Annotated in this window: 99 protein-coding genes, 2 pseudogenes and 1 riboswitch (2 of these 102 cut by a window edge); of the genes and pseudogenes, 66 read left to right on the forward strand and 35 right to left on the reverse strand. The window is 73.2% G+C overall.

The genetic code is table 11. From position 1 onward, the window contains the following. From hemL to ACGFNF_RS16445, 7 genes are all read left to right on the forward strand, one after another. Positions 1-1195, forward strand: the 3' portion of a protein-coding gene (gene hemL, locus ACGFNF_RS16415) for a glutamate-1-semialdehyde 2,1-aminomutase (RefSeq protein WP_393168715.1). It extends 143 nt beyond the left edge of the window; the window shows 1195 of its 1338 coding nt (coding positions 144-1338); its start codon lies beyond the left edge, outside the window; it ends in the stop codon at positions 1193-1195. A gap of 64 nt (positions 1196-1259) precedes the next feature. Beyond that, positions 1260-1907: a histidine phosphatase family protein gene (locus ACGFNF_RS16420; RefSeq protein WP_393168717.1), complete on the forward strand. Its 648-nt coding sequence runs from the start codon at positions 1260-1262 to the stop codon at positions 1905-1907. Further along, the gene (locus ACGFNF_RS16425; protein ID WP_393168719.1) at positions 1907-2482 is read left to right on the forward strand and encodes a TlpA family protein disulfide reductase; all 576 of its coding nucleotides are present in this window, start codon (positions 1907-1909) and stop codon (positions 2480-2482) included. The genes ACGFNF_RS16420 and ACGFNF_RS16425 overlap by 1 nt, the downstream gene beginning before the upstream one ends. Further along, a complete protein-coding gene (locus tag ACGFNF_RS16430) occupies positions 2482-3348 on the forward strand; it encodes a cytochrome c biogenesis CcdA family protein (protein WP_393168721.1) in 867 nt (288 codons plus the stop codon). Before ACGFNF_RS16425 ends, ACGFNF_RS16430 begins: the two co-directional genes overlap by 1 nt. Then, positions 3348-5012, forward strand: coding sequence for a cytochrome c biogenesis protein ResB (locus ACGFNF_RS16435; RefSeq protein ID WP_393168723.1), 1665 nt, complete (start codon positions 3348-3350; stop codon positions 5010-5012). The genes ACGFNF_RS16430 and ACGFNF_RS16435 overlap by 1 nt, the downstream gene beginning before the upstream one ends. Continuing rightward, positions 5012-5989 carry a c-type cytochrome biogenesis protein CcsB gene (gene ccsB / locus ACGFNF_RS16440; protein ID WP_393168725.1) on the forward strand — a complete coding sequence of 326 codons (978 nt, stop codon included), beginning with the start codon at positions 5012-5014 and terminating at the stop codon, positions 5987-5989. Before ACGFNF_RS16435 ends, ccsB begins: the two co-directional genes overlap by 1 nt. Before the next feature lie 58 nt (positions 5990-6047). Further along, on the forward strand, positions 6048-7529 hold the full coding sequence (locus tag ACGFNF_RS16445) for an ATP-binding protein (RefSeq protein ID WP_393168727.1): 1482 nt from the start codon (positions 6048-6050) through the stop codon (positions 7527-7529). 30 nt (positions 7530-7559) lie between these two features. On the opposite strand, the gene ACGFNF_RS16450 is transcribed toward ACGFNF_RS16445, so the two are convergent. The 3 genes from ACGFNF_RS16450 to ACGFNF_RS16460 form a co-directional block, all read right to left on the reverse strand. Beyond that, the gene (locus ACGFNF_RS16450) at positions 7560-8888 is read right to left on the reverse strand and encodes a hypothetical protein (RefSeq protein WP_357576852.1); all 1329 of its coding nucleotides are present in this window, start codon (positions 8886-8888) and stop codon (positions 7560-7562) included. After that, positions 8888-9253 carry a hypothetical protein gene (locus ACGFNF_RS16455; protein WP_357576851.1) on the reverse strand — a complete coding sequence of 122 codons (366 nt, stop codon included), beginning with the start codon at positions 9251-9253 and terminating at the stop codon, positions 8888-8890. Before ACGFNF_RS16455 ends, ACGFNF_RS16450 begins: the two co-directional genes overlap by 1 nt. Before the next feature lie 478 nt (positions 9254-9731). Continuing rightward, entirely contained in the window at positions 9732-10208 is a 477-nt protein-coding gene (locus tag ACGFNF_RS16460) for a MarR family winged helix-turn-helix transcriptional regulator (RefSeq protein ID WP_357576850.1), read from the reverse strand. A 114-nt stretch (positions 10209-10322) separates the two neighbouring features. On the opposite strand from ACGFNF_RS16460, the gene ACGFNF_RS16465 reads away from it, so the two are divergent. Then, entirely contained in the window at positions 10323-10880 is a 558-nt protein-coding gene (locus ACGFNF_RS16465; protein WP_357576849.1) for a carboxymuconolactone decarboxylase family protein, read from the forward strand. An 85-nt stretch (positions 10881-10965) separates the two neighbouring features. Here the strand turns inward: ACGFNF_RS16465 and ACGFNF_RS16470 are convergent, their stop codons facing one another. Beyond that, positions 10966-12315: a hypothetical protein gene (locus ACGFNF_RS16470; RefSeq protein ID WP_393168730.1), complete on the reverse strand. Its 1350-nt coding sequence runs from the start codon at positions 12313-12315 to the stop codon at positions 10966-10968. 247 nt (positions 12316-12562) lie between these two features. Here ACGFNF_RS16470 and ACGFNF_RS16475 point away from each other — a divergent pair, with 247 nt between their 5' ends. Next, on the forward strand, positions 12563-14023 hold the full coding sequence (locus ACGFNF_RS16475; protein ID WP_393168732.1) for a menaquinone biosynthesis decarboxylase: 1461 nt from the start codon (positions 12563-12565) through the stop codon (positions 14021-14023). Continuing rightward, complete coding sequence (mqnP, locus tag ACGFNF_RS16480; RefSeq protein ID WP_151455000.1) at positions 14023-14934, forward strand: menaquinone biosynthesis prenyltransferase MqnP; 912 nt, start codon at positions 14023-14025, stop codon at positions 14932-14934. Before ACGFNF_RS16475 ends, mqnP begins: the two co-directional genes overlap by 1 nt. A 4-nt stretch (positions 14935-14938) precedes the next feature. Here mqnP and ACGFNF_RS16485 read toward each other — a convergent pair whose 3' ends face one another. After that, positions 14939-15943 (reverse strand): terpene synthase, encoded by a 1005-nt coding sequence (locus tag ACGFNF_RS16485; protein WP_393168734.1) that lies wholly within the window; start codon positions 15941-15943, stop codon positions 14939-14941. A 195-nt stretch (positions 15944-16138) separates the two neighbouring features. Between ACGFNF_RS16485 and ACGFNF_RS16490 the strand changes: the two genes are divergently transcribed. Beyond that, complete coding sequence (locus ACGFNF_RS16490) at positions 16139-16768, forward strand: UbiX family flavin prenyltransferase (RefSeq protein ID WP_393168736.1); 630 nt, start codon at positions 16139-16141, stop codon at positions 16766-16768. Between the two features lie 66 nt (positions 16769-16834). Here ACGFNF_RS16490 and ACGFNF_RS16495 read toward each other — a convergent pair whose 3' ends face one another. Beyond that, positions 16835-17101 carry a BldC family transcriptional regulator gene (locus tag ACGFNF_RS16495; RefSeq protein ID WP_132232190.1) on the reverse strand — a complete coding sequence of 89 codons (267 nt, stop codon included), beginning with the start codon at positions 17099-17101 and terminating at the stop codon, positions 16835-16837. Between the two features lie 268 nt (positions 17102-17369). Here ACGFNF_RS16495 and ACGFNF_RS16500 point away from each other — a divergent pair, with 268 nt between their 5' ends. The 3 genes from ACGFNF_RS16500 (at position 17370) to ACGFNF_RS16510 (ending at position 19954) form a co-directional block, all read left to right on the forward strand. Beyond that, complete coding sequence (locus tag ACGFNF_RS16500; protein ID WP_151454997.1) at positions 17370-17828, forward strand: Lrp/AsnC family transcriptional regulator; 459 nt, start codon at positions 17370-17372, stop codon at positions 17826-17828. A gap of 184 nt (positions 17829-18012) precedes the next feature. Further along, positions 18013-18840 (forward strand): SDR family NAD(P)-dependent oxidoreductase, encoded by an 828-nt coding sequence (locus tag ACGFNF_RS16505; protein ID WP_393168739.1) that lies wholly within the window; start codon positions 18013-18015, stop codon positions 18838-18840. A gap of 22 nt (positions 18841-18862) precedes the next feature. Continuing rightward, positions 18863-19954 carry a PLP-dependent cysteine synthase family protein gene (locus tag ACGFNF_RS16510; protein WP_357576841.1) on the forward strand — a complete coding sequence of 364 codons (1092 nt, stop codon included), beginning with the start codon at positions 18863-18865 and terminating at the stop codon, positions 19952-19954. Between the two features lie 81 nt (positions 19955-20035). On the opposite strand, the gene ACGFNF_RS16515 is transcribed toward ACGFNF_RS16510, so the two are convergent. From ACGFNF_RS16515 to ACGFNF_RS16530, 4 genes are all read right to left on the reverse strand, one after another. Next, on the reverse strand, positions 20036-20656 hold the full coding sequence (locus tag ACGFNF_RS16515; protein ID WP_357576960.1) for a putative glycolipid-binding domain-containing protein: 621 nt from the start codon (positions 20654-20656) through the stop codon (positions 20036-20038). 109 nt (positions 20657-20765) lie between these two features. Beyond that, on the reverse strand, positions 20766-22550 hold the full coding sequence (locus tag ACGFNF_RS16520) for a DEAD/DEAH box helicase (protein WP_393168741.1): 1785 nt from the start codon (positions 22548-22550) through the stop codon (positions 20766-20768). Positions 22551-22744: 194 nt separating this feature from the next. Beyond that, positions 22745-23236: a hypothetical protein gene (locus ACGFNF_RS16525; RefSeq protein WP_357576839.1), complete on the reverse strand. Its 492-nt coding sequence runs from the start codon at positions 23234-23236 to the stop codon at positions 22745-22747. A gap of 1212 nt (positions 23237-24448) precedes the next feature. Next, positions 24449-26044, reverse strand: a complete 1596-nt coding sequence (locus ACGFNF_RS16530) for an NlpC/P60 family protein (protein WP_357576838.1) — start codon at positions 26042-26044, stop codon at positions 24449-24451. A 240-nt stretch (positions 26045-26284) separates the two neighbouring features. Here ACGFNF_RS16530 and mqnE point away from each other — a divergent pair, with 240 nt between their 5' ends. Genes mqnE through ACGFNF_RS16545 form a run of 3 tightly spaced genes read left to right on the forward strand, consistent with a single transcriptional unit; the run spans position 26285 to position 28224 of the window. Further along, positions 26285-27454 carry an aminofutalosine synthase MqnE gene (mqnE, locus tag ACGFNF_RS16535; protein ID WP_132232180.1) on the forward strand — a complete coding sequence of 390 codons (1170 nt, stop codon included), beginning with the start codon at positions 26285-26287 and terminating at the stop codon, positions 27452-27454. 23 nt (positions 27455-27477) lie between these two features. Then, positions 27478-27900: a hypothetical protein gene (locus ACGFNF_RS16540; protein WP_357576837.1), complete on the forward strand. Its 423-nt coding sequence runs from the start codon at positions 27478-27480 to the stop codon at positions 27898-27900. Positions 27901-27942: 42 nt separating this feature from the next. After that, entirely contained in the window at positions 27943-28224 is a 282-nt protein-coding gene (locus ACGFNF_RS16545) for a DUF4229 domain-containing protein (protein WP_357576836.1), read from the forward strand. A gap of 388 nt (positions 28225-28612) precedes the next feature. On the opposite strand, the gene ACGFNF_RS16550 is transcribed toward ACGFNF_RS16545, so the two are convergent. The 3 genes from ACGFNF_RS16550 to ACGFNF_RS16560 form a co-directional block, all read right to left on the reverse strand. Further along, a complete protein-coding gene (locus tag ACGFNF_RS16550) occupies positions 28613-29647 on the reverse strand; it encodes a hypothetical protein (RefSeq protein WP_357576835.1) in 1035 nt (344 codons plus the stop codon). Next, positions 29647-30153 carry a SigE family RNA polymerase sigma factor gene (locus ACGFNF_RS16555; RefSeq protein WP_357576834.1) on the reverse strand — a complete coding sequence of 169 codons (507 nt, stop codon included), beginning with the start codon at positions 30151-30153 and terminating at the stop codon, positions 29647-29649. Before ACGFNF_RS16555 ends, ACGFNF_RS16550 begins: the two co-directional genes overlap by 1 nt. 139 nt (positions 30154-30292) lie before the next feature. Continuing rightward, positions 30293-31648: a C39 family peptidase gene (locus tag ACGFNF_RS16560; protein ID WP_357576833.1), complete on the reverse strand. Its 1356-nt coding sequence runs from the start codon at positions 31646-31648 to the stop codon at positions 30293-30295. Positions 31649-31860: 212 nt separating this feature from the next. On the opposite strand from ACGFNF_RS16560, the gene ACGFNF_RS16565 reads away from it, so the two are divergent. The 4 genes from ACGFNF_RS16565 (at position 31861) to ACGFNF_RS16580 (ending at position 36995) form a co-directional block, all read left to right on the forward strand. After that, the gene (locus ACGFNF_RS16565; protein WP_357576832.1) at positions 31861-33738 is read left to right on the forward strand and encodes a M14 family metallopeptidase; all 1878 of its coding nucleotides are present in this window, start codon (positions 31861-31863) and stop codon (positions 33736-33738) included. A 168-nt stretch (positions 33739-33906) separates the two neighbouring features. After that, positions 33907-33985, forward strand: a riboswitch (cobalamin riboswitch). 112 nt (positions 33986-34097) lie between these two features. Beyond that, on the forward strand, positions 34098-35036 hold the full coding sequence (locus ACGFNF_RS16570) for an ABC transporter substrate-binding protein (protein ID WP_357576831.1): 939 nt from the start codon (positions 34098-34100) through the stop codon (positions 35034-35036). A 13-nt stretch (positions 35037-35049) separates the two neighbouring features. Then, on the forward strand, positions 35050-36153 hold the full coding sequence (locus ACGFNF_RS16575; RefSeq protein WP_393168746.1) for a FecCD family ABC transporter permease: 1104 nt from the start codon (positions 35050-35052) through the stop codon (positions 36151-36153). A 41-nt stretch (positions 36154-36194) separates the two neighbouring features. Further along, positions 36195-36995, forward strand: coding sequence for an ABC transporter ATP-binding protein (locus ACGFNF_RS16580; RefSeq protein WP_393168748.1), 801 nt, complete (start codon positions 36195-36197; stop codon positions 36993-36995). Between the two features lie 28 nt (positions 36996-37023). On the opposite strand, the gene ACGFNF_RS16585 is transcribed toward ACGFNF_RS16580, so the two are convergent. From ACGFNF_RS16585 to ACGFNF_RS16600, 4 genes are all read right to left on the reverse strand, one after another. Beyond that, on the reverse strand, positions 37024-37785 hold the full coding sequence (locus ACGFNF_RS16585; RefSeq protein WP_393168750.1) for a VOC family protein: 762 nt from the start codon (positions 37783-37785) through the stop codon (positions 37024-37026). Positions 37786-37882: 97 nt separating this feature from the next. Then, positions 37883-38620 (reverse strand): ABC transporter permease, encoded by a 738-nt coding sequence (locus tag ACGFNF_RS16590; RefSeq protein WP_393168752.1) that lies wholly within the window; start codon positions 38618-38620, stop codon positions 37883-37885. A gap of 15 nt (positions 38621-38635) precedes the next feature. Next, positions 38636-39562, reverse strand: a complete 927-nt coding sequence (locus tag ACGFNF_RS16595; protein WP_393168754.1) for an ABC transporter ATP-binding protein — start codon at positions 39560-39562, stop codon at positions 38636-38638. Positions 39563-39619: 57 nt separating this feature from the next. Continuing rightward, entirely contained in the window at positions 39620-41728 is a 2109-nt protein-coding gene (locus ACGFNF_RS16600; RefSeq protein ID WP_393168756.1) for a HelD family protein, read from the reverse strand. 245 nt (positions 41729-41973) lie between these two features. On the opposite strand from ACGFNF_RS16600, the gene ACGFNF_RS16605 reads away from it, so the two are divergent. Genes ACGFNF_RS16605 through ACGFNF_RS16615 form a run of 3 tightly spaced genes read left to right on the forward strand, consistent with a single transcriptional unit; the run spans position 41974 to position 44812 of the window. After that, positions 41974-42558, forward strand: coding sequence for an ArsR/SmtB family transcription factor (locus tag ACGFNF_RS16605; RefSeq protein WP_393168758.1), 585 nt, complete (start codon positions 41974-41976; stop codon positions 42556-42558). A gap of 40 nt (positions 42559-42598) precedes the next feature. Then, complete coding sequence (locus ACGFNF_RS16610; protein ID WP_393168760.1) at positions 42599-43927, forward strand: MFS transporter; 1329 nt, start codon at positions 42599-42601, stop codon at positions 43925-43927. A 33-nt stretch (positions 43928-43960) separates the two neighbouring features. After that, positions 43961-44812 carry a menaquinone biosynthesis protein gene (locus tag ACGFNF_RS16615; protein ID WP_357576707.1) on the forward strand — a complete coding sequence of 284 codons (852 nt, stop codon included), beginning with the start codon at positions 43961-43963 and terminating at the stop codon, positions 44810-44812. A 31-nt stretch (positions 44813-44843) separates the two neighbouring features. Here the strand turns inward: ACGFNF_RS16615 and ACGFNF_RS16620 are convergent, their stop codons facing one another. Both ACGFNF_RS16620 and ACGFNF_RS16625 read right to left on the reverse strand, forming a co-directional pair. After that, positions 44844-45791 (reverse strand): hypothetical protein, encoded by a 948-nt coding sequence (locus ACGFNF_RS16620; RefSeq protein ID WP_393168762.1) that lies wholly within the window; start codon positions 45789-45791, stop codon positions 44844-44846. After that, a complete protein-coding gene (locus ACGFNF_RS16625; protein WP_393168764.1) occupies positions 45791-46747 on the reverse strand; it encodes a hypothetical protein in 957 nt (318 codons plus the stop codon). Before ACGFNF_RS16625 ends, ACGFNF_RS16620 begins: the two co-directional genes overlap by 1 nt. Before the next feature lie 357 nt (positions 46748-47104). Between ACGFNF_RS16625 and paaA the strand changes: the two genes are divergently transcribed. The 27 genes from paaA to ACGFNF_RS16760 all read left to right on the forward strand — a co-directional run bounded on the left by paaA (position 47105) and on the right by ACGFNF_RS16760 (position 77730). Next, positions 47105-48172 (forward strand): 1,2-phenylacetyl-CoA epoxidase subunit PaaA, encoded by a 1068-nt coding sequence (paaA, locus tag ACGFNF_RS16630; protein WP_357576710.1) that lies wholly within the window; start codon positions 47105-47107, stop codon positions 48170-48172. Continuing rightward, on the forward strand, positions 48169-48489 hold the full coding sequence (gene paaB, locus ACGFNF_RS16635) for a 1,2-phenylacetyl-CoA epoxidase subunit PaaB (RefSeq protein ID WP_101413756.1): 321 nt from the start codon (positions 48169-48171) through the stop codon (positions 48487-48489). The genes paaA and paaB overlap by 4 nt, the downstream gene beginning before the upstream one ends. After that, positions 48486-49211 carry a 1,2-phenylacetyl-CoA epoxidase subunit PaaC gene (paaC, locus tag ACGFNF_RS16640; protein ID WP_357576711.1) on the forward strand — a complete coding sequence of 242 codons (726 nt, stop codon included), beginning with the start codon at positions 48486-48488 and terminating at the stop codon, positions 49209-49211. Before paaB ends, paaC begins: the two co-directional genes overlap by 4 nt. Positions 49212-49283: 72 nt before the next feature. Then, on the forward strand, positions 49284-49760 hold the full coding sequence (paaD, locus tag ACGFNF_RS16645; RefSeq protein ID WP_357576816.1) for a 1,2-phenylacetyl-CoA epoxidase subunit PaaD: 477 nt from the start codon (positions 49284-49286) through the stop codon (positions 49758-49760). Next, complete coding sequence (gene paaE, locus ACGFNF_RS16650) at positions 49757-50866, forward strand: 1,2-phenylacetyl-CoA epoxidase subunit PaaE (protein WP_357576712.1); 1110 nt, start codon at positions 49757-49759, stop codon at positions 50864-50866. The genes paaD and paaE overlap by 4 nt, the downstream gene beginning before the upstream one ends. 356 nt (positions 50867-51222) lie before the next feature. Beyond that, the gene (locus ACGFNF_RS16655; protein ID WP_393168768.1) at positions 51223-53070 is read left to right on the forward strand and encodes an FG-GAP-like repeat-containing protein; all 1848 of its coding nucleotides are present in this window, start codon (positions 51223-51225) and stop codon (positions 53068-53070) included. Positions 53071-53214: 144 nt separating this feature from the next. Then, positions 53215-54405, forward strand: coding sequence for a cyclic dehypoxanthinyl futalosine synthase (gene mqnC / locus ACGFNF_RS16660; protein WP_151456466.1), 1191 nt, complete (start codon positions 53215-53217; stop codon positions 54403-54405). 352 nt (positions 54406-54757) lie between these two features. After that, positions 54758-55963: an LPXTG cell wall anchor domain-containing protein gene (locus tag ACGFNF_RS16665; protein ID WP_357576714.1), complete on the forward strand. Its 1206-nt coding sequence runs from the start codon at positions 54758-54760 to the stop codon at positions 55961-55963. A 221-nt stretch (positions 55964-56184) separates the two neighbouring features. Then, positions 56185-57432 (forward strand): cell wall anchor protein, encoded by a 1248-nt coding sequence (locus tag ACGFNF_RS16670; protein ID WP_393168770.1) that lies wholly within the window; start codon positions 56185-56187, stop codon positions 57430-57432. Positions 57433-57546: 114 nt separating this feature from the next. Continuing rightward, positions 57547-58257 carry a demethylmenaquinone methyltransferase gene (locus ACGFNF_RS16675; protein WP_151454888.1) on the forward strand — a complete coding sequence of 237 codons (711 nt, stop codon included), beginning with the start codon at positions 57547-57549 and terminating at the stop codon, positions 58255-58257. A gap of 64 nt (positions 58258-58321) precedes the next feature. Then, entirely contained in the window at positions 58322-58552 is a 231-nt protein-coding gene (locus tag ACGFNF_RS16680) for a hypothetical protein (RefSeq protein ID WP_393168773.1), read from the forward strand. Between the two features lie 148 nt (positions 58553-58700). Further along, positions 58701-59978: a geranylgeranyl reductase family protein gene (locus ACGFNF_RS16685; RefSeq protein WP_132232124.1), complete on the forward strand. Its 1278-nt coding sequence runs from the start codon at positions 58701-58703 to the stop codon at positions 59976-59978. Between the two features lie 192 nt (positions 59979-60170). Continuing rightward, complete coding sequence (locus tag ACGFNF_RS16690) at positions 60171-60536, forward strand: NADH-quinone oxidoreductase subunit A (RefSeq protein WP_111134310.1); 366 nt, start codon at positions 60171-60173, stop codon at positions 60534-60536. A 14-nt stretch (positions 60537-60550) separates the two neighbouring features. Next, positions 60551-61228: an NADH-quinone oxidoreductase subunit B family protein gene (locus ACGFNF_RS16695; protein ID WP_132232122.1), complete on the forward strand. Its 678-nt coding sequence runs from the start codon at positions 60551-60553 to the stop codon at positions 61226-61228. Further along, positions 61225-61962 carry an NADH-quinone oxidoreductase subunit C gene (locus ACGFNF_RS16700; protein ID WP_132232120.1) on the forward strand — a complete coding sequence of 246 codons (738 nt, stop codon included), beginning with the start codon at positions 61225-61227 and terminating at the stop codon, positions 61960-61962. The genes ACGFNF_RS16695 and ACGFNF_RS16700 overlap by 4 nt, the downstream gene beginning before the upstream one ends. Then, the gene (locus ACGFNF_RS16705) at positions 61959-63284 is read left to right on the forward strand and encodes an NADH-quinone oxidoreductase subunit D (RefSeq protein ID WP_311413645.1); all 1326 of its coding nucleotides are present in this window, start codon (positions 61959-61961) and stop codon (positions 63282-63284) included. Before ACGFNF_RS16700 ends, ACGFNF_RS16705 begins: the two co-directional genes overlap by 4 nt. Positions 63285-63336: 52 nt before the next feature. Beyond that, positions 63337-64494: an NADH-quinone oxidoreductase subunit NuoE gene (nuoE, locus tag ACGFNF_RS16710; protein ID WP_357576716.1), complete on the forward strand. Its 1158-nt coding sequence runs from the start codon at positions 63337-63339 to the stop codon at positions 64492-64494. After that, positions 64491-65807 carry an NADH-quinone oxidoreductase subunit NuoF gene (gene nuoF / locus ACGFNF_RS16715; RefSeq protein ID WP_132232114.1) on the forward strand — a complete coding sequence of 439 codons (1317 nt, stop codon included), beginning with the start codon at positions 64491-64493 and terminating at the stop codon, positions 65805-65807. Before nuoE ends, nuoF begins: the two co-directional genes overlap by 4 nt. After that, entirely contained in the window at positions 65807-68320 is a 2514-nt protein-coding gene (locus ACGFNF_RS16720; protein WP_357576717.1) for an NADH-quinone oxidoreductase subunit G, read from the forward strand. The genes nuoF and ACGFNF_RS16720 overlap by 1 nt, the downstream gene beginning before the upstream one ends. Next, positions 68317-69672 (forward strand): NADH-quinone oxidoreductase subunit NuoH, encoded by a 1356-nt coding sequence (gene nuoH, locus ACGFNF_RS16725; RefSeq protein WP_311413649.1) that lies wholly within the window; start codon positions 68317-68319, stop codon positions 69670-69672. The genes ACGFNF_RS16720 and nuoH overlap by 4 nt, the downstream gene beginning before the upstream one ends. 1 nt (position 69673) lies before the next feature. Further along, positions 69674-70315 carry an NADH-quinone oxidoreductase subunit NuoI gene (nuoI, locus tag ACGFNF_RS16730; protein WP_089002426.1) on the forward strand — a complete coding sequence of 214 codons (642 nt, stop codon included), beginning with the start codon at positions 69674-69676 and terminating at the stop codon, positions 70313-70315. Further along, complete coding sequence (locus ACGFNF_RS16735; protein WP_357576718.1) at positions 70312-71082, forward strand: NADH-quinone oxidoreductase subunit J; 771 nt, start codon at positions 70312-70314, stop codon at positions 71080-71082. Before nuoI ends, ACGFNF_RS16735 begins: the two co-directional genes overlap by 4 nt. Beyond that, on the forward strand, positions 71079-71378 hold the full coding sequence (gene nuoK, locus ACGFNF_RS16740; protein WP_132232104.1) for an NADH-quinone oxidoreductase subunit NuoK: 300 nt from the start codon (positions 71079-71081) through the stop codon (positions 71376-71378). Before ACGFNF_RS16735 ends, nuoK begins: the two co-directional genes overlap by 4 nt. Positions 71379-71389: 11 nt before the next feature. Further along, positions 71390-73348 (forward strand): NADH-quinone oxidoreductase subunit L, encoded by a 1959-nt coding sequence (gene nuoL / locus ACGFNF_RS16745; RefSeq protein ID WP_357576719.1) that lies wholly within the window; start codon positions 71390-71392, stop codon positions 73346-73348. Between the two features lie 64 nt (positions 73349-73412). Next, the gene (locus ACGFNF_RS16750) at positions 73413-74948 is read left to right on the forward strand and encodes an NADH-quinone oxidoreductase subunit M (RefSeq protein ID WP_132232102.1); all 1536 of its coding nucleotides are present in this window, start codon (positions 73413-73415) and stop codon (positions 74946-74948) included. 52 nt (positions 74949-75000) lie between these two features. Next, entirely contained in the window at positions 75001-76554 is a 1554-nt protein-coding gene (nuoN, locus tag ACGFNF_RS16755; RefSeq protein WP_357576720.1) for an NADH-quinone oxidoreductase subunit NuoN, read from the forward strand. Positions 76555-76644: 90 nt separating this feature from the next. Further along, positions 76645-77730 carry a polyprenyl synthetase family protein gene (locus ACGFNF_RS16760; RefSeq protein ID WP_132232098.1) on the forward strand — a complete coding sequence of 362 codons (1086 nt, stop codon included), beginning with the start codon at positions 76645-76647 and terminating at the stop codon, positions 77728-77730. A gap of 21 nt (positions 77731-77751) precedes the next feature. Here the strand turns inward: ACGFNF_RS16760 and ACGFNF_RS16765 are convergent, their stop codons facing one another. Beyond that, positions 77752-78933 (reverse strand): MFS transporter, encoded by a 1182-nt coding sequence (locus tag ACGFNF_RS16765; protein WP_393168783.1) that lies wholly within the window; start codon positions 78931-78933, stop codon positions 77752-77754. 154 nt (positions 78934-79087) lie between these two features. Between ACGFNF_RS16765 and ACGFNF_RS16770 the strand changes: the two genes are divergently transcribed. Beyond that, positions 79088-79870, forward strand: a complete 783-nt coding sequence (locus tag ACGFNF_RS16770) for a helix-turn-helix domain-containing protein (RefSeq protein WP_357576722.1) — start codon at positions 79088-79090, stop codon at positions 79868-79870. Between the two features lie 98 nt (positions 79871-79968). On the opposite strand, the gene ACGFNF_RS16775 is transcribed toward ACGFNF_RS16770, so the two are convergent. Further along, complete coding sequence (locus ACGFNF_RS16775; RefSeq protein WP_357576723.1) at positions 79969-82080, reverse strand: PhoX family phosphatase; 2112 nt, start codon at positions 82078-82080, stop codon at positions 79969-79971. A gap of 250 nt (positions 82081-82330) precedes the next feature. Here ACGFNF_RS16775 and ACGFNF_RS16780 point away from each other — a divergent pair, with 250 nt between their 5' ends. Together ACGFNF_RS16780 and ACGFNF_RS16785 are read left to right on the forward strand one after the other, a co-directional pair. Further along, positions 82331-82825 (forward strand): sigma-70 family RNA polymerase sigma factor, encoded by a 495-nt coding sequence (locus tag ACGFNF_RS16780; RefSeq protein WP_393168965.1) that lies wholly within the window; start codon positions 82331-82333, stop codon positions 82823-82825. After that, on the forward strand, positions 82822-83514 hold the full coding sequence (locus ACGFNF_RS16785; protein ID WP_357576724.1) for a zf-HC2 domain-containing protein: 693 nt from the start codon (positions 82822-82824) through the stop codon (positions 83512-83514). Before ACGFNF_RS16780 ends, ACGFNF_RS16785 begins: the two co-directional genes overlap by 4 nt. A gap of 10 nt (positions 83515-83524) precedes the next feature. On the opposite strand, the gene rarD is transcribed toward ACGFNF_RS16785, so the two are convergent. The 4 genes from rarD to eccE all read right to left on the reverse strand — a co-directional run bounded on the left by rarD (position 83525) and on the right by eccE (position 87343). Then, the gene (gene rarD / locus ACGFNF_RS16790) at positions 83525-84454 is read right to left on the reverse strand and encodes an EamA family transporter RarD (RefSeq protein ID WP_357576725.1); all 930 of its coding nucleotides are present in this window, start codon (positions 84452-84454) and stop codon (positions 83525-83527) included. Beyond that, on the reverse strand, positions 84451-84951 hold the full coding sequence (locus ACGFNF_RS16795) for a GNAT family N-acetyltransferase (RefSeq protein WP_357576726.1): 501 nt from the start codon (positions 84949-84951) through the stop codon (positions 84451-84453). Before ACGFNF_RS16795 ends, rarD begins: the two co-directional genes overlap by 4 nt. Positions 84952-85045: 94 nt before the next feature. Then, positions 85046-85432 carry a phage holin family protein gene (locus ACGFNF_RS16800; protein ID WP_357576727.1) on the reverse strand — a complete coding sequence of 129 codons (387 nt, stop codon included), beginning with the start codon at positions 85430-85432 and terminating at the stop codon, positions 85046-85048. 54 nt (positions 85433-85486) lie between these two features. Then, positions 85487-87343, reverse strand: coding sequence for a type VII secretion protein EccE (gene eccE / locus ACGFNF_RS16805; protein WP_393168967.1), 1857 nt, complete (start codon positions 87341-87343; stop codon positions 85487-85489). A 390-nt stretch (positions 87344-87733) separates the two neighbouring features. On the opposite strand from eccE, the gene ACGFNF_RS16810 reads away from it, so the two are divergent. Together ACGFNF_RS16810 and ACGFNF_RS16815 are read left to right on the forward strand one after the other, a co-directional pair. Next, positions 87734-88054 carry a WXG100 family type VII secretion target gene (locus tag ACGFNF_RS16810; RefSeq protein WP_132232452.1) on the forward strand — a complete coding sequence of 107 codons (321 nt, stop codon included), beginning with the start codon at positions 87734-87736 and terminating at the stop codon, positions 88052-88054. Between the two features lie 26 nt (positions 88055-88080). After that, the gene (locus tag ACGFNF_RS16815) at positions 88081-88371 is read left to right on the forward strand and encodes a WXG100 family type VII secretion target (RefSeq protein WP_357576728.1); all 291 of its coding nucleotides are present in this window, start codon (positions 88081-88083) and stop codon (positions 88369-88371) included. Between the two features lie 154 nt (positions 88372-88525). On the opposite strand, the gene mycP is transcribed toward ACGFNF_RS16815, so the two are convergent. Beyond that, complete coding sequence (gene mycP / locus ACGFNF_RS16820) at positions 88526-89806, reverse strand: type VII secretion-associated serine protease mycosin (protein ID WP_357576729.1); 1281 nt, start codon at positions 89804-89806, stop codon at positions 88526-88528. Positions 89807-92490: 2684 nt separating this feature from the next. On the opposite strand from mycP, the pseudogene ACGFNF_RS16825 reads away from it, so the two are divergent. Then, positions 92491-93450: pseudogene (locus ACGFNF_RS16825) on the forward strand (SseB family protein); the annotation flags it as partial. Continuing rightward, entirely contained in the window at positions 93447-93812 is a 366-nt protein-coding gene (locus ACGFNF_RS16830) for a hypothetical protein (RefSeq protein ID WP_393168788.1), read from the forward strand. The pseudogene ACGFNF_RS16825 and the gene ACGFNF_RS16830, both read left to right, overlap by 4 nt. Position 93813: 1 nt before the next feature. Here ACGFNF_RS16830 and ACGFNF_RS16835 read toward each other — a convergent pair whose 3' ends face one another. From ACGFNF_RS16835 to acs, 4 genes are all read right to left on the reverse strand, one after another. Then, positions 93814-94746: an alpha/beta fold hydrolase gene (locus tag ACGFNF_RS16835; protein ID WP_393168790.1), complete on the reverse strand. Its 933-nt coding sequence runs from the start codon at positions 94744-94746 to the stop codon at positions 93814-93816. 139 nt (positions 94747-94885) lie between these two features. Then, on the reverse strand, positions 94886-97282 hold the full coding sequence (locus ACGFNF_RS16840) for an immune inhibitor A domain-containing protein (RefSeq protein WP_357576819.1): 2397 nt from the start codon (positions 97280-97282) through the stop codon (positions 94886-94888). Between the two features lie 424 nt (positions 97283-97706). Beyond that, a complete protein-coding gene (locus ACGFNF_RS16845) occupies positions 97707-100499 on the reverse strand; it encodes an immune inhibitor A domain-containing protein (protein ID WP_393168792.1) in 2793 nt (930 codons plus the stop codon). A 266-nt stretch (positions 100500-100765) separates the two neighbouring features. Further along, on the reverse strand, positions 100766-102730 hold the full coding sequence (gene acs, locus ACGFNF_RS16850) for an acetate--CoA ligase (protein ID WP_393168794.1): 1965 nt from the start codon (positions 102728-102730) through the stop codon (positions 100766-100768). A gap of 256 nt (positions 102731-102986) precedes the next feature. Here acs and ACGFNF_RS16855 point away from each other — a divergent pair, with 256 nt between their 5' ends. Beyond that, positions 102987-103733 (forward strand): oxidoreductase, encoded by a 747-nt coding sequence (locus tag ACGFNF_RS16855; RefSeq protein WP_311413667.1) that lies wholly within the window; start codon positions 102987-102989, stop codon positions 103731-103733. A 111-nt stretch (positions 103734-103844) separates the two neighbouring features. Here the strand turns inward: ACGFNF_RS16855 and ACGFNF_RS16860 are convergent, their stop codons facing one another. Both ACGFNF_RS16860 and ACGFNF_RS16865 read right to left on the reverse strand, forming a co-directional pair. Beyond that, on the reverse strand, positions 103845-104651 hold the full coding sequence (locus ACGFNF_RS16860; RefSeq protein ID WP_151454927.1) for an HAD family phosphatase: 807 nt from the start codon (positions 104649-104651) through the stop codon (positions 103845-103847). Between the two features lie 569 nt (positions 104652-105220). Then, the gene (locus ACGFNF_RS16865) at positions 105221-105601 is read right to left on the reverse strand and encodes a VOC family protein (RefSeq protein ID WP_393168798.1); all 381 of its coding nucleotides are present in this window, start codon (positions 105599-105601) and stop codon (positions 105221-105223) included. Between the two features lie 244 nt (positions 105602-105845). On the opposite strand from ACGFNF_RS16865, the gene ssd reads away from it, so the two are divergent. The 7 genes and pseudogenes from ssd to ACGFNF_RS16900 all read left to right on the forward strand — a co-directional run bounded on the left by ssd (position 105846) and on the right by ACGFNF_RS16900 (position 111527). Then, positions 105846-106949: a septum site-determining protein Ssd gene (gene ssd, locus ACGFNF_RS16870; RefSeq protein ID WP_393168800.1), complete on the forward strand. Its 1104-nt coding sequence runs from the start codon at positions 105846-105848 to the stop codon at positions 106947-106949. After that, on the forward strand, positions 106946-108157 hold the full coding sequence (locus ACGFNF_RS16875) for a TadA family conjugal transfer-associated ATPase (protein ID WP_393168802.1): 1212 nt from the start codon (positions 106946-106948) through the stop codon (positions 108155-108157). The genes ssd and ACGFNF_RS16875 overlap by 4 nt, the downstream gene beginning before the upstream one ends. Before the next feature lie 479 nt (positions 108158-108636). Then, positions 108637-109554 (forward strand): annotated as a pseudogene (locus ACGFNF_RS16880) (hypothetical protein); the annotation flags it as partial. A gap of 56 nt (positions 109555-109610) precedes the next feature. Then, positions 109611-110342, forward strand: a complete 732-nt coding sequence (locus ACGFNF_RS16885; RefSeq protein WP_393168970.1) for a type II secretion system F family protein — start codon at positions 109611-109613, stop codon at positions 110340-110342. Between the two features lie 2 nt (positions 110343-110344). Continuing rightward, positions 110345-110533: a DUF4244 domain-containing protein gene (locus tag ACGFNF_RS16890; RefSeq protein WP_357576738.1), complete on the forward strand. Its 189-nt coding sequence runs from the start codon at positions 110345-110347 to the stop codon at positions 110531-110533. Next, a complete protein-coding gene (locus ACGFNF_RS16895; protein ID WP_357576739.1) occupies positions 110530-110958 on the forward strand; it encodes a TadE family type IV pilus minor pilin in 429 nt (142 codons plus the stop codon). Before ACGFNF_RS16890 ends, ACGFNF_RS16895 begins: the two co-directional genes overlap by 4 nt. Before the next feature lie 167 nt (positions 110959-111125). Then, positions 111126-111527 (forward strand): Rv3654c family TadE-like protein, encoded by a 402-nt coding sequence (locus ACGFNF_RS16900; RefSeq protein WP_393168972.1) that lies wholly within the window; start codon positions 111126-111128, stop codon positions 111525-111527. Between the two features lie 167 nt (positions 111528-111694). On the opposite strand, the gene ACGFNF_RS16905 is transcribed toward ACGFNF_RS16900, so the two are convergent. The 3 genes from ACGFNF_RS16905 to ACGFNF_RS16915 all read right to left on the reverse strand — a co-directional run. Continuing rightward, a complete protein-coding gene (locus tag ACGFNF_RS16905) occupies positions 111695-112273 on the reverse strand; it encodes a hypothetical protein (protein WP_393168805.1) in 579 nt (192 codons plus the stop codon). Between the two features lie 394 nt (positions 112274-112667). Beyond that, positions 112668-112874 carry a hypothetical protein gene (locus tag ACGFNF_RS16910; RefSeq protein WP_357576742.1) on the reverse strand — a complete coding sequence of 69 codons (207 nt, stop codon included), beginning with the start codon at positions 112872-112874 and terminating at the stop codon, positions 112668-112670. Positions 112875-112963: 89 nt separating this feature from the next. After that, positions 112964-115343, reverse strand: partial view of a DEAD/DEAH box helicase gene (locus ACGFNF_RS16915; protein WP_393168807.1) — the 3' portion only. 290 nt of this gene lie beyond the right edge of the window; the window shows 2380 of its 2670 coding nt (coding positions 291-2670); its start codon lies beyond the right edge, outside the window; the stop codon is at positions 112964-112966.

Below are 115343 nucleotides of genomic sequence, written 5' to 3' on the forward strand. Positions count from 1 at the left end.
GCGCTTCATGGTCCGGGGGGAGGGGCCCTGGCTCTACGACGCCGACGACCGGCGCTACGTCGACCTGGTCTCCTCCTGGGGCCCGCTGATCCTCGGCCACGCGCACCCGGAGGTCGTGGACGCGATCCGGTCGGCCGCGACCCGGGGCACCAGCTTCGGCACCCCCACCCCGGGTGAGGTCGAGCTGGCCGCCGAGATCGTCGACCGCACGCCGGTCGAGCAGGTCCGGCTGGTCAACTCCGGCACCGAGGCCACCATGTCGGCGATCCGGCTGGCACGCGGCTTCACCGGCCGCCCCCGGATCGTCAAGTTCTCCGGCTGCTACCACGGGCACTCCGACGGCCTGCTGGCCGCCGCCGGCTCGGGGGTGGCCACCCTCGGCCTGCCCGACTCGCCGGGCGTGACGGGCGCGGCGGCCGGCGACACGATCGTGCTGCCGTACAACGACGTCGCCGCCGTGGAGCAGGCGTTCGCCGCCGAGGGCCAGCACATCGCCGCGATCATCACCGAGGCCGCCGCCGGCAACATGGGCGTGGTCGCCCCGCGCGACGGCTTCAACTCCCAGCTCGCCCGGATCGCGCACGCGCACGGGGCGCTGCTCATCGTCGACGAGGTGATGACCGGGTTCCGGGTCTCCCGCGCCGGCTGGCACGGCCTCGACCCCTCCGACGCCGACCTGTGGACGTACGGCAAGGTCATGGGTGGTGGGCTGCCCGCCGCGGCGTTCGGCGGGCGCGCGGAGATCATGGAGCGACTGGCCCCCGCCGGCCCGGTCTACCAGGCCGGCACCCTCTCCGGTAACCCGCTGGCCTGCGCCGCCGGCCTGGCCACCCTGCGGCTGGCCGACGACGCGCTCTACCGCAAGCTCGACGACACGGCCGCCGTCGTGGGCAGGCTCGCCGCGGACGCGCTGGCCGCCGCCGGGGTCCCGCACCGGCTGTCGTACGCGGGAAACATGTTCTCGGTCTTCTTCACCGACGCCGACGTGGTCGACTACGACAGCGCCCGCACCCAGCAGGTGCCGGCGTTCAAGGCGTTCTTCCACGCGATGCTCGCGGGCGGCGTCTACCTGCCGCCGAGCGCGTTCGAGGCGTGGTTCGTGTCTGCGGCGCTGGACGACGCCGCTCTGGAGCAGATCGCCGCCGCCCTGCCGGTGGCGGCCAACGCTGCGGCAGCGGCAGGTCACAGGGGGTAGCAGTGAGTGCGAGGAGTGAGCCGGGTCTGCGAGCCCCGCAGTCGCGAACGAAGGGGACGCAGCGGTGAGCAAGACGGTGGTCCACGTGCTGCGGCACGGCGAGGTACACAACCCGGACGGCATCCTCTACGGCCGGCTGCCGGGCTTCCGGCTCTCCGAGCTCGGCGTGCAGATGGCCAAGGCCGCCGCGCAGGGGCTGGCCGAGCGGGAGGTCGTGCACGTGGTGGCCAGCCCGCTGGAGCGCGCCCAGCAGACGGCCGAGCCGATCGCCGCGCAGTTCGGGCTGCCGGTCGGCGCGGACGAGCGGCTCATCGAGAGCGCCAACTGGTTCGAGGGCAAGAAGGTCTCGCCCGGCGACGGCTCGTTCCGCGACCCGCGTAACTGGTGGGTGCTGCGGGACCCGGTCACCCCGTCCTGGGGCGAGGCGTACCGGGCCATCGCGGAGCGGATGTTCGCCGCCCTGCAGGCCGCCCGGGTGGCGGCCGAGGGGCGCGAGGCCGTACTGGTCTCCCACCAGCTGCCGATCTGGACGCTGCGTCGCCACGTCGAGCGCAAGCGGCTCTGGCACGACCCGCGCAAGCGCCAGTGCGGGCTGGCCAGCCTCACCTCCTTCCACTTCGACGGCGCCAAGGTGGTCGGCATCGGCTACTCCGAGCCGGCCGCGCACCTGATCGCGATGTCGCCGACAGCCAGGACGGCCAAGGGGGCCTGATGAACGCCCGGAGGTTGACCGCGGGTCTGCTCGCCGCCGTCGTGACGGTGGCGCTGGCCGGCTGCTCGTCGCGCGACGGCGAGAAGGCGTGCGACAACTCCGGCGGCATCATCGAGTGCGCCCCCGACCAGCGCTCGGCCGCCCCGAAGCTCGCCGGTGAGCTGCTCACCGGCGGCAGCCACGACGTGGCGAGGGACCGCGGCCAGGTCGTGGTGGTCAACTTCTGGGGCTCGTGGTGCGCGCCGTGCCGGGCGGAGGCGGACGACCTGGAGAACACGTACCAGGCCACGAAGGCCTCCGGGGTGACCTTCCTGGGCATCAACATCCAGGACCAGCGGGACAAGGCGCTCGCCTTCGAGGAGAGCTTCAAGGTCACCTACCCGAGCCTCTTCGACCCGCCGAGCCGGCTGGCGCTGGCCCTGGACATCCCGCCGAACACCATCCCGGCCACCGTCGTGCTGGACCGCGACGGCCGGATCGCCGTGGTGATCCGGGCGGCCGTGAAGCAGGAGGGCCTCCAGCCCATCGTCGAGCGGATCGCGGCCGAGAAACCCGCGCCCAACGGTTCCCGCTGATGGGCGAGACGTTCTCCGAACTCGCCCAGTCGGGTCCGCTGCTGCTCGCCATCGGCGCGGCGGCGCTCGCGGGGCTGGTCAGCTTCCTCTCCCCGTGCGTGCTGCCGCTGGTGCCGGGCTACCTGTCGTACGTCACCGGCCTCGCCGGCGCCGACCTCGAAACCCGCCGTCCGCAGGTGAGGAAGGGCCCCCCGTCAACGGATTCGGTAGCGGAAGGGCCCCTTCCTGACACCGAGGGCGGCGGCGGGGTGGCCGTGCGGGAGCGCACCGAGCCGACGAGGGCCGCGGTCAAGGGCCGGGTGCTCGCCGGCACGCTGCTCTTCATCGCCGGCTTCACCGTCGTCTTCACCGCCACCGCGATCCTCTTCGCCAGCGTCGGCCGGGTCTTCTTCGAGTACGAGCGGACGCTGGAGATCGTCATCGGCGCGCTGATCGTCGTGCTCGGGCTGAGCTACCTCGGGCTGGTCCCCGGGTTGCAGCGGGAGTTCCGGATCCAGCGGCTGCCCGCCGCCGGGCTGCTCGGCGCGCCGGTGTTCGGCGCGGTCTTCGCGCTCAGTTGGGTGCCCTGCGCCGGCCCGACGATCGGCGCGGTGTTGGGCATGGCCGGCGTCGGCGGGCAGACCGACCGGGCCGTGGTGCTCGCCCTGGCGTACTGCCTGGGGTTGGGGGTGCCGTTCGTCGTCTTCGGGCTGGGTTTCGAACGGCTGCTCGGGGTGTTCCGGGCGGTCCGGCGCAACAGCCGCTGGGTCACCCGGGTGGGCGGGGCGCTGCTGATCCTGATCGGCCTCGCGCTGGTCACCGGCGGCTGGACGAACTTCGTGATCTGGTTGCAGACCACCGTCGGGGCGGGCGAGGTGAGCATCTGATGACCGCCGTCGACGAGCGGCCGGCACCGCCGGCCGAGGCTCCCCGGCGCCGGCCCAACCGCCTGCTGGCCCTGCTGCGCAACTCGTGGCGGCAGCTCACCAGCATGCGTACGGCCCTGGTGTTGCTCTTTCTGCTCGCGGTGGCCGCCATTCCCGGCTCGGTGCTGCCGCAGCGCGGGGTCAACCCGGAGGACGTGCGGGACTACTTCACCGCGCACCCCGACCTGGCCCCGGTGCTGGACCGGATCGGCGCCTTCGAGGCGTTCGGCTCGGTCTGGTTCTCCGCGATCTACCTGCTGCTCTTCACCTCGCTGATCGGCTGCATCACGCCCCGGCTGCGCGACCACGTGCGGACGCTGCGGTCGAAGCCGCCGGCCGCGCCGAGGCGGCTGGACCGGCTGCCGCAGCACACCGTGCTGTCCGCGCCCGAGGGGGGCGCGGCGGCGATCGCGGAGGTGCTGCGCCGGCGGCGCTGGCGGGTGGTGGTCCGCGGCGACGAGGTCTCTGCCGAGAAGGGCTACCTGAAGGAGACCGGCAACCTGCTCTTCCACAGCTCGTTGGTGCTCGTGCTGGTCGGCGTCGCGCTCGGCTCCTGGTACGGCTGGAGCGGCAACAAGCTGTTGGTGGCCGGCAAGGACAACGCCTTCTGCAACACCCGCCAGCAGTACGCCGAGAGCAAGCTCGGCCCCCGCGTCAGCAGCGCCGACCTGCCGGGCTTCTGCATCCAGCTCGACGACTTCGACGCCCGGTTCCTGGAGTCCGGCCAGCCTGATTTCTACCAGGCCAAGGTGACCGTGGACGGGGCCGACGGCGAGCGGCGGCCGGCCGAATTCTCGGTCAACTCCCCGCTGCGCCTCGACGGCGCGAACGTCTACCTGCTGGGCCACGGCTACGCCCCGGTGATCCGCTACACCGACAAGTTCGGCAAGAGCCAGACCAGCAACTTCCCGTTCCTGACGACCGGCGACATCGGCCTGACCAGCGAGGGGCTGGCGGCGTTCCCGGACATCAACGTGGACCCGGCCACGGGCCAGCGGGACGCGAACACGCAGATGGCCTTCTCCGGCCTCTACCTGCCGACGGCGCCGGCCGCCGCGCCCTTCGCCCGCTCCGAGTACCCGACCGAGCGGAATCCGGCGCTGAACCTCGTCGCCTACCGGGGCAACCTGGGCATGGACGCCGGCATCCCCGGCTCGGTCTACAAGCTGGACCAGCGGCAGGTGGATGCCGGCAAGGTCAAGGAGGTCGGCACGAAGCTGCTCCGTAAGGGTGAGAGCTGGAAGCTGGACGACGGCACCACGCTCGAGTTCCTGGGCACCGTGCCGTACATCACGCTGTCGGTCCGGTACGACCCCGGCTCGACGTTGCTGCTGGTCAGCTCCGCCGTCCTGCTGGTCGGGCTGATGGGCTCGCTGTTCGGGCGGCGTCGCCGGGTCTTCTTCCGGGTGCTGCCGGCCGGTGCCGCCGACCCCACGAGTGGATCTCCGACGAGCGGTAGTAGTTTGGTCGAGGCCGGTGGCCTGCCGCGCACCGACCATCCCGGGTTCGCCGACGAGTTCGCGCAGCTCGTGGCCGCCATCGGCGGCGACGGGCGGTCGGACGAGGAGGCCGGTGTCGACCGCGACGGCGGCGACCGGGCCGGAGCGCGAGAAGGAGCCGAGTGATGTCCGCACTCTCCGACCAGCTGGTGTCGTTCGCGATCCTGGCGTACCTGATCGCGATGATCAGCCACGCCGTCGAGTACGCGCTGGGCAACTCCCGCGCCCGGGTCGCCGCGGCACCCGCCCGCGAGCTGGTCGGCGCCGGCGTCGGCGCGGCCGGGGGCAGCACCCCCGCCGCACCCGTCGACACCGGCGCGGCGGCGGCCGAGCGTACGGCCCGGCGCGCCCGGCTGAGCGGCCTGGTCGCCGTAGCGGTCACCGCGCTCGGGGCGCTGCTGCACCTCGGGGCGCTGGTCACGCGCGGTCTCGCCGCCGACCGGATGCCCTGGGGCAACATGTACGAGTTCGTGCTCACGGGCACCTGGATCGGGGTCGCCGCCTGGCTGGTGGTGCTCTGGAAGCGGCCGCAGCTGCGCCGCCTCGGGCTGTTCATGTCGCTGGTGATGGTGCTGCTGGTGGCGACCGCCGAGCTGGTGCTCTACACCCCGATCGTGCCGCTGGTGCCGGCGCTCAACTCGTACTGGTTCGTCATCCACGTCTCGACGATCGTCTTCGCCTCCGGCATTTTCCTGCTGGGCGCGGTGCCGGCGGTGGCGTTCCTGATGCGCTCCGGCTACGAGCAGGGCCGGCGCAGCTTCCCGTACACCCTGGCGAAGCGGCTGCCGGCGGCGGCGGCGCTGGAGCGGCTGACCTTCGTGCTGCACGCCTTCGCGTTCCCGGTCTTCACCTTCGCGGTGATCGCCGGGGCGATCTGGGCCGAGGCGGCCTGGGGGCGGCCGTGGGGCTGGGACCCGAAGGAGACCTGGTCGTTCATCTCCTGGGTGATCTACGCCGGCTACCTGCACGCCCGGGCCACCCCGAGCGTGAAGCGGAACGTCGCGACCTGGCTCGCCGTCGTCGGCTTCCTCACCATGCTGATGAACCTGTTCGGCGTGAACATCTTCTTCGAGGGCCTGCACTCCTACGGCGGCCTGGACTGAGCCAGCCCCCGCAAGACGTATAACCGCACTTATTATAAGTGTAGTTATACTTCCTGCTGTGCACCTGACGAAGCCGCCCGGGATCTTCGACCGCGACGTCGAGTGGGCTGAGCTGGCCCGCTTCGCCACCGACGGCCGTCCGGGCGCGACCCTGGGCGTCGTGAGCGGCCGTCGGCGTCAGGGCAAGACCCTGCTGCTGTACGAGCTGGCCCGCGCCACGGGCGGCTTCTACTTCGGGGCGACCGAGGCGACGCAGGCGGACTCGTTGCGGCGTCTGGGCGAGGCGCTCGGTCGGCACACGGGCGCTCCCGGGCCGGTGCACCTCGCGGACTGGGCGAGTGCGGTCGACGCACTGCTGGCCCTCGGCCGGGACCGGCCGGTCACGGTGGTGATCGACGAGTTCCCCTACCTGGCTCGGGCTAGCCGGGACCTGCCGTCGGTGATCCAGCACGCGCTCACCCCCGGCCGTGCCGAGCGCACCGACTCCCGTACCCGTCTCCTGCTGTGTGGTTCGGCGCTCTCGTTCATGGGTGGGCTGCTGGCCGGCTCCGCGCCGCTGCGCGGACGAGCCGGGCTGGAGCTGCCCGTCGCGCCCCTGGACTACCGGGCCGCCGCGGCGTTCTGGGGATTCGACGATCCGTTGCTCGCCGCCCAGGTGTTCGCCATCGTCGGAGGCACGCCGGCCTACCGCCGCGAGTACGTGCAGGACGACACGCCCGACGGGCGGGGCGACTTCGACGACTGGGTCGTGCGGGCGGTCCTCAATCCCGCCCGCCCACTGTTCCGCGAGGCGCGCTACCTGCTCGCCGAGGACCCGGACCTGCGGGACACCGCCCTCTACCACTCGGTGCTGTCGGCGGTCGCCGAGGGCAACGGCACCCGTGGCGGCATCGCGGGTTTCATCGGTCGGAAGAGCACCGATCTGCATCACCCTCTCACCGTGCTCGAGGACGCCGGTCTCCTGGTACGCGAGCTGGACCCTCTGCGCAGCGGCCGCAGCCGCTATCGCATCGCCGAACCGCTGATCACCTTCTACCAGGCCGTCATGCGTCCGGCCTGGACCGCGTTGGAGCAGCGACGCGGCGCGGACGTCTGGCGGCGCTTCCAGCCCCAGTACGCCAGCGCGGTGCTCGGACCGGCGTTCGAGGAGATCGTCCGGCAATGGGCGTTGCGGTTCGCCGACCAGGAGACGTTGGGCGGCCCGGTTGCCGAGGTGAGCGCGGCGGTCCTCACCGATCCGGCCAGCCGGAGCAGCCAGGAACTCGACCTCGTCGCCCTCGGCGAGTCGCCGCTCGGGGACGGTCCGCGTCCCCTGCTCGCCATCGGCGAAGTCAAGTGGGGCCGGCTGCTGGGCCGGCCCCACCTGGATCGACTGGAGCGGGCGCGCGAGCTGCTCGTCGCCCGCCCCGGGCTCGACGCGCGAGGCGCGCGGCTGCTGTTGGCCAGCGCCGAGGGATTCACCGCCGAACTGCGGCAGCTCGCCGTCCACCGACCCGATGTGGTGCTGGTCGATCCTGACCGGCTCTACTCCGGCACGTAGGCGCGAGACCGAGCAGCCGCGACCGGGCGGTCAGGCCGCGTCGTCCAACTGCCGCCGGACGAGCCGTTCGGTGGCGGTGGCCCCCGTGGGCTGCAACCCGGCGCCGGCGTTCTGCGCCTGGACGTCGATGGTCACCGCGATCCGGTCCGTACCCGCAATGATCATCTCGAAGATCTTGGCGAACCGTACCTCCATCTCCTTGCCGTCGTCGCCGGTCATCACCAGTCGGCTGCCGTGCGTCGCCTCGTGCAACTGCCGCATTCGTAGGCCGGTGATGTCCTTGTAGCGGAAGTCGAAGGCGTCGGCGTTCGACACGATGCACTTGACGAAGTCCCACTCGCAGGAGAAGACCGAGATGCGGGTCTGTCCGAGCAGCAGGATGACGAACTTGTACCGCGAGAACCGACGGATGCCGTCCTTTCCCACCGCCTGTTCGGTGGGCGAGGCGGGACCGATGACGAGTTGCGGCTCGCAGATCAGATCGTCCAGTTCGCGGTCGAGGTGCCGCAGGGCGTGGTCGAGAACTCCGAACTTGTCGAAGTGCAGCCACACGTCCATCTGCTCGTCGCTCGGCTTCGGCTCGGCCGCCGCCAGGTCACGCTCGTACGCCGACGTGAGCGCGTTGTACTGGCCGAATCCCTTGACCAGCAGGACGAGGCCGCCCACACCCACGAGCACCGCGAGGCAGAGGTAACCCGACTCCGACAACGACGCGATCACGAGGATCAGTGCGAGGACCAACCCGATGCCACCGGCGACCATCATGGCCTGCGCCCCACCGGTCGCGGGTGGCACGGGCGTACGGACGAAGTACTTGCGTACGTTCGGCTTGCGTTCCTCGATGCCGGCCTGCGCCACGGCGACGGTGGCCTGCCACAGCCGGTTCTCGCGGTTGCCGAGGAAGGGGGCGATCTCGGCCGCGTGCACCGGGTCGATGTCGCCGGCTCCGGCCTCGATGTCGGCGACGGACGGGCCGGGGTCGTGGCGGTCGGCGTAGTGGTCGCGCTTGACGGCCGCCCAGAGGGCGCGGACGTGCGCCGCGGCGGGGTCGATCTGGAGTGCCCTGCCCAGGTGCTCCTCCACCCGGGTCATCACCTGCTGCGCCTCGCGGCCCATCCGGCTGGGCCGTCTGCCGCCGAGGAGCGCGAGAGCCAGGTAGTAGTGCGGGTCGGAGCCCTTCGCCCCCTTGGCGATCGCCTCGGTGAAGTATTCGGCCGCCCTCTTGTACAGCCGTTCGGCGACGGCTCGCCGCCCGTAGGCCATCAGCTGCTGCGGCCCGTCGGACTTGTTGATGTGCACGTTGTCGGCGTTGATCTGGGCGCCGAAGACGCGCTGGCCGTGCTGGTCGAAGGTGGTCATCAGGAAGCCCCGCCCAACGAGTTCCAGATGGTCGCCATCGCCCCGCCGATCACCGCCAGCGGCGCCGCCGCCTGCAGCACCTCGATGGCCCGCCGCAGCCGTCGCGAGGCCTCGCGTTGGTCGTCGCGGGTCAGGCTCCGGCGGGCGCCGTGCAGGTCGTCGACGACGGTGCGGCCGACCTGCGGGTCGAGGGCGCCGCTGGCCGTGGCCTGTTCCACCGCCCTCAGGACGGCCTCCAGCCGAGGGACGAGTTCCGTCTGGCCGGCGTTGTCGGGCAGACGTTCGAAGGTGCTGTTCCGCAGATCGATGGTTTCGGCGTTGAACTGCCGATCCACGCGCTGGTTCTGCTGATTGAAGGTGGCCATAGCCAACCGTCACCCCCATCTCCGATGGAAAATGTTTCGGATGGTGGTGACGGAACCATTGGAATTGTCTGCGGGCAATGTCGGAAGATTTACGTCCCCGCGCGGATCCGGCGGGGCCCGACTGAACGGCGGACAATTCCGCATGGACGGTGCTGGCCGCGTTCGCACGCGGTGTGTTAGCGGGTGACCGAAAGGCCTATGACCGGCTCGGACGTCCCGGGAAAGGCGCCTGTCGGCGGGTGGGCCGGGTCGGTCCGCGGGGCCGCGCGGCGCGCACCGTTCGGGCTTCGACCGTTCGGGCGACGGCGACCGGGGGTCTTGACGGCGGGCGGCCGTGCTGCTGCCGGCCCCGCCGGGCGCCTGTTGCTCCCGGCTCCGGGCGGGTGCCAGTACCGGATGTCGGCCCGGCAGGAGACCGTCGAGCGCACCCGGGAACCGGGCCGGGGGCCCGCCCCGGGCGTGAACGCCAGGGCGGGGGTCAGCCGCCGAACCAGCCGGGCACGTCGAGGCGGAACGGGTTGGCCGGGGTGACCGCGCGCAGGTCGTCCTCCAGGGCGGCGACCCGGTCGGGGCCGAGGGTGGCGGCCCACCGCTGCCGGAGCTGGTCGAAGACGGCTGCCGAGCGGCGCAGCCCGTCCAGGCCGTGCAGGGTCACCCGGACCAGCTTGCGCCGGGCGTCGCGCGGGTCGTCGGCACGCTCCAGGTAGCCGAGGGCGACGAGCCGGTCCACCGTCTTGCCGGCCGCCTGCTTGGAGACGCCGAGCCGCTGGCCCAGCTCCGTGGCGGTGGTGCCCTCGGCGCCGACGGCCTGGAGGACGAAGCCGTGCAACGGCCGCAGCTCCGGGTGCCCCTGCCGGGCCAGCTCCGCGTGCAGGTCGTCGACGAGCGTACGGAAGCCGGCCAGCAGCAGCAGGGGCAGCAGGAAGCCGGGCCGGTCGGGGTCAGCCGTTGCCACGTTCGACAACCTCGTTTACTGTTTCGACAACCACGTTGACGATCCTACGTCACGCGCGGCGCGTCGCCGATCGGGCCGCGCCGACCGTCCCCGACCCCCGAGAGCAGGCTTGCCGTGCCCCCGTTCACCGCGCACACCGCCGACACCGCACCCGCCGCCGCCCGGCCGACCATGGAGGGCGTACGCCGCAGGCTCGGTCACCTGCCCGCCGCCGTCGGCCTGATGGCCGAGTCCCCGGAGCTGCTCACCGGCTTCCTCACCGTCAACGGCATCTTCGAGAAGTGTGCCCTCGACCCGGTCGAGCGTGAGGTCGTCGTCATGACGGTCGCCACCCGCAACGAGTGCCACCTCTGCGTCGCCATGCACACCGCCGCCCTCGCCCGGCACGGCGCGACGCCCGAGCTGATCGACGCGCTGCGCGCCGGCACGCCGCTGCCCGACGACCGGCTGGAGGCGCTGCGGCGCTTCACCCTCGCCGTGCTCGACCACCGGGGCGCGGTGCCCGAGGACGGGATCGCCGCCTTCCTGACGGCCGGCTACCAGTCCCGGCACGCGCTGGACGTGGTGCTCGGCGTCGGCACGTACACCATCTCCACCCTGGCCAACCGGCTCACCGGCGCCCCGCTCGACGCGCCCCTGGCCGCGTACGCCTGGGAGCCGGCCGCCCGCTGACGCACCCGGACAGCCGAGGGCGGGGTGGGCCGGCCACGGCTTGCCCGAGGCCGGCCCACCTCCGTCGAGGCGTGCCGTTGTCCGGTCAGCCGAGCGTGACCGGGGCGGCGTTGTCAGCCGGATCGTCGTCCGGACGCGGGTAGTCGTAGTACGACCTGACCTCGCCGGGGGCGCCCGCGGGCCCGTCGATCCGCAGGTCGAACGGGACCGTGAAGCTCTGCCCGGCGGGGAACACCGCCCCCAGCCAGCAGACCCAGGACGTCGGAGCGCCGCCCTCGTCGTCGCCGGTCGGCGAGCAGCCGGGCGGGGTGGCCAGCACGGTCACGCCGGCCGGTGGGGTGAAGAGGAACCCGCCGGCGTTGCCGCCGGAGACGGTGCCGTCCGGCACACCCGGACCCTCGTTGCGGATCCCCACGCTCACCCGCACGGTGGCACCGACGGCACCGGTGACGGTGGCGCCCACGGCGACGACGTCGAAGGCGCCGTGGATGTTCCGCAGGTAGGTCCCGCCGCCCGGGCCGGTGGCGGTGACCGGATCGAGCGTCCCGCCGACCGGCCGCAGCCGGAGCGCGCGGTCGGCCTCCCGGCGGGTCAGCCGCACGTTGCCGGGCAGCGGCCCCGCGGTGGCCAGCGGCTCCACGAACTGGGTGATGCGCTTGTCGCCGAGGGCGGCCGGACCGATCGTGGTGGCGAGGCCGTTGCGCAGTTCGTGCCGGATCCCGGGCGCGAACGTGCCCCGCACGGTGCAGACCACCACCGTGGCGAGGACGGGATCGGTGCCGTACCGGCAGTTCCGGTAGCTGGCGGGGTGCAGGCCGACCGGAAAGCGGAAGGTCACCCGGAGATCCTCGGCCGGCTGGTCACCGGCGTTGACCACGGCCACGGGCACGGCGTGGACGTCGCCGACCTCGGCGCCCGGGACGTACTCGTCGACCAGGTCGAGGACGTCGGCCCCGGAGCGCACGCTGACGGTCGCCTGCTGGGTGTACGGCTCCAGCCCGTCGGCCCGGACCGTGTAGTCCAGCGTGCCGGTCGCGCCGTCGACGGCGCCCGGAACGGCGCGGAACACCACCGGCACCGTGCCGTTGACGGTGCCGTACTCGTCCGGGGTCGCCTCCGGTGGCATCGGGCAGGTCACCGAGGTGCCCTCGGTGACACACCAGCTGGGGAAGCTGGCCGTGGCGACGCCGGCGAGACCGGTCAGGTCGACGGTGACCCGGGGGGCGGTCGCGCCGCTGCTGCTCAGGTCCAGCGGTGCCGACCGGCCGGGCGCACCGGCCGCGCCGACGGTGAGGTCGTTGAGCCAGCCGCTGACCCAACCGGGGTCGGTCCGCGCGGCGGCCGGGCCGGCCGCCGTGCCGGCGCCCGCCGTGACCACGGCCAGCACCGTCAGGGCGCGCAGCACGCTGCCGCGCGGGAAGCGCACAGTTGTCATCGATCTCCTTCGTGGGGTGGGCCGGTCCGCGGAGCCGCGGCGGGGCGTCACCGCCGGCCCGGTCGGCGGACCTGATCCTAGTGAGCGCCGGCCCTCCGATCCGGCCCGCCGGAGCGACGGTGTTCGATGGCGCGGACTCCGCCGGCAGAAGCGGCCCGGCCGTGCCCGCGCCGCCGTACCGGTGGATCGCCGGTGTCACACCACCCGGCGTGGTCGCCGCCCAGGTCGGTGCGGGAGACTGGCAGGCATGGCGGCTCGTGGCTTCCCGTACACCGATCTCAAGGACTTCCTCGCGGCGCTGGAGCGCGCGGGCGAGCTGCGGCGGGTGAGCGCGCCGGTCGATCCCACCCTGGAGATCAGCGAGATCGTCACCCGGACGGTCCGCGCGGACGGCCCGGCGCTGATCTTCGAGCGGCCCACCCGGGGCGAGATGCCGGTGGTGATCAACCTCTTCGGCACCGAGAAGCGGATGGCGATGGCGCTCGGCGTCGAGTCGCTGGACGAGGTCGGCGAGCGGATCGGCAACATGCTCAAGCCGGAGCTGCCGGTGGGTCTCTCCGGGATGATGGACGGCCTGGGCAAGGTCAGGCAGCTCACGTCGATGCCGCCGAAGAAGGTCAGGACCGCCCCCTGCCAGCAGGTGGTCTACCGGGGCGACGACGTCGACCTGAACCGGCTGCCGGGGTTGCAGGTCTGGCCGGGTGACGGCGGGATCTTCCACAACTTCGGGCTGACCCACACGAAGCACCCGGAGACCGGCAAGCGCAACCTGGGGCTGTACCGGTTGCAGCAGCACTCGCGGAACAGCATCGGCATGCACTGGCAGATCCACAAGAACTCCACGGCGCACCACGCGGTCGCCGAGCGGCTCGGCCAGCGCCTGCCGGTGGCGATCGCCATCGGCACCGACCCGGCGGTGGCGTACTCGGCCAGCGCGCCGCTCCCCGCCGACATCGACGAATACCTGTTCGCCGGGTACCTGCGCGGCGAGCGGGTCGAGATGGTGGACTGCCTGACCGTCCCGTTGCAGGTGCCGGCGCACGCGCAGATCGTCCTGGAGGGCTACATCGAGCCGGGTGAGCGGCTCCCCGAGGGCCCGTTCGGCGACCACACCGGCTTCTACACCCCGGTGGAGCCCTTCCCGGTGATGCACATCGAGTGCATGACCACGCAGCGCGACCCGGTCTACCACACGATCGTCACGTCGCAGCCGCCCCAGGAGGACCACGGCCTCGGCAAGGCCACCGAGCGGATCTTCGCGCCGCTGCTGCGCTTCCTGATCCCGGACATCGTCGACTACGACCTGCCCGCCGCCGGGGTGTTCCACAACTGCGCGATCGTGTCGATCCGCAAGCGCTACCCGAAGCACGCCCAGAAGGTCATGAACGCGATCTGGGGCGCGCACATGATGTCGCTGACCAAGCTGATCGTGATCGTCGACGAGGACTGCGACGTGCACGACTACAACGAGGTCGCCTTCCGCGCCTTCGGCAACGTCGACTACGCCCGGGACCTGCTGCTCACCGAGGGCCCGGTGGACCACCTCGACCACGCGTCGTACCAGCAGTTCTGGGGCGGCAAGGCGGGCGTCGACGCGACCCGCAAGCTGCCCGAGGAGGGCTACACCCGGGGCTGGCCGGAGGAGATGCGGATGGCCCCCGAGGTCGTCTCCCTGGTCGACAAGCGCTGGAAGGAGTACGGCATCTGATGGCCACCGCCGTCGAACCCGTGCAGCGACCGGGCCGGGTGAAGTCCTTCCTCAAGCTGGTGGCGATCGAGCACTCCGTGTTCGCGCTGCCGTTCGCGTACCTGTCGGCGCTCACCGCGATGCAGGTCGACGGCGGGCGGGTCCGGTGGCTGGACCTGCTGCTGATCACCGTGGCGATGGTCGGCGCGCGGACGTTCGCGATGGCCGCCAACCGGATCCTGGACCGGCGGATCGACGCGCGGAACCCCCGTACCGCCAGCCGGGAGCTGGTCACCGGGGCGGTCAGCGTGCGGACGGCCTGGACCGGCGCGGCGGTCGCGCTCGTGGTCTTCCTCGCCGCCGCCGCCCTGCTCAACCCGCTCTGCCTGGTGCTCGCGCCGCTCGCCGTGGTGCCGCTGGTCGTCTACCCGTACGGCAAGCGGTTCACCAACTGGCCGCACGCGATCCTCGCCGTCGCCCAGGCCGTCGGCCCGGTCGGCGCCTGGCTGGGCGTCACCGGCACCCTCGACGGCTCCTGGCCGGCGTGGCTGCTCGGCGTGGCCGTCGGCCTCTGGATCGGCGGGTTCGACCTGATCTACGCCTGCCAGGACGCCGAGGTGGACCGGCAGATCGGCGTGCACAGCGTGCCGGCCCGCTACGGGCTGCGGTTCGCGCTGCACGCCTCCACCGTCGCGCACGTGGTGACGTTCGCGCTGTTCGTCTGGTTCGGGGCGCTGGTCGGCTTCGGCTGGCTCTGGTGGGTGGGTCTGGCGCTGACCGCCGTCGCCTTCGGCTACCAGCACCTGGTGGTCAGCCCGACCGACCTGAGCAAGGTCAACCGGGCCTTCTTCACCGCCAACGGCTTCGTCGGCATCGCGCTGTTCGTCTTCGCCCTGCTCGACCTGGTCGTCCGCCTCGGCCTGCGCGCCTGACCGGTCAGGAAGGGGTCCCTCCGCCGGCGGCAGCGTCGACGAGGCCGCCTCCTCCGCCGCCGTAGCGGGTGCTCTCCAGGGTCCAGTCGACGGTGGCCCGGACGGCGTTCGCCACCCCGTCGAGGTGGTCGGCGACCGCCCGGTCCAGCGCCGGGCCGAACGACGGCACCCCGGCGCGTAGCTCGACGAAGCGCCGCATCGACGCCCGCCAGCGCTCGGCCGTCAGGCCGACCGCGGTCTCCACCGGCACCCGCTGCTCGGCCGCCGTCGCGAGCACCAGGTTGTGCCCGCCGGCGGTGGCCTCGTCGCGCTCCAGGGAGGCGAGGTCGTTGTACCAGGAGAGCAGGTCGTTGCCGGTGCCGGCGATCTCCCGCAGCAGCGGGTGGTGGTGGACCGGGTCGGGCAGCGGGCGGCCGGTGACGAACTCCACAAGCGGATACGACACGTACGCGGCGGAGGTGGCGCGCCGCAGCGCGACGTACTCGGCGACGCCGGGGCGGCGGCCGGCCGCCTTGTTCGCCGCCTCCCGCCACGTGCCGTCGAGATGGTCGGCGACGGCCCCGGCGAAGCGCAGCCGCCAGCGGGCCGGCATCCGCCGGCGCGGCTCCCGCCACGCGTGCACCAGCAGCCGCCTCAGCGGCCCGGTCAGGCCGGCGTGCCGGAGCCGGGGTCCGGAGTGCAGCAGGGTGAGCGCGCCCGCCCGCAGCGCCCGGATCTGGTCGGCATCGAGCCGGCCCGGCCGGTCGCACGCGTCGTCGACCAGGAAGAACCAGGTGAACAGGGCCGTCAACGCCCGCAGGTCGGCCTCGGTGGCGCCGGGGTAGAGCCGGCCGGCGTACCGGGCGACGCCGGCGTGCGCCAGCCGTTGCGGCGCCGCGTCGTCAGTCGCCAGGCCGAGGCCCGGCAGCAGGTCGCCGACCAGCCACTCCTGCACCCGGTCGGCGTGCGGCGAGAGCCGGGGCGGGATGGGGCACTCCGACCGTAGCGACCAGAGGACCTCGCCGGTCATCACCGATTCCTCCCGGGTGCGATCCCGCTTCGCGTGGGAATCGCCACCGGCAGCATGTCAGGCCGGCGGGATGGGCGCGCTCCCGGCACGACATCGCGCCCGTCGGCGCACAACCGACACCCGAGCGGGACATCACGGACGCTCCGGGCGGGGGTGCCCGGCACCGGGAGGGGACGACCAGGCAGGCTGGAGGGCATGCGCGAACCATGGGTGGTCGGAGTCTCCGGGGCGTCCGGCACGCCGTACGCGGCGGCCGTCGTGCGGGCGCTGCTCGACGCCGGCGAGCCGGTGGACCTGATCGTCTCCCGGGCCGCCCGGCTGACCGTCCTCGACGAGACCGGGCACCCGTTCCGGGACGCACACTGGGCCGACGACCTCGCCGCCTGGCTGGGCCGCGACCTGGCGGGAGCCGACGTGCGGCACTGGCCCGCCGGCGACCTCGCCGCCGGCCCGAGCAGCGGCTCCTACCGGGTACGCGGAATGGCCGTGGTCCCGGCGAGCACGGCGGCGTGTGCCGGCATCGCGATCGGGCTCTCCAAGGACCTGTTGCAGCGGGCCGCCGAGGTCAACCTCAAGGAGCGCCGGCCGGTGGTGGTGGTGCCCCGGGAGACGCCGGTGACCCGCAGCCACCTGGAGCATCTGATCGCGCTGCACGACGTCGGAGCGGTGGTGCTGCCGGCGAGTCCCGGCTTCTACGGCGCCGGGGCGGCGGCCACCGCTCCGCAGCTCGTCGACTTCGTGGCCGGCAAGGTGCTGGACGCCCTCGGCGTACCGCACACGCTGTTCCGACGCTGGTCGGGTGAGCTGGGCGTGGCGCGGGAGTGACCCGGGCCCGGCTCACCGCGACGCGGACCGGAGCTTCCGTCCGGCCCGCGTGATGATCCGCACCATTCAGTACATGCCGGCGTTGGCCGGGCCCGGCCCGGTCGAGGTGGCCGGCCCCGCGTTACGCGGCTTGCCGACGTCTTCCGCCTCGTCCAACATGCCCTCCCCCTCAAGCAGGGCCCGCACCTCGGATTCCCGAAACCGGCGATGCCCGCCTGGAGTCCGGATGCTGCCTATCCGGCCCGCCGCTGCCCATCGCGTCACAGTCTTCGGGTCAACCCGAAACAGCGCGGCAACTTCACCCGGTGTCAGCAGGCGATCTCCAGTGTCCACAGCCCCCTCCTCGCGTCGACGAAGCCCCCGGCTGAACACACTGCCCCCGGCCGGTGCGAGCCCAGAGCCGTCATGAGGGACGTATGGCAATTACAGCACCAGCGACCTGGCCTGTCCGCCAAACGCGAAAAACGCACTGAGTGGGAAGTTAGGAAATATTACCTGCGTGCGGCTCCCTTGACTGTCGGTTTGCAAGCGACTACACCCTGTCATGTCCAACGCGCGCCGGATGCCCGACGTTACGCCCGGACCGCTAGGGTCACAGTCCGTGGACGCCATCGACCTGAGCCTCGTGGAGCTGCTACGCGGCAACGCCCGCCTGTCCTACGCCGAGCTGGCCCGACAGGTCGGCCTCTCCGCGCCCGCCGTGCACGAGCGGGTCGGCAAGCTGGAGTCCAGCGGCGTGATCCGGGCCTACCGGGCGGAGGTGGAGCCCGAGGCGATCGGCTTCGCCGTCACCGCGCTCATCGGGATCGTCGAGGACTCCGGCGGCGACACCGACGACGTGCTGGAGGCCTTCCGGCAGATGCCCGAGATCGAATCCTGCTACTTCATGGCCGGCGTCGAGTCGTTCCTGCTCAAGGCCAGGGTCGGCACCATCGCCGAGCTGGAGCGGCTCATCGTGCGGCTGAACCGGACCCCGGGCGTCGCCTCCACCCGGACCGGCATCGCCCTCTCCACGAAGTGGGAGAACCGGCCACAGGCCCCGGTGCCTCCCGCCACCTGACCCGCCCCCGGACCGCCCCGACGGCCGCGTCCGGTCACCTGCGGCCGTCGGACGACCGCGTCCCGCCACCCCCGGCCGTCGGCCGTCGGACGGCCGCGTCCCGCCACCCCCGGCCGTCGGTCGCCGGACGGCCGCGTCCGGCCGGCTCTGGCGCGCGGTCGCCGGGCGGCGATAGCGTGCGCCGATGACGAAGCCAGCCCCCGGGACGGCGGTGGTCACCGGCGCGGCCGGCGGCCTCGGCCGCGCCATCGCCGCCGCGCTGCACGCCGACGGCTGGCCGGTGCTCCTCACCGACCACGACGACCAGGCGGTGGCCCGTGCCGCCGCCCCGCTGGGCGGCTGGTCGCGCCGGCTGGACGTACGCGACTCCGACGCCTGCGCCGCCGTCGCCGCCGAGGCCGCCGGCCGGGGCGGGCTCGGCCTCTGGGTGAACAACGCGGGGATCCTCGTCACCGGCCCCTCGTGGGAGCACGACGCGGCGACCCGTCGCCGGGTGGTCGAGGTCAACGCCCTCGGCGCGATGAACGGCACCCTCGCCGCCCTCGCCGTCATGCGGGAACAGGGGCACGGGCACGTGGTCAACGTCGTGTCGCTGGCCGGCCTGGTGGCCGCGCCCGGCGAGACCGTCTACGCGGCCAGCAAGCACGCCCTCGTCGCGTTCAGCATCGGCACCCTCGCCGACCTGCGGCTGGCCGGGCACCGGGGCGTACACGTGTCGTGCCTGTGCCCGGACGGGATCTGGACGCCGATGCTGCACGACCGGCTCGACGACCCGGGCGCCGCGGCCTCCTTCACCGGGACGCTGCTGACCCCCGAGCGGGTGGCCCGGCGGGCCGCGCGGCTGGCCCGGCGGCCCCGCCCGGTGGTCAGCGTCCCCCGCTGGCGCGGCGCGCAGGTCCGGCTCCTCGACGCGCTGCCCGGCGTCGCCGTGCGCCTCGCCCCGCTGATCCTCGCGGCCGGCCGGGCCGGGCAGCGCCGCCAGCGCCGCCGGATCGGGGCCGGTCCGCGGTGAGCGGGCTTGCTAAGTTTCGAACGTGACTCACATCGACCGGTGCGACGAGGCCAGCCGGCGCTGGGTGACCGAGGCGATCGCCGCCGTGGAGGCGGACGCCAACCGCTCCGCCGACACCCACCTGCTGCCGTTCCCACTTCCCCGGTCGTGGGGGATCGACCTCTACCTCAAGGACGAGTCGGTGCACCCGACCGGCTCGCTGAAGCACCGGCTGGCCCGTTCGCTCTTCCTCTACGGGCTGTGCAACGGCTGGATCGGCCCGGAGACCACGATCGTGGAGGCGTCCTCCGGCTCGACGGCGGTCTCCGAGGCATACTTCGCGCGGATGCTGGGGCTGCCGTTCATCGCGGTGATGCCCGCCTCCACCTCGCCGGAGAAGATCGCCCAGATCGAGTTCCAGGGTGGCCGCTGCCATCTCGTCGACGACCCGGCCAAGGTGGTCGTCGAGGCCCGCTGGCTGGCGGAGGACTCCGGCGGGCACTTCATGGACCAGTTCACCTACGCCGAGCGCGCCACCGACTGGCGGGGCAACAACAACATCGCCGAGTCGATCTACGCGCAGCTCGCCCTGGAACGGCACCCGGTGCCGGCGTGGGTCGTGGTGGGCGCCGGCACGGGCGGCACCAGCGCCACCATCGGCCGCTACGCCCGCTACCAGCGGCTGCCCACCAAGTTGTGCGTGGTCGACCCGGAGAACTCCGCGTTCTATCCCGCCTGGCAGGCCGCCGACTGGTCGGTGCGCACCGGGCGGGGTTCCCGCATCGAGGGGATCGGCCGGCCGACCGTCGAGGCGTCGTTCGTGCCGTCGGTGGTGGACCGGATGGTCCAGGTGCCCGACGCCGCCTCGCTGGCCGCCATGCGCGCCGGTTCGGCCGTGCTCGGCCGCCGGGTGGGCGGCTCGACCGGCACCAACCTGTGGGGCGCCTTCGGGCTGATCGCGGAGCTGCTCGCCGAGGGCCGCACCGGCTCGGTGGTCACCCTGATCTGCGACGCCGGCGACCGCTACGCCGACACCTACTACTCCGACGACTGGCTGGCCGCCCAGGGACTGGACCCGACCCCGCACGTGGCGACCGTCGAGCGCTTCCTCAGCACGGGCGCCTGGCCGGCCTGAGCCGCCTGCCTGGCCTGCGCCGCGGGGTGGCCGCGCCAGCCTGGCCGGCCCGGGGCGTCGGGGGAGGCGTCCGCAGCCCGGTCAGCGCGGGTCGACGCGCTCGGCCAGCCCGGGGTAGCGCACCACGTAGCCGTCGCCGTCGAGGTCGATGTCGGTGGTGAAGGTGTCGCTGGTGAAGCGGACCCGGCCGGGGCCGAGCGGGGTGTAGACCTGCTCGGCGGGCACCACCAGCAGGCTGGGCACCAGCACCCAGGCGACGTCGATCCGGTGCGGGGTGTCGGCCGCGGCGCGGGGCAGCCCGAGCCGGCGCACCGGTAGCGCGTTGAACAGCGCCGCCCCGCCGAGGTCGACGTCCACCGCCCCGGCCAGCCGGCCCGGGTCGTCCGTGCCGGGCAGCCCGACCGGCGGGTGGCCGGCCGCCCGCAGCGCCGCGTCCAGGTCACCCTGCTCGGCGGTGGTCACCCGCCACCCGTCGGTCACCCGCTCCAGGCGTACGCTCCGCAGCCACCCGGTGCCCTCCGCCTCGACCTCGACGCGGAGGGTGGCCCACTCCGGGTCGGTGGCGAGCTGGTAGCGGCAGGTGTAGGGGATCGGGTCGACAGCCGTGAGCGTGCCCCGCGCCGTCAGTCCACGGCCGTCGTCGAACAGCGCGTGCTCCGCGCCGGCGGTGTCCGTCCGGGTCCAGAAGAGCGACTTCGGCATGGTCGGCATGAGCCGGACGTTACGCGACCCGGCCGACACCGGCAGCGAATGCGCGAACGCCGCCGCGGAGCCTGAGCCCCGCGACGGCGTTCGTGGATGACGCTGTCGGTCAGTGGGTACGCGCCGGCGGACGCCCGCCGAAGCCCCGCCGGTCGTCGCGCGGCCGGTCGTCGCGCCCCCGGCCCTCGGGCCGGAAGCCGCCCCGGTCGCCGAAGCGCCGCTCGCCCTGCGGACGGTCGCCGTAGCCGCGGCTGTCAGCCGGACGGTCGGAGTAGCCACGGCCGTCGGTCGGCCGGTCGCCGTAGCGGCGTTCGCCCTGCGGGCGGTCGCCGTAGGCACGGCTGTCGGTCGGCCGGTCGCCGTAGCGCCGCTCGCCCTGGGGCCGGTCGCCGTAGCCGCGGCCGTCGGTCGGGCGGTCGGAGTAGCGCCGCTCGCCCTGCGGACGGTCGCCGTAGCCGCGGCTGTCGGTCGGGCGGTCGGAGTAGCGCCGCTCGCCCTGGGGCCGGTCGCCGTAGCGGCGCTCGCCCCGGGTGTCGCGGTCGCCGTAGCGGCGCGGGCCGCCCGGCCGGTCGCCGTGCCGGCGCGGCTCCTCGGCCTCGATGCGCACCGGGACGCCGCTCGGCTCGCGGGCGCCGGTCAGCTCGGCGAGCGCCGGGTCGCCGACCCGCACCCGGGTCTCGGCCGGTGCCACGCCGGCCTTCTCCAGCATGGCGAGCGTGGTCCGCCGCTGCTTCGGCAGCACCAGCGTGGCCACCGCGCCGGACTCGCCGGCCCGGGCGGTACGCCCCGCGCGGTGCAGGTAGTCCTTCGGGTCCTTCGGCGGGTCGACGTGCAGCACCAGCGAGACACCGTCGACGTGGATGCCCCGGGCCGCCACGTCCGTGGCGACCAGCACGTTCACGCGTCCCTCACGGAACTCGGCCAGCGTGCGGGTACGCATCCGCTGGGTCTTGCCGCCGTGCAGCCCGCCCGCCCGTACGCCGACGGCGGCCAGCTGCTCGACCAACCGGTCGACGCCGAGCTGGGTGCGGGCGAAGACCATCGTCCGACCGTCCCGGGCCGCGATGGACGCGGCGACCGGGAACTTGTCGTGCGGCGGGATCAGCAGCATGTGGTGGTCCATGGTGGACACCGAGGCGGTGGACGGGGCGGTGGAGTGCGTCACCGGGTCGGTCATGAACCGCTTGACCAGCGCGTCGACGTCGCCGTCCAGGGTCGCCGAGAAGAGCAGCCGCTGGGTGCCGGCCGGCGTCTTCGCCAGCAGTTCGGTGACCTCGGGCAGGAAGCCCATGTCGGCCATCTGGTCGGCCTCGTCGAGGACCGTGACCTCGATGTCGTCCAGGTGGCAGACGCCCCGGGCGATCAGGTCGCCCAGCCGGCCCGGGGTGGCCACGATGATCTCCACCCCGCGCCGCAGGGCGTCGATCTGCCGGTCGTACGGCACGCCGCCGACGGCGGTCTTCAGGAACACGCCGACGGCCTTGCCGAGCGGCATCAGCGCGTCGTTGACCTGCATCGCGAGTTCCCGGGTCGGCACCAGGACCAGGGCCCGGGGGCGCAACGGCCGGGCCCGGTTGCGGTCGGCGACCAGGGCGAGCAGGGGCAGGCCGAAGGCCAAGGTCTTGCCGGAGCCGGTCTGGCCACGGCCGAGGACGTCGCGGCCGGCGAGCGCGTCGGGCATGGTGGCGCGCTGGATCTCGAACGGGGTGGTGATGCCCTGCCGGGCGAGCGCCTGGACCAGCGGCTGGGGCAGCCCCAGCGCGGCGAAGTCGGTGGCCTCGGGCGTCGCCGGGGCGGCCGGGTCCTGGACGGTGCCGTCCCGCTCGACGGCGGTCTGCGCGTCGGCGGAGTCGAGGGCGGGCAGGAACGTGCTGGGTTCAGCAAAGGTCGTCAAGAAATGCCTTTCGAGCGGGGCGCATCTTCGCGATGGCCTGCCGCAGCTGAACGCCGCCGAATCGCCCGCAAGATCGCCCATGGGCGCGCAGGGCGCGCCGGGTCAGTGATCCTCACCAGTGTACGGCGACAGGACGAACCCGCCACCCGACCACGGACGGGTAGTGGGCGGGCTCACCAATCGTCGTACGCGGCTCACTTGTTCAGGACGCCGCCCACCAGCCCACCCACCGTGTCGTTGGCGAGCAGCACGACCAGCACGCTGATCGCCACGAGCAGGCCCAGCGAGGCGGCCAGTACGACCACCACCTTGGCGGTGCTGGAGCGCTGCTCGGTGGGGGTCTCCGTCCAGCCCTGGGCAAGGATGTGCCCGGTCAACGAGCCGGAGTTCTCCACCGGGTTGTTCGGGAACGCCACGGTGTTGAAGCCCGGGCCCTCGGTGGCGGCTCCGGCACCCGCGCCGTAGATGGTGCCCAGGTCGGGTCCGCCGTCGTAGCGGCCCGCGGGGGCGCCCCCGGCCTGCCCGACGCGCGTGGCCGGGCCGCCGCCGTCGACGCGACCGCTCAGCCGGCGTGCCTCCCGGGGCGCGGTGGCCGGCTCGGCGCCACCGGGCCGGCGGTCGCCCGGGTTGGTGGGCGGCGGCCAGCCGGGCAGCGCGGGAGCGGGCACGCCCGGCGGCCCGGACACCGGAGGCGCAGAGAACGGCGGCGAAGATGCCGGCGGTGCGGAGAACGGGGGCGCGACCGCCGGGGGCGCGGATGCCGGCGACGCTACCGCCGGGGGCGCGGAGAACGACGGCGCGGAGAACGGCGGCGCGGAGAACGAGGGTGCGCCGGCCGGTGGCGCGGAGAACGGCGGCGCGGAGAACGGCGGCGCGGAGAACGACGGCGTGACCGCTGGTGGCGCGGAGAACGGCGGCGCGCCCGCGACGGGGCCCGGTGCCGGTCCAGCGCTCGCGACGGCCGTGAGGGGCGGCGGCGGGAACGGTGGCGCCGGCGTCGGGCCGGGCGGGGGCGGCGGGGCGGGCACCGGCGGCCCGGGTGGCGGCGTGGGCGGACCCGGCACGGGCGGTACCGGTGCCGGCGGCCTGGGTCCCGGTCCCGGGGGTACCGGGCCGGGCGGGTAGGGACCGGGGACCGGCGGCGTCGGCGTCGGGACCGGAGGGGCCGGCGACGGCGGGTTCGGACCCGGTACCGGCGGAGTGGGGGCCGGCGCCGGCTCGGGCTCCGGGACGGGCGGGGTCGGCGGCTGCGCCGGCTCCGGCGGCTGGGCGGGCTCCGGCGGCTCCGGGTTGACCGGCGCCGCCCGGTAGATCCGGGCCTCGCCCGTCCGGGAGCGGATGGCCCCGGCCTCGTCGGCCGAGATCCGCCGCATGCCCGGTACGGCGGCGCTGGCCCGCGCCCCCGCCGTGCCCCGCTGACCGGGGACCGGGGTGGCCGCCGGAGCACCCGTCCCGGCGGCCCGGTAGGTGGTGCCGGCGCTCGGGCCGGGCGGCGGTACCGCCTCGCTCCCGCCGGGCGCGGCGGCGGTGGCCACGGACACCCGGCCCCGGGCCGGCGCGTCGGGCTGTCGGCGTACGTCGTCGGGGGACGGCTCGGTCGACGACCCGGACGGCCCCGCCGCGCCGTCGGCTGTGGCCGGCGTCGGTGCGCCGACGGACGTCAGGGGATGCGGTGCCCCGGCACCGCTCCGGTCGGGCGCGGATCCGTGGTCGACCGGCTCCGCCGGAACCTTTTGCTCGGCCATGCTCGCCCTCCGCGCACGCTCGCGCCCGGATCCGCGACATCGGACCGGGCGTGCCTGTCTGTCACCGTGCCACATTCCGGCCCGACGGCACAGCCGGAGCGTGTTCCGGGGGCGATGTCGGGCCGATCCCGTCGGTCGGCCCGGGGACCGTGGTCAGCTGCCGGAGCTCGCCGAGGCGGTGGCCGACGTGCTGGCCGAGGTGCTGGCCGCCGGATCGGAACTGCTCTGCGCCGTGGTCGGCGCCACACTGCCCCCCGAGGGGCTCGGCGACGAGGCGTCCGAGCTGCTCGGGGACGGCGACGGCGAGGTCGACGTGTCGGGCGTGGGCGTGGGCGAGGGGGTGCCGGTCGGCGTCGGGGACGGCGAGGTCGACGGTGACGTCGACGGGCTCGGCGACGGCGAGGTCGGCGAGGTCGGCTTCGGGCTGGTCGGCGGCTTCGTCGCGGGCGGCTTGCTCGGCGTCGGCGTCGGCGAGGGGGTGCTGACCGGCGCGGGCACCGCCCCGATGACGCGGGTGGCGGCGTAGAGGCGCGACCAGCGGACGGTGGAGATCTTCACCACGTCGCCGGTGGTCGGCGCGTGGATCATCTTGCCGCCGCCGACGTACATGCCCATGTGGTGGATCGTCGTCCAGCTGGTGCCGGAGGCGAAGAAGAGCAGGTCACCGGGGAGCAGCGCGGTGCGGGACACGGTGCGGGACCGGGTGGCGTAGTACTGGTCCCGGGAGACCCGGGGCAGCCCGTAGTAGCCCGCCGACCGGTAGGCGGCGTAGATCAGGCCGGAGCAGTCGAACCGGTCCGGCCCCTCGGCGGCCCACAGATAGGGGTCGCCGAGCTGCGCCTTGGCGTACGCCAGGGCCTTCAGCGCCGTCGGGTGGGCGGCCAGTCCGTTGGCGGTCTCGTTGCCGAGGTAGCCGGCACCGAGGCGCTGCTCGGCGGCCTCCTGCTGGCGTTCGATCTCGACGAGCTGGGCGGCGTTGTCCCGCTTCAGCTTGTCCAGCTTCTTCTCGGCCGCGCGCAGGGCCTTCTCGCCGGCGGAGTATTCCGTCCTGGCGCCCGTGAGGCGGGAGTCGGCCGAGACCATCGCCTGGCTGGCGGCCTGCTCGCCGGTGCGGGCCCGGGACACCTCGCCCTGGGCGGCGGTGGTGCCGCCCTCGGCCTTCTCGCCCCGGATGATCCGGGAGAGCCGGCTCAGTTCGTGCAGGTCGTTGGCGAACTCGCCCGGCGGGAGGGCGGCGGCGGCCTTGAAGGCGCCCGCGGCGGCGGCGTCGGCGCCCTCCTGGGCGCGCGCCACCGCGTCCCGGGCGAGGGCGAGGTTGCGCTCGGCGGTGGCACGCTGCGTCTCGGCCTCGGTGCGCTTCTGCTGGAGCAGGAGCAGCTGGTCACGGAGCTGCCCGACCTGGGCCTCGGCGGCGTAGATCTGGGCGGCGAGCGGGCCGTTGCCGACGTTGCCGGCCGGCACGCCGGGGACCGCGCCCGGCAGCCCGGGAACCGTGCCCGGCACGCCCGGGACCGTGCCCGGTAGCCCCGGGACCGGCGTGCCGCCGGGGAGCTGGAGCTGGCCGCTGTAGGACGGCCGGGACCCGGTGTCGGGGACGCTGGTGGGCAGCGACGGGTCGGCCTGGACCGGGTTGGCGAGGACCGTGGCGGCGACGGCGCCGAGCAGGGCGGACCAGAGCGCCGGGCGCAGCACCGGCGAGATCACCGGACTCCGCCGTCGCTGCCGTCGCCCGTGCCTGCTGTCGCCCATTCCGCTCCCCGTCCGGCCTGCGTCGCCGCGCCGGTGGGCGCGGCCGTCGGGACGCTACCAGTGTGTGGCGAACGTCCCACCCTGTCTTACCGCACCCAGGCAACGATGTCGATGCGTCGGCAGGTAACGGGAGCCTGTGAGTTCGGTGAACCGGCGCACGGGGGCCGACCATGCTGCGGCGGCGTCGGCGGGCCGACGTACGCTCGATTCCTACCGCAGGTGGAAGGGACGTGGCTTTCGATGGACGCCGGACTCAAGCGTGAGCTCGAAGCGAAGGTGTACGCCGGCGAGCGGCTGACCCGTGAGGACGGGATCGCCCTCTACGACAGCGACGACCTCGCGTGGCTCGGCCGGCTGGCGCACCACCGGCGCACCGAGCTCAACGGCGACCGGGTGATGTTCAACGTCAACCGGCACCTCAACCTGACAAACGTCTGCTCCGCCTCGTGCGCGTACTGCTCGTTCCAGCGCAAGCCGGGCGAGAAGGACGCCTACACGATGCGCATCGACGAGGCGGTCCGCAAGGCCAAGGAGATGGAGGACGAGCAGCTCACCGAGCTGCACATCGTCAACGGCCTGCACCCGACCCTGCCCTGGCGCTACTACCCGAAGGTGCTGCGCGAGCTGAAGGCGGCGCTGCCGAACGTCAAGCTCAAGTGCTTCACCGCGACCGAGGTGCAGTGGTTCGAGAAGATCAGCGGGCTGAGCGCCGACGAGATCCTCGACGAGCTGATGGACGCCGGCCTGGAGTCGCTGACCGGCGGCGGCGCGGAGATCTTCGACTGGGAGGTCCGCCAGCACATCGTCGACCACGCCTGCCACTGGGAGGACTGGTCGCGGATCCACGCCCTGGCGCACAGCAAGGGCATGAAGACCCCGGCGACGATGCTCTACGGCCACATCGAGGAGCCCCGGCACCGGGTGGACCACGTGCTGCGGCTGCGCGAGCTCCAGGACGAGACGGGCGGCTTCGCGGTCTTCATCCCGTTGCGCTACCAGCACGACTTCGTCGACTCGGCGGACGGCAAGATCCGTAACCGGATCCAGGCCCGGACGACGATGGCGTCGCCGGCCGAGTCGCTGAAGACCTTCGCGGTCTCCCGGCTGCTCTTCGACAACGTCCCGCACGTGAAGTGCTTCTGGGTCATGCACGGGCTGTCGGTCGCCCAGCTCTCGCTCAACTTCGGCGTCGACGACCTGGACGGCTCGGTCGTCGAATACAAGATCACCCACGACGCCGACTCGTACGGCACCCCGAACACGATGCACCGGGACGACCTGCTGCACCTGATCTGGGACGCCGGCTTCCGCCCCGTCGAGCGGAACACCCGCTACGAGGTGGTCCGCGAGTACGACGCCCCCGCGTCCCTGGCCGAGCGCCGCGCCGAGCCGCAGCAGGTCTGGGCCTGAGTCGGCACGTACCCTTCCAGACCATGACCGAGCAGCGGAGCGGATTCCCCCGGCGCGACGCCGAGGGGCGCATCCTCACCCTGGGCGACCTGCTCGGGGTGAGCCTGGCCGGCCTGGTCATCGGCGTGCTGGCGGTGGTGCTGTTCGACTGGGCGTTCGCGCTGATCGGCAGCGGCGAATTCGGGCGGTCGAACGGCTGGCTGGCGATCATCCTGCCGGCCTGGCTGTTCTGGGACGACTTCCGCGCCTGGGAGTTCGGCGCGGCCCGGGTGGTGTCGGCGCTGGCGGCCGTCGCCGTGGGCGTGGTCGCCGGGCTCGTGGTGGCCGGCCTCGCCGCCGGTCTCCCGCCGCTGCTCTCCGGTGGGCTGGGGGCGGCGACCTTCACCCTCGGGTACGCGGTGGTCTGGTTCCACGGCGTCCACTGGCTGGCCCGCCGGACGGGCTGAACCTGCCGCCGGAGCCCCGGCGCGGAGAACGGAGTGCGGAACGTGAGCGCGGCGGTCAAGTACACGCTGGGCCGGCTCGGCCTGTTCGTCGCCGTGCTGGCGGCCCTCTGGCTGGTCGAGATGGACATCTTCATCAAGCTGATGGTGGCGCTGGCCTTCTCGGCCGCGCTGTCGTTCTTCCTGCTGAAGGGCTGGCGGGACGAGATGGCCGAGGAGATGGCCACCGCCGCCGAGCGTCGTCGCGCCGAGAAGGAGCGGCTCCGCTCCGCCCTCGCCGGCGAGGACGAGCCCGGAGGCGACGAGCAACAGGGTGGCGCCCGTTGATCAGCGCCCTCCAAAGCCCCACCTTGCCCTGCCGCGTCGAGTAACGGTGTGACCGCATCCGCGTATCCCTCTTCGGCCCCTGTCGAGCTGCCCCGTCTGTGCTACCGCCCGGCCGAAACGCCCGGCACCCGCCGTAACCACGACTGACCGCCGGTGGACCACCACGGCCGGGACCGTGGCGGCGGAGATCTTGGCACGAAAGCGCCCCTGGAGGGGCACTCTCTTGCCAAGGTCCATGGCTGTCCCGAAGAGTAGAACGGAATTTCCGGAAGGTGGCAGCCTCCGACCACGGATGGCAGCGCTAGCTGTGCTTCAGGGAGTCGAGGAACGCACGCCAGCCCTAAGCGTCGAAGGCCAGCGCAGGGCCGCCGTATCGGCGCGGGGTGGTTCACCAGGTGTCGGGGCGGTCGAGGTCGTGGACCGGCTGGTACCCGCTCAGCGCCGTCAGGCCTTCCGACTCGGTGTAGCCGTTCCCCCAACCCTTGAGGAACGCCTCGACCATGAACGGCTTGACGTACATCTCCAGCACGTCGCTGCCCTGCCGGCGTGCCCGGTGGGGCCCTGCGACGAGGTCGGCTTCCCTGGCGTCGCGCCCCGGCACAGGTTGCGCCCGAACCGTCAGCCAGCGCCCGGAATCGTCCCCTACCGTCAGCGAGGCCTCATCGAAGGAGCCGTGCTCCGACCGGGAAAGCGTGACCGAGCAGCCGAGCAGCCGCCCACCTGGCGGCAGTGACCGCAGGCGGAACGGCACCACGCAGCGGTGGGCGCCGTCGAACCGGACGCGACTCGCCGCGTCCGTCGCCTCGTCGCGGCCGGTCGCGTAGATGTCGAGCTGAGCCCACAGCCCGTCGACGGGTTGCCAGCGGACGAACCACAGTTTCGTATCGAGCCAAGCGACCCCCGGGCGGCCTCCGACTCGCACATCGGTCGGCGGCTGCGGTCGCCCCGCCGACGACAACGTCTGCTGCAGCCCATCGAGCGTCGCGACGCTGCGCGCCAACGCGAACCGGGCCTGCCCGGTCGGGCCCCGGAACTCGACGCTCTCGACCCCACGGCCGGCGCTCCAGGTCGCGGACGAGGCATCGCTGACCAGGCTGTCGGTCGTGAAGTGCACCACGCCGGGGTCGGCCCCCACATCCTCGGGCCGTGCGATGGCGCCGGGCTGGCCCGGTGCGGCCGGCAGCACGAGTGCCGTGGCCGGCACGGTCGCGCCATCGGGTGCCCGACCGGACGGCAGCACCATGACCGCCGCGGCCAGGACGACGCACGCCGCCGCCGTCCCCGCGGTGGCCAGCCAGCGGCGGCGCAGCCGGAGGTGGTGGCCGCGACGCCTGGCGTGTTCCACGATCGGCGCGGGGTCGATGTCGCCGCCCGCGTGGTGCCTGAGCGTCGTGGCGAGCTGCTGATCGAGATCGCTGGACATCAGAACTCTCCTCCAGTCCGGGCGGAGGCGGATGCGGATGCTTCCTGTCGCTTGCGGAGTGCCGCCAGGGCCCGCATCGCGTGGGTACGGACTGTGCCGGTGGAACAGTCCATGATCTCGGCGATCGACGTGTCGTCGAGATCCTCGTAGTAGCGCAGGACGATGACGGTGCGTTGACGCGCCGGCAGGGTGCGGACGAGCCGCCACAGCGCGTCGCGTTCGGCGACACCGGCGGCCTCGTCCGTAGCGCCCGGCCGATCGTGCACGTCGGCGACGGAGATCTCCTGGCTGCTGCGCCGGCGCCACCACGAGTGGTGGGCGTTGACGAGCATCCGACGGACGTACGCATCGGGTCGATCCGTCCGGGAGATGCGCGCCCAGCGGGCGTACGCCCTGGCGAGGACATCCTGAACCAGGTCCTCGGCCCGATGCTCGTCACCGGTCAGCAACCGGGCGAGCCGCACCAGCGCCGAAGTGCGGGCGAACGCGTACTCCTCGAAGGTCACGCCCTATCAACGTCGCAAGTCGGCCAACCCGTAGACATCCGGCGAGCACCTCTCGAACAGACTTGTCCGCAACGGCCGAGGGGCCCGGTCGCCGGCCTGAGCCGGGCGACGCGGACCCCTCGATCAGGTCGGTGTCAGGTCACCAGTTGGTGGAGCCGGCCACCTTCGGCCACGGCTTCGTCGTGGGCTTGATCAGGTAGACGACGCCGCCGGGGCCGCCGGACACCCCGCCGCTGGCGTTGATCCGCTTGGTCCGCAGCCAGATCTGCTCGAACTGCTCACGCTTGTAGACGTTGCGCACCACGTCGTTGCTCGACGAGGCCGGGTCGTTGACGATCACGTCGCCCTCGGCGGTGAAGCCGACGATGACGAACAGGTGCCCGGAGGTGCCGTAGTTCGCCCCGTCCAGCTCGCTGGCGAGGAAGGACTGGCTGGTCACCACCGGGATCCCGGCGGCGATGAAGCGCTCCACCTCGTCCAGCGAGTGCAGCCGGGTGACCCGCGCCTCCAGGCCGGGGAAGCTGGCCGCGTACGCGGTGTTGAAGGGCCAGTTGCCCGCGCCGTCGTACTGGTAGTCGTAGACCATCCGGGCGGCGTGGTTGACCGTCGGGTCCGGGTAGGTCGGGTCGACCCAGGAGGTCTCCTCCTCGGACGCCTTGCGGCCCCAGTACTCGATCACCATCGTGGTGGAGGTGGGGGAGCACCAGGCCTGGCCGCCGCCGTCGTACTCGGGGTAGTGGCCGGCGTGGACGTTCTGCGAGTAGCGGGGGACGGCGAGTTCCCTGCCCCAGGCGATGCCGCCCTTGCTCGGCTCGACGGTGAACCGGTCGGGGACGTTCGAGCTCATCGCGCCCAGGGTGTGGACCACCGGCGCGGCCTGCTGGCCCGGCGCCCGGTAGAGGGTCAGCCGCAGCTGGTACCCCCGCAGCAGCACCCCGACGGAGGCGTCGTCGATGCTGAAGGTGTCGGTCCAGATGGTCGACCAGGGGTCGCCCTGCCGGTTGACGCTGGTGCGCTTGATGTCGGCGTCACCGGAGGCCCACCGGCCCATCACGTACCACTTGGTCTGGACGCCGGTGTTGTACGTGCCCTGCATCTCCACCTGGATCCAGGTGCCGGCCGGGGTCTTCGCGTTCCACGAGGCGATCAGCTCGGTGGCGTCGAACCCGACCTGGGTGACCGGGGAGGTCCAGGTCGCGTACTCCCAGCTCTTGGTGACGCCGGTGTGCGGGTCGGTGTAGTCGGTGGTGCCGAGCGGCCGGGCCATCGTCACACCCGGCCGGAGGCCGGGGACGGCCGTGGTGCCGGCGTGGGTGCCGCGACGCCAGTCGGGGTAGCGGGACCAGTCCTGGAAGGTGATCTGTTCGTCGTGGACCACCGGGCGGGTGGTCGACGGTGCCGTTACGGGCGCGGCGACGGCGGGTGCCGCGGTGCCGAGAAGGGAGAGTGCGGTGGCGGCCGCGAGGGCGGCCGTACGCAGGCGTGTTCTGGCCATGGGTCCTCCGCAGGGACGGACGATCGTTGCGGGTCAGTGTCCCGCTCGGAAGGAACTTTCGCCAGAGGTCGACAGTTGGAAAATCCTTGCCGATGTGAGGATCAGGATGACATGCAAAGTGGGCAGCGATGGATGTTGATATGACCATGTGAGCGGTGGTGAAGTGTCCTCCACCGAGCGGGATCTCCTCCCGCCCTCCGAGGAGGTTGTCCATGGCCTTCCGCAACACCACCCTCCGCCGTCGTCTGGCGGTCGCCGTAGCAGCCGGGTTCGCCCTGCTCACGGTCGCCGCCGCGCCGGCCACAGCCCGGCCGGCCCCGGACCGGGCCGACTCCGCGACGGCGTCGTACCGGGTGCTCGGCCCGCGTACGGTCGACGACCGCACCGCCGTCGCCGGCACCGGCGCCGCCATCGACTTCGTCGAGCACGGCGTGCTGAACGTCTCGGCCACCCCCGCCGAGGCGGCGGCCATCACCCGGCTCGGCTTCCGGCTGGAGGCGGTCCCCGCCCCGTCGGCCGACGGGCACGACCACGCCGACGGGGACGTCGGCACGGCGGCCTTCCCGCCCGCCGACTCCAACTACCACGACTACGCCGAGCTGACCGCCCTGGTGAACAAGGTGGTCGCGGACCACCCCTCGATCGCCCGGAAGATCAGCATCGGTTCCTCGTACGAGGGCCGGGACCTGATGGCGGTGAAGATCTCCGACAACGTCGCCACCGACGAGAACGAGCCGGAGATCCTGTTCAACTCCCAGCAGCACGCCCGCGAGCACCTGACCGTCGAGATGGCGGTCTACCTGCTCAACCTCTTCACCGACAGCTACGGCAGCGACTCCCGGATCACCAGCATCGTGAACAGCCGGGAGATCTGGATCGTGCCGACGGTCAACCCGGACGGCAGCGAGTACGACATCGCCACCGGCTCCTACCGCTCCTGGCGCAAGAACCGGCAGCCCAACAGCGGCTCGTCGTACGTGGGCACCGACCTGAACCGGAACTGGTCCTACCAGTGGGGCTGCTGCGGCGGCTCGTCCGGCTCGACCTCGTCGGACACCTACCGGGGCCCGTCGGCGTTCTCCGCGCCGGAGACCGCGGCACTGCGCAACTTCGTGAACAGCCGGGTCGTCGGCGGCACCCAGCAGATCAAGGCCAACATCGACTTCCACACGTACTCGGAGCTGGTGCTCTGGCCGTTCGGCTACACGTACAACAACACCGCCCCCGGGATGTCGACGGACCAGTACAACACCTTCGCCACGCTGGGCCAGCAGATGGCGAACACCAACGGCTACACCCCGCAGCAGTCCAGCGACCTCTACATCACCGACGGGGACAGCATCGACTGGATGTGGGGCCAGCACGGCATCTGGGCGTACACCTTCGAGATGTACCCCGGCTCGGCCGGCGGTGGCGGCTTCTACCCGCCCGACGAGGTGATCCCCGCCCAGACCTCGCGGAACCGGGAGGCGGTCCTGCTGATCAGCGAGTACGCCGACTGCCCGTACCGGGTCATCGGCAAGCAGGACCAGTACTGCGGCGGTGGCGGCGGCACCACGATCTGGTCGGACACCTTCGAGACGGCCACCGGCTGGACCATCAACCCGAACGGCACCGACACCGCGACCGCCGGGGCGTTCGAGCGGGGCGCCGCCCAGGCGACCAACTCCAGCGGGGCGAAGCAGCTCACCCCGTACGCCGGCGCCAACGACCTGGTCACCGGCCGGCTGGCCGGCACGGGGGCCGGTGACCACGACGTCGACGGCGGCGTGACCAGCGCCCGGTCGCCGGCGGTGACCCTGCCGTCGAGCGGCACGCTGACGCTCTCCCTCGCCTGGTACCTGGCCCACGGCTCGAACGCCTCGTCGGCCGACTACCTCCGGGTGAGCGTGGTGCACAACGGCGGCACCACGGCCCTGTTCACCCAGTCCGGGGCGGCCACCAACCGCAACGGCGCCTGGGCGGTGGCCAACGCCAACCTCACCCCGTACGCCGGTCAGTCGGTGCGGATCCTCGTCGAGGCGGCGGACGCCTCGGGCGCGAGCCTGGTCGAGGCGGCTGTGGACAACGTCACCATCACCAGTTCCTGACCCGGTGGGGCCCCGGTTCCGCCCCCGGCGGGGCCCCACCACCCCTCTCCGCGTACGCCGATCCAGGGCGTGTCGCCGCCGTTGGTGATCAACGAGCGCCGATGCGCCCTGGATCGTCGAGGCACGTCCGGGGCGTGCGCTACCGTTCTACCGACCACGCGCAGCGAAGCCGGTGCGAAACCGGCGCTGTCCCGCAACTGTGATGTCCCGCCACCGCCGTACCCGGGCGTGGCGGGGACGAGCCAGGTCGCCTGCGTCCGTGGTCGCGACACGCGCTCTCGAGGAAGGGCGCCTCGCGGACGGGCGCCACCGCTCCCTGTCGGCGAAGCACCACGCTCCTCGACCGACAGGAGGACCCCGTGCTCAGACGTACCCCCAGGCTCTTCGCCGCGACCCTCGCGGTGGCCGCGCTCGCCCTCGGCGCCTGCGCCGAGAAGAGCTCCGACGACACCCCCGCCGCCGGCGCCAGCTCGGCCGGCGCCGCCTTCCCCGTGACCGTGGGCACGGTGACGCTGGAGAAGCGGCCCGAGAAGATCGTCTCGCTCTCCCCGTCGGCCACCGAGATGCTCTTCGCCATCGGCGCCGGCAAGCAGGTCACCGCCGTCGACGACCAGTCGAACTTCCCGGCCGACGCGCCGAAGAGCGACCTCTCGGGCTTCACCCCGAACGCCGAGGCGATCGCCGGCAAGAGCCCCGACCTGGTGGTCCTCTCCGACGACCGCAACAAGATCGTCGATCAGCTCACCGCGCTGAAGATCCCGGTCTACCAGACCCCGGCCGCGACCACGCTCGACGACAGCTACCGGCAGATCACCGAGCTGGGCGCCCTCACCGGCCACGCGGACGAGGCCGCCGACGTGACGAAGCGCATGAAGGACGACATCACCAAGCTGGTCGCCAACCTGCCGAAGCGCGCCGAGAAGCTCACCTACTACCACGAGCTGGGCCCGGAGCTCTACACGGCCACCAGCAAGACCTTCATCGGCTCGCTCTACACCCTGGTGGGCCTGGAGAACATCGCCGACGCGTCCGACGCCGACGGCAAGCAGGGCGGCTACCCGCAGCTCTCCCAGGAGGTCATCGTCAAGGCCGACCCGGACTTCGTCTTCCTCGCCGACACCAAGTGCTGCAAGCAGAGCGCGGAGACGGTCAAGGCGCGCGCCGGCTGGTCGGGCGTCACGGCGGTCAAGAACAACCAGGTCGTCGGCCTCGACGACGACGTCGCCTCCCGCTGGGGACCCCGCGTGGTGGACCTGCTCCGCGTGATCGTCGACGCCACCGCCAAGGTCCCCGCGTGACCCGCACCCGTCCATGAGCCGTCCGCTCGTGAAGGCGCCGCCCGCCCGGCGGGCCGGGACGCTCCCCGCGTCCCGGCCCGCCGGGCTGCGGCCCCGCTGGCTCGCCGCCGGGGTCGCCGCGGTGCTCGTCGCCCTGGTCGCCGGGGTGTCCCTCGGCCCGGTCAGCCTGCCGCCGGGCAGCGTCGCGGCCGAGCTGCTGAACCTCATCCCGGGGGTACGCCTCGACAGCGGGCTCTCCGAGCGCGAGATCGCCATCGTCACCGAGCTGCGGCTGCCCCGGGTGGTGCTCGGGCTGCTGGTCGGCGGGCTGCTCGCCCTGGCCGGCGGCTGCTACCAGGGCGTGTTCCGCAACCCGCTGGCCGACCCGTACCTGCTCGGGGTGGCGGCCGGGGCCGGGCTCGCGGTCACGGCGGTGATCACCCTCGGCGTCGGGGCTGGCGGCGCGCTGACCGGGCTGCCGCTCACCATCCCGCTGGCCGCGTTCGTCGGCTCGATCGGCGCGGTGGCGATGACCTACCTGCTGGGCGTCTCCGGCGGGCGCGGCCGCTCCACCGCCACGCTGATCCTCGCCGGCGTGGCCGTCTCCGCGTTCCTCTCCGCCGGGCAGACGTACCTGCTGCAACGCAACTCCGACAGCATCCAGCAGGTCTACTCCTGGCTGCTCGGGCGGCTCGCCACCGCCGGCTGGCACGACGTGCGGCTGGTGCTGCCGTACTTCCTGATCACCGCGTTCGTGGTGCTGCTGCACCGGCGGGAACTCGACGTGCTCTCCGTCGGCGACGACGAGGCCACGAGCCTCGGACTGCATCCGCAGCGGTCCCGCTACCTGCTCATCGCCGCCGCCTCGCTCGGCACCGCCGCCGCCGTCTCCGCGTCCGGCCTGATCGGCTTCGTCGGGATCATCGTGCCGCACACCGTCCGGCTGCTCGTCGGGTCGAGCTACCGGGTGATCCTGCCGCTCTCGCTGCTCTTCGGCGGGGCCTTCCTGGCCCTGACCGACGTGGTGGCCCGCACCGCAGCCGCCCCGTCGGAGATCCCGATCGGCGTGGTCACCGCACTGCTCGGCGGCCCGTTCTTCGTGCTGGTGCTGCGTACCTCCCGTCGGATGCTCGGGTGAGCGCGCGGCGCGCGGCCGCGCGGCCGGCGGACGGTGGGGCCGTGGGGGCCCCCGACGTGGCCGCCGTGCCCGCCGTCGAGGTGCGCGACCTGCACGTGCGCCTGGACGGCACGCCGATCCTGGCCGGCGTCGACCTGACCGTCGCCGCCGGCGAGTGGGTCACCGTGATCGGCCCGAACGGCGCGGGGAAGTCGACCCTGCTGCGCGCCGTCGGCGGCCTGCTGCCCGCGCCGGGCGCCGTCTCCCTCTTCGGTACGCGCAGCGAGGCGCTGCGCCGCCGCGACCGCGCCCGGGTGGTCGCCACGGTCGCCCAGTCCCCGGTCGTGCCGGCCGGCATGACGGTGCTCGACTACGTGCTGCTGGGCCGCACCCCCTACATCCCGACGCTGGGCCGGGAGTCGGCCGCCGACCTGGCCGCCGCCCACGAGGTGCTCGACGGGCTGGACCTGGCCGGGTTCCACGACCGGGAACTGGCCACCCTCTCCGGCGGTGAGCGGCAGCGGGTCTTCCTGGCCCGCGCGCTGGCCCAGGGCGCGACCCTGCTGCTGCTGGACGAGCCGACCAGCGCCCTGGACATCGGCCACCAGCAGGAGGTGCTGGAGCTGGTCGACCGGCTGCGCCGCGAGCACGGCCTGACCGTGCTCGCCACCATGCACGACCTCTCCATCGCCGGCGAGTACGCCGATCGCATGGTGCTGCTGGCCGACGGCCGGGTGGTCGCCGCCGGCACCCCCCGCGAGGTGCTCACCGAGCAACTCCTGGCCACCTGGTACCGCGCCACGGTCCGCGTCGTTGACGGCGACCACGGCCCCCTGGTCGTCCCGATCCGCCCCCGTCGCTGACCGTCCCGCCCCGCGCGGGTGGGGATGGTCAGGGGCGGGTGAGGATGTTGAAGAGGGCGCCGTGGGGGTCGCGGAGGGCGGCGTAGCGGCCCGCCGGGGCGGCCTGGGGCGGGACGAGGATGGTGCCGCCGAGTTCGGCGGCGCGGGCGGCGACCGCGTCGGCGTCGGCCACGGCGAAGTACACCGACCAGTACGCGGGCGTGTCCGCCGGGAACCCGTCACCGAGCGGTGGCACCATGCCGGCCACGATCCGGGTGCCGAGCCGCCAGCCGGTGTACGTGACCGGGCCCGCCTGCTGGTCGTCCGGTTGCCAGCCGAAGACCAGCTCGTAGAAGACCTTCGCGCCCTCCGGATCGGGGGTGACCAGCTCGGTCCAGGTCAGCGCCCCCGGGACGTCGAAGACCTCGGCGCCGGGCATCGACATCGGCTGCCAGACGCTGAACGTCGCGCCGGCGGGGTCGGCGAAGACCGCCATCCGTCCCTGGTCGAAGACCTCGAACGGGGGCACCACGACCTGCCCGCCGGCCCGCTCGACCCGGCCGGCCACCAGGTCCGCGTCGTCGGTCGCCAGGTACGTCGACCAGATCGGCACCTGGTCGGGGATGGCCGGCGGTCCCGCGCCCGCCACCGCCCGCCCGCCGAGCAGGAAGACCGTGTAGCCGCCCGCCTCGGGCTCCGGGTCGATCCGGCCGGTCCAACCGAACAGCTCGGGGTAGAACCGCCGCGCCTCGGCGAGGCCCGGGGTGGCGAGGTCGACCCAGCAGGGTGTGCCCGGCGGGACGATGCTCACGTCGACCCCCCTCTCGGCGGGGGACGGCCACGCCGGCACGCCCCTGCCGGAATCGTGGCACCGACCCGCCGCGCCACGTGGCGGATCGGCCGAAACGTCAGCTGAACCGTCGACCCTCGTCGCGCCGGTACGCCCACCCGGCCAGCAGCGCCAGCAGCACCACCCAGACCCCGAGCATGACCATCGACAGCGGGTTGACCGGGTAGTCGCCGACCGCCGCCCACATCAGCTCCACCGCGCCCCGGGTCGGCAGGAACGGCGCGACGGCCTCGACGAAGCCGGGCGCCTGGTCCGGTGCGGAGAGCAGCCCGCCCCCGAAGGCGAGCGGAAAGAAGACGACCTGCGCCACGACGATCGCCGCCTTGCTGGGCATCGAGTAGCCGATGGCGAGACCCAGCAGCGTGAACGGCACCGAGATCACCGTGACGATCGCCAGGGCCAGCAGGAACGCCGGTGCGCTGACCCGCGCCTCGGTGAGCGTCGCCCCGATCACCACCACCGGCACCAGGGAGAGGTAGGTGAGTGCCAGCCCGGCCAGCACCCGCCCGGCGAAGCGGGGCGCGGGCCCGGCCGGCAGGGTGCGGGTGTACGGGTTCCAGGGCTGGTCGCGGTCCTCGGCGACCCCGACGCCGTACTGGAAGATGTTCGCGCTCATCACCGAGAAGGTGACCATGGCGGCGGTGGCGTAGGTGGCGCCGACCGGGTCCTTGCCGGCGAACGGCACCACGAAGAAGAGCATCGCGACGGCGGGGAAGAAGGCGCTGCCGAAGACGGCGATCGGGATGCGGACCGTCTCCAGGAGCTGGTAGCGGGCGTGGACCAGGGCGAGGCGCATGGGAGAACCGTCCCCTCAGGCGGTGGCCGGCGGGCCGGCCACGGCGGTCGTCGGACGGTCGGCTCCGGAGCCGGGCGCGGTGATGGCGAGGAACGCCTCCTCGAGCGAGGTGGGGCGGACCTCCAGGTCGGCGAACGCCACCCCGGCGGTGACCAGGGCCCGCACCAGCTCGTCGGCGTCGGTGGTGAGCAGGTGCGTGCGGCCGTCGACCCGCTCGGTGCGGACGACGCCGGGCAGCGCGGGCAGCGCGGGCAGCGCGTCGGCGACCAGGCTGACCCGGCGTACGCCGACGATGCCCCGGATCGCGTCGACCGTGTCGTCGGCCAGCACCCGGCCCTGCCCGATTACCACCACCCGCCGGGCCAGCGCCTCGACCTCCTCCAGGTAGTGGCTGCTCAGCAGCACGGTGCCGCCGTCGTCGTGGAACGCCCGGATCGCCTCCCACAGGGTGTGCCGCGCCGCGACGTCCAGGCCGGTGGTCGGCTCGTCGAGCAGCACCAGCCGGGGCCGGCCGACGAAGGCGAGCGCCACCGCGAGTCGGCGGCGCTGCCCGCCGGAGAGGCCCCCGGTCTGCCGCCGGGCCAGCTCGCCGAGGCCGAAGCGGTCGAGCAGCTCGCCCCGAGGGACCGGGTCGGGGTGGTGGGCGGCGACGAAGTCCACCACCTCGCCGACCCGCAGCGTGCCGGGCAGGCCCGTCTCCTGCGGGGTGACCCCGATCCGCCGCCGGCTCGCCGGGTCACGGGGGTCGCCGCCGAACAGCTCGACCCGGCCGGCGGTGGGCCGGCGCAGCCCGACGAGCAGGTTCAGCAGGGTGCTCTTGCCGGCCCCGTTCGGGCCGAGCAGGCCGACCAGCTCGCCGGCGGAGACCTCCAGGTCGACCCGGTCGAGGGCGAGCACGTCGCCGTAGCGGCGGCTGACCGCCTCGGCGCGGGCGAGGATCACGGGAGACTCGTCGAGGGCGTCACGGACACCTGTCTACCGCCCCGGCGCAAGTCCGGGTCAGCCGAGCGGCGCGGGGAGCGGTCGGGTGTGCAGCACGGCGAGTCGGGAGACCGCCCGTGTGAGCACCACGTAGAGCCGGTGCAGGCCGCGCGGTTCGGCGGCCACGATCGCCGCCGGCTCGACGACGATGACGTGGTCGTACTCCAGGCCCTTGACCAGGGTCGCGGGCACCACCGTGACGCGCGCCGCGGCGGCCGGCTCGTCGACGGTCGCGGTGTCGACGCCAGCGGCCTCCAGCGCCGCCCGCAGCCCGCCGACCGCGTCGTCGGCGGCGATCACCGCCACCGAGCCGTCGAACGCGAGCGCCGCGCGCACCTCGGCCACCGTCGCGGCGGCCAGGTCGTCGACGGTACGCACGTCGAGCGCGCCGTCGCGGCGCAGCGACTCGGCCGGGGGCACGTCGACGGCGAGCGCCGGCAGCAGCCGGTTGGCGAACGCCACCACGGCGGCGGGCACCCGGAACCCGACGGTCAGCGGCACCACGACGGCGTCCGGTTTGCCGAGGTGGCGCAGGGACTCCCGCCAGTCGGCGGCGGCCCACGGGGCGGTGCCCTGGGCCAGGTCGCCGAGGAGCGTGATCGACCCGTGCTCGCTGCGTCGGGCGATCACCCGGCACTGCATCGGGGAGAGGTCCTGGGCCTCGTCGACGACGACGTGCCCGAAGCCGCCCGGCCGCTCGATCAGCCCGGCCGCCTCGTCGATCAGCACGGCGTCGGCCGCCGTCCACTTCGTGGCCTTCGGCGTACGCCCGAGCTTCGTGCCGGCCGGGGCGGCGAGCCTGCACAGCCGCGCCTGCTCCTCGGCGTCGAGCAGCCCGTCCGCCGCCGCGGCGAGCCGCTGCGGGTCGCCGAGCAGGGCGTGCACCAGCCCTTCCGGGGTGAGCGCCGGCCAGACCGCGTCGAGGAAGGCGGTGACCGGGGTGGCCTTGCCCATCCGGCGCAGCCAGGCGTCGCTCGGGGACTCGGCGCGCCGCGCCTCGGCCTGCCGTTGCAGCAGCGCCACCACCCGGGCCCGGACGCGCTCGCGCCCCGTGGCGTACGGCAGTCGTTCCCGGCGGGTCTCCTGGACCACCCGGTGCAGCGGGTCCAGGCCGATCCGCCAGCGGAACGAGCCGTCCGAGACCATGATCGGCTCGGTCGGCTCGCCGATGTGCGCGTCGACTGCCCGGCGCAGCACCTCGGCCATCCGGGCGTCGTGCTTGATGGCGGCCACCGCCGGGTCCTCGACGGCCCGCACCGGCACCCGGCCGACCAGGTCCTCCACGGTGGCCTGCTCGACCTCGACCTCGCCCAGTGCCGGCAGCACCGCCGCGATGTACGACAGGAAGGCCCGGTTCGGCCCCACGATCAGCACGCCGGAGCGGCGCAGCCGCTCCCGGTGCAGGTAGAGCAGGTACGCGGCCCGGTGCAGGCCGACGGCCGTCTTGCCGGTGCCCGGGGCGCCCTGCACGCAGATCGAGTCGGCGAGGTCTGCCCGGACCAGCTCGTCCTGCTCGGGCTGGATGGTGGCGACGATGTCGCGCATCGGCCCGACGCGCGGCCGTTCGATCTCGGCGGTCAGGATCCGGCTGGTCGTGCCCAGTTCCTCGCCCCGGTCGAGGCGCTCGTCCTCGAAGCTGGTAAGCGCCCCGCTGCTGAACCCGAAGCGGCGCCGTACCGCCACGCCCTGCGGGTCGCGCGCGCTCGCTCGGTAGAACGACCGGGAGACGGGGGCCCGCCAGTCCAGCACCAGCGGCTCGCCCCGGTCGTCGGTGACGTGCCGCCGGCCGACGTGGTAGCGCCGCCCGGCGTGGTCCGCGTGCCACCCGTCCGGCCCGTCGCCGGGGTCGCCGGGCGGGTCGTCGGCGGGCGGGGCCCCGGTCGTCGCACCGAAGTCGAGGCGCCCGAAGAAGAGCGGCGTGGTGGGGTCGTCGGCGAGTTCGGCGACCCGGCGGGCCAGGGTGCGCCCGAGGGTCTCGGCCGCGTACGCGTCGCCGGCCACCTGGTCGCCGGTCGAGAAGAGGGCCTGGGCGCGTTCCCGCATCTGCGCCAGGGCGGCCCGGGAGGTGGCGAGGTGCTCGCGTTCGGCGGCGAGGTCGGCGTCGAGGTCGAGATCGAGGTCGGTCACGCTGAATCCCGTCGGGGTCTACTGCCGGTCGCTCGCGTGTCCGGCGGGCGGATGGGCCGGCCCCCGGCGCGGGACGTCCGATGCGGTGGTCACCTCACCCTGGCCGTCAAGCGACCTGACAGCCTACGCGCCGGGCGCGTGACGCTCCACCGGATTTCGACCGTGGCGCCGCCGTCCGCCGCTGGACCTCCGGTGCCGGTCGACCGGCGACCCACGGCGGGCGGGCGACCAGGAATCATGGACGAATGACGGAGGCGCGTCCCGAACAGCGCCGGATCACGATCAGCGACCCGCAGGTGATGCGGGCGCTGGCCCATCCGGCCCGAATCGCGATCATGGAACACCTGGGCGTGGTGGAGGGCGGTGCGACCGCCACGGAGTGTGCGGAGGTGGCCGGGCTGTCGCCGAGCGCGACCAGCTACCACCTCCGGGCGCTGGCCAGGTCGGGCCTGGTGGAGCAGGCGCCGAGCCGGGGGGACGCGCGCGAGCGGCTGTGGCGCACGGTCGGCCGGACCCTGATGGTCGACGCGGGACAGTCCGCCGGCCCGGAGGCGCGCACGGCCGAGCAGGCGCTGGTGGAGGCGCACGCGGCCCGGGACATGGAGCGGACCCGGGACTGGCTGCGCCGCGCCGGGGACGAGCCCGCCGAGTGGTACGACGTCGCGCTGTTCAGCGACACGCTGCTGCTGCTCACCGCCGACGAGCTGGCCGGGCTGAACGAGGCGGTCAGCGCGTTGTTCGAGCCGTACCGGCAGCGGAACCGGCAGGCGGATCCGCCGGCCGGGGCGCGCACGGTGGCGGTGCAGTACCGGGCGGTGCCGCTGGCGTAGGGGGTTGCTTCGATCAGTTGTGAAGGATTATTTTCGAAGTATGTCCTTCACAACTGACGGGTCGCGCTGGTCCGACGTCTGGCTCGCCGCCACCGCGCGCGGCACCTCGATGTGCGGTGACTTCCTCGCCGCCACCGCCCTGGCGCTCGCCCTCCAGTCCGCCGGCGCCAGCGGCATCGCCGTGTCCGGACTGCTGTTGGCGGCGACCCTGCCGCTGGTGGTGCTCGCCCCGCTCACCGGGCGCCTCGCCGACCGGGTGGACAGCCGGAAGCTGCTGGTCACCGCCGGCCTGGGACAGGCGGCCGTCTGCGCCCTGCTCGCCTTCGCCACCCACCCGGCCCTGATCATCGGGCTCGTCGCGCTGCTCGCCTGCGGGCTGGCCGTGACCCACCCCTGCCTGGCGGCGCTGCTGCCGGCGATGGTGCGCCCCGCCGACCTGCCCCGGGCGAGCGCGATCAGCCAGACGGCCAGCAGCCTGGGCGCGCTCGGCGGCCCCGTGCTCGCCGGGCTGCTGGTCGGGCAGTTCGGTGCGCGCGTACCCCTGCTCATCGACGCCGGGAGCTACCTCGCCCTGGTGGCCGCGGGCCTGCTGCTGCGTACCCGCAGGGGCGGCCGGCGGGCCACGGCCGCACCCGCGTCCGGGACGGGACGGGCCCCGGCGTGGCGGCTGCGCGGCGACCCGCTGCTGCTGGCCGTCGTCGTCAGCACGGCCGCGGTCATCACCGCCGTCGGCGGCATCAACGTGGTCGAGGTCTTCTTCATCCGCGAGACCCTCGACAGCTCGCCCACGGTGTACGGGCTGGTCGGTGCCGCCTGGATGGCGGGGATGCTGCCCGGCAGCTGGCTCTGCGCCCGGCTGGCCCACCGGCTCACCGACGACGGCGCCCTGGTGTACGGGGTGCTGGCGACGCTCGGCGGCATCTGCCTCATGGTGCTGGTCGCCGCCGCCGTGCCCACGGCCGCGCTGCTGGTCCCGCTCTGGCTGGTCGCGGGCGCGGCGAACGGCGGGGAGAACGTCTTCGCCAACCTGCTCACCGCCCGGCGGGTGCCGGAGGCGTCACGCGGCCGGGCGTACGCCCTCTACGGCGCGGCCGTGCAGGGCGGCTCGATGGGGGGCTACCTGATCGGGGGCGCCCTGCTGGCGCTGCTGTCGCCGCGACCCCTGATCGCGGCGGCCGGCGCGGTCGGCCTGCTGGTCGTGGTGGCGTTCGTGCCGGCCGTCGCCCGGTCCGTCCGACGGGTCCGGGCGGCCGGCGCCGGGCCGACGGCGGCGGCCCGGGCGGGCGGTGCGGACGGCGCGCCGGGCGAGGCGGGGGACGGCGACCACCCGGCGGATGCGGGGTTGGCCACTCCCACCCCGGCCCACTGAGCCACGCGACGGTGGCGGGGATACGGTCGGGGCATGGCTGAGCACGTCGCACGCCCCCGGGTCGGGCACATCCAGTTCCTGAACTGCCTGCCGATCTACTGGGGGCTGATGCGCTCCGGCGCCCTGATCGACGTCGACCTGCACAAGGACTCCCCGGACCGGCTCAGCGCCGCCCTGGTCGCCGGTGACCTGGACATCGGCCCGATCTCGCAGGTGGAGTACCTGCGGCACGCCGACGAGCTGCTGCTCCTGCCCGACCTGGCGGTCGGCAGCGACGGCCCGGTGCTGTCCGTCAACGTCGTCTCCACCCGCCCGCTGGCCGAGCTCGGCCACGGCAAGGTGGCGCTGGGCTCGACCTCGCGGACCGGGGTGCTGCTGGCCCAGTTGCTGCTCGGCGAGCGGTACGGGGTGAACCCCGAGTACTTCCGCTGCCCGCCCGACCTGACCCAGATGCTGCTCGAGGCCGACGCCGGGGTGCTGATCGGCGACGTGGCGCTGCGCGCCCTCTACGAGGCGCCGAAGCGTGGGCTGGAGGTCACCGACCTCGGGCAGGCGTGGCGGGAGTGGACGGGCCTGCCGATGGTCTTCGCCGTCTGGGCGGTACGCCGCGACTTCGCCGCCGCCCACCCCGGCCTGGTCAAGGAGGTGCACGAGGCGTTCCTGCGCTCCCGGGACCTCTGCCTGGCCGAGCTGGACCAGGTGGCCGAGGCGGCCGCGCGCTGGGAGCCGTTCGACGCGGCGACCCTGGCGACGTACTTCCGGGCGCTGGACTTCTCCCTCGGCGAGCGCCAGGTGGCGGGCCTGCGCGAGTTCGCGCGCCGCGCCGCCGCCATCGACGCCGCCCCGCCCCTGCCCCCCTCCGGCCCGGCCTTCTTCACGGGCTGAACCTCTGGCCGGCCCGGGGCGGTGGTCGGGTCTAGGTGGTGGGGCGGAGGAGGGCTTCGGTGATCTTCTGGCAGTTCTTCATGCCGTACTCGTAGCCCTTGCCGATCGGGTAGCGGACCATCACGCCCATCGTCCAGGTGTCGCCGATGGCCAGGCAGTTGATGTGCATCTCCTGCTCCTTGGTCCGGTCGATCCAGCCGTTCTTGATGGCGATGTTCTTGCGTTCGGCGGCCGGGAACGCCTTACGGATGCCGAAGTCGCCGCCGCCCCTGACCAGCCGCATCTCGTTGAGCAGCCACTTGGTCCACTTCGGCCCCGCGGCGCGGCCGTCGGCGATGCAGGCGCCCATCCGGGCGGTGTCCCGGGGGGAGAGCTTCGTCCGGCTCCAGCCGCCGTCGCTGGCGACGCTGCTGTCGGTCAGCTCGCACTTGGCGAGCAGCCGCTTGATCGAGGCGGACCCGCCCAGCGCGTTGTAGAACTGCTGGGTCCGGGTGTTGTCGCTGTCCCGGATGATCTTCGTGGCGTCGGCCAGCTTGGCGGCGCTCGGGGTCTGGCCGTTCTCGTCGGCGCGGCGCAGGTGGTCGGCGACGATCCACGCCTTGATCAGCGACGCTGTGGTGCTGGTCTCGTCCATGTTGTCGGAGCCGACGATCTCCCCGGTGCGGCGGTCGAGGACGCTCCAGGAGTACCAGCCCTCGATGTCGAGGTCGAGCTCCTTGGCCTCGAACGGCAGCGGCTCCGGCTCCGGCGTCGGGCTCGGCGACGGCGAGGGCCGGGAGCTGCGGTCACTCGGGGCGGTCGTGGCGCGCTCGGCCGGGCCGGCGGGGGTGCCCCACTCGGCGGCGGCGCGGGACTCGAACGGCGAGCCCGGCAGCAGCCGCAGCGAGACGAGCACCAGGCAGATGAGGACCACCGCGATGGCGATGAGCCTGCGGGGGGAGGCGTCGGCGGGCTCGTCGGCCCGGCGCTGTCGCGGCATCAGAGCTTCCCGGCGGGCTGCTGCGGCACCTTGAGGGCGGCACCCGGCTGCGGGGTCACGAGCTGGCTGGCGACCGAGGCGCAGACCTGCGCGCCGTAGTTCAGCCCGCTCTTCTGCGGGTAGCGCAGCATCACCGCGAGGCTCCACCTGTCGGTCACCGCGAGGCAGTTGACGTGCCAGTTGCCGTCGTAGTTGAGGGGCGTCCAGCCGTTCTTCATGCTGACCGGGCCCTGGCTGACGATCGCCGGGGGGAGGCCGTCGATGATGCCCCAGCGGCCACCGCCGGAGCGGGCCTTCTGGTCCTTGGCGGCCGTGCTGCCCCTGACCTTGCTCATCTCGTCCAGCAGGAGCTTCGTCCACTTGGGGCCGGCGGCCGTGCCTTCGGCGATGCAGTCGCCGAGCCGGACGGCGTCGCGCGGGGACATCCGGGTGAAGCTCCACCAGCCCACGTAGCCGGGCACGTTGCCCGGCTTGGTGTCGGTGAGTTCGCAGGTGCTGATCATCCGCTTGATCGTGGCGGCCCGACCCACCGCGCCGTACAGGGCGTTGGCGGCGTCGTCGTTGCTGTCCCGGATGGCGGTGGTGATCTGCTTCTTGCGCTCGGCCGGCAGCGGCTTGTCGCCGAGCTGGCGGAGGTAGTCCGCCGCGAACCAGGCCTTGATCATCGACTCGGTGGAGCTGGTCGAGGCCAGGTTCTTCGACCCGGAGATCTCGCCGGTCTCCCGGTCCATCAGGGCCCACGAGAAGAACTCGCCCTTGAAGTCCACCGCCACCGGGCCGGCGGCCAGGGTCGGCGGCGCGGGCGGGACCGGCGCGGGCGCCGCCACGCTTCCGCCACCGCTTCCGCCGCTCGCGGCGTCGTCGCCGGTGAGTCGGGCGTACGCGGCCGGGACGAGCAGGCCACCACCGAGGAGGACCGCCACGACGGCGAGCACCAGGGTCACGCGGGATCGCATGAGTGGATGAGCTCCAGATGTCAGGGCCGGGGGACCGGCTGGTTGTCGGACGGATCGGCGGCTCGCCGAGGCGGGGGATGCGCCCTCCGTGTTTCTCGGGCGATCGTCGGCAGCCGATCGGTGTGACGGGGGAAGTCTACGTGCGGATCGGCGGCGCGCCAGGACCCGACACCTGGCAACTTGCCATGTAGGCGGGATATCGAGCCGCTATGCGGCTGTTGAGAGGATTCAGCTTCTCATAGTGAGCCAAGTCATAGTTTGCCCGGCTGCCGGAGCCCCTTCCCCGTACCGAAACTGCCTCCGGAAACCTGTTACACCCTCTGGTGTCCCGAGAGGCGAGCTGTAACACTTGACCCCATGTATGGCAACGACTTCTCCGCCGAGGACGCACCCGGCGGTGGCCTGCTCGGCGAGGTCGAGGCGGCGGAGGCGGCCCTGCGGGAGGCCGCCGCACGTGGCCGCCGGGGCGGCGCCCCCGGCCCGGACGAGGACCTCGAGGCGTACTTCGCCGAGGTCATCGACGCCGACCAGAAGATCGAGCCGCGCGACTGGATGCCCGAGGCGTACCGCAAGACGCTGATCCGGCAGATCGCGCAGCACGCGCACTCCGAGATCATCGGCATGCAGCCGGAGGGCAACTGGATCAGCCGCGCCCCCTCGCTCAAGCGCAAGGCGATCCTGCTGGCCAAGGTCCAGGACGAGGCCGGCCACGGCCTCTACCTCTACGCCGCCGCCGAGACCCTCGGGATCAGCCGGGACGAGCTGGTCGAGCTGCTGCTCAACGGCCGGCAGAAGTACAGCTCGATCTTCAACTACCCCACCCTGACCTGGGCCGACGTGGGCGCCATCGGCTGGCTGGTGGACGGCGCCGCCATCGTCAACCAGGTCCCGCTCTGCCGCTGCTCCTACGGGCCGTACGCGCGGGCGATGATCCGGGTCTGCAAGGAGGAGTCGTTCCACCAGCGGCAGGGCTACGAGATCCTGCACACGCTCGCGCACGGCACCCCGGCGCAGAAGGCGATGGCGCAGGACGCCCTCGACCGCTGGTGGTACCCGTCGCTGGCGATGTTCGGCCCGCCGGACACCGACTCCACCCACTCGGCGCAGTCCATGGCCTGGAAGATCAAGCGCTTCTCCAACGACGAGCTGCGCCAGCGCTTCGTGGACATGTGCGTGCAGCAGGCGGAGATCCTCGGCCTGACGATCCCGGATCCCGACCTGCGCTGGAACGAGTCCCGGCAGTCGTACGACTTCACCCAGCCCGACTACGACGAGCTGATGCGGGTGATCAAGGGCAACGGCCCGTGCAACCGGGAGCGGATGGAGCACCGGCGCCGCGCCCACGACGACGGCGCGTGGGTGCGGGAGGCCGCCGCGGCGTACGCCGCCAAGCGGGTGGAGCAGAAGGAGAAGGTAGCGGCGTGAGCGAGCGTAGCGAGCGGACGGAGCAGCGCGGCGTGAGCGCCCCGTCGCCCCTGTGGGAGGTCTTCGTGCGGGCGCGGCGCGGGTTGTCGCACACCCACGTCGGCAGCCTGCACGCCCCCGACGCCGAGCTGGCCCTGCGCAACGCGCGGGACCTCTACACCCGCCGCCAGGAGGGCGTCTCCATCTGGGTGGTGCCGGCGGGCGCGATCACCGCGTCCAGCCCGGACGAGAAGGACGCCTTCTTCGACCCGGCGGCCGACAAGGTCTACCGGCATCCCACCTTCTACGACGTGCCGGACGGGGTGGCCCACCTGTGAACGGCCCCTTCGACTTCGCCCTCGCCCTCGGCGACGACGCGCTCGTCGCGGCGCAGCGGCTGGCCGAGTGGACCACCCGCGCGCCGGAGATGGAGGAGGACATCGCGCTGGCCAACATCGCCCTCGACCAGCTCGGCGCGGCCCGGCTCCTGCTGTCGTACGCGGGCGAGGTGGAGGGCGCCGGCCGGGACGAGGACGCGCTGGCGTTCCTCCGCGACGACCGGGAGTTCCGCAACTGCCTGCTCGTGGAGCTGCCCAACGGCGACTTCGCGGTCACCATGGCGAAGCTGCTCTTCCTGGCGGCCTACCAGCTTCCCCTCTACACCGCGCTGGCCGGCTGCGCCGACGAGCGGCTGGCCGCGATCGGGGCCAAGGCCCGCAAGGAGTCGGCCTACCACCTCGACCACGCCTCGACGTGGGTGCGGCGGCTCGGTGACGGCACCGAGGAGTCGCACCGGCGCATGCAGGCGGCGGTCGACCAGGTCTGGCCGTACGCGCACGAACTGTTCGCCTCCGACCCGGCGGCGCCGGTCGACCCGGCCACCCTGCGGGCCGACTTCGACGCCACCGTCGGTGCCGTGCTTGACGAGGCCACCCTGACCCGGCCGGAGTCCGGCTGGGCGCCGGGCGGCGGGCGGGACGGCGTGCACACCGAGCACCTGTCCTACCTGCTCGCCGAGATGCAGGTGCTGCACCGCGCCCACCCCGGGGCCAACTGGTGAGCGCGAGGAGTGCAGCGCAGCGGAGCCCCGCAGTCGCGAACGGAAGGCGGCACTGGTGAGCGCGAGGAGGCACTGGTGACTCCGAGGGAGGCCGTGGCGGCGGTGGTGGACCCGGAGATCCGGGTGGTCACCATCGACGACCTCGGCATCCTGCGGGCGGTCGACGAGGACCCGGCGACCGGCCGGGTGGTCGTGACCATCACCCCCACCTACACCGGCTGCCCGGCGATGGACGTGATCCGCGCCGACATCCGGCGGGCGCTGGCCGCCGTCGGGCGTCCCGAGGCCGACGTGCGGACCGTCTACAGCCCGGCGTGGAGCACCGACTGGATCTCCGACGCCGGCCGGGCCAAGCTCGCCGCCGCCGGCATCGCCCCGCCGTCGCCCGTACGCGCCGACAACGTGGTGCCGCTGACCCTCGCCGTCCGCTGCCCGCGCTGCGGATCGCCCGAGACCGAGCAGGTCAGCCGCTTCGGCTCGACCGCGTGCAAGGCGCTCTGGCGCTGCCGTTCCTGCCGTGAACCCTTCGACCACCTGAAGGCGCTGTGACTGTCACCATCACCCGCCCGGTCCGTCGCCGGCCGGTCTTCCACCCGCTGTCCGTCGCCGCCGTCGACCGGCTCACCGACGACGCCGTGGCGGTCACCTTCGCCGTGCCGGCGGAGCTGCGGGAGACGTTCGCGTTCTCGGCCGGCCAGCACCTCACCGTCCGCCGCCCCGGCGCCGCCGGTGAGGACGTGCGGCGGTCGTACTCCATCTGCTCCACGCCCGACGACCTGGCCCGGCACGGCCGGCTGCGGATCGGCGTGCGGGAGATCCCCGGCGGCGCCTTCTCCGCCTTCGCCTGCGGCGCGCTGCGCGGCGGCGACACGATCGAGGTGCTGCCGCCACTCGGGCACTTCACCACGGCCCTCGCGCCGGACCGGGCCCGCCACTACGGCGCGGTGGTCGCCGGCTCGGGCATCACCCCGGTGCTCGCGCTGGTCGCGACGGCGCTCGCCGTCGAGCCGGCCAGCACGTTCACGCTGGTGTACGGCAACCGCACGGCGAACACGGTGATGTTCGCCGAGGAGCTGGCCGACCTGAAGGACCGATGGCCCACCCGGCTGCACCTGGTGCACGTGCTCTCCCGGGAGCAGGGCGAGTCGCCGCTGCTCTCCGGCCGGATCGACGCCGACCGGCTGGGCCGGCTGCTGGACACCGTCGTTCCCGGCGACACCGTCGACGAGTGGTTCCTCTGTGGCCCGTACGACATGGTGGTGGACGCCCGGGAGGTGCTCGCCGCGCGCGGCGTGCCGGAGTCGGCGGTGCACACGGAGCTGTTCCACGTCGCCGAGGCCCCGGCCCCGCCGCGACGCCCGGCCGACGAGCCGGGGGGCGGCGCCGAGGTGACCATCCTGCTGGACGGCCGGTCGTCGCGCTTCACGATGCGGCGCGACGAGCGGGTGCTGGACGCGGCGCTGAAGGTGCGCGGCGAGCTGCCCTACGCCTGCAAGGGCGGGGTCTGCTCCACCTGCAAGGCCAAGGTGGTCGACGGCGCGGTCACGATGGCCCGCAACTACGCGCTGGAGCCGGACGAGGTGGCCGCCGGCTACGTCCTCACCTGCCAGTCCAGCCCGACGACCGACCGGCTCACCGTCGACTACGACGCCTGACCGGTCCGCCCGCCGCTCGGCGGGCGCAGCCGGGTCGGCGGGTCGGCGCAGGCACCGCGTCGCACCCGCCGACCCCCCTGCGTGCGGTCAGCTCGGGGCCTTGACCTGGCCGTCGTAGGCGATGCTGCGCCACAGGTCGAACTGGCGGTCGAATGCTGATGGTTCGATCTGTGCGGCGGGAGGGCCCGATCGTGGCGGTCGAGCGGGGCGGTGCGGCGACCGCCCAACATCTATATTCCAGTCCGTCACTGACAGGTGACGCGGCCGACCGGTGTGCCCCGGGCGGACCGGCGGGTCGAGACGGCCGGCGCCGGAGCGCGGGCGGCCGGCCGCCGTGCCCGAGGAACGGAGAGTCGATGGATCAGCAGGTACGACGACGGCGAAGAGCCCTCGTCATCGGTGTCGCCGCCGCTTTGACGGCGGGTGCCGTCGCAGGTGTGCCGGCCCGGGCGGTAAGCGGGGGCAGCCCGGTCACGGACAGCGCGTACGCCTTCGCGGCGAAGGTCACCTTCGGTGAGATGGGCGCCTGCTCCGGGGCGCTGGTCGCGCCCCAGTGGGTGTTGACGGCCCATTCATGCCTTCCCCCCACCCCGGGCCCCCGCTCGACTGCGAGCGCGCCCGCCTGGCCCACCACGGTCACCGTGGGCCGGCTGGATCTGACCACGAACGACGGCCGGGTGCAGCGTGCCAACCTCGTGGTGCCGCACCCGGATCGGAACCTCGCGCTGCTCCGGCTCACGCTGCCGGTGGTCGGCGTCACCCCGGTCGCGCTCGCCACCGGGGCACCCGTGCCGGGCGAGACGTTGCAGGCGCTCGGCTTCGGTCGTACCGCCACCGAGTGGGTGCCCGACAAGCTGCACGGTGCGCCGGTCACGGTCGGCGACGTCTCGGCCACCTCGGTCGCGATCAGCAACGAGCAGGGTGGGCCGACCACCTGCAAGGGCGACGCCGGAGGGCCGGCGGTGCGGGTGGTGGACGGGCGTCCCGAGCTGGTTGCCGTACACGCCACCTCCTGGCAGGGCGGCTGTCTCGCCGAGACGGAGACCCGGCGGGACGCCATCGAGACCCGCACCGACGACCTGGCCGGCTGGATCCGCCAGAACACGCCCAACAACTGCAGTGCCGGTGGCGCGAGTCACGGCCCGGCAGACCAGGCAGGTGTGGTGATCCTGAGCGACTGGACCGGCGACTGCCGCACCGACGCGGTCGTCCAGCTCGCCGACGGCAGGCTGCGGGCGTACCGGTCGAGCGGGGACCTCTCGGGCACCGCCCCGCTCTTCCCGTCGCCCTACCGCTACGTGGGGACGAACTGGGGCGGGGCGAACCGGCCGCGGGCGCTCACCGGGGACTTCACCGGGGACGGCCGGGCGGACATCATCGCGCAGAGCGGCGACGGCACCCTGACCGCCTGGGAGTCGACCGGCGACCTCTCCGCCGACTACCGGCTCTTCGCCGGGGCGTCCGCGATCGTCGGCACCGCCTTCACCAACGGCTCGATCCCCCGCCTGATCCCGGGCGACTTCAACGGCGACGGCCGCACCGACCTTCTCGGTCAGCTGCTCAACGGCACGCTGCGGGTCTGGACGTCGACGGGCGACCTGTCGGCCGACGCCCGGCTGTTCGCCGGGACTACGAGGGACGTCGGCACGGGGTTCACCACCACGGAGGTGCCGCGCATCCTGACCGGCGACTTCAACGGCGACGGGCGGACCGATCTGATCGCCCAGTACGCCGACGGCACCATGAAGGGCTACCCGTCCAGCGGGAATCTTTCCATGGACATGAGGCTCTTCCCGACGACGCTCGCGGCGAAGGTGGTCGGCACCGGTTGGCGGAGTTCCTCGATTCCTCGGATCCTGCCGGCCGACTTCGACGGTGACGGCACCACCGACCTGGTCGCCCAGCTCGCGGACGGGCGGCTGCGGGCGTACCGGTCGTCCGGGGCGATGACCGGCGAGGGGCTGCTGTTCTCCGGGCCCTACCCGTACGTGGGCACGAACTGGGGCACGACGAACCGGCCCCGCATCCTGGTCGGGGACCTCACCGGCGACGGCCGCACCGACCTGATCGGCCAGGACTCCGCCGGCGTCATGCTCGGCTTCCAGTCGACCGGGGACCTGAGCGCCGACTTCAAGCTCTACGCCACCAGCACCAGTGCCGTGGGCAGCGGCTGGACGTCCAGCAGCATCCCGCGCGTCTTCTGACCGGAGGGTGCGGCGTCGTCCGTCGTCGGACGGGCGGCGCCGCACCACCGGCAAGGGTGAACACCGTCACACCCGAGGGGCCGCCGGGCGGGCTGTTCGGCGGCCATCGGCCGGCCCCCTGCGCGGGCGACGTAGGCTCGGGGGGTGAGTGTGAGCCGGGAGATCGACGACATCCTGCAGCGTGGCGCGGACGGCGGGCGGATCACGCCCGAGGAGGCCCTGCTGCTCTACACCGAGGCGCCGTTGCACGCCCTGGGCGAGGCCGCCGACGCGGTGCGCCGCCGCCGCTACCCGGACAACGTCGTCACGTACCTGATCGACCGCAACATCAACTACACGAACGTCTGCGTGACGGCGTGCAAGTTCTGCGCGTTCTACCGGGCCCCCAAGCACAAGGAGGGCTGGACCCACCCGACCGAGGAGATCCTGCGCCGCTGCGGCGAGGCGGTCGAGCTGGGCGCCACCCAGGTCATGCTCCAGGGCGGGCACCACCCGGACTACGGCGTGGAGTACTACGAGGAGTTGTTCTCCTCGGTCAAGAAGGCGTACCCGCAGCTGGCGATCCACTCGATCGGCCCCAGCGAGATCCTGCACATGGCCAAGGTCTCCGGGGTCAGCCTCGACGAGGCCATCGCCCGGATCAAGGCGGCCGGGCTGGACTCGATCGCCGGCGCCGGCGCGGAGATGCTGCCCGCCCGGCCGCGCAAGGCCATCGCGCCGCTGAAGGAGTCGGGCGAGCGCTGGCTGGAGGTCATGGAGCTGGCGCACCGGCAGGGCGTCGAGTCGACCGCCACCATGATGATGGGCACCGGCGAGACCGCCGCCGAGCGGATCGAGCACCTGCGGATGATCCGCGACGTGCAGGACCGCACGAAGGGCTTCCGGGCGTTCATCCCCTGGACGTACCAGCCGGAGAACAACCACCTCAAGGGCCGTACGCAGGCCACCACCCTGGAGTACCTGCGGCTGGTCGCGGTGGCCCGGCTCTTCTTCGAGACGGTGCCGCACCTCCAGGCGTCCTGGCTGACCACCGGCAAGGACGTCGGGCAGCTCGCCCTGCACATGGGCGTGGACGACCTCGGCTCGATCATGCTGGAGGAGAACGTCATCTCCTCGGCCGGCGCGCGGCACCGCTCCAACCTGCACGAGCTGATCGGCATGATCCGCTCGGCGGACCGGATCCCCGCCCAGCGCGACACCCTCTACAACCGGCTGGCCGTGCACCGCACCCCGGCCGACGACCCGACCGACGAGCGGGTCGTCTCGCACTTCTCCTCGATCGCCATGCCGGGCGGCGGCGCCGGGAAGTCCCTGCCGCTTGTCGACGCCCGCTGAGGCAGGGCGTCCGCAGGCACCCGCACCACCGACACCCCACCGTCGTTTGGCGGTGGGGTGTCGTCGTACGTGGACCACTGCGTGGATCACGGGAATACGGAAAGTGACCGTAAATGGCTCGCTCGGCTGGCCGATCGGGTGAATTCCCGTCGGCCGTTGATCTCAATTAGATTGCCGTTCGGAGCCGGTGTCGGGGTGGCCGGGGCAGCAAGACATATCAATCCGGGCATTCCTTAAGTGATTCTTAGCCAGGCTGTTCAACGCGCCCGTTCCGTGGGGTGGCGGGCGTGATCGCTTAGCGCTAACGTCCCCGGCCGTACCTTTCCTTCACCCCAACGGGGGGAACTCTTCCATGATCTTCCGTAACCGTTCGCTGGCGCGTATCGGCGCCGGCGCGCTGCTCGCCTCCGGCGCGTTGACCGCCCTCGGTAGCCCGGCTCACGCCTCGGGCACGGAGACGGACCTCGCGATCGAGGTGGCTGGCACGCGGGTCGCCGCCAACGCGCAGGGCAAGTTCGCCTACGCCAAGGTGACCAACCTCGGCAAGAACACCCCGAGCGAATTGTCCGTGCGGGTGGACGTGTCCAAGGTCGACTTCGACAAGGTCGCCGCCTGGCCGGCCGTCGAGGACGGCTGCGACGTGGAGCTCGCCGGGGAGAAGCCGACCGCGTTCATCTGCCACGCGACGGAGAAGGGCCTGCCGGGCCCGGGCGAGACCACCGACCTGCCGATCGTGCTGTTCAAGAGCGAGGCCGAGGGCACCTACAAGGCCCCGCTCTCCTTCAAGCTCATCTCGAAGGACGACACCAACGCGGCGAACAACACCAAGACCGCGACGCTGGACTTCTCCGACGCCAGCGGGCCGGACCTCTCGGTCGTCGCCGAGGACGTCAAGCAGGCCGTGAAGATCGTCGACGGCAACCCGGTCTACTCCGGCGACCTGCACGCGGGCGGCCGCTCGGCGCTGACCTACTTCATCGCCAACCAGGGTGACAAGGCCGCCGCCGGTCTGAAGATCAGCGTCAAGCTGCCCAAGGGCGTCACCCCGACCGAGGTGGAGCCGGGCTGCGAGTACGCGGCCGACAAGTCCACCTTCACCTGCACCTACGCCAACTTCGGCCTGATCCCGCAGGACGAGGACACCAACCCCGAGGACAAGCTCTACTCGGCCTACGGCTTCTACCACGTGTTCGACGTGGCGGCGGACGTGAAGCCGGGTGCCCTCAAGGGCGGTCTGGTCAGCGTCGAGCCGGTCGGGTCCGCGCCCAGCCGGATGCGGGCGGCCGCGGTCACCCTGCCGGAGAACGTCACCGGCCTGCGGGCGACCGACGTGGACGCCACCGACAACTCCGACGCGTACGCCGTGATCGTCGCGGCGAAGGGCGGCGCGGGCGGCGGCGGTGACGACGACGGCGGCCTGCCGGTCACCGGCGCGCAGACCACGCTGATCGGCGGCATCGGCGGCGCGGTGCTGATCGCGGGCGCGGCCATGTTCATGGTGGCGCGGCGGCGCCGGGTCGTCCTGGTGACCCCGGGCGACGAGAAGCCGACGGCCTGACGGTCGTCCTCCATCGACCCGCGAGGGTCGTTCACATAACGCACGGCAGCGGGGGCGGGATGGGTGACCATCCCGCCCCCGCTGTGCGTCGGACCGTCCGTCCGTCCGGATCGGCCGGACGGATGAAACACGATCTCCCTGCTGGCGTGCCGCTTCGACCTTCGATAGCGTCCGCCCGGGTTCCGCAACCATCCGTTTCTTCCTAACCCCCCGGGGGACCGATGACCCTGTTCCATCGCTCGGCCCTGGCCCGCGCCGGTGCCGTGGCACTCCTCGCGGCGGGTGGCCTGACCACCGTCGCCGTTCCCGCCCAGGCCGCCGACGGGCCGGACCTCGCCCTGACCCCGATCAGCACCCAGCTCGCGAAGGGTGTCGACGCGGCCCGGAGCAAGCCGTTCAAGTTCACCGTCACCAACGTCGGCACGGCCACGGCGGAGGACGTCTCGTTGCGGGTCAACACCCAGCAGCTCAAGGAGAAGCGCGTCGGCTTCCTGGTGCCCGAGAACTGCCGCGCCATCGAGAGCCACCTCTACCAGTGCTCCCTCGGCGACCTGCCCGCCGGCACCAGCAAGGACTTCGGCGTCCCGCTGTTCAGCACGGGCGGCCGGGGCGACGGCGGCAAGCTGGTCGTGCACGTCGTCACCGCGACGCCCGGGGGCAAGGTTCGCGACAAGGTCGTCGTGCCGGTGACCGTCACGAAGCCCGGCTACGACCTCACCGCCTGGGCGCAGGACGTCCAGGCAGGCGTCGTGGTCAACGGCGCGGTGGCCGACGAGCCGGACCTCAGGCCGGTGCGCCGGGGCGAGACCGTCCCGCTGGACTGGGCGGTCTACAACGACGGCAGCCGGCCCGCGACCGGCGTCTTCTACGGCATCACCCTCCCGGCGGGTGTGAGCTTCGTGACGGTGCCGCAGGGCTGCGTCACGCAGGTGTTCCTCGGTAGGGAGCAGGCGTTCTGCGAGGACGCCGGCGCGACCATCCGCCGGGGGCAGTACTACACCGCCGACGTGACGGTGAAGGTCGGCGACGACGTGACCGAGCCGGTGCTGCGGGAGGGCGACCTCTTCGCGTACGGGCTGGACGTCGCCGAGGGCGAGCCGGAGGAGGAGCCGCGGATCGCCGGCCAGGCGCAGCGGAAGGCCTTCTCCGAGGCCGACATGGGCGACAACCACACGGTCTTCGAGGCCTTCGTCGACCTGTCGGCGCAGCCGACCCCGACCCCGACGCCGACCGGTGAGCCGACGCCCACCCCGACGGCGACCCCGACCGGCGTACCCACGGCGGCCCCGACCACCACCCCCGGTGGCGGTGGCGGCGGCGACGGCGGGCTGCCGGTGACCGGCGTGCAGGCCGGGCTGATCGGCGGCATCGGTGCGGCCGTGCTGCTGGCCGGCGGCGCGCTGCTGCTGCTCTCCCGGCGGCGCAGGGTCGTCCTGGTGGCGCCCGGCGACGAGAAGTCGACCGACTGACGTACGACGACGCGGGGGCGGGGTGGGCGACCATCCCGCCCCCGTGGTGTGTCCGGGTGGTGGTGCGGCCGACCCACCGGCCGCCCGCGCGGGCCGGACTGGCAGAGTGGAGGGGTGAGCCGTACCCCGCAGGGCCAGCGCGCCAACCTGGACAAGCAGCCGCACGAGGTCGCCGCGATGTTCGACGGCGTGGCGGCTCGCTACGACCTGACCAACACCGTCCTCTCCTTCGGGCAGGACCGGTTCTGGCGCCGGGCCACCCGGGCCGCGCTCGACCTGCGGCCGGGTGAGCGGGTGCTCGACGTGGGCGCCGGCACCGGCGTGTCCACCGAGGAACTGGCCCAGTCGGGCGCGTACGCGGTGGGCGCCGACCTGTCCCTCGGCATGCTGCGCGTCGGCAAGCGCACCCGTCCCCAGGTGCCGCTGCTGGCCGGGGACGCGTTGAAGCTGCCCTTCGCCGACGCGAGCTTCGATGCGGTGACCATCTCGTTCGCGCTGCGCAACGTGAACGACACCGACGCCGCCCTGCGGGAGCTGGCCCGGGTGACCAGGCCGGGCGGCCGGCTGGTGGTGTGCGAGTTCAGCACCCCGGTGAACCCGGCGTTCCGCACGGTCTACCTGTCGTACCTGATGCGTTCGCTGCCGAGCGTGGCCCGCACCGTCTCCAGCAACCCCGACGCGTACGTCTACCTGGCGGAGTCGATCCGGGCGTGGCCCGACCAGCCGGCCCTGGCCGCGCGGATCGGCGCGGCGGGCTGGGGCAGGGTGGCGTGGCGCAACCTGACCGGCGGGATCGCGGCGCTGCACCGCGCGGTCCGCGTCTAGACCTGTCGGCGCCCTTTCCCTGAATATCCGTTTTTGATCCACTTTGTTCCGTAAGCTCGCCCCCATGACGGGACGACACCAGGCGGTCGGCGCGGAGGCCACCGACGACGACGGGACCGAACTCATCGCCCAGCTCAAGGAGCTGGCCGGCGCGGATCCCGCCGACGTCCGTCAGGTCGTGGCCGAGGTGCTGGCCGCCCTGGACCGCGCCGCCGGCGGCGCGCTGCGCGAGCACCTGCCGGAGACGATCCGGCACGACGCCGGCCTGGATCCGGCCGCCTCCGCCCGGCGCTGAGGCCCGCCCCGGCGCCCCGCCTCCGACCTCGGCCGACGTGTCTCCGGCAAGTTAGGTACCCCTGGTCCGGCGTGGTCATGACGTCGGTCATAGACTCCCACCGTCTGGCTTGTGAAGCATTTCACGAGCATGCGGGAGGAGGCGCGGGATGGCCGCGGTGGAGCATGACGCCGACGTGATCGTCGTGGGCGCCGGTCCCGGTGGGTCGGCTACCGCATACCACCTGGCTCGGCACGGCGTACGGGTGCTGCTGCTGGAGAAGACCGAGTTCCCCCGGGAGAAGGTCTGCGGCGACGGGCTGACCCCGCGCGCGGTGCGGCAGCTCATCCGGATGGGCGTGGACACCTCGCCCGAGGCGGGCTGGCTGCACAACCGGGGCCTGCGGGTCATCGGTGGCGGCGTCCGGCTGGAGCTGGACTGGCCCGACCTGGCGAGCTTCCCCAACTACGGCCTGGTGCGCACCCGGCTCGACTTCGACGACCTGCTCGCCCGGCGCGCCGTCGAGGCCGGCGCCGAGCTGCGCACCGGCGTGAACGTCACCGGCCCGGTGCTGGGCCCGGACGGCCGGGTCACCGGCGTCGAGGCGGAGGTCGGCCCGGGCAAGGAGCCCGCCACCTTCCACGCTCCGCTGGTCGTCGCGGCCGACGGGGTCTCCGGCCGCTTCCCGCTCGCCCTCGGGCTGGCCAAGCGCGAGGACCGGCCGATCGGCGTCGCCGTCCGGCGCTACTACCGCTCGCCCGCCAAGCACGACGACAACTACCTGGAGTCCTGGCTCGAGCTGCGCAGCAAGGACAGCGGCGACAACCTGCTGCCCGGGTACGGCTGGATCTTCGGGCTGGGCGACGGCCGGGTCAACGTCGGCCTCGGGGTGCTCAACTCCTCGTCCGCGTTCGGCAAGACCAACTACCGCCGGCTGCTCACCGACTGGCTGGCCAACACGCCCGCCGACTGGGGCATGACCGACGAGGCGAACGCGGAGGGGCCGATCCTCGGCGCCGCGCTCCCCATGGGCTTCAACCGGGTGCCGCACTACACCCGCGGCGTGATGCTGGTCGGCGACTCCGGCGGCATGGTCAACCCGTTCAACGGCGAGGGCATCGCGTACGCGATGGAGTCCGGCGAGCTGGCCGCGGAGGTGGCCGTGCAGGCGCTCGCGCGCCCGGCCGGCGCGGACCGGGAGCGTGCGCTGACGGCGTACTCGACGGAGCTGAAGCTCCGCTTCGGCGGCTACTACCGGCTCGGCGGCATCTTCGTGAAGCTCATCGGCCGCCCCGAGATCATGCGGATGGCCACGAAGCACGGGATGCCGCACCCGATGCTGATGCGCTTCGTGCTCAAGCTGCTGGCCAACCTGACCGACCCCCGCGACGGGGACGCGATGGACCGCGTCATCAACACGATGACGAGAGTGGCGCCGGCCGTGTAGCCCGAGGAACGAGCCTGCGAGCGCCTGCGGTCGCGAACGAAGGCAGCCCCGTGTGACGGCCCCGTCCACGGTCTGCGATGACCGCAGGTGCGGACAAGGGAGATCGACCCCCGCCGACGACCGTCGCGAGGGACGTGAATAGTGTGATTTTTGACAAGGACCAGGGCAGGGAAGGACGAGCAGGAGAAAACGATGTCGCTCTCGCCTTATGCACCGATCATCGGGCTGTTCGCCCTCGCCGCGGGGTTCGCGCTGTTCTCCGTGGCCGCTGCCCGCTTCGCCGGTCCCCGGCGCTACAACAAGGCCAAGCTCGAGGCGTACGAGTGCGGCATCGAGCCCAGCCCGCAGCCGGTCGGCGGCGGCCGGTTCCCGATCAAGTTCTACCTGACGGCGATGCTCTTCATCGTCTTCGACATCGAGATCATCTTCCTCTACCCCTGGGCGGTCTCGTTCGACGCCCTGCCGATCTTCGGCTTCGTGGAGATGGTCCTGTTCATCGTCGCTGTCTTCGTCGCGTACGCCTATGTCTGGCGGCGTGGCGGCCTGGACTGGGACTGAGGGAGGAACCTCAGATGGGTATCGAGGAGAAGCTTCCCGCCGGTGTCCTGCTCACCTCGGTGGAGAAGCTGGTCAACTGGTCGCGGAAGACGTCGGTCTGGGGGGCCACCTTCGGTCTGGCCTGCTGCGCGATCGAGATGATGGCCGCCGGTGGCCCGCACTACGACATGGGCCGCTGGGGCATGGAGGTCTTCCGGGCGTCGCCCCGGCAGGCCGACCTGATGATCGTGGCCGGCCGGGTGAGCCAGAAGATGGCCCCGGTGCTGCGCCAGATCTACGACCAGATGGCGGAGCCCCGCTGGGTCATCTCGATGGGCGTCTGCGCCAGCAGCGGCGGCATGTTCAACAACTACGCCATCGTGCAGGGCGTCGACCACATCGTCCCGGTCGACATGTACCTGCCCGGCTGCCCGCCCCGGCCCGAGATGCTCATCGACGCGGTCCTCAAGCTGCGCGAGAAGATCGGGCACGAGCCGCTCGGCCCGAACGGCCGCAAGATGCTCGAGGCGCGCAAGGCCCGCGGCGACGTTCCGGTCGTCCCCTACGGCTCGATGCCGTCGTCGTACCGCAGCGACAAGGCCCGGCGGGCCGAGTGGACCAAGGCGGTCCGTGAGGGTCGCGAGGAGCAGCTGCGGATCGAGAACTGGATGAAGGCCCAGAACCACCTGCAGCACGGGGGTGTCCAGAAGTGACCGCGCCTCAGGACAGGCAAGACGACGGCGGCGTGCCGGTTCCGGTCACGCCGGCCGGCGCCAGCACCACCGCACCCGCCGAGTACCCCCCGGCCAGCCCGGCCGGCCGGGGCATGTTCGGCAACCAGGGCTCCGGCGACGTGTCCGGCTTCGGCGGCCTCGTCCGCCAGCGCCGGACCATCGAGGACGCCCCCCGGCCGTACGGGGGCTACTTCGACGAGGTCCGCGACGCGCTGGAGGAGGCGTACCCGGACTTCGCCGACGCCGTCGAGAAGGTCGTGGTCGACCGGGGCGAGCTGACCCTGCACATCCGCCCCGAGCGGATCGCCGAGGTCTGCCAGGTGATGCGCGACGACATGGCGCTCCGCTTCGAGCTCTGCTCCTCGGTCTCCGGGGTCGACTACCTCGGCGCCGACGCCCGCCGCCTGCACGTCGTCTACCAGCTCACCTCGATGACCTACCGCCGCACGGTGCGGCTGGAGGCAGCGGTCTCCGTCGAGGACCCGCACCTGCCGAGCGTCACGTCGATCTACCCGACGGCGGACTGGCAGGAGCGCGAGGCGTACGACATGTTCGGCATCGTCTTCGACGGCCACCCCAACCTGACCCGGATCCTCATGCCGGACGACTGGGAGGGGCACCCGCAGCGCAAGGACTACCCGCTCGGCGGCGTACCCGTCGAGTACAAGGGCGCTGAGATCCCGCCGCCGGACCGGAGGAGGTCCTACCAGTGACCACGTCGAACTACGCCACCGAGCGCGACACCACCGAGGGGAAGGTCTTCACCGTCACCGGTGGCGACTGGGACAGCGTCGTCTCGGGGGCCGACCCCATCAACGACGAGCGCATCGTCGTCAACATGGGTCCGCAGCACCCGTCGACGCACGGCGTGCTCCGGCTGATCCTGGAGCTGGAGGGCGAGACGGTCCGCGAGGCCCGCTCGGTCGTCGGCTACCTGCACACCGGCATCGAGAAGAACCTCGAATACCGCAACTGGGTCCAGGGCAGCACCTTCGTGACCCGGATGGACTACCTCGCCCCGATCTTCAACGAGACGGGGTACGCGCTGGCGGTGGAGAAGCTGCTCGGGATCTCCGACCAGATCACCGAGCGGGCGAACACCATCCGGGTCCTGATGATGGAGCTGAACCGGATCTCCTCGCACCTGGTCTGGGTGGCCACCACCGCCATGGAGCTGGGCGCCATCAACATGATGCTCTACGGCTTCCGCGAGCGTGAGTACATCCTGGAGATCTTCGAGATCATCACCGGCCTGCGGATGAACCACGCGTACGTCCGTCCGGGCGGCGTGGCCCAGGACGTGCCGGACGAGGCGATCGTCAAGATCCGCGAGTTCCTCAAGCTGCTGCCGAAGCGGCTCAAGGAGTACGAGAACCTCCTCTCCGGGCAGCCCATCTGGCTCGAGCGGACCAAGAACGTCGCGGTGCTCGACGTGACGGGCTGCCTCGCGCTCGGCGTGACCGGCCCGGTGCTGCGTTCGGCCGGCCTCGCCTGGGACCTGCGCAAGACCATGCCGTACTGCGGCTACGAGACGTACGAGTTCGACGTGCCGACGCACACCGACGGCGACGTGTGGGGCCGCTACCTGGTCCGGCTCGCCGAGATCCGGGAGTCGCTCAAGCTCGTCGAGCAGGCGTTGGACCGGCTCAAGCCGGGCCCGGTGATGGTGGCCGACAAGAAGATCGCCTGGCCGGCGCAGCTCGCCATCGGCGTCGACGGCATGGGCAACTCGCTGGAGCACGTCGCCAAGATCATGGGTCAGTCGATGGAGTCGCTGATCCACCACTTCAAGCTCGTCACCGAGGGCTTCCGGGTGCCGCCGGGCCAGGTCTACGTCGGCATCGAGTCGCCCCGCGGCGAGCTGGGCGTGCACGCCGTCTCCGACGGTGGCACCCGGCCCTACCGGGTGCACTACCGGGAGCCGAGCTTCGTCAACCTCCAGGCGCTCCCGGCGATGGCCGAGGGCGGCCTGATCGCCGACGTGATCGCCGGTGGCGCCTCGCTGGACCCCGTCATGGGCGGGTGTGACAGGTGAGCGCGAGGAGTGAGCTTGCGAGCCCCGCAGTCGCGAACGGAAGGCGACGCTGATGAGTGTTTTCACTGACGAGACCAGGGAGCGGGCGCGGGAGATCATCGCCCGCTATCCGGCCGACCGGTCCCGGTCGGCGCTGCTGCCGCTGCTGCACCTGGTGCAGTCCGAGGAGGGCTACGTCTCCCCGGCCGGTGTGGCGTTCTGCGCCGAGGTGCTGGGCCTGAACAAGGCCCAGGTGGGGGCGGTCGCCACCTTCTACACCATGTACAAGCGCCGGCCGACCGGCGACTACCTGGTGAGCGTCTGCACCAACACGATGTGCAACGTGCTCGGCGGCCAGGAGGTCTACGACACCCTCACCGAGCACCTCGGCGTGGGGCACGACGAGACCACCGCCGACGGGAAGATCACCCTGGAGCACGCCGAGTGCCTGGCGGCGTGCGACTACGGCCCGGTGATGACCGTCAACTACGACTTCTTCGACGGTGTGGACCCGCAGACCGCGCGTGGCGTCGTCGACGAGCTGCGCGCCGGTGGCCGGCCGATGCCGACCCGGGGCGCCCGGCTCTGCACCCTCAAGGAGATGGCGGTGCAGCTCGCCGGCTTCGCCGACGAGCGGGAGGGCGCGGTCGCCGACGGCGGCCCGGGGGAGCCCACCCTGCGGGGGCTGCGGCTGGCGCAGGAGCACGGCATCTCCGTGCCGGGCTTCGACCCGAACACCCCGATCCGCAGCAAGGCCGAGGCCGACAAGGCCGCCGCCGAGGCGAAGGCCAGGAGCGAGGCCGCGAAGCCGGCTCCCGAGCCGGCCAAGGCCGCGCCGGCCCCGAGCGGCAACGGCACCCGGCCCGCCACGGGCAACGCGGGCACCGGCGAGCCTGCACCCGCCGCCGAGGCGGCCGGCAGCACCACCCGTGACGTCAGGGCGCCGGACGCCAAGTCGCCCGAGGTGCGTACCGCCGAGACCCGGCAGCCCGACGCGGCGACCGCCGTGCCGGACGCCCCGGGCACCAAGGTTCCGGTGGACGGCGCCCCGCCGGCTCCCCGCGACGCGCAGGAGGCGGAGGCCGCCGGGGCGGCGGCCAACGCGCCGGCCGGCGACGGCAAGCCCGCCGGCGACGAGGCCGGTGCGCAGCAGCGCAACCTCAAGGAAGCCGAGGCGGGCGCCGGTGGCGCGGGCTCCGCCGTCGCGAGCGAGACGGGGGTCCAGAAGTGACCACTCCCCGGCCGGAGACCCTGGCCAAGCTGACGCCGGTACTCACCAAGCGCTGGCTCTCGCCGGACGCCTGGCGGATCGGCACCTACGAGAAGCTCGACGGCTACGCGGCCCTGCGCAAGGCGCTCAAGGCGCACCCGGACGACCTGATCCAGCTGATCAAGGACTCCGGCCTGCGCGGTCGCGGCGGCGCCGGCTTCCCGACCGGCCTCAAGTGGGGGTTCATCCCGCAGGGCGACGGCAAGCCGCACTACCTCGTCGTCAACGCCGACGAGGGGGAGCCGGGCACCTGCAAGGACCTCCCGCTGATGACGCACGACCCGCACGCCCTCGTCGAGGGCGTGATCATCGCGTCGTACGCGATCCGGGCCAGCCGCGCCTACATCTACATCCGGGGCGAGGCGGTGCACGCCGCACGCCGGCTGCGCAACGCCGTACGGGAGGCCACCGCCAAGGGCTACCTGGGCCGGAACATCCTCGGCTCCGGGTACGACCTGGAGCTGGTGGTGCACTCGGGCGCCGGGGCGTACATCTGCGGCGAGGAGACCGCGCTGCTGGACTCGCTGGAGGGCTTCCGGGGCCAGCCCCGGCTGCGCCCGCCGTTCCCGGCGACCCACGGCCTGTACGCGAGCCCGACGGTGGTCAACAACGTCGGCACCATCGCCAGCGTCCCCTACATCGTGCTGGGCGGCGCCGACTGGTGGAAGACCATGGGCACGGAGAAGTCGTCCGGCCCGATGATCTACTCGCTCTCCGGCCGGATCGCCAACCCCGGCCAGTTCGAGTGCGGCATGGGCGTCACCCTGCGGGAGCTGATCGAGCTGGCCGGCGGCATGCAGCCCGGTCACAACCTGAGGTTCTGGACGCCGGGTGGCTCGTCGACGCCGCTGCTCACCGCCGAGCACCTGGACGTGCCGCTGGACTTCGAGGGGGTGGCGGCGGCCGGCTCGATCCTCGGCACCACGGCCACCCAGATCTTCTCCGACCAGGACTGCCCGGTCTACGCGACCTACCGGTGGCTGGAGTTCTACCACCACGAGTCGTGCGGCAAGTGCACCCCGTGCCGCGAGGGCAACTACTGGATGGTCCGGGTCTACCGGCGGATCCTCGCCGGTCAGGGCACCCACGAGGACCTGGACACCCTGCTGGACACCTGCGACAACATCCTCGGCCGATCGTTCTGCGGCCTGGGTGACGGCGCGACCAGCTCGGTGACCTCGTCGCTGAAGTACTTCAAGCAGGACTACCTCGACTACATCGAGGGGCGCACGGCGCCGAAGCTGTCCGACAAACAGTTGGTGGGAGCCCACTAATGACTGACGTCGTCAAGGCCCCGGAAACCGTCACGCTCACCATCGACGGCGTCGAGGTCACCGCCCCGAAGGGGGCGCTCCTGATCCGGGTCGCCGAGCAGTTGGGCACCGAGATCCCCCGGTTCTGCGACCACCCGCTGCTGGCCCCGGCCGGCGCGTGCCGGCAGTGCCTGGTCGAGGTGGAGGGGCAGCGCAAGCCCGTCGCCTCCTGCACCCAGACCGTCGCCGACGGCATGGTCGTACGCACCCAGCTCACCTCCCCGGTCGCCAAGAAGGCGCAGGAGGGGGTCATGGAGCTGCTGCTGCTGAACCACCCGCTCGACTGCCCGATGTGCGACAAGGGCGGCGAGTGCCCGCTGCAGAACCAGGCGATGTCCACCGGACGCTCCGACTCGCGCTTCCACGAGCACAAGCGGGAGTACCCGAAGCCGCTGCCGATCAGCACGCAGGTGCTGCTCGACCGCGAGCGCTGCGTGCTCTGCCAGCGCTGCACCCGGTTCTCCGAGGAGATCGCCGGCGACAAGTTCATCGACCTGATGGGCCGGTCGTCCGCCGAGGAGATCAACATCTACCGGGACGAGGACTACGGCGTCGAGACGGGCGCGGGCTGCCCCGGCTCGGCCGCCGACGAGTCCGGGGACGTGCCGTTCAACTCGTACTTCTCCGGGAACACGGTGCAGATCTGCCCGGTCGGCGCGCTGACCGGCACCCAGTACCGGTTCCGGGCCCGGCCGTTCGACCTGGTCTCCTCCCCGAGCGTCTGCGAGCACTGCTCGGCCGGGTGCGCCCAGCGCACCGACTGGCGGCGGGGCAAGGTGCTGCGCCGGCTGGCCGGCGACGACCCGGCGGTGAACGAGGAGTGGAACTGCGACAAGGGGCGGTGGGGCTTCCAGTACACCCGCGCCTTCGACCGGCTCACCACCCCGCTGGTCCGCGACCCGCAGACCGGCGAGCTGCGTGAGGCGGCGTGGAGCGAGGCGCTGGCCGTCGCCGCCGAGGGGCTGCGCGCGGCGCGGGACGGCGGGCGGGGCACGGCGGTGCTCACCGGCGGTCGGCTGACCGTCGAGGACGCCTACGCCTACGCGAAGTTCGCCCGGGTCGCGCTGAACACGAACGACGTCGACTTCCGGGCCCGGCCGGTCTCCCGCGAGGAGACGGACTTCCTGGCCAGCTCGGTCGCCGGGGTCACCGACGTCACGTACGCCGACGTCGAGAAGGCGCCGGCCGTGGTGCTGGTCGGGCTGGAGCCGGAGGAGGAGTGCCCGATCCTCTTCCTGCGGCTGCGCAAGGCGTACCTGAAGAAGAAGCTGACGGTCTACGCGATCGCGCCGTTCGCCACCCGCGGCCTGGAGAAGCTCGGGGCCAAGCTGGCCCGGGTGGTGCCGGGCGAGGAGGCGACCGTGCTCGCCGAGCACGCGACGGTGGCCGAGGCGCTCAGCGCCGAGGGCGCGATCCTGATCGTCGGCGAGCGGCTGGCCAGCGTGCCGGGCGGCCTCTCCGCGGCGGCCGACGTGGCCCGGCGTACCGGCGCGAAGCTGGCCTGGGTGCCGCGGCGCGCGGGTGACCGCGGCGCGGTCGACGCGGGCTGCCTGCCCAACCTGCTTCCCGGCGGCCGCCTGGTCAACGAGCCGGCCGCCCGGGCCGAGCTGGGTGAGGCGTGGGACATCCCCGCCGGGGTGATCCCGAGCCAGGCCGGCCGGGACACCGACGCGATCCTCGCCGCCGCCGCCGGCGGTCAGCTCGGCGCGCTGGTGGTGGCCGGGGTCGACCCGGCCGACCTGGCCGACCCGCGGCTGGCCGAGAAGGCCCTGGACGAGGTGCCGTTCCTGGTCAGCCTGGAGCTGCGGATGAGCGCGGTGGCCCGGCGGGCCGACGTGGTCTTCCCCGTCGCCCCGGTGGTCGAGAAGGCCGGCAGCTTCCTGGACTGGGAGGGGCGGCTGCGCACCTTCGAGGCGGTGCTGCGCACCGCCGCGATGACCGACGGCCGCGTGCTGGACGCGCTCGCCGCGCAGCTCGACGTGCAGCTCGGCACCGGTGACGTGCTCAGCGTCCGCCGCGAGCTGGGCGCGCTGCCGCGGACCCGGACCGACCGCCCCGCCGCCCCGTCGGTGGAGCCGGCCACGGTGCGGGAGCCGGGCGCCGGTGAGGCGGTGCTCGCCACCTGGCACCAGCTGATCGACCTGGGCAGCCTCACCGACGGCGACGAGCACCTCGCCGGCACCGCCCGCCCGCCGGTGGTCCGGCTGGGCAAGGGCACCGCGGAGGCGCTCGGCGTCGCCGACGGCGACCCGGTGACGGTGGGCACCGACCGGGGGGCGCTGACCCTGCCGGCGGCGATCACCGAGATGCCGGACGGCGTCGTCTGGCTGCCGACCAACTCGCCCGGCTCGACCGTGCGACGCAGCCTCGGCGCGACGTCCGGAGCGCTCGTGCGGATCTCCGCCGCCGCGGTCGCCGCCGACGCGGCGGACCGCCCGGGCCCGCTCCTCAACGCAGGGGGTGTACAGCAGTGAACGCGGTCTACCTGGCCCAGGATCCGACGCTTGCCGACTTCGGCCGGGATCCCTGGTGGCTGGTCCTCGGCAAGATCGTCTTCGCGTTCGTCGTCGCCGTGCTGGCCACGCTGCTCGGCGTCTGGTTCGAGCGCCGGGTCGTGGGCCGCATGGCCGTGCGGCCCGGCCCCAACCAGGCCGGCCCGTTCGGTCTGCTGCAGACCCTCGCCGACGGCCTGAAGCTCGCCTTCAAGGAGGACCTCCTCCCGCGGACCGCCGACAAGGTCGTCTTCTTCTTCGCCCCGGTGATCTCGGTGGTCTGTGCGATCACCGCGCTGTCGGTGATCCCGTTCGGGCCGATGGTCAGCATCTTCGGGCACCGGACGCCGCTACAGGTCACCGACGTGCCGGTGGCGGTGCTGGTGGTGCTGGCCCTCTCCTCGCTGGCCGTGTACGGCATCGTGCTCGGCGGCTGGGCCAGCGGCTCCACCTACCCGCTGCTCGGCGGCCTGCGCTCCGCCGCCCAGCTGGTCTCGTACGAGGTCACGATGGGCCTGAGCGTCGTCGCGGTCTTCATGACCGCCGGCACCATGTCGACAAGCGGGATCGTCGCCGCCCAGGGTGACGGCACCCGGCTGAGCATCGGGGGCTTCGAGGTTCCGGCCCCCGGCTGGTACGCGCTCCTGCTGCTCCCCAGCTTCATCATGTTCTTCATCGCCATCGTCGGTGAGACGAACCGGGCGCCGTTCGACCTGCCCGAGGCGGAGTCGGAGCTGGTGGCGGGCTTCCAGACGGAGTACAGCTCGCTGAAGTTCGCGCTCTTCATGCTCAGCGAGTACGTCGCGATGGTGACCATGTCGGCCTTCACCGTGACGCTCTTCCTCGGCGGCTGGCACGCGCCGTGGCCGATCACCAGCATCTGGGCGGGCGCCAACTCCGGCTGGTGGCCGATGCTGTGGTTCTTCGGCAAGGTCGTCATGCTGGTGTTCGTCTTCGTCTGGCTGCGGGGCACCCTGCCCCGGCTGCGCTACGACCAGTTCATGCGCTTCGGCTGGAAGGTCCTGCTCCCGATCAACCTGGTCTGGATCCTGGTCCTGGCCGGCCTGCGCTCGATCGAGGACTGGGACTCGCGCAGCAAGCTGATCGCCGTCGGCATCCCCGCCGGCATCCTGCTGCTCGCCACGCTGCTCTGGCCGAGCCGGAAGCAGCAGCCGAAGCCGACGGTCCAGGAGCAGGTCAACGACCGGCCGCACGGCAGCTTCCCGCTGCCCCCGATGGACCTGCAGGTACCACCGAGCCCGCGCACGAGGCGCGTGGTCGCCGAGCGGGAACCGGCCAACATCGCCGCCGGCCCGGACTCCAGGGAGGTGTGACGTGGGCGCGATCACCGGAACGTTCAAGGGATTCGGTGTCACCTTCTCGCACATGTTCAAGAAGGTCATCACCACCGACTACCCGTTCAAGCCGCCGGTGTCGGCGCCGCGCTACCACGGGCGGCACATCCTCAACCGGCACCCGGACGGGCTGGAGAAGTGCATCGGCTGCGAGCTGTGCGCCTGGGCCTGCCCGGCGGACGCGATCTACGTCGAGGGCGGCGACAACACCGACGAGCAGCGCTTCTCGCCGGGTGAGCGGTACGCCAGCATCTACCAGATCAACTACGCCCGCTGCATCTTCTGCGGGCTCTGCATCGAGGCCTGCCCGACCCGCTCGCTCACCATGAGCAACGAGTACGAGCTGGCCCGGGACAACCGGCAGGATCTGATCTTCACGAAGGAGCAGCTGCTCGCGCCGCTGCTGCCGGGCATGGAGCAGCCGCCGCACCCGATGCGACTCGGCGACAGCGAGAAGGACTACTACGTCGGCGCGCTGACCAACCCGGGCACCTCGGCCGGCGCGGAGCACTCGGCCAACAACCCGGGCCGGTACCAGGTGGAGGAGCACCCCGGTGTGACCTTCCCGGGCGCCGAGCAGCACGCCCAGCGGGCGGCAGCCGCCAAGGGAGACGGAGCATGACCACGCAGACGATGCTCGCCGCGGCGGGCGAGGTCTCCAGCGGGGAGCAGGTGACCTTCTACATCCTGGCTCCGCTGGCGCTGATCGGCGCGATCGGGATGGTCGCGGCGCGCAACGCCGTGCACTCGGCCCTCTGGCTGGTGCTGACGATGCTCTGCCTGGGCGTCTTCTACGTCCTGCAGGCCGGGCCGTTCATCGGCATGGTGCAGATCATCGTCTACACCGGCGCGATCATGATGCTCTTCCTGTTCGTGCTGATGCTGGTGGGTCGCGACGCCTCGGACTCGTTGATCGAGACGCTGCGCGGCCAACGGGTCGCGGCGGTGGTGCTCGGGCTCGGCTTCGCCGGCCTGGCCGGCGGCGGGCTGTGGCGCGCGCTGGAGGGCACCACGGCGGTCGGCCTGGAGCAGGCCAACGCCGAGGGCAACGTGCAGGGCATCGCCCGGCTGCTCTTCACCAAGTACGTCTTCGCGTTCGAGCTCACCTCGGCGCTGCTCATCACGGCCGCCATCGGCGCGATGGTCCTGGCCCACATCGAGCGGCGCAAGGAGGACAGGCTGGACCAGCCGAAGACGATGCGGGCGCGCTTCGCCCCGGGCAACTACCCGGGCCCGAAGCCCGGCCCGGGCGTCTACGCGACCTCCTCCTCCGTGGCCACCCCGGCCCGTCTGCCGGACGGCCGGCTGACCGAGCGGAGCACCCCGGAGATCCTGCCGGTGCGCGAGCTGGACGACCGGGAGACGACCCTGAAGGGGACGGAAAAGTGACGCCGGACTACTACCTGGTGCTGGCCGCGGTGCTCTTCACCATCGGCGCGGTCGGTGTGCTCATCCGGCGCAACGCGATCGTGCTCTTCATGTGCATCGAGCTGATGCTCAACGCGGCCAACCTGACGCTGGTCACCTTCAGCCGGATCAACGGTGACCTCAACGGCCAGATCATGGCGTTCTTCGTGATGGTGGTGGCGGCGGCCGAGGTCGTGGTCGGGCTCGCGATCATCATGGCGATCTTCCGGACCCGACGCTCCGCGAGTGTCGACGACGCCAACCTGCTGAAGTACTGAGGGGTCCTGCGGTGGGAACGATTCTGACGAACGCCCCGGCTGAGCCGGTGGGCACCGTCGCCTACGCGACGGCGGACGGGCTGCTGGGCAGCGTCTGGCTGCTGGTGGCGATTCCGCTGCTCAGCGCGGCGGTCCTGCTGCTGCTCGGCCGGCGGGCGGACCGCTGGGGGCACTGGCTCGGGGTGGCCGCCATCGGCGCCGCGTTCGTGCTGGGCCTGACCTACTTCTTCCAGCTCCGCGGGCTGGAGAACAAGTCGGTCGAGCTGAGCCTGTGGGACTTCATCACGGTCGGCGACCTGCGGGTGGACTTCGGTCTGCTCTTCGACCCGCTGGCCGCCGTCTTCGTGCTGCTGATCACCGGGGTGGGCTTCCTGATCCACCTCTACGCGGTCGAGTACATGGCGCACGACACGGGACGCCGGCGGTTCTTCGCCTACTTCAACCTGTTCGTCGCCGCCATGCTGCTGCTGGTGCTCGGCAACAACTACGTGATGCTCTACTTCGGCTGGGAGGGCGTCGGTCTGGCGTCGTACCTGCTGATCTCCTTCTGGTACGAGCGGCCCAGCGCCGCCACCGCCGGCAAGAAGGCGTTCCTGATGAACCGGGTCGGCGACGCCGGCCTGGCGATCGGCATCTTCATCATGTTCGCCAGCCTCGGCACCACCCAGTACGACGAGGTCTTCAACGGGGTCGGCTCGCTGACCGCGACCACGGTGCTGGTGCTCGGCCTGCTGCTGCTGCTCGGCGCGACCGGAAAGTCCGGCCAGTTCCCGCTCCAGGCGTGGCTGCCGGACGCGATGGAGGGCCCGACCCCCGTGTCGGCGCTCATCCACGCCGCGACCATGGTCACCGCTGGCGTCTACCTGATCGCCCGCTCGAACCCGATCTTCTCGGCCAACTCCACCCTCCAGCTGGTGGTGGTGAGCGTCGGCGCGCTGACGCTGCTGATCGGCTGCATCATCGGCGCGGCCAAGGACGACATCAAGCGGGTGCTGGCCTGGTCGACGGTCAGCCAGATCGGCTACATGTTCCTCGGCGTCGGCCTCGGCGGCGGTGCCTACGCGCTGGCGATCGTGCACCTGCTGGCGCACGGCTTCTTCAAGGCCAACATGTTCCTCGGCGCCGGCTCGGTCATGCACGGCATGAACGACCAGGTCGACATCCGCCGGTTCGGCGGGCTGTCGAAGTACATGAAGGTCACCTGGATCACCTTCATGACGGGCTGGCTCGCGATCATCGGCATCCCGCCGCTGTCCGGCTTCTTCTCCAAGGAGCCGATCATCGTGGCCGCGTTCGAGCGGGAGGACTGGACCGCCTGGCTCTTCGGCGGCGCGGCCCTGCTCGGCGCCGGACTGACCGCGTTCTACATGACCCGGCTCTTCGTGCTCACCTTCCACGGGCCGAAGCGCTGGACCGAGGACATCGGGCACCCGCACGAGTCGCCGAAGCTGATGACCATCCCGCTGATCCTGCTGGCGGTCGGCTCGGTGGGGGCGGGTTGGCTGCTCTCCACCTCGGTGCCGGACTGGCTCACCGCCACGGCCGGACTCGGTGCGGCAGAGGGGGAGCACCACGCGGTGCTCTCGCACACCGTGATCAAGATCCTGTCGATCCTGGTCACCGTGCTCGGTGCCGGGCTGGCCTGGTTCCTCTTCCGCAACGGCACGGCCACCGCGCCGCAGCCGGCCGGGGTGCTGGTCACCGCCGCCCGCCGCAACCTCTACACGGACGCGGTCAACGAGGCGATCTTCGAGAAGCCGGGCATCTTCCTCACCCGGGCGCTGGTCTACCTCGACAACCGGGGCGTCGACGGGCTGGTCAACGGCCTCGCGGCGGGGATCGGTGGCGGCTCGGGTCGACTCCGGCGGCTCCAGACGGGCTTCGTCCGGTCGTACGCCACCTCGATCCTGACCGGCGCGCTGCTGGTCCTGGCGGCGTTCCTGGCCGTCGAGGCGGGGTGGCTGGCGTGATCGACCTCTTCCAGGCGGCCGTCTCCGGCGGACCGCGCAGTGACGACGGAGGTAAGGCCGCATAATGTCCGACTTCCCGTTCCTCTCGGTGCTCACCGTGGCACCGCTGGTCGGCGCCCTGGTGGTGGCCTTCCTGCCGCGCAGCCGGCCGGAGCTGGCCAAGCAGGTGGCGCTCGGCTGGTCGCTGCTGGTGCTGGTGCTGTCGGTGGTCATGTGGGTGACCTTCGAGGTTGGTGGCGACCGCTTCCAGTTCCGTGAGTCCTACACCTGGATTCCGAACTGGGGCGTCAGCTTCACCTTCGCCGCCGACGGCATCGCGCTGGTGATGCTGATGCTGATCGCGGTGCTCGTACCGCTGGTGATCCTGGCGTCCTGGCACGACGCCGAGTCGTCCAAGCGGTCGGTGCCGGTCTACTTCGCCCTGCTGCTCGTCCTCGAGTGCACGATGATCGGCGTCTTCGCCGCCGCCGACGTGTTCCTGTTCTACGTGTTCTTCGAGGTCATGCTGGTGCCGATGTACTTCCTCATCGGCAGCTACGGCGGCCACCAGCGGCAGTACGCGGCGGTGAAGTTCTTCCTCTACTCGCTGGTCGGCGGTCTGTTCATGCTCGCCGCGGTGATCGGCCTCTGGGTCGTCGGCGGGAAGACCTTCGACTGGCAGGCGCTGTCCCAGGTGGACATCTCCACCGGCACGGAGCGCTGGCTGTTCCTCGGCTTCTTCCTCGCGTTCGCGATCAAGGCGCCGTTCTTCCCGTTCCACACCTGGCTGCCGGACGCCGGTGGCGCGGCCCCGGCGGGTGCGGCGGCGCTGCTCGTCGGCGTGCTCGACAAGGTCGGCACCTTCGGCATCCTGCGCTACTGCCTGCCGCTGTTCCCGGACGCGGCCAAGTGGTTCGCCCCGTGGGCGCTGGCGCTCGGCGTGATCGGCATCATCTACGCCGCGCTGCTGGCGGTCGGCCAGAACGACCTGAAGCGACTGGTGTCGTACACCTCGATCGCGCACTTCGGGTTCATCGGGGTGGGCATCTTCGCCTTCACCACCCAGGCCGGCACCGGCGCGGTGCTCTACATGGTCAACCACGGGCTCGCCACCGGCCTGCTCTTCCTGGTGGTGGGCATGCTCATCGCCCGGCGGGGCTCCGCGCTGATCAGCGACTTCGGCGGCGCCGGCAAGCTGGTGCCGATCCTGGCCGGGGTGCTCTTCTTCGCCGGTCTGGCCTCGCTCGCGCTGCCCGGCACCGCGCCGTTCGTCTCCGAGTTCCTGGTGCTGATCGGCACGTTCACGGTGAACAAGCCGGTCGCGGTGATCGCGACGCTCGGCATCATCCTGGCCGCCGCGTACGTGCTGTGGATGGTGCAGCGCACCACCCAGGGCACGCTCAACCCGGCGCTCACCCAGATCGACGGCATGAAGCGTGACCTGAACCTGCGCGAGAAGTTCGTGGTCGCGCCGCTGATCGCGCTGATCGTGCTGCTCGGCTTCTACCCGAAGCCGGTCACCGATGTGATCAACCCGGCCGTGCAGGCGACCATGCAGGACGTCGGCCGGACCGACCCCGCCCCGACCTCGGGCGGCACCGTCCAGGAGGCGGCAAAGTGAGCGCGAGGAGCGAGCTTGCGAGCCCCGCAGTCGCGAACGAAAGGTTTGCGCAGTGACTGAGCTGAAACTGCCGTCGATCGACTACGCGGCGCTCGCTCCGACCCTGATCATGCTGGGCGCCGCTCTGCTGGGCGTGCTGGTCGAGGCGTTCGTGCCCCGCCGGCTCCGGCACGTGGTCCAGCTGTCGATGGCCCTGCTGGCGGTGCTCGCCGCGCTGACCATGGTGGTGCTGGCGGCCGACGAGCGGAAGATCACGATCGGCGGGGCGATCGCGGTGGACGGGCCGACGCTCTTCCTCCAGGGCGCGATCCTGGTCCTCGCCGCGATGGCGCTGCTGCTCATCGGCGAGCGTTCGGTGGAGCGGGGCGGGGCGTTCGTCGCCCAGGCCGCCGTCACCGCCGAGTCGGCCGACGACCGGCGGCAGGCCGAGGGCAAGAACGGCCTCACCGAGGTCTACCCGCTGACCACGTTCGCGATCGGCGGCATGCTGATCTTCGTGGCGGCGAACGACCTGCTCACCATGTTCATCGCGCTCGAGGTCTTCTCGCTGCCGCTCTACCTGCTCTGCGCGCTGGCCCGCCGCCGGCGGCTGCTGAGCCAGGAGGCCGCGCTGAAGTACTTCATGCTCGGCGCGTACGCCTCGGCCTTCTTCCTGTTCGGCGTGGCCCTGATCTACGGCTTCACGGCGGGTATCCCGGGCCGGCAGGCGGGTGTCGACTTCGCCACCATCGACGCCGCGGTCGAGAACTCCCCGGCCAGCCCGGTGCTGCTCTTCGCCGGCATGGCGCTGCTCGCCATCGGGCTGCTCTTCAAGGCGGCGGCGGCCCCCTTCCACGTCTGGACCCCGGACGTCTACCAGGGCGCGCCGACCCCGGTCACCGGTCTCATGGCCGCCTGCACGAAGGTCGCCGCGTTCGGCGCCCTGCTGCGGGTGTTCCACGTCGCGTTCGACGGGGCCCGGTGGGACTTCACCCCGGTCCTCGGCGTCGTGGCGGTGCTGACCATGCTGGTCGGCGCGGTGCTGGCCGTCACGCAGACCGACATCAAGCGGCTGCTGGCGTACTCCTCCATCGCCAACGCCGGCTACCTGCTGGTCGGCGTGCTCGCGCCGGGTGCCGGCGGGATCTCCGGGACGATGTTCTACCTGGTCGCGTACGGCTTCTCGGTGCTCGCCGCGTTCGCCGTGGTGACCCTGGTGCGCGACGCCGACGGGGAGGCCACCCACCTGTCCCGCTGGGCCGGGCTGGGACGGCGCTCGCCGTTCTACGCGGGGATCTTCACCTTCATCCTGCTGGCCTTCGCCGGAATCCCGCTGACCAGCGGCTTCACGAGCAAGTTCGCGGTCTTCGGCCCGGCGCTCGAGGGCGGGCAGGCGTGGCTGGTGATCGCCGGCGTGCTGACCAGCATGGTGCTGGCCTTCCCGTACCTGCGGGTCGTGGTGATGATGTGGCTCTCCGAGCCCGGCGAGTCGACGCCGACCGTCGCCGTGCCCGGCGGGCTGACCTCGGCCGCGCTGATGATCGGCGTGCTCGCCACGCTGGTGCTCGGTGTGGCGCCCGCGCCGCTGCTCGACCTGGCCACCGGCGCCGCCGAATTTGTCAGATGACCGACGCTCACGCCCGCGGGGGCCGGTACGCCACGGCGTGCCGGCCCCCGCGCCGTATCCCCCGTCCCGGGCAGGTCGCAGGGGTGTGGCATGGTTGATGGCGTGGTGAATCCGGCTGGCGAGCGTTCAGGTGCCTCCGGGTCCGGCGGCCGTCGGACCAGGGTGAGCACGAGTCAGTTCGGCGCGCTCGGCCTCTATCTCGCCGATCCCCGCGTCGAGGCGTCCGTGCTGGGCCTGCTCGAGGGCGTCGAGTCCGAGCTGCGGGCGAGCGTGGCCAGCGCCGACCCGTTCGTCACGGAGGCCGCCCGGCACCTCGTGGAGGCCGGCGGCAAGCGGTTCCGCCCGCTGCTGGTGGCGCTGGGCGCCCAGTTCGGCGATCCCACGGGGCCGCAGGTCGTGCCGGCCGCCGTGGTGATGGAGCTCACCCACCTGGCGACGCTCTACCACGACGACGTGATGGACGAGGCCGCCGTGCGCCGGGGGGCGCCGAGCGCCAACTCCCGGTGGACCAACTCGGTCGCCATCCTCGTCGGCGACTACCTCTTCGCCCGCGCCGCCGACATCGCCGCCGACCTGGGCATCGAGGCCGTACGCCTCCAGGCGCGCACCTTCGCGCGGCTGGTGCACGGCCAGATCGCCGAGACCGTCGGCCCCCGCCCCGGCGACGACCCGGTGGCCCACTACCTCGACGTGATCGCGGGCAAGACCGGTTCGCTGATCGCCACGTCGGCCCGCTTCGGCGGCATGTTCGGCGGTGCCGCCCCGGAGCACACCGAGGCGCTGGCCGGCTACGGCGAGACCATCGGCGTGGCCTTCCAGCTCTCCGACGACCTGCTCGACATCGCCTCGGAGTCGGTGGAGTCGGGCAAGACGCCCGGCACCGACCTGCGCGAGGGCGTGCCGACCCTGCCGGTGCTCTACGCGCTCGGCTCGGACGACGCCGACGCCGCCTCGGTGCGGCTGCGGGAGATCCTGGCGACCGGGCCGCTTACCGACGACGACCTGCACGCCGAGGCGCTCGGTCTGCTGCGCGAGAGCCCGGCGCTCAAGCGGGCCCGGGAGACGGTCCGCAGCTACGCCGAGGACGCCCGGGAGCAGCTCTCGCCGCTCCCGCAGGGCCCGGCCCGCCGCGCCCTCGAATCCCTCTGCGACTACATCGCCGACCGCACCAGCTGACGTCCGCCCCGCACCAGTCCGCTAGCGGCGGGCGAGCAGGCGGCTGCCGGCGAGCATCAGGGCGGCGGCGAGCAGCATCGACCCGGCGGCCACGAGCCACATCACGGGGTAGCCGGCGTGCGCGGCCACGGCACCGAGGCCGAGCGGGCCGAGGCAGCCGCCCGCGTACACCCCGGTCTGGGTGACCGAGGTGGCGGCGGCCGGGGCCTGCGGGTGCAGCCGGACCACCGCGAAGGTCATCAGGCCCGGCCACGCCCAGCCCAGGCCGAAGCCGAGCAGCACGCCGGCCACCAGCGGCACCGACCCGGCCGTCGCGAGCAGGCCGAGCCCGGCCGCGCCGACCACGAGCATGCCGGCGATGAGGGCGACGTGCCCGGTGGCGCGGCGGTCCGCGAGCCAGCCGACGACGACCCGGGCCGCCACGCAGACCGCGCTGCCCAGCGTCAGTGTCAGCCCGGCCAGCCCGGGTGACAGCCCCCGGTCGGCGGAGGAGTCGACGACGAAGGTGCCGAGCGCGTTCGCGGCGGCAGCGGCGAACGTCCCGGCGGCCCCGACCACCACCAGGGCCGCGGTGGCGCGGCCGCCGCGGGTCGGGGCGGCCGTCCGGGTGGGGCGCGGCTCCCGCGCGGGTACGGCCGGCAACGCCGCCAGGGCCGCGCCGGCGGCCACGACGAACGCCCAGCGCCAGCCGGCCGTCAGCGCCACGGTCGGCACCGCCGCCCCGGCCAGCAGGGTGGCCACGGGGATGGCGGCCTGCTTCACCCCGAACGACAACCCCTGCCTGCGGGTCGGCACGTGCCGGGCGAGCGTGGCGTTGCTGGCGAGCTGACCGAGGGCGTTGGCGGTGCCGGCGAGCGCGAGCAGCCCGAGCAGGACCGGGTACGACCGGGCCAGCCCCGCCACGGCCAGCAGGCAGGCGGCGGAGAACAGGATGCCGGCACGGGCCACCACGGTCGGCCCGTGCCGCTCGGCGAGGACGCCGGAGGGCACCGAGGCCAGCGCGCCCACGCCGAAGTAGACCGACACGGCCAGGCCCAGCCCGGCCGGCGAGAAGCCGAGGTCCTCGCCCATCTGCACGGCGAGCCCGCCGAGCAGGAAGACCGGCAGGACGCAGGCGATGGTGACGGCGACGGCCCCGGTCACGGCCCGCGTGGGCCGGGGCGGGGCGATGCCCGGGTCAGGCTGGAGCGCGATGTCGGTCATGGTCCGGCAAACCTACGTGAGCGGGGCTTTCGTCACGGAAAGTGCCTGTTGAGCAACGCGACGTTCATGACGATCTGGCATCCTCCACCCGAACGGGCATTTCGAACCCGGCCTGTTTTTCATATGGTGTAAGTCCCCGGCGGCGGAGGTGGTTGTGCGCGACCCCTTGGCGGAACCTTCGGATCTCATCCGGAGCGTGTCCCGCGCGCTACGCGTGCTCGAGTCGGTCGGTCGCGCCCCGAAGGGGCTCACCGTCAAACAGATCGCCCGGCGCTGTGAGCTGACCGTGGCGACGACGTACCACCTGGTCCGCACCCTGGCCTACGAGGGCTACGTGATCCGTCGTGAGGACGGCACGTACATCGTGGGCCTGGAGGTGGCCGACCGCTACCGCGAGCTGGTGACGGCGTTCCGGGGGCCGCCAGCGGTCGGGGAGAGCCTGCGCCGGGCCGCCATGGACACCGGCTACAGCCACTACCTCGGCCGGTTCGTGGGCGGCCAGGTGGCGGTCACGGCCGTGGCCGAGGGCCCACGCTCGCCGTACCTGGAGGACCTGGTGCCCGGGTTCGACGAGGGAGCGCACGCGACCGCCCTCGGCAAGGCGCTGCTCGCCACGATGACCGCCGAGCAGCGCTTCCGCTACCTGCGCGACTACGGCATGCGTCCCTTCACCACCGCCACCCTGACCACCTCCGAGGCGTTCGAGGTCGACCTTGCCGCCGGGGAACGGCGGGGCATGCAGCTGGAGCTGGGGCAGTTCCGGCAGGGCGTGGCCTGCGCCGCGGTGCTGGTCAGCCCCGACAAGGACATGGAGCGCCGGGTCGTGCTGGCCTGCGCGCTGCCGGCCGGCGAGATGATGACCTCCGCCCGCGCGGTCCGGGCGAAGCTGCTCACCGTCGCCCGGACGATCGCCGACGGCCTGGCCGCCGACAGCTGACCCGCCCCCGCCCCGGTCGGGCCGCGACGACCGTGGCCCTCCCCCCGGCTGGGAGAGGGCCACGGTGGCGGTCCGACGGCGGACCGCCCGACGGGTGGTCAGCTGCCGATCGGCCCGCCGTCCAGGCGCCAGGCGACCACCACGCCCGGCTTGGCGTAGTCACCGTCCGGCCAGTTCGAGGCCGGCTTCTCGACCGAGGCACCGCTTAGCTCGCCCGGGTGCTGCACCGCCACGAAGACCGAGCGGTTGTCCCCGGTGATGAACGGGCCGCAGGCCTCCCCGCCCACCGGCACGGTGAGGAACTGCTTCAGGTGGCCCCGCTCCGGCCCCTCGACGGCCGTGGCGAAGAGACCGTCGTTGCTGCCCAGCGCGTTGCCGTCCGTGGAGATCCAGAGGTTGCCGGTGGCGTCGAACGCCACGTTGTCCGGGCAGGAGATCGGGGAGACCTTCGTCTTGTCGTACCCGGCGAAGAAGGTCGACGGGTCCGCCGGGTCACCGGCGACGATCGGCAGCGACCAGGCGAAGGTCTCGCCCGCGTTGTCGCCACGGTCCTCGACCAGCTCCAGCACCTGGCCGTGCTTGTTCGAGTTGCGCGGGTTCGCCTCGTCGGCGGCCGGCTTGCCGGCCCTGCCCCGGTCGGTGTTGTTGGTCAGCGCCACGTACACCTTGCCGGTGAGCAGGCTCGGCTCGACGTCCTCCGGGCGGTCCATCTTGGTCGCGCCGACCTTGTCGCCGGCCAGCCGGGTGAAGGTGAGCACGTCGGCGGCCGTCATCCCGTCGACGTACGAGCGGTTGCCGCTGACCAGTTTGATCCACCGGCCCCGGCCGTCGAACGCCCCGTCGGAGGGGAGCTTGCCGGAACCGTCGATCTCGCCGGCGCTGCTCTGCTTCAGCTCGGCGACGTAGAGGGTGCCCGACTCCAGCAGAGTCAGGTTGTGCCGGCGGGCCACCCAGGAGTTGCCCTTCATGAACTTCTTGTCGGAGACGAACTTGTACAGGTAGTCGAACCGCTCGTCGTCGCCCATGTACGCGACCACGTGCCCGCTCCTGGCGACGATGACGTTCGCGCCCTCGTGCTTGAACCGGCCCAGCGCGGTGTGCTTGCGCGGGCGGCTCTCCGGGTCGTACGGGTCGATCTCGACGATCCAGCCGTGCCGGTTGGCCTCGTTCGGGTGCTTCGCCAGGTCGAACCGCTCGTCGGCGCGCTCCCACCTGCGGCTGCCGCTCGGGTAACGGGTCGTGGTGGTGATGCCGTACCGGGCCAGCTTCGGCTTGATCTCCTCGGCCACCGCGTCGCCGCCGACGAAGTACTGGTTGAAGTTCTCCTCACCGGAGAGCACCGTGCCCCAGGGGGTCACCCCGCCGGCGCAGTTGTTCAGCGTGCCGACGACCGTACGGCCCTTCGGGTCGGCGGCCGTCCGCAGGTGGACCGAGCCGGCGGCCGGCCCGGTCAGCTCGAACTTCGTGGCCAGCGCCGTGACCCGCCGGTTGTACGGCCGCCGGCCCTTGGTGACCGGCCGCCACTGCCCGGTGCCGTCGACCCGCTCCAGCTCCACCACCGACATGCCGTGCGCCGCCATCGCGATCCGCAGCTGCTCGACGCTCAGCGCGTCCTGGCTCGTGAAGCCGGGGAACATCAGGTCCTCGTTTGTGTACTCGTGGTTGACCACGAGCAGCGCGCGCCGGCGCCCGTCCAGCGGCAGCACCCCGACGAAGTCGTTGTTGTAGCCGAACTGCCCGGCCTGGGCGGCGGCGCTCTGGGCGCGTACGTCGAACTCGGGGGCGCCCGGCACCACCGGGTCGCCCCAGCGCAGGACGACCGCGTGGTCGTACCCGTTGGGCACGACGAGGCTGTCGAGGGTGTTCGGCGGGACGGGCTTGAAGGTCAGCGCGCCGCTGCCGACGCCGCCGGCGGGGCGGTCGAAGCCGGCGGCGCCGGGGACGACGGGGGTGGCGGGGGCCGCCGCGGCGGGGGCGGCGCCGGCCACCGCACCGCCGAAGCCGAGGACCAGCGCGCCGACCGCGCCGGCCCGGACCACGCCGCGCCGGGACACCTCCGCGTTCACCACGTCCCCGAAGTACGCGTTGTCGGACGTGTTGGGCACCGGGTGGTCGCACGCGTTGCCGCACCGGTAGAGACAGGTCATGGCGTCGCGGCTGCCGTGGCGGGTGGCGCCCAGCAACGGGAGCAGCCGGGGACGGTCGCTCATGGAAGGAGCCTCCTGATGGGGGTCGGTGCACGCCGGACCAGCCGCTGGCGTGCGTACCCGCCGGACGCTAGGAGGGCGCGGTGAGCGACCGTCGGCGACGGTGTGAACCGGGCGTGAACACCTCGGCCGGGGGTGCCACGGTGACCTGCGGCTGAACCGTTCGGGGCGGCGGCACGTATTCCCGTGCGAACGCCACCGCCGGACTCGCGCCGACAGCGAGGAGACCGCCATCAGCGACCACGACGCCCAACTGCTCCGCGCGCTGCACGACGAGCACGCGGAGGCGCTGTACGCGCACGCCCTGCGGCTGGTCAACGGCGACCGGCAGCGGGCCGAGGACCTGGTGCAGGAGACGCTGCTGCGGGCCTGGCGGCACCCGGAGGCGCTCGACCCGACGCGCGGCTCGATCCGGTCCTGGCTCTTCACCACCGCCCGCAACCTGGCCATCGACGCCTGGCGGCGCCGCTCCGCCCGGATCGGGGAGGTCTACACCGACGAGCTGCCCGAGCCTCCCGAGGCCGTGGACGAGGCGGAACGGGCGGTGGAGGCGTGGACCGTCGCCGAGGCGCTGAACCGGCTCAGCCCCACCCACCGGGAGGTGCTGGTCGAGTGCTTCTACCAGGGGCGGTCGGTGGCGGAGGCGGCCTCCCGGCTGGGCGTGCCGCCCGGCACGGTCAAGTCCCGGACCCACCACGCCCTGCGCTCACTACGGTTGGTCCTGGCCGAGATGGGGGTGACGGAATGACCCGGTGCGAGTTCGCGTACGACGACGGCGCGTACGTGCTGGGTGCGCTGGCTCCCGCCGACCGGGTGGCCTACGAGCGGCACCTCGCCGGCTGCGTCGCCTGCCGGGAGGCGGTCGCCGAGATCGCCGTCCTGCCCGGGCTGCTCGGCCGGCTCGACCCGGCGGGGCTGGAGCAGTTCCTGCCGCCACCGGAGAACCCCCGGGTGCCCGAACTGCTCGCCGCCGCGCGGGAGCGCCGCCGCCGCGACCGGTCGGCCACCCGCCGCCGGTACGCCCTCACGGCGCTAGCGGCCGCCGTGGCGGCCCTGGTCGTCGGCGTCGGCACCGCCGCCCTGCTGCCCCGGGAGGTGGCCGGCCCGACCCCGGTCGAGGTGCGGATGGTCGCCATGCAGCCGGTCGCCGGCGCGGTGCCGGTGCACGCCGAGATCGCCCTCAACGGCACCGACTGGGGCACCGAGGTGCGGATGCGCTGCGGGTACGACGCGAAGGCCGGCTACGCCAAGGCGTACACCTTCCGGCTGGTGGCGCACGGCCCGGACGGCGCGACGGAGCAGATCGGTTCCTGGCTCGCCGCTCCCGGCGACGACCTGCGGATCACCGGCGCGACCCGGTTCACCGACGCGGAGCTGGTCCGGCTGGAGCTGCTGCGCGCCGACGGCACCCCCGTCCTCGTCTACGACGTCCGCTGACCCGCGCGGGTCAGCGGGGCGCGGCGACGGCCTCGGCCCGGCGGGCGGCGAGGGTGGCGGCGCGGGTGCGGCGGGAGTTGCGGACGGCGTCGACGGTGAAGACGATCAGCGCGGCCCAGACCAGGGCGAAGCCGGCGATCCGGGCCGGCGGCATCGGCTCGTGGAAGATCAGCACCCCGCAGCCGAGCTGGAGGATCGGGGCGAGGTACTGGATCATGCCGAGTCCGGTAAGCGGCAGCCGGTTCGCCGCCCCGGCGAAGAGCAGCAGCGGGATCGCGGTCGCCGCCCCCGCCGACACCAGCAGCAGGGTGTGCCCGACCGACACCTGTCCGAACGTGCCCTCGCCGGCGGCGGCGAGCCAACCCACGTACGCCAGCGCGGGCAGCGCCAGCACCGCCGACTCGACGAAGAGTCCCTCGGCGGCGGGCAACCCGAGCTGCTTCTTGGCCAGGCCGTACCCGGCGAAGCTGAACGCCAGCACCAGCGCCAGGTACGGCAGCCGGCCGTAGTCGATGGTCAGCACCGCCACGGCCAGCCCGCCGATGCCGAGCGCCACCCACTGCGTGGGCCGCATCCGCTCGCGCAGCACGGTGACGCCCAGCAGCACCACCACCAGCGGGTTGATGAAGTAGCCGAGGGCGGTCTCCACCACCCGCTCGGAGGTCACGCCGTAGATGTAGGTGCCCCAGTTCACCGCGATCAGCGCGGCGGCGACGCCGATGCCGGCCAGCGCCCGGGGCCGGCGCAGCAGTGCCCGCAGGAAACCGACGTTGCGCATCGCCGCCAGCAGCAGGGCGACGAACACCACCGACCAGACGATGCGGTGGGCCAGGATCTCCAGCGGCCCCGCCGGGCGCATCAGCCGCAGGTAGAGCGGGAAGAACCCCCAGAGCAGGTACGCGACGAAGCCGTAGAGGTAGCCGAGGCGGAGTGGCGTCACGTTTCCACCGTAAGGGCCGGGAGGCCGCCCGGTTCCTTTCCGGTGATCGGACTCACCGGCTGGTTCCGCTGGTCGAGCTGCATCCAGCGGTGCGGATCGGTCATCGGGGCGAACCCGACCTTGGCGTACACCGCGTGGGCGTCGGCGGTGGCCAGCAGGATCCGGCGTACGCCCAGCTCGGCGAGGTGGTCGCGGACCGCCCCGGCCAGCCAGGTGCCCAGTCCCCGGCCGCGCTCGCCGGGGTCGACGTAGACGTCGCAGAGCCAGGCGAAGGTGGTGTGGTCGGTGACCACCCGGGCGACCGCGACCTGGCGGCCGTCACCCGGGCGGTAGACGCCGAACGGCACCGACCCGGCGAACGCCCGCGCCACCGTCTCCCGGTCCCGCCCGAGCGCCCAGTAGGCGTCGGTGCTGAGCCAGTGGTGCACCAGGCCCAGGTCGATCCGGGCCGGGTCGGTGCTGAGCAGGTAGCCGTCGTCGCGGGTCAGGGTGAACATGCCCGCGACGCTAACCCGGCCACCCGGCCCGATCAGCGGCCAATTCCCGCCCTCTGGTCGGCCCGCCCGCCCGCCTCTCCCTGGTCGAGGCGGGTCAGTCCCGGTCCAGGACGGCCCCGAGGATCCAGGTGACGATGCCGACGAACAGCGCGCCGAGCACCGCCTCCGGCCAGAAGCCGTCGACGTGGAAGGGCAGCCCGACCTGGTCGGCGATCCAGCTCGTGAGCAGGAACAGCAGCCCGTTGACCACCAGCGCGATCAACCCGAGGGTCAGCAGGTAGAAGCCGCAGCCGACGGTCTTGATGATCGGCTGGAGCACCGCGTTTACCACGCCGAAGATCACCGCGACGAGGACCAGCGTGACGACCGCCTCGCCGGCGGACGCCGACTCCAGCGTGATGCCCGGGATGAGCAGCGTGGCCAGCCAGAAGGCCAGCGCCGTGCTGCCCAGCCGGATCAGCAGCCCTTTGAGGAAACCCATGGCCGGATCGTGCCACGGACGGACAAGCTGCGGAAGCCGCGACCGTCGCCCCGCTCAGCGGCGGGACGGACGGCCGATCAGCTGCGACTCGATCGGGGTGGGGGAGAGCAGCGCCCAGCGCAGCGCCCGCCGGTTGACCACCGCGACCATGTCGTCCCGGATCCGGGTCAACCACTCCGCCGACCCGCCGAGGCCCAGCGCGGCGCCCGCCACGGCGGCCTCGGCCGGGTCGAGCGGTTGCAGCACGGCCAGGTCGGCGCGGCCCAGCGCGTCGGCGTCGGCGGGGGTCAACTCGTCGCGCACCAGCAGCGTCGTCCGCCACGGGGACGCCGGCTCCGGCTCGGCGGGCGTGGAACCGGCGTCGACCACCACCAGCAGCGGGCGCAGCGGCCACCCCGGCTCGCCTACCGGGCGGCCCGGCGGCACCACCGGGATCATCGCGCCGGGGGTGCCGACGCCCCGGACGAACGGCTCCCACCCGCGCGGGCGGGCGGTCTGCACCACCACCCGGGCCCCGAGCGCCATGGCCCGCACCGCCACCAGCTGCGCCGCGCCTATCCCGCCGACAAGCATCACCCGGGTGCTCTCCGGCCGGAACAGCCGGACGGTCACCGCGCCGCCGTGCCGGTTCGTGCCGACCATCAGCCCCGCCTCGCCGAGGGTCAGCTCCAGGCCGTCGGGCGCCGGACCCGGCCCCGGTCCCACCGCGCCCGCCGCCGCGAGCGGCAGCGTGCCGGCCAACCCGGCGAGCTGCGCGCCGTCGAGCCGGTGCACCTCGCCGCCCACCTCGGCCACCAGCCGGCGCAGCGCCTGCGCCGCGATCGAGAGCTCCGCCGGGGTGGCGGCAGCCACCCGTACGGCCAGCTCGGTCGGTGCCGCCGCGGGGTCGGCGCCGGCCCACGGGCCGACGCCGAGCGAGACGGTCGTCGCCGTCGCGGGCAGCGCGAGCAGCCGGGTCACCAGCCGCCGGCCGGCGTCGGTACGCGGGTCGGGCCAGCGGCGCAGCCGGAACGTGGTCTGGAGTAGGTCGCCCGCCCGGACCGCCTGCCAGGACTCCTGCGCGGGATGGTCGTCGTGGTGGGCCAGCTCCGCCAGCACCCGCAGCGTCGCGTGCTCGCCCAGCGGGCGGGCGGTGACGGGCCCGACCCGGCGCGCGATGCGGCGCACCGTTCCGGCGAGCGCCCGCCGCAGCTCCTCTCCCGTCCAGCCCTCGGCACGCAGCACCCGCACGGCGAGCACGGCCCGTTCCCGGCCGGCGAGCCGCCCGTCGGTGAGCTGGCGGTACGAGGTGGCGACGGCGCCGCCACCCGCGCCGACGGTCGGCGCCGGAGAGCCCGTCAGGAGGAGCTGGAGCCGCACCGGGGGGCCGTCCGGTGCGGCGGCCGGCAGCAGGGACGCCGGGACGGGCAGCGCGCGGGGAGCGTCGCCGAGCAGGTCGGCCGGATCGCCGACCTCCAGCACGGCCACCATGCCGGCGGCGTCGTCCAGCACGGCGGCCGGCGTGCCGGCCAGCTCGGCGGGACGCACGACCGCGCCCGGGTCGACGAGGTCCAGCAGGGCCGCGGGGCCGGCGGCCGGCGGCAGGGCGCGGCGGCGGGTGGCGTAGCCCAGGCCCGTGGTCAGCCACTCGAAGAGCCACCGCCCCCGCAGCCGCACCCAGGCCAGGGGCAGCAGCAGCGCGGCCACCCCCACGGCGGCCAACGTCATCAGCGCGCCCCGGCCGGCGGCCGCGACCACGGCGGCCACCGCCACCTGCGTGGCGACGACCTGACCGGCCCGGACACCGGCGCCCCTCCGCCGGCCGGCCGGGTTCCGCGACGGCGACAGGGCGGCCGGGGTTGCCGGCGCGCCGGCCACGGTGCCGGTCGGGCCGGCCGGGCCGATCGGGTTAGCCGGACCAGCCAGGCCGATCGGGCCAGCCGGGCCAGCCGGACCGGCCGGAACGGCCGACCCGGGCGGCGCCGGCACGCGGGGCGCGGCGGTCGGGCGGGGATCGTGGCCCGGGGCCGGCCGGTGCGGGCCCGGGCCGGTGGTCACCGTCACCGCGCCTCCTCGACCGGTCACTCGCCGCGACATCGACGCCGCCCATCGTAAGGGGAGCATCCGGCGGGATGGGGGCCGCGGTCGTCCACAGGGGATGGCCACGGGGTAGCAGAACCGCGACGGTACCGCTACCGTCAGCGACGAGTTTCGCTGACCCCGCGCCCGCCACGCTCGACGTCCGGGCGGCGCGAGCGGCGCGCCCGGTGGGCGGGTGCGCCCACGGCCAGCCACGACCGAGGAGACGAGGTGACGTCCCGGGTGTCCCAGACCCAGGCAGAAGCAGCGGTGATGCAGCAGACCGCCGCGAAGTTCGAGCAGGTCGACCAGTCCCTGCAGTCCATGCTGAGCAGCCTGATGGCCGAGTTGGAGGTGTTGCAGCAGGCCTGGCGCGGTGCCGGCGGGCGCTCGTTCGAGCAGGTCAAGCAGCAGTGGGCACAGGACCAGGCGGCGCTTCAGCGGGCGCTGCGGGAGACCGCCGGCGCCGTCCGCACGGCCGGCCGGCACTACGACGTCTCGGACGCCGAGGCCGCCAGCCGGGTGTCCACCACCAACCGCGGCGGCATCCAGCTGCCGCTCTGACCCGGTCTCGGGGGAGGAGACATCCGATGGACGGTGTACTCGTCGTCAACTTCGCCGCCCTGCAACAGGCGAGCGTGGACATCCAGAAGGCGCTGAACGCGCTCGACTCGCAGCTCGGGCAGCTCGAACGGGACGCCGCCCCGCTCGTGGCGAGCTGGTCCGGCGAGGCCCTCCAGGCCTACGAGCAGCGGCAGCGCCGCTGGCGGTCGGCCTCGCAGGACCTCCAGGTCATGCTGCGCGACATCAAGCTCGCGGTGGACGACTCCGCTGCCGACTACCTCGACACGGAGAAGAAGAACGTCGGCCTGTTCCAGTAGGCCCCGCCCGGTGGTGGCGTCGATCGCGAGCCGGTCGGCGCCACCATCGGCCGTCCCGGGCAGCGCGACCGCCGACGGTGGACGACCCCGGACGCGACGGCCGTAGACCACCGGCCGGGTCAGGCGGGGCGACGGGTGCAGACCGCCGGCCGGGTCAGGCGGGGTCGGCCGGCCGCCAGCGGCGGCGGGCCCCGCGCGGCACGACGAGCGCCAGCAGCGCCGCCAGGGCCACCACCGCCCCGCTGGCCCCCGCCACCAGCAGCGCCCGGTCCCGGGCCGTCGCCCGGCGGGCCCGCTGCGCCAGCACCGCCGGTTCGGCCCGGTCGTCCGCGAGCGCGCTGACCTGGCGCGCCCGCTCCGACGTTCCCCCGGTCTCGGTGACCGCCCGGTACGGGTTCAGCACCCCCACGCCGTACCCGCCGCCGCCCCGACCGTCGCCCGGGGCGGGATCGGCGGTCGCCACGATCCGCTGCGCCACCTGCGCCGCGCTCAGCTCCGGCCGGTACTGGCGCAGCAGCGCGGCGGTGGCCGTCACGAAGGGCGCCGCGTAGCTGGTGCCCTCGGCCCGGTGGTGGCCCTCACCCGGGGCGGCCATCAGCACGTCGCTGCCCGGGGCGACCAGGTCGACGTACGAGCCGGTCTGGGAGAACGGTGCCCGTGCCCCGTCCGCCCCGATCGCGCCCACCCCGAGCACCCCGTCGTACGCGGCCGGGTAGGGCCGGGGGTCACCGGCGTCGTGCAGGTTCCCGGCGGCGGCCACCACGACCACGTCCCGGTCGACCGCGTAGCCGATCGCGGCCCGCACCGCCGGGTCGTCCGCGTACAGGACGACGGAGAGATTGAGCACGTCGGCGTCGTGGTCGACCGCCCAGCGGACGGCGCGGGCGAAGTCCCCGGCGCTGACCGTGCGCCCCGACTCCCGCCCCTCGACCACCTGCTGCTCGCTGACCCGTACCGGCAGGATCCGGGCGCCCGGGGCCAGCCCACGGAACGCCGTCCCGTCGCGGGGGACGGCGGCGATGATGCTCGCCACGCCGGTGCCGTGGCCGGCGCAGTCCCGGCTGCCGTCGCCGCCCGGGTCGAGCAGGTCGGTGCCGTCGAGCACCCGGCCGGCCAACTGCGGGTGCCGCCGGTCCACCCCCGAGTCGATCACCGCCACCGTCACCCCGGCGCCGGTGGCGAGCGGTGCCAGCCGCTCCGGGGCGTACCGCTGCTGGGGCCAGGGGCGCGCGGACACCGGCCGAACCGGGGCGAGGGGCGAGGCGCAGCCGGGGGCCGCACGCGCGGCGGCCGGCGCGGATGCGGACCAGCCGGCCGGCACCGGGCCGGGGGCGGACCCGGCCGGGCGGCCGGCGATCGTGGGGGCGGCCGGAACGGCGGTCAGCACCGCCGTCGTGAGGGCGGCGAGGAGCGGGCGTGAGGTGGACCGGGACATCGACCGCCTCCGTATCGTGTCGACTCCGGAACGGGATGTTAGCGCCTGTGGCGGCCCAGGGCGCACCGCCGCCGGCCAGCGATTGTGATCTTGCTTCTACCTTGTAGGTTGTACGCGATACCTATGGCCTGTTCGCGGGAGGAGGGGTGGCCGTGACCGAGTGGGAGCCGGCCACCGACGCCGAAGCGGCGATGCGTGACGCGCTACGCGCCAACGACCAACAGCTCTACTTCCGCGTCCTGGCCCGGACCGAACTGCTGCTGCCGGTCTCCGCCGAGGCGCTCGCGGGGACGGCGCCAGTGGGCTGGGGCACCTGGAGCACAGGTGGCCGTACCCACGTGCTGGCGTTCACCTCGGGAGCGGCGGTGCGCGCCTGTCTCGGCGAACACGGCGGTGCCGTCCGGCGCATCTCGTACGCCGATCTGTCCGACAGCTGGCCCAACCACGAGTGGTGGCTGGCGGTCAATCCGGGGCTGCCCATCGAGGGCTACCTGCCGGCCTGGTTCGTCGCCCAGCTCTCCCGGGGCGACGTCCGGCTGCCCGGCCGCACCATGGGTGCGCGGGCCCGGCTGGAACGCGTGGAGACGGCTGCCCGGGCGCGGGCCCAGGCCGCCGGTCAGGACACGTCGGGCGGGCCGGCGACCGGGCCGACCACCGGTGTGGCCCGGCCCGACGGCACGCTCCGGCCCGAGCCCACGGCCGCGTCGGCCACCGGCCGGATCCCCGCACCCGCCCGACCCGGCCCGGCCCACCCGCTTGTCCCGCCCACGCCCCCGGCGGACCACCTGGATGCGCGGCGTGGCGACCCGACGGCCGGCGGGCCCGCCCGGTTCGACGCCGTGGCGGCCCCCGACCGGCTCCCGCCGCCGCGCCCCGCGCCGCTCACCGAGCGCCCGAGGGGCCTGCCGACGCCCGACGCCCACCCCTCGCCGTCGACAAACGGTCGCCCGGCCGGGGAGGCCCCGGAGCGGCCGAACCGGTCGTTCTTCGAGCCGGCCTCCGGTCGCGCGGCCGCCCACCGGCAGGAGGCGCTGCGCTCGGGCGAGCGAGCGGTTCCGCCGTCCCGCCTCGCACCCGGCAGCCAGCCGTTCCCCCGCCGCCGGCCGCTCGGGGAGCCGGTACCGGGGGAGGCGACCCACCCGATCCCGAGCGCCCCGACCGGAGCGGAGCCGACCCACGCCTTCACGACGCCCGCCGGCGAGCCGACCCACGCGTTCACGGCGCCGACCGCGGAGCCGACCCACGCCTTCACGACGCCTGCCGGCGAGCCGACCCGCGCCTTCACGGCGCCGACCGCGGAGCCGACCCACGCCTTCACGACGCCTGCCGGTGAGCCGACCCACGCGTTCACGGCGCCGACCGCGGAGCCGACCCACGCCTTCACGACGCCTGCCGGTGAGCCGACCCGCGCCTTCACGGCGCCGACCGCGGAGCCGACCCACGCCTTCACGACGCCCGCCGGCGAGCCGACCCACGCGTTCACGGCGCCGACCGCGGAACCGACCCACGCCTTCACGACGCCCGGCGGGGAGCCCACCCGGGCCTTCGCGATGCCCGGCGGCGAGGCCACGCAGGTGCTGCCGCCGCGCGGACCCGGCGAGGACGCCACCCGGGACCTCCGGGGCCCCGCCCCGGATCCCGGGCTGCCACCACCGGCGTACGGCGCAGACCGACCGCAGCCGGCCGAGGACCTCACCCAGGCGCTGCCGCGCCGGCAGGCCACCCCCGAACCGGTCGGGCCGGAGCCGGTGGCGGACGCGGAACCGGTCTCCGGACCACCCGCCTCCCGACGCGGGTTCACGCCCATCGTCATCGAGGGCACCGTCATCGAGTCGCGGGACCTCACCGGGCCGCCTGCCCCCGAGCCGGCCCCGCCCGCCGAGGAGACCGTCTCGCTGTTCGAGCCGGTCCGGCGCCGCCGGGAACCGGTGACCGCCGCCACCGCCGACCCCGCACCGCCCGCGCCCGCCCACCCGTCGTCGCCGGCCGACACCGTGCGGTCCGCCGCCCCGTCGTGGTCCGGCGACGCCACCGCGTCCCTGGATCCGACGGTGTCCCTGGATCGGACGCAGCCGGTCGTGTCGTCGGGCGATGCGACGGTGTCCCTGGATCCGACGGTGTCCCTGGATCGGACGCAGCCGGTCGTGTCGTCGGGCGACGCGACCGTTTCTCTGGATCCGACGGTGTCCCTGGACCGGACGCAGCCGGTGGTGTCGTCGGGGTCGGGCGACGCCACCGTTTCTCTGGACCCGACCGTGTCTCTCGACCGGACGCAGCCGGTGGTGTCGTCGGGCGACGCGACCGTTTCTCTGGACCCGACGGTGTCCCTGGACCGGACGCAGCCGGTCGTGTCGTCGGGCGACGCGACCGTGTCCCTGGATCCGACCGTTTCCCTCGATCCCGGGCCGCCTGCCGACGCGGCGAGGCCCGGAGACGCGACCGTGTCCCTCGGATCCGGGCCGCCCGTCGACGCGTGGTCCGGGGACCCGACGGTGCCGACCAGCGTCGCCGCGCCCGCACCGGCGGCGGACGGCGCCGCCCGACAGGGGGCGGCGACCGACGCCGGCGTTCCCGACGCCGGGCCGGCGGAGGATCCCGGTCCGCCGGTCGCCGACGAGCCGGTCACCGCGCCCCTGACCGGGAGCGCGGACGTGTCGTCGGGTGCCGGTCCCGTGCCGGTCGACTTCGAGCCGGCCAACGAGGTCGAGGAGAACCTGCTCGACGCCGCAGGCGCCGGCAGCACCGACACCTTCCTGTCCACCCTGCTGCTGGCCCGCGTGCTGCTGCCGGTGGCGGCAGACTCCGCGCCGGGCAGCCGGCCCGGCGAGCCCGGCTTCGTCTGGCGTACGGAGGAACTCGACGGCGAGACGTTCGTGGTGGTGCACACCTCGCCGGAGCGGCTCGCCGACCACACCGACGCGACCGTCGAGACCATCGAGGTGAAGTTCGTCCAGTTGATCCGCCGCTGGCCGGACGAGTCCTGGTCGTTCGCGGTCAACCCGGGCACCCCCGTCGGGGCGAAGCTGCCCGGTGAGCAGATCGTCGGGCTGGCCAACTGGGCGGCGGAGGTGGGACTCGGCGACGACATCGAGACCGAGCCGCCCGCCGCCGAGGAACCGGTGAGCCGCCCCCGCTACGCCCCGCCCGCGCCCGACCCGGCGCGCCCGATCGTGATGCAGAAGGCGGTCGCCCCCAGCCAGCTCGCGTACTACCTGGAGCGGGGCTACGACCGGGTCTCCGGCTTCGTGCACCGGGCCGGCGAGCTGGCCCACCTGAACACCCCGGCGCAGCTGCACGACGCGCTCGGCCTGGGCTACCCGGATTCCCCCTTCGCCCGGGACGCCGGCGAGATCTACGTGCTGCGCTGGCCCGCGCACCGGCCGAGCCTCTACCGGATCCCGTACGGCGGGCAGAACGAGGCCGCCATGCGGGCCATGGAGGGCTGGGTCATCGAGCGCCCGCCGTTCCGGGGCAACGGGTTCGCGCCGGGCGAGAGCAGCGACGTGGTGGCCGAATTCAAGGTGGACAGCGCCCGGCTGCCGCACGGCGCGCAGCTGTGGCGGATCGGCGCGGACGGCACCGAACGGGTGGTCGCCATCCTCGACACGGACGCGCTGCGGTGGCGACAGGTCGGTGAGCAGTGACGCGCGACGGCTACGTGGCCCGCTGGAAGGGCCGGGAATACCTGGCGAGCCCGGACGGCGACGACGTCCGGCTCTACCAGCCGGAGCCGGGCGAGGGCTTCGAGGAGATCCGCCCCGGCCGCTACGTCCGGGTGCTGCCGGCCACCGAGCTCGACGACCTGGCGTACGTGCGGACCACCTGCACCTGGCAGGGACAGCCGTTCATCGTCCTCGGCGAGCACGACGGCTGGCTGCGGGTGGAGTACACGGGCGGACGCTGGCCGGTGGCCCGGGCGATGGGGCTGGAGGTCTTCGACTTCGGCGTCTACCAGGGCTGGGCGCCCGCCGCGGAGGTCGCCGACCTGCGCGAGCAGCGGGTCTGACTCAGGACTTCGCCCAGCGCAGGACCTCGCCCAGCACCAGGTCGCCGGCCTCCACGTGCGGGAAGTGCCCGATGTCGTCCAGGAGCCGCCACTCGTAGGGCGCCACCACGTACCGGCCGGAGCCCTGGGCGGTACGCGGCAGGGAGGCCTCGTCGAGCGCGCCGTGCAGCTGGAGGGTCGGCGTGATCAGCGGCTTCTGCATCAGCCGGACGAAGCGGTAGCCGTGCAGGCGGAGCACCGAGCGGAACGCCCAGCGGTAGCCCTCCAGGGCGCAGAACGCCGCCTGCGGGATGCGCATGGCCTCCCGGCACCGCTGGGCGTACGCCTCGAAGCCCGGCCCGTCGACCCAGCGTGGCCCGCCCCAGCGGCGCAGCATCTCCTCGACGGCCTCCGCGTCGTCGCGGGTCAGCACGTGCTCGTAGCGGGGCAGCTGGAACTTCAGGGTGGGCGTGGCGGCGGCGAACTGCCCGCGCGGATCGGCGAAGATCGCGGCCCGCAGCCGCAGCGGGTGGGGGGCGCCGAGCACCACCAGCCGGCGGACCAGCGACGGGTGGAACGAGGCCACCGTCCACGCGATCATGCCGCCGACGCCGGTGCCCACCACGGTGGCGGAGCGCTCGCCGAGGGCCCGGATCAGACCGGCGACGTCGGCCGCGAGGGTGTAGCCGTCGTACCCCCGGGGCGGCTTGTCGCTGGCGCCGTAGCCGCGCAGGTCGACCGCGACGGCCCGGAAGCCGGCGTCGGCGACGGCCGGCAGCATCTCGTGCCAGGCCCACCAGTGCTCGGGGAAACCGTGCAGGAAGAGCACCATCGGGCCGGTGCCGGCCTCCACGACGTGGAAGCGACTGCCGTTGGCGCCGACGAACCGGTGCGTCCACGGCCCCTCGGTGAGGACGCAGGACTCGTCGACGGGCCCGCCGCGCTGCTCGGTCATGGCAGACAGCCTAGGACCCCGGTGCCGCTCACCTCCGGGCCCGACCCCACGGGCCGCCGGGAGCGCCCGTGGAAAGGGCGATGCCCGGGCAGGTGACCTGCCCGGGCATCGCGTGGTGCTGGTGGTACGGGATCAGCGATCAGGAGATGCGGATCTTGGTGTTGAGGCCGTCCTTCTCCAGGACCTTGATCTTGGTGCCGGTGGCCGGGAGCTTGACGCCGTGGTTCGGCAGCTCCGGGAACCAGTACTGCTTGGTGTCGTCGAACAGCGGCTGCGCGGCCTGGCCACGGATGTACTGCGGCTGGCTGTTGAGGTGCAGCGTGAACGAGTCGGCCTTCTTCAGGCTGAACGGCGCGTCGTAGACCTGGACGCGGGACCGCCAGGGCTGGCCGGTCAGGTTGTAGATCGGCCGCGGGTGCGCGTCGATGATCAGGTTGCGACCCTCACCCGGGTGCGCGAACGTGTCGTTGTCCGCCCAGCGGGTGTTCCAGTAGGAGATCAGCAGACCCTCCTGGTACGCGTAGTGGTCCACGTAGTCCGGGCGGGTGTTCTGGTAGCCGAAGAAGTACGGGCCGGTCTTCAGGTACTTGTCGTACGAGATGTACTGCCGGGTGCCTGCGATGTAGTAGTTGTCGTAGGCCTTGGTGTAGCTCTCCTCGGCGGTCTCGAAGCCACCGGCGAGCGTCCAGCCCGCGGCACCGGTCTCGGCGCCGTCGGAGAGGACGGTCTGGCCGTCGGCCGTCACGGTGATCGCGTCACCGTAGAAGCCACCCTCGGAGACGCCGCCGTCGGTCTGGTAGCGCAGCCGGAACTGCGCGACCTTGCCCGCCGCCACGTCCATGGGGATGACGACGTCGACCCACTCGCCGTTGCTGCTGCCGTCGAGCGCGTAGCGACCGGCGGAGATCTCCTTGAGCGGCTGGCCGTTGGCCGTGCCGGGCAGGGTCACCCAGGTCTGGCCGCCGTCCAGCGACGCCTCGAAGAACAGGTAGTCGTAGTCGGCCTCGATGTTGTAGCGGCCCTTCATCGACAGCGACGCCGACGACTTCCCGGTGAAGTCCAGGGTCCGGGTCATCGTGCTGTTGAGGTCGTCCCGGTTGCCCGAGAAGAACTGCTTGGAGCCCTCGAACGGGGCGCCGTGCTCGAACGTGTACTCCCGCTGCGGGAGCACCACGACGACGCCCTGCGCCTCGTCGCTGTTGTACTCCTGCGGGCCGAGGGTCATGGTCCGCTTCTGCCCCGCGACGACCACCTCGTAGTCGAGCCAGCCGAGCTGGAGCTTGTTCCAGGCGCCGAGGTCGCCGCCCCGGTCACCGATGCCGGCGTCGTTCTTGGCGCCGAGCCGGCTCTGGGCCATCAGGGTCCAGTGCTCGTTGTTGTTGTCCCCACCACTGGTGACGTTGTAGTCGTCCGGCAGACCGAGGTCGTGCGCGTACTCGTGGTAGAAGACGCTCCGGCCACCGTTCTCGGGCTGGATGGTGTAGTCGCCGATCCAGAAGCCGGTGTTGCCGATCTGGGTGCCGCCGGCCGGGAAGTTGACCGGGCCGGTCGAGCCCTGGTCGGACGCGAAGGCGTACCAGCGGTGGCTCCAGATGGCGTCCTCGCCCTGGTACGGGTCACCGTCCGCCTCGTCGCCGCCCGAGTGGACGATCTGGAAGTGGTCGATGTAGCCGTCCGGCTCGTTGAAGTTGCCGTCCGAGTCGTGGTCGTACCGGTCCCACTGGTCCATCGCCTTGAGGTCGGCGGTGATCTGGGCGTCGGTGCGGCCGGCGGCCTTCTGGTCGGCGACCCACTGGTTGGCGGCGTCGCGGACCAGCGCCCAGGTGTTGGTGCAGACGTTGGAGGCGCACGGGTAGCCGCCGGAGCGGCCGTAGCGGGCCTCGTTGTACTTCACCTTCACCCAGTCGGTGACGGTGCCGTCCACGCTGTAGCGGCCCGAGGACTGTGCCTCGAAGTACTGCTTCACCGACTCGTCACCGGGGTTGGTGCCGAAGTAGAGCTTGCGGTAGTAGTCGGCGTTGTAGTCCGCCTGCCACACCGTGGAGTTGTCCACCGCCCGGTTGGGCTGGGGGATCTCGTTGTGCAGCGGCCCGTCGAACCGGGTCGGACCCGCGGTGTCCGGGTCGGTGTCCTGGTCCGGGTAGCTCGGGTGCCGCTCGTTGCCGAACTCGGCGAGGATGACGAAGATCCGGTCCGTCTTCTCCCGGGAGAGCTCGACGTACTGGTCCTCCGTCTGGGTGGCGGCGTTGGCCCGGGTCGAGCGGGCGTTGGCCCCCTCGGCCTGGGTCTTGCCGACCTTGACGACCGTGCTGCCGTTGACCTTCTGCGGCTTGATCCGGCCGGAGAGGACGTCGCTCAGACCCTCCTGGCGCAGGGCGCGACGCTTGTCCTCCAGCGGGTTCGGCAGGTCGTGGTCGACATGGGCTGGCTCGGCGACCGACGGAGCGGCCGTCGGCAACTTCGGCTGCGGCGCGGCGGTGGCGGACGAACCGAACGCCAGTCCTGTCGCCGTCAGCGAAAGCCCGAGCAGACCCACTGCGACTTTGCGCACGTGGTACCTCCGGTTTGAGGGAACCGGCCCAACGGGGGTACGGGCCGGTGCTACCGATCCCACTAGTGGGACCAATGGTGAACATAGACACTCGTGTGACCGGTGGGAAGATGTGTGCGTCGATTTGTTGCAAAGTTTTGTTGGGAATGCTTTTCACCGTCACATCCCGGCCGTTCACCAACACGGTGAGCAGGGCGAACGGCCCCACCTGGGGACAAAGAGACGGTTTTCGATAAGCGTGATCGCGTAACGGAAATGCGGGGCGGCGGCGGGCCCGTCGGCCGTCCCACGGGTGGTCCGTCGGGCCTTTACGACCGTCGGCGACGTGTACAGGCGGCGGGGCCCGCCCGGGGAGCACGGGTGCTCTCCGGACGGGCCCCGCCCGTTCTTCCGCTCGGCCTACCCTCGGTCAGTTCCTCGCGGGGGTGACGTACACCGTGGCGTACGAGTTGTCCCGGGCGGTGCGCTTGATGGTGATGGTCACGCCGTAGGACACCCCCTGGTCACCGGGGTTCCCGGTGCCCAGCACGATGGCGCCGCCACCCAGGGTGACCCCGTAGTAGGACGTCGCCGGCGTACCGTCCGGGTTGGTGACCCGGGTCGTGTACGGCGCGTTGCCCTTCGACGGGATGACCACGGAGGCGTCGTTGTCCCGCGCGTACGGCGAGCCGTCACGCATCTCGATGCCCGGGTACCAGGTCTTCGCGTCGGTGAAGCCCTTCACCGGCGCCTGCGGACCGAAGCTCGTGCAGTACTCGCTGTACGGCTCGTCCGCCGCCTCCAGGCACTCCTTGAACGGGTACGTGGGCTTCAGCGAGAAGGCCGCGTTCGCGGACTGCGGGCGGCTGGGCAGGTTGTCCAGCACCGACGGGTCCTTCACGGCCGCCTCGCCCTTGCGGCGGTACGGGTCGAAGTGCGAGTCGACGATCAGCAGACCGCCCTTGGCGCCGTAGCTGGGCAGCGCGGTCATCTGCGCCGTGGTGTGGTTGACGTCGCCCCGCTCCGTGTCCCGGTACCAGACCAGCATGCCCGGGGCGTTGTAGGAGACCCGGTCGACCTTCCACGCGTCGCGCGAGTAGATCGTGTCGTAGGTGTACTTGAGGCCCTTGTCGAAGCCGTCGAAGTTGCGCCACTCGGCCAGGTAGTAGTGCGCCTGGGTCGAGGTGCCGGTGTCGATGTGCCAGCCCTGGCCGGTGGTGTCGACGAAGCTGCCGCCCGTCGCCGTCCAGCCGTTGGCCCCGCCCTCGACGTCGTCGCTCCACGTGGTGGCGCCGCCGCCGGTCACCGAGAAGTCGTCGGCGAACCAGCCGCGCTCCGCGAACGCCTCGTCCGTGGCGTAGCGGAGCCGGACCTGCACGGTCTGCCCGGCGTACGCCGACAGGTCGACGTAGTCGTGCCGCCAGCCGTGCGTGTCACCGGTCAGGCCGTACTTCTTGTTGCCGAAGTCCACCATCCGACCGTTCGGGTCGGCGTAGCCGTCGTTCGTGGTGACGAGGTTGCCGGCCGCGTCGTAGACCTTCTGCTCGGTCCAGGTGGCGCCGCCGTCGGTGGAGAGCTCGACGAAACCGAAGTCCCAGTCGGCCTCGATGACGAAGTTGTTCCACATCCAGAACTTCGCGTCGGCCGCCGCCGGCACGGCCACCTGGCGGCTGATCTTGACGTCCGCCCAGTCCTGGTCGGCGCCCGAGTACCACATGTTCGCGCCGCTGTGCGGCGTCGCCAGCGTGATCACCTTGTCCGGCAGGTCGACCTTGATGCCGTCCTCGGTGCCGCGCGGGGTCCGCGAGGTCTGGCCGAGCTGGACGGCACGCGGGTTCGAGCCGGGCGCGAGAGTCAGCGGGTCGGCCCAGCCGAGCACCCACTTGTCCCACAGGCCCATGTGCGTCGGCAGCGCCTGGAAGATCTCGCCCGAGTGCGAGCCCGAGGCCATCAGGTCCCAGAAGTCGACGTCGGAGTCGGCGTTGCCGGAGGTGTCGTAGAGGTCCGGCAGGCCCAGGTCGTGGCCGAACTCGTGGGCGAAGACGCCGACGCCGGCGTCCTCCGGCTGCACGATGTAGTTCGAGACCTGGAGGTTGGTGCCGGGGATGGTGTAGCCGCCGGTCACCGTCGACGAGTGCGCCCAGACGGCGTACGTACCCTCGGCACCGCCGCCGCGGGACTTGCCCTGCCCGGCGTGCACCAGCACCAGGTGGTCGATCACGCCGTCCGGCTCGAAGAGGTTGCCGTCACCGTCGCGGTCGCCCTGGTCCTCGATGTCGTAGTCGGCCCACGGGAAGTTCGGGTCCGCCTGCGCGAGGGCGCCGATCGCGTCGGTGGCGAGCCGGCCCGCGCCCTGCGGGTTGTCCGGGTGGCCGTTCATCGACTGCTGGCGGCCGGGGACCCAGTTGCCGTTCTCGTCCTGGAAGCAGCGCGAGGCCGCGTACCAGCCCTCGGAGTGCGGCACGGTGATCCACGGGCTGGCCTGCCCGTCGACCGTGTACGCGCCCTTGGACATCTCCAGGTACATGTTGTGCATCGTGCGGCCGGTCAGGTCGATGCCCTGCCTGCCGTCGGGGCCCTTCAGGTCCTTGCGGACCCGCTCGGTGATGCCCTTCTTGGAATAGAGCATCTTGTCGTAGTGGGTGGGCGAGAAGTCCGGCACCCACATCGAGTTGTTGTCCTCGTGGGGCAGGTTCGCCGGGTTCGGGATCTTGTTGTGCTTCGGCCCGTTCTGCACGGTGCCGGGGACGCAGGTCCGGTCCTCGAAGACCGTCCTGGGGACCATGACGCCGGTGAAGTCGTCGTTGGCCTGGTCGTTGAACTCCACCAGCAGGGTCAGCAGCTTGGCGGTCTGGGTGCTCGGGGCCTTCTTGATCTGGCGCGGGCTCTTGCCCGTCATGATCGACTTGGCCTCGTGCCTCGCGAGCTGCCCGGCGGCGACCGGGTTGCCGCGGGCGTACTTGCGGTCGTAGGCGCGCGCCTCTTCGACCGCCGGGGCGTAGACGCCGCCCTTGCCCTTGACCTCGCGGCCGCTGCTGTCCGGCTGGACGGCGGGCTCGGCGTAGTTGATGTAGTGCTCGTCCGCCCCGATCGTGGCTCGGGCGGGGCCGGGCTCCGCCGCCGCCGCGCCACCGGTCACGGTCAGTGACGAGGCGGCGAGGGCGATGGCGGGCAGCGCGACGAGCAGGCGTCGACGCGACCCGGATTGCGGATTTCTGTTCATGCCGCTCCGTTTCTCGGGCATGGGGAGGAGGGAGCCGGTCGGTCTCCATCGATGCGACATCCATCGAACCGACCCGACGAGCGTGAACCTAGAACAGAAAACAGGGGAACGACAGGGGTCGACCTCTCCCTGTGACCGTTCAGCTTCACTCGGCTCACCCAACCGACCGATGTGACAGCACGCATCCGGCCGGTCGCACACCCGTAAGAAACGACGATGGGTGACGGTCCGCGAGGGACCGCCACCCATCTGGGCGTACGCCTGCGTCAGTCCTCGTCGGACTTGCCGCCGCCCATGCCGGACGAGATCAGGTCCATCACGGACGAGTCCTGGAGCGTGGTGACGTCGCCGAGCGAGCGGTTCTCCGCCACGTCGCGCAGCAGCCGGCGCATGATCTTGCCGGAGCGGGTCTTCGGCAGCTCCGGCACCAGCATGATCTGCCGGGGCTTGGCGATCGGGCCGAGCGTCTTCGCCACGTGGTTGCGCAGCTCGGCGATGAGCTTCTCGCCGGCCTCGCCCGCCGTGTCCGTGGTGCCGCGCGGGATGGCGAACGCGACGATGGCCTGCCCGGTGGTCGGGTCGGTCGCGCCGACCACCGCCGCCTCGGCCACCGACGGGTGGGAGACCAGCGCCGACTCCACCTCGGTGGTGGAGATGTTGTGCCCGGACACCAGCATCACGTCGTCGACGCGGCCCAGCAGCCAGATGTGCCCGTCGTCGTCCTTCTTCGCCCCGTCCCCGGCGAAGTACATGCCCTCGAAGCGCGACCAGTACGTCTCGATGAACCGGTCGTCGTCGCCCCAGATGGTGCGCAGCATCGACGGCCACGGCTCGCGCAGCACCAGGTAGCCACCGCCGCCGTTCGGCACCGACTGGCCCTGGTCGTCGACCACGTCGGCGACGATCCCGGGCAGCGGCGTCATCGCGGAGCCGGGCTTGGTCGCCGTCACGCCCGGCAGCGGCGAGATCATGATCGCCCCGGTCTCGGTCTGCCACCAGGTGTCCACGATGGGCAGCTCACCCCCGCCGACGTGCTGCCGGTACCACATCCACGCCTCGGGGTTGATCGGCTCACCCACGCTGCCCAGCAGCCGCAGCGAGGACAGGTCGTAACCGGCCGGGATGTCCTCGCCCCACTTCATCATCGTGCGGATGAGCGTCGGGGCGGTGTAGAGGATGCTGACCTTGTACTTGTCGACGATCTCCCAGAACCGGCCCTTGTGCGGGGTGTCCGGGGTGCCCTCGTACATGACCTGGGTGGCGCCGTTGGAGAGCGGGCCGTAGACGATGTAGGAGTGCCCCGTCACCCAGCCGATGTCGGCGGTGCACCAGTAGACGTCGGTCTCCGGCTTCAGGTCGAAGACCGCGTGCTGCGTGTACGACGTCTGGGTCAGGTAGCCGCCGGTGGTGTGCAGGATGCCCTTCGGGCGGGCCGTGGTGCCGCTGGTGTAGAGGATGAACAGCGGGTGCTCGGCGTCGAACGGCTGCGCGGCGTGCTCGGCCGGGGCGGTCTCCACCGTCTCGTGCCACCAGCGGTCCTTGCCCGACCAGGCCACCTCCTCGCCGGTGCGGCGCACCACCAGCACGTGCTCGACCGACGGGCAGTTCGCCACCGCCTCGTCCACGGTCGGCTTCAGCGCCGACGGCTTGCCCCGGCGGTAGCCGCCGTCGGCGGTGATCACCACCTTCGCGCTGGCGTCCTGGATCCGGTTGGTCAGCGCGTCGGCCGAGAAGCCGCCGAAGACCACGCTGTGCGTGGCGCCGATCCGCGCGCAGGCCAGCATCGCGACCGCCGCCTCCGGCACCATCGGCAGGTAGATCGCCACCCGGTCGCCGGCGGTGACGCCCAGGTCGGTGAGCGCGTTCGCCGCCTGACAGGTCAGCCGGTGCAGGTCGGCGTACGTGATGGTCCGGGTGTCGCCCGGCTCGCCCTCCCAGTGGATCGCGACCTTGTCGCCCAGCCCGGCCTCGACGTGCCGGTCCAGGCAGTTGTACGCCACGTTGAGCTGCCCGCCGACGAACCACCTCGCGAACGGCGGCTTCGACCAGTCGAGCACCTGGTCCCACTGCCGCGCCCAGGTGAGCCGCCCGGCCTGCCGCTCCCAGAACGCCAACCGGTCGGCGTCCGCGTCCGCGTACGCGTCGGCGGTGACGTTGGCGTTCGCGGCGAGTTCGGCTGGCGGCGGGAACTGGCGCGTCTCGTTCAGCAGATTGGCCAATGCCTCGCTCATGCCGTACTCCCTCGTCGCTCGGGTGACCTGCGTCTCTCTAGGGCACGAGGTTAGTCGGGGCCGCCGGCACGGGCGACCGCCGGTCCGGCCGACACGCGCCGAGCGGCCCCCACCGCGCGCCGGACGGCGACGCGGGCCGTCGCCTCGGCGCCATTTGTCCGGGCAGGCTCGCCGGCCGGACGCTCGCGGGGGTGGCACCTGTCGCTTCCGGGCGGCTCGTCGGCGGGGCGCGCCGGGCAGTCGATAGCGTGACGGGGTGACCGCTGACCCGCTCGCCCCGCTGCTCGCGCTCGCCGACGTCGCCCCCGCCGTGGAGCGGGCCCGCGAGCGGTTCGACCAGGCCCTGGGGCACCGCGCGCTGCGCCGGCACGGCGGCCAGGTCGCGGCCGAGGTCAGCCTCCGGTCCGCGGTGGCCAGCGCCGCCCTTGAGGGGTACGCCCGCGAGCGCGAGGCGGTCCGCGCCGGGACGGTGACCGAGCCGGTGGTGCAGGGCGCGCTGCGGGTCGCCGGGGCGCTGCCGGGGCTGTCCGAGCTCTGGCCGAAGGCGCCCCGGCAGGCGCTGGCCAGGCTGCACGTGCTCGCCGCCCGCGACGTCGTCGGTGAGGCCGAGCTGGGCCGTCCGGTGGCCGACCCGGTCGTCGCCGCCCGGCTGGACGGGCTGGCGGGGCTCGTCGCCGGCGGCACGAAGGTCTCGCCGCTGGTGCTGGCCGCCGTCGTGCACGGCGAGCTGCTGAACCTGCGCCCCTTCGCCGGGCCGTCCGGCGTGGTGGCCCGGGGCGCCGCCCGCCTGGTGCTGCTGTCCAGCGGGCTGGACCCGCGCGGCCTGCTCGCCGTGGACGTCGGCCACCACGAGCGCGAACCGGAGTACGTCGGCTCGGCCGGCGCCTTCGCCACCGGCACCCCGGACGGGCTGCGCTCCTGGCTGCGCCACTACATGGCGGCGGTGGAGGTCGGCGCGGACCAGCTCACCACCATCGGCGACGAGGTCCTCGCGGCGGCCTGAGCTGGCCTGCGCCGGCCCCTCCACGGGTTGCGCGCGGTCGCCGGGCCGAGCGGGTGCCGGCCGCGTGTCTCAGGCGGGGGCGGTGCGGGTGCGGCTCGCGGGCGGGTGGGCTCAGGCGGGTGCGGGGGCGGTGCGGGTGCGGCGGTGCCGGCCGTACCAGGCGATGCCGATGGCCACGCCGACGCCAACGCCCAGCGCCGCGGCGGCGACCGGGACGGCCGGGCGCTCGCGCAGCCGCCGCCCCAGCGGGATCGGGTGCCGGAACTCCAGCACCGGCCAGGAGTTCTCGACCGCGAGCCGGCGCAGCTGCCGGTCCGGGTTGACCACCGAGGGATGTCCGACGCACTCCAGCAGCGGCCGATCGCTGTACGAGTCGGAGTAGGCGTACGAGTCGGCCAGGTCGTAGCCGCGCTCGGCGGCCAGCTCGCCGACCGCGTCGACCTTGCTCGATCCGGCCGCGTAGAACTCGACCTCGCCGCTGTAGCGGCCGTCGACCACGCCCATCCGGGTGGCGATCACGTCGGTGATCCCGAGCAGCACGCCGATCGGGCGGACCATCTCCTCGCCGGAGGCGGAGACCAGGACGACGTCCCGGCCGGCGGCCTGGTGCTGCTCGATCAGGGCGGCGGCCTCGGCGTACACGTAAGGGTTGATCAGCTCGTGCAGCGTCTCCGCGACGATCTGGCGGACCTGTTCCACCTGCCAGCCCTTGCAGAGCGCGGCGAGGTAGTCCCTGGTCCTGGCCATGGTCTGCGCGTCGGTGCCGCCCAGCCGGAACATCAGCTGGGCGTACGCCGACTTGACCACGTCACGCCGGGTGATCAGGCCGTCCCGGTAGAACGGCCGACCGAACGCCAGGGCGCTCGACTTGGCGATGACGGTCTTGTCCAGATCGAAGAAAGCGGCACTTCGGCCCACGGCGCGAAAGTCTAGCCGGATGGTCTATGGTCGGCGGGTGCCCGGGGCCCGGCGACCCCTCGGACCTGCGGGCCGACCCTCCGCCACCCTCGCCCATCGTGATGATGGTCACACTCTGCGAACATTATTTCGCACGGAGTGGAGGAGACACCACTCGACGTATACAGGTCCGCTCAGGCAGACTTGCTGATGCGACGAGTGTTCACATCTCGTACGACAGGCAGACCCTCGGCGGTTGCACCCCCCGTGACCGCTGAGTGGGTTCGGCTCGACCCCCCCGGAGCCGAACCTTCGACGACCCCCGTCTCCCCCCGACGGGGGTCGTCCCTTTCCGGCGGGAGCGCTTCTACACAGGTCACAGGCCGTCTCGACCACCGCTGAGTCCACTTGTCCGAGGGCCAGGTTAGGGCCGGAGGCGACGAAGCCGCCGACGGGGCCGTGGGTTGGGCAGTGGAGCCATCCGGGACGTGCTCATAACGATTGAGTGTCGTTGACGTCGATCCGTCGCCTGCTCGCCGCGCCGACCGATCCGGCTCGCCCGGGTCGCTCTCGGCGTGCTGGCACAGGTGTCACGGCCAGGTTCTGGCCTCGGCGTCGAAGACCTCCGGCCGGCTCTCCACCGGCAGCACGCAGACCAGATGTCCACCGGGTACGCGCAGCACCTGGCACTCCTGCCACTGCGCGACCCGCGTGGCACCGAGGGCGACCAGGCGAGCCGTCTCGGCCTCGACGTCGTCGGTCTCGAAGTCGAGGTGGAATCGGGGCTCGTCGTCGACCTCCTGCACGGCGGTGACGAGCCCGGGCAGGGCGTCGTGCAGGCCGATGAACTGCGGGTACGACGGGTCGGGCTCGGCTGTGACGCCCAGGGCTCCCGACCAGAAGGCCGCCGCCCGGGCCGCCTCCGCACGAGGGGCGTCGATCAGGATGGCGTACACACGACTGCGATGCATGCAGCGCAGGCTATCGATTTGTACGGCCCGTCGGGCGCCCGCGACGCCCCGGCGGTAGGCGGAGTGTTTCGGGAGCTGGAAGGCGCTGCGACCCGTCGGGGGCCATAGCAGATCGACTCGTCCGGTGGGCGTTGTCCACAGGGCGCGCGGTTGTCCACAGGCTGTGGGGACGGGGCGGCGTTCGGGGTGGCGTCGGAGCAGGGTCACGGGTCAGCAACCCCGAGCCCGACCGCTGGAGGCCGCGATGCCACCCCGTACCTCCGTCCCGCCGCACCGGCCCCGGCCGCTGCTCGTCACCTCGGACGGCGACCTGCTCGACGACCTGCTGCGGCTCGCCGCAGCGGGCGGAGTCGAGGTGGAACTCGCCGCCGACCCCGCTGCGGCCCGCACCCGCTGGCTGCCGGCCCCGCTCGTGCTGGTCGGCGCCGACCAGGCCCAGCCCTGCCTGCGGGCGCGGCTGCCGCAGCGGCCACGGATGGTGCTGGTCGGGCGGTCCGGGGAGCTCGATCCCGGCTGGCAGGTCGCCGAGCTGATCGGCGCGGAGCACGTGGCGACGCTGCCCGCCGCCGAGCCCTGGCTGGTCGACCGGTTCGCCGAGTGCGGGCCGGAGGGCGTCGAGCGAGGCGGCGCCCGGATCGTCGCGGTCCTGGGCGGGCGGGGCGGCGCCGGGGCGAGCATCCTGGCGGGCGGGCTCGCCGTCACCGGCGCCCGGGCCCGGCTGCGGACCCTGCTCGTCGACGCCGACCCGCTCGGCGGCGGGCTCGACCTGGTGCTCGGCTGGGAGCAGCTGGAAGGGCTGCGCTGGCCGGCGCTGACCGGCGCCGACGGCCGGGTGGACGCGCCGGCGCTGGTACGGGCCCTGCCGAGCCGGGGCGACCTGGTGGTGCTCTCCTGGGACCGGGGCGATCTGCTCGCCCTCCCCGCCCAGGCGATGGCGGCGACCGTCGACGCCGCCCGGCGGGGTCGGGACCTCGTGGTGGTCGATCTGCCCCGGCAGCTGGACGACGCGGCCGTGACCGCGCTGCAGGCGGCGGACCAGGTCTACGTGGTGGTCCCGGCCGAGCTGCGGGCCACCGCCGCGGCGGCCCGGGTGGTGGCCGCCGCCGCCCCGCACTGCACCGCGATGTCGGTGATCGTGCGCGGTCCGGCACCGGGCCGCCTGGGAGCGGCCGAGGTGGCCCGGGCGCTCGGGCTGCCGCTGGCCGGCACGCTGCGCCCGGAACCGGCGCTGACGCGCGGGTTGGAGCGGGGCGAGGCGCCGGCCGCGCACGGCCGAGGCCCGCTGGCGGCGCTCTGCCAGCGGATCGTCGCCGAACTGACGGGCGCGCCGGCGGCGGGTGCGGCATGACCGGGCCGTCCGAGGGCGACAGCCTCGCCGCCCGGGTGCGACAGCGCATGGCCGCCGCGGCGACGCCGGTCACCGCCGCCGCGATCGTTTCTGCCGTACGGGCGGAGCCCACCGCCGCCGTCCTCGGCGACACCGCCGTGCTGCGGATGGCCGACCAGGTGCACGACGATCTGGTGGGAGCCGGTCCGCTCGCCCCGTTGCTGGCCGATCCGGAGGTCACCGACGTGCTGGTCAACGGCGTCCGGGTCTGGGTCGACCGGGGGCGGGGCCTGCACCAGGTCGCGGTGCCGATCGGCACGGTGGACGACGTACGCCGGCTCGCGCAGCGGCTCGCCGCCAGCGCCGGTCGGCGGCTCGACGACGGTTCCCCGTACGCGGACGCCCGGCTTCCCGACGGCACCCGCCTGCACGCCGTGCTGCCGCCGGTGGCGACCGACGGGCCCTACCTGTCCCTGCGGACCTTCCGGCAGCGGCCCTTCACCCTCGACGAGCTGGTGAGCCGGGGGACGGTGCCCCGACCGGTGGCGCCGGTGCTCTCCGCAGTGGTGGCGGCCCGGCTGGCGTACCTGGTGACCGGCGGCACCGGCTCCGGCAAGACGACCTTGCTGAACACGCTGCTCGGGCTGGTCCCCGCCACCGAACGGATCGTGCTGGTGGAGGACGCGGCCGAGCTGCATCCCCGGCACCCGCACGTCGTCGGGTTGCAGGCGAGGACGGCCAACGTGGAGGGCTCCGGCGCGGTCGGTCTGACCGACCTCGTCCGGCAGGCCCTGCGGATGCGGCCCGACCGACTGGTGGTCGGCGAGTGCCGGGGCGGGGAGGTGGTCGACCTGCTCGCCGCCCTGAACACCGGCCACGACGGCGGAGCCGGCACCCTGCACGCCAACGCCCCGTCGGACGTGCCGGCGCGGCTGGAGGCCCTCGGGATGCTCGGCGGGCTGCCCCGTCCCGCGCTCCACGCCCAGGTGGCCGCCGCACTCCAGGTACTGCTCCAGGTGCGCCGGAACACCGAGGGGCGCGTACTGGAATCGGTCTGCCTGCTCCTGCCGGAGGGCCCGGACAGGCTGGTCACGGCAGTTCCCGCCTGGGTACGCGGGCGAGGGCCGGACCGCGCCGCCCGGGCGCTCGCCGACCTGCTGCGGGAGCGTGCCGTACCGGTTCCGCCGGTCCTGACCGAGCCGTGGCCCGGATCGGCGGGATCGAGGTGACCGCCCCGTACGCGCTGGTGGCGCTGCTCTCGGTCCTGGTGACGGCGGTGCTGGTGGCCCGGGCGGTGCGTGGTGGCCGGATCCGGCGGGGCGTGCTGGCCGCCGGCGTCGGCGGGAGCGCGCGTGCCGGCGGGGAGGACCCGCTCGTCGCATGGGTCACCGAGCTGCGCCAGACACCCGGTCGGGACGTGGACGGTGCGGCGGCGCGCGGCGGCGAGGGGGTTCCTCGCCCGCGGACCGTCGATCGTCGCGACCCGCGCGACGAGTCCCGGGTTCGCCGCCGGCAGCCGCCGGCAGGCCCGAACGTCCCGGCCAGCGGCACCCCCGGAAGTGGGCGCGAGCTGGAGGCCCCGGCCACCGACCTTGACCTGCGCCTTGACGACCACCCGACCGCCGAGGCGTTCGGCGGGGATCGGTGGGCGTCGCGGGACGTGGCCGACCGGTCGCCCTGGCCCTGGGCGGCGGAAGACGACCGTGACGCTGGGCGAGGCGGGGACGGCGATCCTCGGCTGACGCGACCCGCGGGCCCGACCCGACCCGAGCGCCACCTCGCCTACCGGGACGCGCCGCGCGGTGGCGGAGACCCCGGTCGGGCCCGGCCACCCGGTCGGCGGGACGCCCGGCGACCCGGCGGCACGCCCGCGCCGGCGGCTACCCCGCCGCGCCGGCCCGGCGCGGTGACCGATCCGCCCGGCGAGGGCCGGCGACCGGGGTGGCTCCGGCCGGACGCGCTGGCGGCGTCCCCCAGGCGCACCCTGCTGCTCGCCGCGTCGGCCGGCGTCGGAGCCGGGCTGCTGCTGGGCGGTCCGGTCGCGGCGGTGGCCGTCGGCGCCTACGGCACGCTGGCCGCTCGCGCGCTGCTCCGACGCAAGGACGGCCGGAACGCCGTCCGGGCCCGGCGGCACCGGCTGGACCAGCTCTGCGGGCTGGCCGCGGACCTCCGGGCCGGCCTGCCGGTACCGGTCGCCGCCGAGCGGCTCACCCCCGGCCCGGCGGAAACCGATCGCGGATCCCCGGGCGGCGACGCGGCGGCCCGCGACGAGCGGGGCGGGGCACGGCGCCTGGATCGACTGGCCCGCGCGGCCGTACGCCTCGCCGACCAGACGGGCGCGCCGCTGGCGGAGCTGCTGGAGCGGATCGAGGCGGACGCCCGCTCGGCCGACCGTGGATTGGCTGCGGCGGAGGCCCAGGCGGCCGGGGCACGGGCCACCGCTCTGCTGCTCGCCGCCCTGCCGCTCGGCGGCATCGGGCTCGGCTACGGCATCGGCGTCGATCCCGTGGCGGTGCTGCTGCACACCCCCGTCGGTGGGGCGTGCGCGGTCGTCGCCATCGCGCTCCAGGTCGCGGGACTGTTCTGGGCCGAGCGGCTCGGCGCGTCGCCGGGACGGGTGAGCTGATGCCCCGGATGGCGCTGGCAGTGGGCTTCGTGGCGGCGGCGATCCTGCTCGTCACGATGCTGGCGGCAGGCCGGCGGCCCCTGCGCCGGCTGCGCGCGCTGCGCCGGGCGCCGGTCGGTGTGCACCCGGCCGCCTCGCTCCGCCGACCGGTCGGTCCCGACGACGACCCGACCGATGACGTCCCGCCTCGGCGGCGGCCGGACGCCATCCGCGTCGCCGCCGGTCTGGCCGGCGTGGCCGTGGCCGTCATCGTCGGCGGCTGGCCCGGGGCGGTGGCGGCCCTGCCGACGACGCTGCTGCTCGACCGGCTGCTTCGTCGGATCGAGCCCCCGGCCGTGCGGAACCGGCGGCTGCGCGAGGCGGCCGATCTTCCGCTCGCCGCCGACCTGCTGGCGGCGGCCATGCGGGCGGGAGCGCCCGTGGACAGGTCGATCATGGCCGTGGCCGGGGCGCTCGACGGGCCGCTCGCCGACCGGCTCGCCCGGGTCGGCCGGTTGCTGCGACTCGGCGGTGGCCCCGAGGAGGCGTGGGCTCCGCTCGCGGCAGTACCGGGGGCCGAGCGGCTGACCGCCGCCGTGCTTCGCAGCGCGAACAGCGGAGCCGCACTGGCCGGCGCGCTGACCCGACTCGCCGACGACCTCCGCGCCGACCGCTCCACGGCCGCGGAGGCGGCCGCCCGCCGCGCCGGCGTGCTCATCGTCCTGCCGCTGGGGCTCTGCTTCCTGCCGGCCTTCATTCTCGCCGGCCTGGTGCCGGTGATCGTCGCCGTCCTCGGTGACGTGCTCTGACCATGTCGAGAAAGGACAGGAACGTGCGCAAACTGCTCGCCCGCCTGCGCGGGGACGCCGGAATGAACACCGCCGAGTACGCCGTCGGCACCCTCGCCGCGGTCGCCTTCGCCGGGATCCTGCTGAAGGTGCTGACCTCCGGCAACGTGCAGTCCGCGTTGACCGCCGTCATCGACCGGGCGCTCAAGTGACCGGGCGCCGGCCGGCCGGCCGTGACCGGGGTTCCTTCACCGCCGAACTGGCGGCCGGCCTGCCGGCGCTCCTGCTGCTCCTGCTCGCCGGGCTGTCGGCGGTCAACGCCGTCGGTACGAGGGCGGGTTGCCTGCACGCGGCCCGGGAGGCGGCACTGGCTGCCTCCCGGGGCGCCGACGGGGCGGCCGCTGCCAGCGGGGCGGCACCGCCGGGAGCGGAGGTGACCGTCACCGTCGACGGTCAGCGGGTCGTCGCCACCGTTCGGGCGCCCGTACGCGCGCTCGGCTCCCGGCTGCCCCGGATCTCCGTGACGGCGACGGCGGTCGCGGCGGTGGAACCCGGTGTCGTGGGGACGGACGCCGTGGGGCCCGGTGCCGCGGAGCCCGCGCCCCCGGGCGTCGAGCCGGCGGAGGAAGGACCGTGACGGGACGGATTGCACGCCGCGACCGGCAGAACCCTGACCGGCAGGGCGACGGGACCGGCTGGCCCGGCTGGCCCGGCTGGCCCGCGACCCCCGCCGGGGTGGAAGTCCGTGAGAGCGCGGCGGGAGTGCGGGGAAGCACGAGGGTGGTGCGTGAGGGCGCGGTGGCAGTGCGGTGGCAGCGCAGGGGGAGCGTGGCGGGAGCGCCGGGAAGTGCGGCGGGGCGGACGGGGGAGCGTGGTGGGGCGACCGTCTGCCTGCTCGCTGTGGGGCTGGCTTTCGTCATGGTCGGGTTGTTCGGTGCCGCCGTCGGCGCGGCCCGGACGGCCCGGCAGCAGGCCCGGGTGGCGGCGGACTTCGGCGCGCTGGCCGGTGCCGGCGAGGCACTCCTGGGCGAGCCGGCGGCCTGCGGCCGGGCTGCCGAGATCACCGCCGCCAACGGTGGCCGGCTGCTCGCCTGTCGACTCGACGGCCTCGACGTCCTGGTGACCGCAGAGGTGGCCGTCACCCCGCTGCCCGGCCTGGCGCGGGTCGCGGCGGCCAGTGCCCGCGCCGGCCCGGTCCGTGGCTGAGCGGCGGGCGGCACCGTGCCGGCCCCGGTCCGTGGCTGAGCGGCGGGCCCGGTCCGTGGCTGAGCGGCAGGCGGCACCGTGCCGGGGGAACTGCGGGAGACGTGACGCACTCGCGCCGGACGCGACCGGGCCGGGGCGACGGAAGTCGGCACCCCGACCCGGGTGGATCAGCGTCCCTGGAGGGCGTCGAGGGCGACGGCCATCGCGATCACGAGGCGGCGGTCGACCTGCGGGCTGTGGATCTGGACGACGTACCGGTCGCGCAGGCCCCACTGCTTGATGACGGAGAAGACCGGCTGACCGCCGGCGACGAAGTCGAAGTGGTAGGGCAGCCAGGACAGCGAGTCGACGAACCGGCGCAGCAGCGCCACCGGCATGCTGCGCTCCTGGCCGGTGACCTGCGGCAGGCCGGGCTGCTCCACGTGCCAGGTGGACCGCAGCAGGGACTGGGCGAAGTCCTTGCGGAACAGGCCGATCGGGTTGCCGGCGTGGTCGGTCACGTCGTACGTGGCGCCGATGTCGAGGCGCTGGCGGGCCTTGAACCCGAGCAGGGGCTGCTGCTTCGAGTCGTCGGTGTAGATCGTCACCTGCTCCTTGAAGGCGAGCCGCTTCTGCTGGGCGAACGCCAGCAGGCCACCTTCGGAGCCGTCCGGTGCCACGGCGTGGACCTCGTACTGGTTCACCATCATCCGGAGCCGTTGCCGGATGTGGAACTGCTGCTGGGCCTGCAGGTTCTCGAGTTGCATGGGTTCTCCTTCGAGGGGTCGCCGGAGTGTCGCACAGCTTCACCCGTGCCGCCGCCGACAGGTCACGCGTCCCTTCCCGCAGGCTACGCGGCCCGTCCTGCCAGCACGCGGCGGTTCCCGCCGGCCCCCGCTACCCCGTCCGGACCCTGCCCGTGCTGCCCGACCCGCTACCGTCCCGGCCCTGCGGTGCCGTCCGACGGGCAACCCCGCGACGACAGCGCCCGCCGTGGACGATTCCTTCCCGGATTGGCAACTACCGCCAACCTCGGGACCCTGTGCGACCCGACCCCCTGCCGCGACGGCGACCCTGCCACGACCGCAGCCCCGCCACGAGACCGCAGCCCCGCCACGACCGGAGCACCGCCGCGGCCGTGCTGTGCGGTGCGGAGCGGGTTCACCGGCCTCCGTCGACCGTGGCCTTGAGCGCCCACGCGTTCAGGACCTGATGGATGCTGCGCAGCCGCTCGTTGATCTGCTCCAGGCGCTCGGCCTGCGCCAGGCTGGCGAGCGCGGTGGCCAGGGCGATCTGCTGGTCAGGGGTGAGTTTCTCCTGGTCGATCGTGTAGAGCAGGTCGACGGTCTCGGCGATGGTGTCGGCCACGACTCCTCCTTCGACGGGAAGCACGGCAAGGGTCCGCGAGCAGCGATGGAAGCGCTCCCACGTATTCGTTTGCCCCGAGCGAAGGGTTTCTATGCCTGCCTTCCACCACCCGGGACGGGGGCGGCCCCCGAGCCGGTCTCCACCACCGAGGGCGGGGCGCCGCCCGGACCTCCGGGACCGCCAGGGGCGGCGTCGTCGGGAGCGACGCGTTCCCCCGGGACCGTAGGGCCGCCCGGAAGCACGGCCTCCCGAACCGCACGGCGCCCCGGAACCGCGACATCGCCGCCGGACGAACTGACGGAAGAGCCGCCGGGCGAGCTGACGGACGGAACGCCGGGCGAGTCGCCGGATGGGCGGGGTGCGGGTACGCCGTCGGGCAGGTTCGCGAGCACCACGTCCAGCACCTTGACGGCGTCCGGCTTGGAGAGCGGGTTGTTGCCGTTGCCGCACTTCGGGGACTGCACGCAGGACGGGCAGCCCGCCTCGCAGCCGCACTCCGCGATCGCGTCGCGGGTGGCCCGCAGCCAGGCCGCCGCCGTCCCGTACGCGCGCTCGGCGAAGCCCGCCCCGCCCGGGTGCCCGTCGTAGACGAAGACCGTCGGGGCCTCGGTGTCCGGGTGCGCCGCCGTCGACAGTCCGCCGATGTCCCAGCGGTCGCAGGTCGCGGTGAGCGGCAGCAGGCCGATCGCGGCGTGCTCGGCGGCGTGCAGCGCGCCCGGCACGTCGGCGGGCTCCACGCCGGCGGCCGTCAGGGACTGCGGTGACAGGGTGAACCAGACCGCGACGGTACGCAGTTCCCGGGCCGGCAGGTCCAGCGGGCGGGTGTCGATGACCTCGCCGGTGGCGATCCGTCGCCGCTGGTACGACACCACCTGGCTGGTCACGTCGACCTCGCCGAGGAAGAGCCCGACGGGGCCGGCGTCCACGTACGAGCGGACCGACACCACCGACAGCGAGGTGACGTCGCGGGCGTGGGTGGACCAGTCCGGCTCCTCGGGGTGCACCAGCGCGCACCCGTCGGCCAGGTCGAGCGAGTCGACCACGTGGGAGACGCCCTGGTGCAGGTAGACCGCGCCGGGGTGGAGCAGGAAGTGCGAGGAGCCGCCGTCGACGGTGCCGAGCAGCCGCCCGGTCGCCGCCTCGACCACGCAGACCGGCGCGCCGCCCTCGCCGCGCAGGTCCACCTCCGGCCGCTCCCGGTGCCGCCAGTACCAGCCGGTCGGCCGCTGTCGCAGCGCCCCCGCCGCCACCAGTTGGTCCACCGCCTCCTTCGCCCCGTCGCCGAAGAGCGCCAGGTCGTCGGGGGTCAGCGGCGCCTCGACCGCGGCGCAGGCGAGCTGCGGTGCCAGCACGTACGGGTTGGCCGGGTCGAGCACGGTCGCCTCCACCGGCCGCCCGAACACCGCCTCGGGATGGTGCACGAGATAGGTGTCGAGCGGGTCGTCCCGGGCGACCAGCACGGCGAGCGCCTCCTGCCCGGAGCGCCCCGCCCGGCCGGCCTGCTGCCACAGGGAGGCGCGGGTGCCCGGGTAGCCGCAGATCAGCACCGCGTCGAGGCCGACCAGGTCGACGCCCAGCTCCAGCGCGTTGGTCGAGGCCAGCCCGAGCAGGTCGCCGTGCAGCAGCGCCCGCTCCAGTTCGCGTCGCTCCTCGCGCAGGTAGCCGGCCCGGTAGGCGGCGACCCGGTCGCCGAGCCCGGGCACCGCCTCGTCGAGGGACCGGCGGGCGTTCGCCGCGACCACCTCGGCACCGCGCCGGGAGCGCACGAAGGCTAGCGTGCGTACCCCCTCGGCGACCGTGTCGGCGAGCAGGTCGGCCGTCTCCCGCAGCGCCGACCGGCGGACCTGGGTGAGGTCCGCCTGCTGGTCGGCGGCGGAGTCCCGGGGCAGCAGCGGTGGCTCCCAGAGCGCGAACGTCACCCCGCCGCGGGGCGAGGTGTCCTCGGTGACGGCGGTCACGGGCACCCCGGTGAGCCGGCCCGCCGCCGTCGCCGGGTCGCCGGACGTGGCCGAGGCCAGTACGAAGACGGGTGTGCTGCGGAACCGGGCGCACTGCCGCCGCAGCCGGCGCAGCACGTGCGCGACGTGCGAGCCGAAGACCCCCCGGTAGGTGTGGCACTCGTCGATCACCACGTACGTGAGCCGGCGCAGGAAACCGGACCACTGGGCGTGCCCGGGCAGGATGCCGTGGTGCAGCATGTCCGGGTTGGTCAGCACGAACCGGGAGTGCTTGCGGATCCACTCCCGTTCGGCGCGCGGGGTGTCGCCGTCGTAGCAGGCGGGGCGTACCCCCTCCAGCTCCAGCGCGGCGACGGCGCGCAACTGGTCGGCGGCGAGCGCCTTCGTCGGCGCCAGGTAGAGCACGGTGGCCCGGGGGTCGGCGAGCAGGGTGGCCAGCGCGGGAAGCTGGTAGGCCAGGGACTTGCCGGACGCGGTGCCCGTGGCCACCACGACGTGCCGGCCGTCGTAC

The organism is Micromonospora sp. NPDC048868 (assembly GCF_043198195.1).
Classification (GTDB): Bacteria; Actinomycetota; Actinomycetes; order Mycobacteriales; family Micromonosporaceae; genus Micromonospora; species Micromonospora reichwaldensis.

Excerpts from the sequence above, each read along its gene's own strand:
- ACGFNF_RS16665 (WP_357576714.1), top strand. The coding sequence starts at position 54,758 with ATGATCTTCCGTAACCGTTCGCTGGCGCGTATCGGCGCCGGCGCGCTG.
- ACGFNF_RS16425 (WP_393168719.1), top strand. The coding sequence starts at position 1,907 with ATGAACGCCCGGAGGTTGACCGCGGGTCTGCTCGCCGCCGTCGTGACG.
- ACGFNF_RS16800 (WP_357576727.1), bottom strand. The coding sequence starts at position 85,432 with ATGGGTTTCCTCAAAGGGCTGCTGATCCGGCTGGGCAGCACGGCGCTG.
- ACGFNF_RS16450 (WP_357576852.1), bottom strand. The coding sequence starts at position 8,888 with ATGACCACCTTCGACCAGCACGGCCAGCGCGTCTTCGGCGCCCAGATC.
- nuoE (WP_357576716.1), top strand. The coding sequence starts at position 63,337 with ATGAGTGTTTTCACTGACGAGACCAGGGAGCGGGCGCGGGAGATCATC.
- ssd (WP_393168800.1), top strand. The coding sequence starts at position 105,846 with ATGCCACCCCGTACCTCCGTCCCGCCGCACCGGCCCCGGCCGCTGCTC.
- ACGFNF_RS16620 (WP_393168762.1), bottom strand. The coding sequence starts at position 45,791 with ATGCCGCGACAGCGCCGGGCCGACGAGCCCGCCGACGCCTCCCCCCGC.
- ACGFNF_RS16530 (WP_357576838.1), bottom strand. The coding sequence starts at position 26,044 with ATGGGCGACAGCAGGCACGGGCGACGGCAGCGACGGCGGAGTCCGGTG.
- ACGFNF_RS16575 (WP_393168746.1), top strand. The coding sequence starts at position 35,050 with ATGAGCCGTCCGCTCGTGAAGGCGCCGCCCGCCCGGCGGGCCGGGACG.
- ACGFNF_RS16750 (WP_132232102.1), top strand. The coding sequence starts at position 73,413 with ATGTCCGACTTCCCGTTCCTCTCGGTGCTCACCGTGGCACCGCTGGTC.
- ACGFNF_RS16470 (WP_393168730.1), bottom strand. The coding sequence starts at position 12,315 with ATGACAACTGTGCGCTTCCCGCGCGGCAGCGTGCTGCGCGCCCTGACG.
- ACGFNF_RS16735 (WP_357576718.1), top strand. The coding sequence starts at position 70,312 with ATGACCACGCAGACGATGCTCGCCGCGGCGGGCGAGGTCTCCAGCGGG.
- ACGFNF_RS16865 (WP_393168798.1), bottom strand. The coding sequence starts at position 105,601 with ATGCATCGCAGTCGTGTGTACGCCATCCTGATCGACGCCCCTCGTGCG.
- ACGFNF_RS16550 (WP_357576835.1), bottom strand. The coding sequence starts at position 29,647 with ATGTCCAGCGATCTCGATCAGCAGCTCGCCACGACGCTCAGGCACCAC.
- ACGFNF_RS16605 (WP_393168758.1), top strand. The coding sequence starts at position 41,974 with ATGACGGAGGCGCGTCCCGAACAGCGCCGGATCACGATCAGCGACCCG.
- ACGFNF_RS16625 (WP_393168764.1), bottom strand. The coding sequence starts at position 46,747 with ATGCGATCCCGCGTGACCCTGGTGCTCGCCGTCGTGGCGGTCCTCCTC.
- ACGFNF_RS16885 (WP_393168970.1), top strand. The coding sequence starts at position 109,611 with ATGCTGGCGGCAGGCCGGCGGCCCCTGCGCCGGCTGCGCGCGCTGCGC.
- ACGFNF_RS16670 (WP_393168770.1), top strand. The coding sequence starts at position 56,185 with ATGACCCTGTTCCATCGCTCGGCCCTGGCCCGCGCCGGTGCCGTGGCA.
- ACGFNF_RS16765 (WP_393168783.1), bottom strand. The coding sequence starts at position 78,933 with ATGACCGACATCGCGCTCCAGCCTGACCCGGGCATCGCCCCGCCCCGG.
- ACGFNF_RS16430 (WP_393168721.1), top strand. The coding sequence starts at position 2,482 with ATGGGCGAGACGTTCTCCGAACTCGCCCAGTCGGGTCCGCTGCTGCTC.
- ACGFNF_RS16685 (WP_132232124.1), top strand. The coding sequence starts at position 58,701 with ATGGCCGCGGTGGAGCATGACGCCGACGTGATCGTCGTGGGCGCCGGT.
- ACGFNF_RS16695 (WP_132232122.1), top strand. The coding sequence starts at position 60,551 with ATGGGTATCGAGGAGAAGCTTCCCGCCGGTGTCCTGCTCACCTCGGTG.
- ACGFNF_RS16835 (WP_393168790.1), bottom strand. The coding sequence starts at position 94,746 with ATGACCGAGCAGCGCGGCGGGCCCGTCGACGAGTCCTGCGTCCTCACC.
- ACGFNF_RS16455 (WP_357576851.1), bottom strand. The coding sequence starts at position 9,253 with ATGGCCACCTTCAATCAGCAGAACCAGCGCGTGGATCGGCAGTTCAAC.
- ACGFNF_RS16720 (WP_357576717.1), top strand. The coding sequence starts at position 65,807 with ATGACTGACGTCGTCAAGGCCCCGGAAACCGTCACGCTCACCATCGAC.
- ACGFNF_RS16795 (WP_357576726.1), bottom strand. The coding sequence starts at position 84,951 with ATGTTCACCCTGACCCGCGACGACGGCTACCTGCTCAGCACCGACCCG.
- ACGFNF_RS16540 (WP_357576837.1), top strand. The coding sequence starts at position 27,478 with ATGACCGAGCAGCGGAGCGGATTCCCCCGGCGCGACGCCGAGGGGCGC.
- ACGFNF_RS16845 (WP_393168792.1), bottom strand. The coding sequence starts at position 100,499 with ATGAACAGAAATCCGCAATCCGGGTCGCGTCGACGCCTGCTCGTCGCG.
- ACGFNF_RS16590 (WP_393168752.1), bottom strand. The coding sequence starts at position 38,620 with ATGCGCCTCGCCCTGGTCCACGCCCGCTACCAGCTCCTGGAGACGGTC.
- ACGFNF_RS16435 (WP_393168723.1), top strand. The coding sequence starts at position 3,348 with ATGACCGCCGTCGACGAGCGGCCGGCACCGCCGGCCGAGGCTCCCCGG.
- ACGFNF_RS16775 (WP_357576723.1), bottom strand. The coding sequence starts at position 82,080 with ATGAGCGACCGTCCCCGGCTGCTCCCGTTGCTGGGCGCCACCCGCCAC.
- ACGFNF_RS16690 (WP_111134310.1), top strand. The coding sequence starts at position 60,171 with ATGTCGCTCTCGCCTTATGCACCGATCATCGGGCTGTTCGCCCTCGCC.
- mqnE (WP_132232180.1), top strand. The coding sequence starts at position 26,285 with ATGGACGCCGGACTCAAGCGTGAGCTCGAAGCGAAGGTGTACGCCGGC.
- ACGFNF_RS16475 (WP_393168732.1), top strand. The coding sequence starts at position 12,563 with ATGGCGGCTCGTGGCTTCCCGTACACCGATCTCAAGGACTTCCTCGCG.
- ACGFNF_RS16815 (WP_357576728.1), top strand. The coding sequence starts at position 88,081 with ATGGACGGTGTACTCGTCGTCAACTTCGCCGCCCTGCAACAGGCGAGC.
- ACGFNF_RS16490 (WP_393168736.1), top strand. The coding sequence starts at position 16,139 with ATGCGCGAACCATGGGTGGTCGGAGTCTCCGGGGCGTCCGGCACGCCG.
- ACGFNF_RS16615 (WP_357576707.1), top strand. The coding sequence starts at position 43,961 with ATGGCTGAGCACGTCGCACGCCCCCGGGTCGGGCACATCCAGTTCCTG.
- ACGFNF_RS16565 (WP_357576832.1), top strand. The coding sequence starts at position 31,861 with ATGGCCTTCCGCAACACCACCCTCCGCCGTCGTCTGGCGGTCGCCGTA.
- ACGFNF_RS16905 (WP_393168805.1), bottom strand. The coding sequence starts at position 112,273 with ATGCAACTCGAGAACCTGCAGGCCCAGCAGCAGTTCCACATCCGGCAA.
- ccsB (WP_393168725.1), top strand. The coding sequence starts at position 5,012 with ATGTCCGCACTCTCCGACCAGCTGGTGTCGTTCGCGATCCTGGCGTAC.
- ACGFNF_RS16655 (WP_393168768.1), top strand. The coding sequence starts at position 51,223 with ATGGATCAGCAGGTACGACGACGGCGAAGAGCCCTCGTCATCGGTGTC.
- paaA (WP_357576710.1), top strand. The coding sequence starts at position 47,105 with ATGTATGGCAACGACTTCTCCGCCGAGGACGCACCCGGCGGTGGCCTG.
- ACGFNF_RS16560 (WP_357576833.1), bottom strand. The coding sequence starts at position 31,648 with ATGGCCAGAACACGCCTGCGTACGGCCGCCCTCGCGGCCGCCACCGCA.
- ACGFNF_RS16890 (WP_357576738.1), top strand. The coding sequence starts at position 110,345 with ATGTCGAGAAAGGACAGGAACGTGCGCAAACTGCTCGCCCGCCTGCGC.
- ACGFNF_RS16785 (WP_357576724.1), top strand. The coding sequence starts at position 82,822 with ATGACCCGGTGCGAGTTCGCGTACGACGACGGCGCGTACGTGCTGGGT.
- ACGFNF_RS16515 (WP_357576960.1), bottom strand. The coding sequence starts at position 20,656 with ATGCCGAAGTCGCTCTTCTGGACCCGGACGGACACCGCCGGCGCGGAG.
- ACGFNF_RS16505 (WP_393168739.1), top strand. The coding sequence starts at position 18,013 with ATGACGAAGCCAGCCCCCGGGACGGCGGTGGTCACCGGCGCGGCCGGC.
- ACGFNF_RS16875 (WP_393168802.1), top strand. The coding sequence starts at position 106,946 with ATGACCGGGCCGTCCGAGGGCGACAGCCTCGCCGCCCGGGTGCGACAG.
- acs (WP_393168794.1), bottom strand. The coding sequence starts at position 102,730 with ATGAGCGAGGCATTGGCCAATCTGCTGAACGAGACGCGCCAGTTCCCG.
- mycP (WP_357576729.1), bottom strand. The coding sequence starts at position 89,806 with ATGTCCCGGTCCACCTCACGCCCGCTCCTCGCCGCCCTCACGACGGCG.
- ACGFNF_RS16485 (WP_393168734.1), bottom strand. The coding sequence starts at position 15,943 with ATGACCGGCGAGGTCCTCTGGTCGCTACGGTCGGAGTGCCCCATCCCG.
- ACGFNF_RS16610 (WP_393168760.1), top strand. The coding sequence starts at position 42,599 with ATGTCCTTCACAACTGACGGGTCGCGCTGGTCCGACGTCTGGCTCGCC.
- ACGFNF_RS16760 (WP_132232098.1), top strand. The coding sequence starts at position 76,645 with ATGGTTGATGGCGTGGTGAATCCGGCTGGCGAGCGTTCAGGTGCCTCC.
- mqnP (WP_151455000.1), top strand. The coding sequence starts at position 14,023 with ATGGCCACCGCCGTCGAACCCGTGCAGCGACCGGGCCGGGTGAAGTCC.
- ACGFNF_RS16680 (WP_393168773.1), top strand. The coding sequence starts at position 58,322 with ATGACGGGACGACACCAGGCGGTCGGCGCGGAGGCCACCGACGACGAC.